98 protein-coding genes, 1 tRNA gene and 4 pseudogenes are annotated in these 113,429 nt (G+C 69.4%); 50 read left to right on the forward strand and 53 right to left on the reverse strand.

Annotation, left to right across the window (positions count from 1 at the left end; all coding sequences use genetic code 11):
- The 4 genes from D7Y15_RS00005 to D7Y15_RS00020 all read right to left on the reverse strand — a co-directional run.
- A partial coding sequence (locus D7Y15_RS00005) for a carboxypeptidase regulatory-like domain-containing protein (protein WP_121751301.1) occupies nt 1–2,756 on the reverse strand: 2,756 nt, incomplete at its 3' end.
- Nucleotides 2,757–2,866: 110 nt separating this feature from the next.
- Entirely contained in the window at nt 2,867–4,159 is a 1,293-nt protein-coding gene (locus D7Y15_RS00010) for a Stp1/IreP family PP2C-type Ser/Thr phosphatase (protein ID WP_120562662.1), read from the reverse strand.
- 57 nt (nt 4,160–4,216) lie between these two features.
- Nucleotides 4,217–4,729, reverse strand: a complete 513-nt coding sequence (locus D7Y15_RS00015; RefSeq protein WP_121751302.1) for an FHA domain-containing protein — start codon at nt 4,727–4,729, stop codon at nt 4,217–4,219.
- A gap of 70 nt (nt 4,730–4,799) precedes the next feature.
- Nucleotides 4,800–5,420 (reverse strand): hypothetical protein, encoded by a 621-nt coding sequence (locus D7Y15_RS00020; RefSeq protein ID WP_120578892.1) that lies wholly within the window; start codon nt 5,418–5,420, stop codon nt 4,800–4,802.
- Nucleotides 5,421–5,529: 109 nt separating this feature from the next.
- Between D7Y15_RS00020 and D7Y15_RS00025 the strand changes: the two genes are divergently transcribed.
- Entirely contained in the window at nt 5,530–5,724 is a 195-nt protein-coding gene (locus D7Y15_RS00025; RefSeq protein WP_120578891.1) for a hypothetical protein, read from the forward strand.
- A 15-nt stretch (nt 5,725–5,739) separates the two neighbouring features.
- Here the strand turns inward: D7Y15_RS00025 and D7Y15_RS00030 are convergent, their stop codons facing one another.
- From D7Y15_RS00030 to D7Y15_RS00040, 3 genes are all read right to left on the reverse strand, one after another.
- Nucleotides 5,740–6,357, reverse strand: coding sequence for a DUF2716 domain-containing protein (locus D7Y15_RS00030; RefSeq protein ID WP_158624493.1), 618 nt, complete (start codon nt 6,355–6,357; stop codon nt 5,740–5,742).
- A 176-nt stretch (nt 6,358–6,533) separates the two neighbouring features.
- The gene (locus tag D7Y15_RS00035; protein ID WP_121751303.1) at nt 6,534–7,073 is read right to left on the reverse strand and encodes a hypothetical protein; all 540 of its coding nucleotides are present in this window, start codon (nt 7,071–7,073) and stop codon (nt 6,534–6,536) included.
- A 112-nt stretch (nt 7,074–7,185) separates the two neighbouring features.
- Complete coding sequence (locus D7Y15_RS00040; RefSeq protein ID WP_121751304.1) at nt 7,186–8,628, reverse strand: RluA family pseudouridine synthase; 1,443 nt, start codon at nt 8,626–8,628, stop codon at nt 7,186–7,188.
- Between the two features lie 144 nt (nt 8,629–8,772).
- Here D7Y15_RS00040 and D7Y15_RS00045 point away from each other — a divergent pair, with 144 nt between their 5' ends.
- Nucleotides 8,773–10,143, forward strand: coding sequence for an FAD-binding oxidoreductase (locus D7Y15_RS00045; protein WP_121751305.1), 1,371 nt, complete (start codon nt 8,773–8,775; stop codon nt 10,141–10,143).
- A 124-nt stretch (nt 10,144–10,267) separates the two neighbouring features.
- The gene (locus tag D7Y15_RS00050; RefSeq protein WP_121751306.1) at nt 10,268–10,669 is read left to right on the forward strand and encodes a VOC family protein; all 402 of its coding nucleotides are present in this window, start codon (nt 10,268–10,270) and stop codon (nt 10,667–10,669) included.
- A 4-nt stretch (nt 10,670–10,673) separates the two neighbouring features.
- Here the strand turns inward: D7Y15_RS00050 and D7Y15_RS00055 are convergent, their stop codons facing one another.
- Nucleotides 10,674–11,132 carry a GNAT family N-acetyltransferase gene (locus D7Y15_RS00055; protein WP_120578885.1) on the reverse strand — a complete coding sequence of 153 codons (459 nt, stop codon included), beginning with the start codon at nt 11,130–11,132 and terminating at the stop codon, nt 10,674–10,676.
- A 174-nt stretch (nt 11,133–11,306) separates the two neighbouring features.
- Between D7Y15_RS00055 and D7Y15_RS00060 the strand changes: the two genes are divergently transcribed.
- Nucleotides 11,307–11,864 (forward strand): hypothetical protein, encoded by a 558-nt coding sequence (locus tag D7Y15_RS00060; protein WP_121751307.1) that lies wholly within the window; start codon nt 11,307–11,309, stop codon nt 11,862–11,864.
- An 85-nt stretch (nt 11,865–11,949) separates the two neighbouring features.
- Entirely contained in the window at nt 11,950–13,668 is a 1,719-nt protein-coding gene (locus tag D7Y15_RS00065) for a serine/threonine-protein kinase (protein ID WP_121751308.1), read from the forward strand.
- 72 nt (nt 13,669–13,740) lie between these two features.
- Here D7Y15_RS00065 and D7Y15_RS00070 read toward each other — a convergent pair whose 3' ends face one another.
- From D7Y15_RS00070 to D7Y15_RS00105, 9 genes and pseudogenes are all read right to left on the reverse strand, one after another.
- A complete protein-coding gene (locus D7Y15_RS00070; protein WP_158628965.1) occupies nt 13,741–14,631 on the reverse strand; it encodes a cupin domain-containing protein in 891 nt (296 codons plus the stop codon).
- Nucleotides 14,517–15,203, reverse strand: a complete 687-nt coding sequence (locus D7Y15_RS00075) for an IS630 family transposase (protein WP_233604783.1) — start codon at nt 15,201–15,203, stop codon at nt 14,517–14,519. The genes D7Y15_RS00070 and D7Y15_RS00075 overlap by 115 nt, the downstream gene beginning before the upstream one ends.
- A gap of 157 nt (nt 15,204–15,360) precedes the next feature.
- Nucleotides 15,361–15,477 (reverse strand): annotated as a pseudogene (locus tag D7Y15_RS45445) (transposase); the annotation flags it as partial.
- 219 nt (nt 15,478–15,696) lie between these two features.
- On the reverse strand, nt 15,697–16,710 hold the full coding sequence (locus tag D7Y15_RS00080) for a phosphotransferase enzyme family protein (RefSeq protein ID WP_120598909.1): 1,014 nt from the start codon (nt 16,708–16,710) through the stop codon (nt 15,697–15,699).
- Between the two features lie 8 nt (nt 16,711–16,718).
- On the reverse strand, nt 16,719–18,467 hold the full coding sequence (locus D7Y15_RS00085) for a hypothetical protein (RefSeq protein ID WP_121751310.1): 1,749 nt from the start codon (nt 18,465–18,467) through the stop codon (nt 16,719–16,721).
- A 6-nt stretch (nt 18,468–18,473) separates the two neighbouring features.
- On the reverse strand, nt 18,474–19,967 hold the full coding sequence (locus tag D7Y15_RS00090; protein ID WP_121751311.1) for a TolC family protein: 1,494 nt from the start codon (nt 19,965–19,967) through the stop codon (nt 18,474–18,476).
- On the reverse strand, nt 19,964–22,075 hold the full coding sequence (locus D7Y15_RS00095; RefSeq protein ID WP_121751312.1) for an ABC transporter ATP-binding protein: 2,112 nt from the start codon (nt 22,073–22,075) through the stop codon (nt 19,964–19,966). Before D7Y15_RS00095 ends, D7Y15_RS00090 begins: the two co-directional genes overlap by 4 nt.
- Entirely contained in the window at nt 22,072–24,801 is a 2,730-nt protein-coding gene (locus D7Y15_RS00100) for an ATP-binding cassette domain-containing protein (RefSeq protein WP_121751313.1), read from the reverse strand. The genes D7Y15_RS00095 and D7Y15_RS00100 overlap by 4 nt, the downstream gene beginning before the upstream one ends.
- 2 nt (nt 24,802–24,803) lie before the next feature.
- Nucleotides 24,804–26,021: an HlyD family secretion protein gene (locus tag D7Y15_RS00105; RefSeq protein WP_121751314.1), complete on the reverse strand. Its 1,218-nt coding sequence runs from the start codon at nt 26,019–26,021 to the stop codon at nt 24,804–24,806.
- A 547-nt stretch (nt 26,022–26,568) separates the two neighbouring features.
- On the opposite strand from D7Y15_RS00105, the gene D7Y15_RS46335 reads away from it, so the two are divergent.
- Nucleotides 26,569–26,694 carry a hypothetical protein gene (locus D7Y15_RS46335; RefSeq protein ID WP_255424681.1) on the forward strand — a complete coding sequence of 42 codons (126 nt, stop codon included), beginning with the start codon at nt 26,569–26,571 and terminating at the stop codon, nt 26,692–26,694.
- A 171-nt stretch (nt 26,695–26,865) separates the two neighbouring features.
- Here the strand turns inward: D7Y15_RS46335 and D7Y15_RS00110 are convergent, their stop codons facing one another.
- The 4 genes and pseudogenes from D7Y15_RS00110 to D7Y15_RS46695 form a co-directional block, all read right to left on the reverse strand.
- Nucleotides 26,866–27,183: a hypothetical protein gene (locus tag D7Y15_RS00110; protein ID WP_121751315.1), complete on the reverse strand. Its 318-nt coding sequence runs from the start codon at nt 27,181–27,183 to the stop codon at nt 26,866–26,868.
- Between the two features lie 319 nt (nt 27,184–27,502).
- The gene (locus tag D7Y15_RS46490) at nt 27,503–27,892 is read right to left on the reverse strand and encodes a hypothetical protein (RefSeq protein WP_283244536.1); all 390 of its coding nucleotides are present in this window, start codon (nt 27,890–27,892) and stop codon (nt 27,503–27,505) included.
- Between the two features lie 18 nt (nt 27,893–27,910).
- Nucleotides 27,911–28,165: pseudogene (locus D7Y15_RS46690) on the reverse strand (multicopper oxidase domain-containing protein); the annotation flags it as partial.
- A pseudogene (locus tag D7Y15_RS46695) lies at nt 28,102–28,560 on the reverse strand (copper oxidase); the annotation flags it as partial. The pseudogenes D7Y15_RS46690 and D7Y15_RS46695, both read right to left, overlap by 64 nt.
- 201 nt (nt 28,561–28,761) lie before the next feature.
- Here D7Y15_RS46695 and D7Y15_RS44010 point away from each other — a divergent pair.
- On the forward strand, nt 28,762–29,142 hold the full coding sequence (locus D7Y15_RS44010; RefSeq protein ID WP_147452220.1) for a hypothetical protein: 381 nt from the start codon (nt 28,762–28,764) through the stop codon (nt 29,140–29,142).
- On the opposite strand, the gene D7Y15_RS00125 is transcribed toward D7Y15_RS44010, so the two are convergent.
- The gene (locus D7Y15_RS00125; protein ID WP_120580030.1) at nt 29,139–29,753 is read right to left on the reverse strand and encodes a hypothetical protein; all 615 of its coding nucleotides are present in this window, start codon (nt 29,751–29,753) and stop codon (nt 29,139–29,141) included. The two genes, D7Y15_RS44010 and D7Y15_RS00125, sit on opposite strands and share 4 nt — an antisense overlap.
- A gap of 169 nt (nt 29,754–29,922) precedes the next feature.
- Here D7Y15_RS00125 and D7Y15_RS00130 point away from each other — a divergent pair, with 169 nt between their 5' ends.
- The 9 genes from D7Y15_RS00130 (at nt 29,923) to D7Y15_RS00165 (ending at nt 38,313) form a co-directional block, all read left to right on the forward strand.
- A complete protein-coding gene (locus tag D7Y15_RS00130; RefSeq protein ID WP_147452221.1) occupies nt 29,923–31,395 on the forward strand; it encodes a hypothetical protein in 1,473 nt (490 codons plus the stop codon).
- Nucleotides 31,396–31,425: 30 nt separating this feature from the next.
- On the forward strand, nt 31,426–31,548 hold the full coding sequence (locus D7Y15_RS46340; protein WP_255424682.1) for a hypothetical protein: 123 nt from the start codon (nt 31,426–31,428) through the stop codon (nt 31,546–31,548).
- 149 nt (nt 31,549–31,697) lie between these two features.
- Nucleotides 31,698–31,771: transfer RNA gene (locus tag D7Y15_RS00135), tRNA-Ile, on the forward strand.
- A 161-nt stretch (nt 31,772–31,932) separates the two neighbouring features.
- Nucleotides 31,933–34,308: a hypothetical protein gene (locus D7Y15_RS00140; protein WP_120576968.1), complete on the forward strand. Its 2,376-nt coding sequence runs from the start codon at nt 31,933–31,935 to the stop codon at nt 34,306–34,308.
- Complete coding sequence (locus D7Y15_RS00145) at nt 34,305–34,700, forward strand: YHYH domain-containing protein (protein WP_120576967.1); 396 nt, start codon at nt 34,305–34,307, stop codon at nt 34,698–34,700. The genes D7Y15_RS00140 and D7Y15_RS00145 overlap by 4 nt, the downstream gene beginning before the upstream one ends.
- Before the next feature lie 89 nt (nt 34,701–34,789).
- Nucleotides 34,790–36,349 (forward strand): AlkA N-terminal domain-containing protein, encoded by a 1,560-nt coding sequence (locus D7Y15_RS00150; protein ID WP_120576966.1) that lies wholly within the window; start codon nt 34,790–34,792, stop codon nt 36,347–36,349.
- Nucleotides 36,342–36,863: a methylated-DNA--[protein]-cysteine S-methyltransferase gene (gene ogt, locus D7Y15_RS00155; protein WP_199745861.1), complete on the forward strand. Its 522-nt coding sequence runs from the start codon at nt 36,342–36,344 to the stop codon at nt 36,861–36,863. The genes D7Y15_RS00150 and ogt overlap by 8 nt, the downstream gene beginning before the upstream one ends.
- A gap of 33 nt (nt 36,864–36,896) precedes the next feature.
- Entirely contained in the window at nt 36,897–37,712 is an 816-nt protein-coding gene (locus D7Y15_RS00160) for an isocitrate lyase/phosphoenolpyruvate mutase family protein (protein WP_121751317.1), read from the forward strand.
- A gap of 10 nt (nt 37,713–37,722) precedes the next feature.
- On the forward strand, nt 37,723–38,313 hold the full coding sequence (locus D7Y15_RS00165; RefSeq protein ID WP_121751318.1) for a bifunctional 2-polyprenyl-6-hydroxyphenol methylase/3-demethylubiquinol 3-O-methyltransferase UbiG: 591 nt from the start codon (nt 37,723–37,725) through the stop codon (nt 38,311–38,313).
- Here the strand turns inward: D7Y15_RS00165 and D7Y15_RS00170 are convergent.
- Complete coding sequence (locus D7Y15_RS00170; protein ID WP_121751319.1) at nt 38,271–38,558, reverse strand: hypothetical protein; 288 nt, start codon at nt 38,556–38,558, stop codon at nt 38,271–38,273. The genes D7Y15_RS00165 and D7Y15_RS00170 overlap by 43 nt on opposite strands.
- A gap of 94 nt (nt 38,559–38,652) precedes the next feature.
- A complete protein-coding gene (locus D7Y15_RS00175; RefSeq protein ID WP_120576960.1) occupies nt 38,653–39,153 on the reverse strand; it encodes a DUF1579 domain-containing protein in 501 nt (166 codons plus the stop codon).
- Nucleotides 39,154–39,273: 120 nt separating this feature from the next.
- Between D7Y15_RS00175 and D7Y15_RS00180 the strand changes: the two genes are divergently transcribed.
- Nucleotides 39,274–40,317, forward strand: coding sequence for an NAD(P)-dependent alcohol dehydrogenase (locus tag D7Y15_RS00180; protein WP_121751320.1), 1,044 nt, complete (start codon nt 39,274–39,276; stop codon nt 40,315–40,317).
- Nucleotides 40,318–40,369: 52 nt separating this feature from the next.
- Here the strand turns inward: D7Y15_RS00180 and D7Y15_RS00185 are convergent, their stop codons facing one another.
- Entirely contained in the window at nt 40,370–40,936 is a 567-nt protein-coding gene (locus D7Y15_RS00185; protein ID WP_120565720.1) for a TMEM165/GDT1 family protein, read from the reverse strand.
- A 367-nt stretch (nt 40,937–41,303) separates the two neighbouring features.
- Between D7Y15_RS00185 and D7Y15_RS00190 the strand changes: the two genes are divergently transcribed.
- Both D7Y15_RS00190 and D7Y15_RS00195 read left to right on the forward strand, forming a co-directional pair.
- Complete coding sequence (locus D7Y15_RS00190; RefSeq protein ID WP_120597199.1) at nt 41,304–41,558, forward strand: ribbon-helix-helix domain-containing protein; 255 nt, start codon at nt 41,304–41,306, stop codon at nt 41,556–41,558.
- Between the two features lie 167 nt (nt 41,559–41,725).
- Entirely contained in the window at nt 41,726–42,199 is a 474-nt protein-coding gene (locus D7Y15_RS00195; RefSeq protein ID WP_121751321.1) for a hypothetical protein, read from the forward strand.
- 13 nt (nt 42,200–42,212) lie between these two features.
- Here the strand turns inward: D7Y15_RS00195 and D7Y15_RS00200 are convergent, their stop codons facing one another.
- Entirely contained in the window at nt 42,213–43,286 is a 1,074-nt protein-coding gene (locus D7Y15_RS00200) for a lysylphosphatidylglycerol synthase transmembrane domain-containing protein (RefSeq protein WP_121751322.1), read from the reverse strand.
- A 156-nt stretch (nt 43,287–43,442) separates the two neighbouring features.
- Nucleotides 43,443–43,646 carry a DNA gyrase inhibitor YacG gene (locus tag D7Y15_RS00205; RefSeq protein WP_120576956.1) on the reverse strand — a complete coding sequence of 68 codons (204 nt, stop codon included), beginning with the start codon at nt 43,644–43,646 and terminating at the stop codon, nt 43,443–43,445.
- Nucleotides 43,647–43,698: 52 nt separating this feature from the next.
- On the opposite strand from D7Y15_RS00205, the gene D7Y15_RS00210 reads away from it, so the two are divergent.
- Nucleotides 43,699–44,700 carry a magnesium transporter gene (locus D7Y15_RS00210; protein WP_121751323.1) on the forward strand — a complete coding sequence of 334 codons (1,002 nt, stop codon included), beginning with the start codon at nt 43,699–43,701 and terminating at the stop codon, nt 44,698–44,700.
- 34 nt (nt 44,701–44,734) lie between these two features.
- Nucleotides 44,735–45,724 (forward strand): NAD(P)H-quinone oxidoreductase, encoded by a 990-nt coding sequence (locus D7Y15_RS00215; protein WP_121751324.1) that lies wholly within the window; start codon nt 44,735–44,737, stop codon nt 45,722–45,724.
- A gap of 5 nt (nt 45,725–45,729) precedes the next feature.
- Here the strand turns inward: D7Y15_RS00215 and D7Y15_RS00220 are convergent, their stop codons facing one another.
- Nucleotides 45,730–46,158, reverse strand: coding sequence for an MmcQ/YjbR family DNA-binding protein (locus D7Y15_RS00220; protein WP_121751325.1), 429 nt, complete (start codon nt 46,156–46,158; stop codon nt 45,730–45,732).
- An 86-nt stretch (nt 46,159–46,244) separates the two neighbouring features.
- Between D7Y15_RS00220 and D7Y15_RS00225 the strand changes: the two genes are divergently transcribed.
- Both D7Y15_RS00225 and D7Y15_RS00230 read left to right on the forward strand, forming a co-directional pair.
- Nucleotides 46,245–47,795 (forward strand): protein kinase, encoded by a 1,551-nt coding sequence (locus D7Y15_RS00225; RefSeq protein ID WP_148712661.1) that lies wholly within the window; start codon nt 46,245–46,247, stop codon nt 47,793–47,795.
- A 61-nt stretch (nt 47,796–47,856) separates the two neighbouring features.
- Nucleotides 47,857–48,894 carry an agmatinase family protein gene (locus tag D7Y15_RS00230; RefSeq protein ID WP_121751327.1) on the forward strand — a complete coding sequence of 346 codons (1,038 nt, stop codon included), beginning with the start codon at nt 47,857–47,859 and terminating at the stop codon, nt 48,892–48,894.
- 4 nt (nt 48,895–48,898) lie between these two features.
- Here D7Y15_RS00230 and D7Y15_RS00235 read toward each other — a convergent pair whose 3' ends face one another.
- Entirely contained in the window at nt 48,899–49,906 is a 1,008-nt protein-coding gene (locus tag D7Y15_RS00235) for a hybrid sensor histidine kinase/response regulator (protein ID WP_121751328.1), read from the reverse strand.
- Nucleotides 49,907–50,163: 257 nt separating this feature from the next.
- On the opposite strand from D7Y15_RS00235, the gene D7Y15_RS00240 reads away from it, so the two are divergent.
- The 7 genes from D7Y15_RS00240 to D7Y15_RS00270 all read left to right on the forward strand — a co-directional run bounded on the left by D7Y15_RS00240 (nt 50,164) and on the right by D7Y15_RS00270 (nt 58,700).
- Nucleotides 50,164–51,504, forward strand: coding sequence for a trypsin-like peptidase domain-containing protein (locus D7Y15_RS00240; protein ID WP_121751329.1), 1,341 nt, complete (start codon nt 50,164–50,166; stop codon nt 51,502–51,504).
- A 53-nt stretch (nt 51,505–51,557) separates the two neighbouring features.
- Complete coding sequence (locus D7Y15_RS00245; protein ID WP_121751330.1) at nt 51,558–53,495, forward strand: serine/threonine-protein kinase; 1,938 nt, start codon at nt 51,558–51,560, stop codon at nt 53,493–53,495.
- 162 nt (nt 53,496–53,657) lie between these two features.
- Nucleotides 53,658–54,029: a YccF domain-containing protein gene (locus D7Y15_RS00250; RefSeq protein WP_014396275.1), complete on the forward strand. Its 372-nt coding sequence runs from the start codon at nt 53,658–53,660 to the stop codon at nt 54,027–54,029.
- Nucleotides 54,030–54,211: 182 nt separating this feature from the next.
- The gene (locus D7Y15_RS00255; protein WP_233604784.1) at nt 54,212–55,714 is read left to right on the forward strand and encodes a hypothetical protein; all 1,503 of its coding nucleotides are present in this window, start codon (nt 54,212–54,214) and stop codon (nt 55,712–55,714) included.
- On the forward strand, nt 55,711–56,901 hold the full coding sequence (locus D7Y15_RS00260) for a hypothetical protein (RefSeq protein ID WP_121751331.1): 1,191 nt from the start codon (nt 55,711–55,713) through the stop codon (nt 56,899–56,901). The genes D7Y15_RS00255 and D7Y15_RS00260 overlap by 4 nt, the downstream gene beginning before the upstream one ends.
- Nucleotides 56,902–57,030: 129 nt before the next feature.
- On the forward strand, nt 57,031–57,948 hold the full coding sequence (locus tag D7Y15_RS00265; protein WP_121751375.1) for a DUF6310 domain-containing protein: 918 nt from the start codon (nt 57,031–57,033) through the stop codon (nt 57,946–57,948).
- Complete coding sequence (locus D7Y15_RS00270) at nt 57,945–58,700, forward strand: DUF5953 family protein (RefSeq protein WP_121751332.1); 756 nt, start codon at nt 57,945–57,947, stop codon at nt 58,698–58,700. The genes D7Y15_RS00265 and D7Y15_RS00270 overlap by 4 nt, the downstream gene beginning before the upstream one ends.
- 136 nt (nt 58,701–58,836) lie before the next feature.
- Here D7Y15_RS00270 and D7Y15_RS00275 read toward each other — a convergent pair.
- Nucleotides 58,837–59,037 (reverse strand): annotated as a pseudogene (locus D7Y15_RS00275) (IS3 family transposase); the annotation flags it as partial.
- Nucleotides 59,038–59,146: 109 nt separating this feature from the next.
- Here D7Y15_RS00275 and D7Y15_RS00280 point away from each other — a divergent pair.
- From D7Y15_RS00280 to D7Y15_RS00295, 4 genes are all read left to right on the forward strand, one after another.
- Nucleotides 59,147–61,483, forward strand: coding sequence for a DUF1588 domain-containing protein (locus tag D7Y15_RS00280; RefSeq protein ID WP_121751333.1), 2,337 nt, complete (start codon nt 59,147–59,149; stop codon nt 61,481–61,483).
- 5 nt (nt 61,484–61,488) lie between these two features.
- On the forward strand, nt 61,489–62,886 hold the full coding sequence (locus D7Y15_RS00285) for a DUF1552 domain-containing protein (RefSeq protein WP_121751334.1): 1,398 nt from the start codon (nt 61,489–61,491) through the stop codon (nt 62,884–62,886).
- A gap of 160 nt (nt 62,887–63,046) precedes the next feature.
- Nucleotides 63,047–63,511 carry a hypothetical protein gene (locus D7Y15_RS00290; RefSeq protein WP_120576943.1) on the forward strand — a complete coding sequence of 155 codons (465 nt, stop codon included), beginning with the start codon at nt 63,047–63,049 and terminating at the stop codon, nt 63,509–63,511.
- 29 nt (nt 63,512–63,540) lie between these two features.
- Nucleotides 63,541–64,989 (forward strand): carotenoid oxygenase family protein, encoded by a 1,449-nt coding sequence (locus D7Y15_RS00295; RefSeq protein ID WP_121751335.1) that lies wholly within the window; start codon nt 63,541–63,543, stop codon nt 64,987–64,989.
- A gap of 61 nt (nt 64,990–65,050) precedes the next feature.
- On the opposite strand, the gene cydC is transcribed toward D7Y15_RS00295, so the two are convergent.
- Genes cydC through D7Y15_RS00315 form a run of 4 tightly spaced genes read right to left on the reverse strand, consistent with a single transcriptional unit; the run spans nt 65,051 to nt 70,882 of the window.
- Nucleotides 65,051–66,697: a thiol reductant ABC exporter subunit CydC gene (gene cydC, locus D7Y15_RS00300; RefSeq protein ID WP_121751336.1), complete on the reverse strand. Its 1,647-nt coding sequence runs from the start codon at nt 66,695–66,697 to the stop codon at nt 65,051–65,053.
- Nucleotides 66,694–68,379, reverse strand: a complete 1,686-nt coding sequence (gene cydD, locus D7Y15_RS00305) for a thiol reductant ABC exporter subunit CydD (protein ID WP_121751337.1) — start codon at nt 68,377–68,379, stop codon at nt 66,694–66,696. Before cydD ends, cydC begins: the two co-directional genes overlap by 4 nt.
- A gap of 7 nt (nt 68,380–68,386) precedes the next feature.
- Entirely contained in the window at nt 68,387–69,394 is a 1,008-nt protein-coding gene (gene cydB / locus D7Y15_RS00310; protein WP_120576519.1) for a cytochrome d ubiquinol oxidase subunit II, read from the reverse strand.
- 36 nt (nt 69,395–69,430) lie between these two features.
- Nucleotides 69,431–70,882 (reverse strand): cytochrome ubiquinol oxidase subunit I, encoded by a 1,452-nt coding sequence (locus D7Y15_RS00315; protein WP_120576518.1) that lies wholly within the window; start codon nt 70,880–70,882, stop codon nt 69,431–69,433.
- Nucleotides 70,883–71,328: 446 nt separating this feature from the next.
- Here D7Y15_RS00315 and D7Y15_RS45450 point away from each other — a divergent pair, with 446 nt between their 5' ends.
- Together D7Y15_RS45450 and D7Y15_RS45455 are read left to right on the forward strand one after the other, a co-directional pair.
- Nucleotides 71,329–71,568 carry a DUF488 family protein gene (locus tag D7Y15_RS45450; RefSeq protein ID WP_233604785.1) on the forward strand — a complete coding sequence of 80 codons (240 nt, stop codon included), beginning with the start codon at nt 71,329–71,331 and terminating at the stop codon, nt 71,566–71,568.
- A gap of 61 nt (nt 71,569–71,629) precedes the next feature.
- Complete coding sequence (locus D7Y15_RS45455) at nt 71,630–71,779, forward strand: hypothetical protein (protein WP_233604786.1); 150 nt, start codon at nt 71,630–71,632, stop codon at nt 71,777–71,779.
- Between the two features lie 66 nt (nt 71,780–71,845).
- On the opposite strand, the gene D7Y15_RS45130 is transcribed toward D7Y15_RS45455, so the two are convergent.
- Nucleotides 71,846–73,360, reverse strand: coding sequence for a Cof-type HAD-IIB family hydrolase (locus D7Y15_RS45130; protein WP_233604787.1), 1,515 nt, complete (start codon nt 73,358–73,360; stop codon nt 71,846–71,848).
- 207 nt (nt 73,361–73,567) lie between these two features.
- On the opposite strand from D7Y15_RS45130, the gene D7Y15_RS00335 reads away from it, so the two are divergent.
- A complete protein-coding gene (locus D7Y15_RS00335) occupies nt 73,568–74,632 on the forward strand; it encodes a class I fructose-bisphosphate aldolase (RefSeq protein ID WP_120576516.1) in 1,065 nt (354 codons plus the stop codon).
- Nucleotides 74,633–74,645: 13 nt separating this feature from the next.
- Nucleotides 74,646–77,114, forward strand: a complete 2,469-nt coding sequence (locus D7Y15_RS00340; protein WP_199745863.1) for a phosphoketolase — start codon at nt 74,646–74,648, stop codon at nt 77,112–77,114.
- Nucleotides 77,115–77,165: 51 nt separating this feature from the next.
- On the opposite strand, the gene D7Y15_RS00345 is transcribed toward D7Y15_RS00340, so the two are convergent.
- The 3 genes from D7Y15_RS00345 to D7Y15_RS00355 all read right to left on the reverse strand — a co-directional run bounded on the left by D7Y15_RS00345 (nt 77,166) and on the right by D7Y15_RS00355 (nt 81,053).
- Entirely contained in the window at nt 77,166–79,004 is a 1,839-nt protein-coding gene (locus D7Y15_RS00345) for a glycoside hydrolase family 15 protein (RefSeq protein ID WP_121751338.1), read from the reverse strand.
- 169 nt (nt 79,005–79,173) lie between these two features.
- Entirely contained in the window at nt 79,174–80,571 is a 1,398-nt protein-coding gene (locus D7Y15_RS00350) for a hypothetical protein (RefSeq protein WP_121751339.1), read from the reverse strand.
- 149 nt (nt 80,572–80,720) lie between these two features.
- Complete coding sequence (locus tag D7Y15_RS00355) at nt 80,721–81,053, reverse strand: hypothetical protein (protein WP_147452057.1); 333 nt, start codon at nt 81,051–81,053, stop codon at nt 80,721–80,723.
- Nucleotides 81,054–81,062: 9 nt separating this feature from the next.
- Between D7Y15_RS00355 and D7Y15_RS00360 the strand changes: the two genes are divergently transcribed.
- The 3 genes from D7Y15_RS00360 to D7Y15_RS00370 all read left to right on the forward strand — a co-directional run bounded on the left by D7Y15_RS00360 (nt 81,063) and on the right by D7Y15_RS00370 (nt 84,186).
- Entirely contained in the window at nt 81,063–81,899 is an 837-nt protein-coding gene (locus D7Y15_RS00360) for a hypothetical protein (RefSeq protein ID WP_147452056.1), read from the forward strand.
- A gap of 102 nt (nt 81,900–82,001) precedes the next feature.
- A complete protein-coding gene (locus D7Y15_RS00365) occupies nt 82,002–83,243 on the forward strand; it encodes a hypothetical protein (RefSeq protein WP_120576511.1) in 1,242 nt (413 codons plus the stop codon).
- Nucleotides 83,244–83,352: 109 nt separating this feature from the next.
- Nucleotides 83,353–84,186, forward strand: a complete 834-nt coding sequence (locus D7Y15_RS00370) for a hypothetical protein (RefSeq protein WP_126936248.1) — start codon at nt 83,353–83,355, stop codon at nt 84,184–84,186.
- Here D7Y15_RS00370 and D7Y15_RS00375 read toward each other — a convergent pair.
- The 5 genes from D7Y15_RS00375 to D7Y15_RS00395 are packed head-to-tail and all read right to left on the reverse strand — an operon-like array spanning nt 84,158 to nt 90,238.
- Nucleotides 84,158–85,138, reverse strand: coding sequence for an ABC transporter substrate-binding protein (locus tag D7Y15_RS00375; RefSeq protein WP_147452055.1), 981 nt, complete (start codon nt 85,136–85,138; stop codon nt 84,158–84,160). The genes D7Y15_RS00370 and D7Y15_RS00375 overlap by 29 nt on opposite strands.
- Complete coding sequence (locus tag D7Y15_RS00380; protein ID WP_121751340.1) at nt 85,135–86,187, reverse strand: hypothetical protein; 1,053 nt, start codon at nt 86,185–86,187, stop codon at nt 85,135–85,137. The genes D7Y15_RS00375 and D7Y15_RS00380 overlap by 4 nt, the downstream gene beginning before the upstream one ends.
- On the reverse strand, nt 86,184–88,247 hold the full coding sequence (locus tag D7Y15_RS00385) for an MFS transporter (protein WP_121751341.1): 2,064 nt from the start codon (nt 88,245–88,247) through the stop codon (nt 86,184–86,186). The genes D7Y15_RS00380 and D7Y15_RS00385 overlap by 4 nt, the downstream gene beginning before the upstream one ends.
- Complete coding sequence (locus D7Y15_RS00390; protein WP_120576506.1) at nt 88,244–89,002, reverse strand: cache domain-containing protein; 759 nt, start codon at nt 89,000–89,002, stop codon at nt 88,244–88,246. Before D7Y15_RS00390 ends, D7Y15_RS00385 begins: the two co-directional genes overlap by 4 nt.
- Before the next feature lie 15 nt (nt 89,003–89,017).
- Nucleotides 89,018–90,238 (reverse strand): porin, encoded by a 1,221-nt coding sequence (locus tag D7Y15_RS00395; RefSeq protein ID WP_233604790.1) that lies wholly within the window; start codon nt 90,236–90,238, stop codon nt 89,018–89,020.
- Between the two features lie 142 nt (nt 90,239–90,380).
- Between D7Y15_RS00395 and D7Y15_RS00400 the strand changes: the two genes are divergently transcribed.
- The 4 genes from D7Y15_RS00400 to D7Y15_RS00415 all read left to right on the forward strand — a co-directional run bounded on the left by D7Y15_RS00400 (nt 90,381) and on the right by D7Y15_RS00415 (nt 99,315).
- Nucleotides 90,381–92,696 carry an MFS transporter gene (locus D7Y15_RS00400; protein WP_121751342.1) on the forward strand — a complete coding sequence of 772 codons (2,316 nt, stop codon included), beginning with the start codon at nt 90,381–90,383 and terminating at the stop codon, nt 92,694–92,696.
- On the forward strand, nt 92,689–93,873 hold the full coding sequence (locus D7Y15_RS00405) for an ABC transporter substrate-binding protein (protein ID WP_120576503.1): 1,185 nt from the start codon (nt 92,689–92,691) through the stop codon (nt 93,871–93,873). Before D7Y15_RS00400 ends, D7Y15_RS00405 begins: the two co-directional genes overlap by 8 nt.
- Nucleotides 93,870–98,606, forward strand: a complete 4,737-nt coding sequence (locus tag D7Y15_RS00410) for a CHAT domain-containing protein (RefSeq protein WP_121751343.1) — start codon at nt 93,870–93,872, stop codon at nt 98,604–98,606. Before D7Y15_RS00405 ends, D7Y15_RS00410 begins: the two co-directional genes overlap by 4 nt.
- Before the next feature lie 97 nt (nt 98,607–98,703).
- Entirely contained in the window at nt 98,704–99,315 is a 612-nt protein-coding gene (locus D7Y15_RS00415; RefSeq protein WP_120576501.1) for a glycoside hydrolase family 19 protein, read from the forward strand.
- A gap of 61 nt (nt 99,316–99,376) precedes the next feature.
- On the opposite strand, the gene D7Y15_RS00420 is transcribed toward D7Y15_RS00415, so the two are convergent.
- Together D7Y15_RS00420 and D7Y15_RS00425 are read right to left on the reverse strand one after the other, a co-directional pair.
- Nucleotides 99,377–99,799 (reverse strand): hypothetical protein, encoded by a 423-nt coding sequence (locus D7Y15_RS00420; RefSeq protein WP_120576500.1) that lies wholly within the window; start codon nt 99,797–99,799, stop codon nt 99,377–99,379.
- A 122-nt stretch (nt 99,800–99,921) separates the two neighbouring features.
- Nucleotides 99,922–100,227, reverse strand: a complete 306-nt coding sequence (locus D7Y15_RS00425) for a hypothetical protein (RefSeq protein ID WP_120565777.1) — start codon at nt 100,225–100,227, stop codon at nt 99,922–99,924.
- Between the two features lie 183 nt (nt 100,228–100,410).
- Between D7Y15_RS00425 and D7Y15_RS00430 the strand changes: the two genes are divergently transcribed.
- A complete protein-coding gene (locus tag D7Y15_RS00430; RefSeq protein WP_121751345.1) occupies nt 100,411–101,862 on the forward strand; it encodes a hypothetical protein in 1,452 nt (483 codons plus the stop codon).
- 73 nt (nt 101,863–101,935) lie between these two features.
- On the opposite strand, the gene D7Y15_RS00435 is transcribed toward D7Y15_RS00430, so the two are convergent.
- Nucleotides 101,936–102,262 (reverse strand): hypothetical protein, encoded by a 327-nt coding sequence (locus D7Y15_RS00435; protein ID WP_120576498.1) that lies wholly within the window; start codon nt 102,260–102,262, stop codon nt 101,936–101,938.
- Nucleotides 102,263–102,298: 36 nt separating this feature from the next.
- Entirely contained in the window at nt 102,299–103,441 is a 1,143-nt protein-coding gene (locus D7Y15_RS00440) for a patatin-like phospholipase family protein (protein ID WP_158628967.1), read from the reverse strand.
- Nucleotides 103,442–103,662: 221 nt separating this feature from the next.
- Between D7Y15_RS00440 and phbB the strand changes: the two genes are divergently transcribed.
- Nucleotides 103,663–104,388 carry an acetoacetyl-CoA reductase gene (gene phbB / locus D7Y15_RS00445; protein ID WP_121751347.1) on the forward strand — a complete coding sequence of 242 codons (726 nt, stop codon included), beginning with the start codon at nt 103,663–103,665 and terminating at the stop codon, nt 104,386–104,388.
- A 12-nt stretch (nt 104,389–104,400) separates the two neighbouring features.
- Nucleotides 104,401–106,218: an alpha/beta hydrolase gene (locus tag D7Y15_RS00450; RefSeq protein ID WP_121751348.1), complete on the forward strand. Its 1,818-nt coding sequence runs from the start codon at nt 104,401–104,403 to the stop codon at nt 106,216–106,218.
- Between the two features lie 52 nt (nt 106,219–106,270).
- Here the strand turns inward: D7Y15_RS00450 and D7Y15_RS00455 are convergent, their stop codons facing one another.
- A complete protein-coding gene (locus D7Y15_RS00455) occupies nt 106,271–106,804 on the reverse strand; it encodes an RNA polymerase sigma factor (RefSeq protein ID WP_158620752.1) in 534 nt (177 codons plus the stop codon).
- A 164-nt stretch (nt 106,805–106,968) separates the two neighbouring features.
- Between D7Y15_RS00455 and D7Y15_RS00460 the strand changes: the two genes are divergently transcribed.
- Entirely contained in the window at nt 106,969–108,255 is a 1,287-nt protein-coding gene (locus D7Y15_RS00460; RefSeq protein WP_158628968.1) for an SET domain-containing histone-lysine N-methyltransferase, read from the forward strand.
- Between the two features lie 35 nt (nt 108,256–108,290).
- The gene (locus D7Y15_RS00465; RefSeq protein WP_199745864.1) at nt 108,291–109,250 is read left to right on the forward strand and encodes an NmrA/HSCARG family protein; all 960 of its coding nucleotides are present in this window, start codon (nt 108,291–108,293) and stop codon (nt 109,248–109,250) included.
- A gap of 48 nt (nt 109,251–109,298) precedes the next feature.
- On the opposite strand, the gene D7Y15_RS00470 is transcribed toward D7Y15_RS00465, so the two are convergent.
- From D7Y15_RS00470 to D7Y15_RS00495, 5 genes are all read right to left on the reverse strand, one after another.
- Nucleotides 109,299–109,802: a hypothetical protein gene (locus tag D7Y15_RS00470; protein WP_121760384.1), complete on the reverse strand. Its 504-nt coding sequence runs from the start codon at nt 109,800–109,802 to the stop codon at nt 109,299–109,301.
- A 595-nt stretch (nt 109,803–110,397) separates the two neighbouring features.
- Nucleotides 110,398–110,799, reverse strand: coding sequence for a hypothetical protein (locus D7Y15_RS44545; protein ID WP_158628969.1), 402 nt, complete (start codon nt 110,797–110,799; stop codon nt 110,398–110,400).
- A gap of 84 nt (nt 110,800–110,883) precedes the next feature.
- Entirely contained in the window at nt 110,884–111,693 is an 810-nt protein-coding gene (locus tag D7Y15_RS00485; protein ID WP_121751353.1) for a class I SAM-dependent methyltransferase, read from the reverse strand.
- A gap of 58 nt (nt 111,694–111,751) precedes the next feature.
- Entirely contained in the window at nt 111,752–112,309 is a 558-nt protein-coding gene (locus D7Y15_RS00490; RefSeq protein ID WP_120578726.1) for a hypothetical protein, read from the reverse strand.
- A 221-nt stretch (nt 112,310–112,530) separates the two neighbouring features.
- Nucleotides 112,531–113,301 (reverse strand): hypothetical protein, encoded by a 771-nt coding sequence (locus D7Y15_RS00495; RefSeq protein ID WP_120578727.1) that lies wholly within the window; start codon nt 113,299–113,301, stop codon nt 112,531–112,533.
- Between the last annotated feature and the right edge of the window lie 128 nt (nt 113,302–113,429).

Here is a 113,429-nt window from a genome sequence, read left to right on the forward strand (position 1 = left end):
GGTACCACCCACAGCGCCTTGCCCCGCTCCGGCTGGATCAACACCGTCACGGAGCCCGTCCCCGGCACCGGGCCCAGGTCCAATGTCATGTCCGCGCCCGCCACCTGCACCACCACCGCCGGCTGGCCCGCACCACGCCCGCCCACCACGAAGCGGTAGTTGCCCGGCGACAGGTCCGCGCTGTAGCTGCCATCCGCGCCGGTGATGAGCGACACCGACTCGCTGCGGTCCGCGTTGAGCCCCTCCACCTGCGCGCCCGCCGCGGGCTTCCCGTCCGCCAGGTACACCCGGCCCTTCAGGTGCGTCGCGGGCTTGAGGGTCAGCTCCACCGGCGCAGTGCTGCCTCGCGGCACCTCCTGCGTGCCGCTCACCTTGCCCTTGCGCGCGGACAGCGTGAAGCGCGGCACGAAGGGCGGGCTCGCCAACGTGAAGTTGCCATCCGGCCCGGACAGCACCGACCCGTCGCACACGTCGCACGTCACCACCGCGTCCGGCACCGCACCACCCGACGCATCCCGCACCCGCCCGGACACTGACGGCGCCTTCACCAGCACGATGTCGCCCATGTCCTGCGGCGTCGCGGGGCGGTCCACCACCTGCGGCTCGTACCCCGCCGCATCCACCGCCACGATGAGCCGGTCCCCCGCCGTGGACAGCGGCAGTTCGAAGCGGCCATCCGGGCTGTTCACGTCGTGTTCGTCCATCCGGAAGCGGCGCACCGGCTGGCCCGAGTCATCCACCACGCGGCCCCGAAACGTCGTGCGCCGGCGCATCTTCACCTGCACCGGCGGCCCGCCCGGCTTGCCCTGCGGCCGCTCCATCGGCTCGTAGCTCGCGTGGCGCGCCTCCACCACGTAGGTGCGGTCCGGCCGCAGCGCTCGGAACTCGAAGTGGCCGCTCGAATCCGACTGCGTCGGCTCCGCCACGCGCGGCGCCACGCTCATCACCGCGCCCACCACCGGCTGGCCGTCCTCGTCCACCACGTCGCCCGTCAGCTGCGCGCCGGCCTCCAGCTCCACCGTCACCTGCTGCTTCCCACCGTCCTGCACCGTCACCGACTTGGGGCTCGACGGCAGGTACTCCGGATGCGACGCCACCAGCTGGTACGTGCCCGGTGGCAGGCCCCGCATGGGCACCACGCCGTCCGGCCCGGAGGGGCGGTCGCTGCGGAAGATGTTCTCCGGATCCGCCCACATCGTCACGTCCGCGCCCTCGACCCGCCGGCCGCCGCTCGTGACCGTCACGTCCGCGCCGGCCTTCGCCTCCAGCGACAGCGTCACATCCGTCGCGGGCGCTGACGCCTGCACGCTGCCGCCGCCCCACTCGGAGTGGTGCGCGTGCAGCGTGTAGAGCCCCGGCATGGGCACCTGCGCAGTGAAGTGGCCATCCTCGCCCGCGTTCACCACTCCGCCCGTGGGCTGCACCAGCACGGACACGCCCGCCGCGGGCCGGCCGTACTCGTCGATGACCTGCCCGCTGATGACCGTGGCCTTCGCCAGCTCCAGCTCCAGCGGCGTCTCGCCCGGTGCCACGCGCGCGGGCAGCTGCGCCGCGGTGAAGCCCTCCGCCTGCCCCTCCAGCACGTACTCGCCCGGCGCCAACGGCCCCAGCTCCGCCAACGCGCCGGTGGGCACCGCGTCGCGGCGGATGAGGTCGCCCGCCACCGTGCGCAGGAGCAGCTGCGGGTTGGGCACCGGCTGGCCGTCTTCATCCACAATCGTGACGAGCAACCGGCCCGCGGCCTCCAGCACCAGCGTCACCTGCGTCACCCGCTGCGACAGCGTGAGCGTCTGGGGCGCGGAGCCGAAGCCCGGCGCCTCCGCCGTCACCACCACCTCATCCGGGTACAGGCCGTTGAAGCGCACCGGCCCGCCCTGCGCCTCCGTGTGCTCCTCGCGCGTCAGGTGGTCGCCACGCAAGCGCACCGTCGCCGCCGCGGGCGCCCCTTCGCGCAGCACGCGCACCTCCAGCGTGCGCGAAGGCGTCAGCTTCAGGCGCAGAGGCTGCGAGTCCGCCTCCACGTGCTGCGCCACCGCGGGCTGGAATCCCTCCGCGTCCGCGAGCACGTAGAAGGGGCCCTCGCCCAGGCCCGACAACGTGAAGGCCCCGCCCGCGCCCGCCACGGCCTCGAAGGGCAACGGCACCTTGCGCGACACCGCGCGCACGCGCGCCCCGGGCCTCGCATGGCCGGAGTCATCCACCACCGTGCCGGTGATGCTCCGCAAGGGCGGCAGGTACAGCTCCACCGCCTCCCCCGGCGCGGCGCGGTCCTTGAGCGCCACGCCCAGTCCCGCCGAGCGCGCCCACACCGTGAAGGACACGCCCGCCAGGTGCTCGAAGCGGAACTTCCCCTCCGCGTCCGTCCGCACCGTGGCGCGCGCCGTGAGGAAGCCCTGCTGCTGTTCGAAGAAGGCCCGCGTGTGCAGCGCCGTCTCGTGCGCGGTGCAGGCCAGCAGCGCCAGTCCGCACTCGTCGCAGCGCACGTCCGCCAGCGTCCGCTCCGCCGAAGCCGCGAGCGACACCTCCGCGTCCGCCACAGGCCGGCCGTTGCCGTCCAGCACTCGCCCGGTGAGCGTCAGCCCCTCCTGCGAACCAGACGACACCGCCACCGCGTTGAAGGCGGGCATCCCCTGGCGGATGGAACTGGCGGAGACGGGCGAGACGGGGCGCGCGGCCGGAGTACCCCACCGGGGCCCCAGCACGATTGCGGCGAGCGCCAGCACGGCAGCCACCGCGATGAAGACCCATTTGCGCATGTGTACGCGGCCGGGACCTTACTCCCAGGCCGGCCCCCCAACGACGGTTTCCCCCGGGAAATTCCAGAGCGTCCTCTTGAAGACGCCCCGGGGGTCGGTGGAGTTCCCGCTCAGTCCTCCGCGAACGGCTGGATGGCCTGCGCCACCGCCAGCTCCTGCCGGGCCTCACTCAACTCCGAGTTGGTGGCGCGCAGCCGGTCGCTCAGCACCTGCACGAAGCTCCAGAGCATCTTCACCGCCAGGATGGCCTCGCGCTTCATCAGCCCCATCAAGTCAGAGCGGGCGATGACCATGGTCCGCGTGGGCTCCGTGGCGCGCACGGTGGCGGAGCGGGGCGCGTTGTCGATGAGGCCCATCTCGCCGAAGTGCCCGCCCGAGCGCAGCTCCGCGATCTCCACGCCGTTCTTCTCGATGGCCACCCGGCCCCGGATGACGACGAAGAGCTCCTCGCCCGGCTGCCCCTCCACGACAATCTCCCGACCCGCCGGGTAGGTGCGCGTGGTGGCGATGGACAACACCGCCGTCTGCTCCTTGTACGTGAGGTGGCGGAAGAGCGGGATCTTCCGCAGCGCCTCCATGCGCGACTGCGCCTCGCTCGTCTCCTCGCTGGCGAGCGCCGCGCTGTCGCCGGCCACCTTCACCACCACGGCGGTGATGTTGTCCTTGCCGCCGCGCTCGTTGGCGATCTCCACGAACTTGCGCGGCAGGTCCCCGGGCTGCAGCCCCGCGACCAGCGGCAGAATCTCCTCGTCCTCGACGTAGCCGTGCAGGCCGTCCGAACAGAGGAGGAACACGTCGCCCGGCATCAGGTCCACGATGAGCGTGTCGACCTGGACGGACTCCTGGATGCCCACCGCGCGGGTGATGACGTTGCGGTACTGCGAGGTGGCGGCCTGCTCCTTGGTGATGGTGCCGGCCTTGAGCTGCGCGGCGACGAGCGTGTGGTCCTCGGTGAGCCGGTGACACTGCCCGTGACGCACCAGGTACACGCGGCTGTCGCCCACGTGGCCGATGACGCCCTTGTTGCCGCCCACGGCCAGGCACACGAACGTGGTGCCCATGCCTCGCTTGGAGGCGTCCGTCATCGCCGTGCGGTAGATGTCCGCGCACGCGCGCTGCACCGCCACCTCCACGAGCGCGGCCGCGGCGGAGCGGCTGTCCGCCGTGGGGTTCTGCGCCAGGTCCTTGAGCAGGTGCCGGTTGGCCGCGATGTGCTGCTTGACGACCTCCGTGGCCCGCGCGCTGGCGACTTCACCCGCGGCGTGTCCGCCCATGCCATCGGCGACCATGAACAGGCCGAGCGACGCGTCCACCATCATCGCGTCTTCGTTGTGTTGCCGTTTCCGGCCGACATCGGTCAGCCCGAAGGCTTCTGTGGTCAAGGCCACCGCGAACGCTCCCATCCGTGCCTAGAGGGTGACTCCGCACGTTATGCAGGCCGCCGAAGACGTGGCAAGACTTCAGGATTGTAGCCGCACCGACAGCAGGCGCGCGAAGCCTCCGGCCGTGTAGAAGCTGACCTCCACCTGGCCGAAGCGCAGCCGCATCCCGTCCTCCAACGCCCTGGGTTTGCGAGCCAACAGCCGGCTCCCGACCACGTACGAGCCGTTCTTCGAGCCCGCATCCGTCAGCCGAAAACCGGCATCCCCCGCGTCCCGGGAAAACCACGCGTGAAACCGGGACACACTGCCGTCATCCAGGACGACGTCGTTGTTGCTGGTGCGCCCCACGGTGATGCCCCGGCCGAAGGCGTTGCCCTGGGACTTGAGCAGCGGGAAGACGATGGGTTCATCCTGACCGAGCGTCGGCGGACCGGCGTTGGTCACCGTCCGCACCGGGTACTCCTCCAGGTCGGAAGGAGGCACCGCGCCCAGGGGAGGCGTGAAGAGGAGGAGACCCGCCGGGAGTCCCCGTTCGAACTCCTCGCGGTTGCGCAGGTAGCGCGCGACGTGGGCACTGAGCAGCTCGGCCATGGACGTGGAAGCGGCGCCCTACCCGCACCGGCAGGCGGGGCCACTCTCGCTCATGGAGTGTACCGCGCCCCTACCGCCAATCCGCGAAAAATCCGATGTTAACGCCACCCACGAAGTCACGCGCGAAGCTGCGGTTCTTCAGGCCGAAGGGCTCCGCGTAGCTCAGGGCCAGGCCCACGCCCACGTCGCGCGGCAGCTGGTAGCCAATCTGGACGCGGCCCTGGACGGTGCCCGCGACGCGGCGGTCCGGGGGCTGGGTGGTGAAGTGGGCGCCGTAGAAGGTGGGGCCGCCCGTCACCTGGAAGCCCCAGTGGGCCTTGCCCGGCAGGTGGTTGCGGTAGCCGAATCCCAGCTGCGCCGTGTGCTCGTAGTAGGAGGACACCGGCAGGTAGAGGTTCCGGTCCGCCAGCGCGCTGTCGGGCAACGACGCCGCCCACCCCACCCCACCCTCCAGGACGGCGATCCACGCGTCCTTGCGGTCCTGGAAGATGGTGAACTCCCACTGGATGCGCAGGTTGGGGATGATGGCGCCGTTGTTGATTTGAGTGCCCAGGAAGATGCCCCGGGGCAGCCAGGCGGGCGTGGGCGACACGTGGCCCCGCAGGTCCAGGGCTTCGCGCGACTGCGCGGCGGCGGTGGTGGAGACCAGGGCAAGCGAAACAACCAGCAATGCGCGAGCGAGGTGGAGCATGACCTCTATCCACCGTGGCAGCGCGCACTTGTCAACGAAGTGTTCCCTTGGCTATGACACGCAACGCCCTTCCTGCCGTCGCGGGAGGTCACCAGGAGCGGAACACCGAATGCCAGTCGTCACGGTCCGGGCCAGCAGCAAGCAGGGTCCGGCACAGCTCGACACGCTGGTCCGCAAGGTCACGCAGAAGACGTCGGGGCTCCTGGAGGAGAACGACCGGGTGCTGGTCGTCTACGGCGAGGGGCGCGCCAACCTCTACTACGAGGGTGAGCCCCGCCCGCGCACCGTGCCCCGGCCGGCCTGACGTTCCGGCTTCCCCTCAGTCGTCAGGACCCAACCTGCGCGCGCGCTGAAAGAGCGCCGGCGGGTTCCGTTCCACGGCGGCGATGAGGCGGTGTCCCAGCAGCTCGTAGGTCTCCGTCTCGATGGGGCCTCGGCCCGGGGCCTCCAGCCCGTCGAAGTTGCCCACGCGGTAGCGCGCGGCGAAGACGAAGTGGAAGTCCGGCGGCGCGAAGAGGTGCTCCGGGTCCCCCGCCGGGTGGACGTCCATGGCCCAGCGCGGTTCGAACGACGGCGGGTGGATGCCGCGCTCCACGCGCTCCATGTGTTCGCGCGTGTAGAGCCCGGTCATCTCCTCCAGCGTCGCGCCGGTCTCGAAGCGGACGTGCGGGTGGAGGCGGTAGCAGGGGTGCTGCGGATCCAACGCGTAGAGCCAGCCGCCGAGCGGGGTGAGCTCGCGGAACACGCCGAGCATCCGCTCCGCCAGCTCGCGGTAGAGCTCCAGGCGGACGTCGTGCTCCAGGCGGAAGAAGTCCTCGCCCACGACGAAGCGCACGCAGCCCTCTTCCGAGGAGGGCCACGAATGGTCCAGCGCGTGGCGCTCCGCATCGCCCGACAAGGGCATCCAGGCTTCGGCTTCCAAATTGAGTTCGAGCACGACCCCTGCCCCCCACTTCGCGAAAGCCAGGGTATGCGCGCAACGCAGGAATCGCGCAAGCACCTGACGGGAGGGGTCAATGCATGGCATCCGACGTCCGCCGCGACGAGGACCGGATGTGGAAAGCCGCTGGGGCCCGCCACACCCGGTGTCGCGCGGTGGACGACGGGAGTGCATCAGGGCAGCGCCACCTCATTGCCCAGGAACGTGTAGCCGAAGGACCCCACGCGCGTGCCGCCGCCCGCCGCGAGCTCCTCCAGGGTGCCCCGCTGCACCGTTCCGGAGTAGTCGATGGTCAGCTGCTGGTTCTCCACGCGACCCGTGCCCAAGCGGAACTGCAGCCAGAGGTTCTCTCCCAACTCCGCGGGCACGGGGCACGCGAGGATCTGATCCGGGCGCACGTCGCGCAGCAGCTCGAACTCCACCTCGCCGCCTTCCGCACCGGGCCCGGCGACCTTCCCCATGTAGCTGGCGGAGAGGGTGCACAGCAGCTGGTTCATCGAGATGATGGCTTCATCGTCGTTGTAGACGCTGAAGCCCACGTCCAGGTCGCCCTCGGCCACCTTCGCGCCGGTGTCGAGTTGGAGATCCAGTTCGTACGTCCCCTGGTACTTGCGCTTGATGTCGTCCTCTCCGCAGCCGGTGAGCGCCGTCGCGGCCAGCAGCAGGCCCGCGATGATGGACTTCGAGCCGGAGTTCTTGCGTGCGTAGGCCATGGGATTCCTCTCCAAGGTAGGGGTGTCTGTTCATGAAGGGCCTTCCCGCCCTTCCTTTTCCCTTGGTCGCCGCGAGCCTTTGAATTGATCAAACAATTCACGCCGCCAGACTTCAAAACGGCGCGGGCGAGGTGAATGACAGACGCTCGCCCGTGCGTGGATGCACGAAGGTCAGCGCGTCGGCATGGAGCATCAGCCGCGCGTCCTCTCGTCCAAAGCGCGCGTCCCCGGCGATGGGCAGTCCCAGCCCCAGGCGATGCGCTGCATGGATACGCAACGTGTGGGCCGGATGGGTCGTTGGAACGAACTCCACCCGGGTCCGGGCCGCCTCGCGCTGGAGGACCTTCCACGCGCTCCGGGTCCGCTTGCCGTGGCGGGCGTCCACGCAGTCCTCCAATGACGCGTGGGCCACCGGGCGCAGCGGCAGGTCGATGAGGCCCGAGTCTCCCTCCACGCGGCCGTCCACCCAGGCGACGTGACGGTGCTCCGCCTCGCGCTGGGAGAACTGGCGCTGGAGCGAGGCGCGGGTCTCCGCGTCCCGGGCGATGACGAGGAGGCCGGAGGACTCGGGGTCCAGTTCGTGGAGGGAGCTGGCGGAGGTCAGCTCCGGGAACCGGGGCTGGAGGCGGACGAGCACCGAGTCGCGCGTGGGCGCATGGCGTCCGGGGAGCGTGGGCAGCCCCTCGGGCTTGTCCACCACGAGGAGCCAGGGGTCCTCATGGAGGACGGGCGGTTCGGGTACGGCTGGCGCGGTGGGAGGCGGCAGCTCCACATCCAATCCCTGCAACATGTACGGCAGCACCGTGCCGCATTTGTTGTCACACGCCGGGTAGTACGCACCGGATTCCCTGCGGCCATCGAGCGGCGGTGCTCCCCACCAGAACTCCGCGAGGTCCACAGGCGTCAATCCGTTGCGAAAGGCATACGCCAGCAACTTGGGCGCCGCGCAGTCACCGGCGCCACCGGGTGGAGGCTTGGGCGCGAACAGCGAGGCCAATGTCTGGGTTTCACCGCGCGCATTGGGAATGACATATCCCTGGGTCACCTGCCGCCACAGGGCTCGTGAACGTTCGGCGCGCACGTGCTCCACTTCCGCCAGGAGCGCCTCCACGTCGCGCAGCGAAGGAGCGTCCCCCTGCGCGCGCAGCATCTCGGCCTCCCGGGACAGCGCCGCATGCTGATGTCCCAGCGCGGCCAGATCCGCCTCTCCCTCGGGCCAGAACGCGTCGCGGGCCACCGGGTCGAACAGCGGCGGCACGAAACCCTCCACGTTCCACGCACCTTTCGGCATCCCGGAGAAGGCGCTCAGGAACCCCACCCGTCCGTCGGGCGCCGCGACCACCAGCACGCCGAACATCTTGCCGCCGCTCGGCCGCCACAAGGCTTCGGTGTACGCGGGTTCCTGTCGCAGCCGCTGCTGGAGCATCTCCGCCGCACGCAGCCCCCAGGGCCCGGGAGACGCTGGATGGAAGGGATTCGCCAGCCGCGTGGGCAGCGGGCGTTCGAGGGACGTCAGGGTCTGGATGAGGTCCGCCTCGGCTGTTCGGGTCGTCATCCGGGCCCCATCTTCCCCTGAATCCATCCGCTACGGGGGACCTTGTGGGTGAAGCGGCTCCGGCTCCGAGGCAAGCTGGGGAGCCAGGGAACGGATGACGGGTGGCCGGCCCGGCGTTCACGTTCCAGAGCCTGGGAGGCCTTCATGACGGTCGACGTGGAGCGAGCGCTGGCGGAGGTGTTGCCAGCGGAGGCGGTCATCACGGATCCGGACGTGCTCGCGGCGCACCGGCGCGACCAGGCGGAGTGGGCGCCTTCGAGCATGCCGAGGGTGCTGGTGCGGCCCGCGTCCACGTCCGAAGTGCAGGCCGTGCTCCGCGTGGCCACGGCGCTGCGCGTGCCGGTGGTGCCTCGGGGCGCGGGCTCGGGCCTGTCGGGTGGCGCGAACGCGAGCGACGGCTGCATCGTCCTGTCACTCATGCGGATGAACCGCATCCTGGAGGTGGACCGTCGCGGCATGCTGGCCGTCGTCCAGCCCGGTGCGCTCAACGGCGCGGTGAAGGCCGCCGCCGCGGAGCAGGGCCTCTGGTACGCACCGGATCCCGCGAGCTGGGAGTTCTCCTCCATCGGCGGCAACCTGGCCACCAACGCGGGAGGCCTGTGCTGCGTGAAGTACGGCGTGACGGGTGACGCGGTGCTGGGGCTGGAGGCGGTGCTCGCGGACGGCACCGTGGTGCGCACTGGCGGGCGGACGGTGAAGAACGTGGCGGGCTACGACCTGACGCGGCTCTTCATCGGCTCGGAGGGCACACTGGGCGTCCTCACCGAGGCGACGCTGCGGCTCCGGCCCCGGCCGTCGAAGGCGACGACGCTGGTGGCCGCGTTCCCCACGCTCGTGAGCGCGGGCACGGCCGTCTGCGACATCATGGAGCGTTCACGCCCGTCCGTGCTGGAGCTGATGGACCGCACCACCGTGCGCGCCGTGGAGTCCTGGAAGCCCATGGGCCTGGACGTCGAGGCCGAGGCCCTGCTCATTGCGCGCTCCGACGCGGGCGGCGTGCAGGGAGAAGAGGAGCTGGCGCTGATGGTCGCGGCCTGCGAGCGGGCCGGAGCGACCTCCGTGATGAGCACCGCCGACGAAGTCGAAGGTGAGCTGCTCATGGGCGCCCGTCGCTTCGCCTTCCCCGCGCTGGAGCAGCGCGGTGCCACGCTGCTGGATGACGTGGGCGTGCCTGTCGTGCGCATCCCGGAGCTGCTCGCGGCGGTGGAGCGCATCGCGGGAAAGCACGGGGTGCTCATCGGGACGTTCGGGCACGCGGGCGACGGGAACATGCACCCCACCGTCGTCTTCGACCGGAAGGATCCGAAGGCGCTCGCGAGGGCGAAGGAAGCGTTCGATGACATCCTGCACGCGGCGCTGGCCCTGGGAGGTACCATCACGGGCGAGCACGGCGTGGGGTCCCTCAAGCGCGGTTTCCTGGGCGCGCAGCTGGGGCCGGAGACGCTGCGCCTGCACCAGGCGATCAAGAGCGCGCTCGACCCGCTGGGCCTGCTCAACCCCGGCAAGGTGCTGTGATTCCGGTGGGTTGGCGGCGGCGCGGGGAAATAATAAACCCGGTGTCGATCCCACCGGAGCAGGTTCGTCGCGTGGATGAAGGCGACGTTCACCTCATCCACTTTCTTCCGCCAGGAGACGCACCATGGGCACCAAGATCTTCGTCAACCTCCCCGTCGAGTCGCTGGACCGCGCGGTCGGTTTCTTCACGAAGCTGGGCTACACGTTCAACCCCCAGTTCACCGACGCCAACGCCACCTGCATGATCATCAGCGAGGACATCTACGCGATGCTGCTGGTGAAGCCGTTCTTCAAGGGCTTCATCAAGAAGGAGATCGCGGACACGAAGACCTCCACCGCGGCCATCATCGCCCTGACGGCGGAGAGCCGTGCCGCGGTCGACTCGCTGCTGGAGAAGGCGCTGGCGGCGGGCGCGAAGGAGACCAAGGAGAAGATGGACCAGGGCTTCATGTACCAGCGCAGCTTCGAGGACCTGGACGGCCACCAGTGGGAGTCCTTCTGGATGGACCCCGCCGCCTTGAAGTAGTCGTTCAGAGCGTGCGCTTCATGCCCTCGTGGCTCGCCACGAATCCCAGCCGCGCATAGAAGCGCTGGGCTTCGTGGCGGCGCTTGTCGGTGGTGAGCTGAATCAGGGTGCAGCCCCGGGCCCGAGCGCGCTCCATCGCCTCATTCATCAGCGCTTCCCCAATGCGCTGCCCACGCAGGTCCGAGCGCACGCGCACCTCTTCCACCAGTGCCCGCCGGATCCCGCCGCGGCCCAGGCCCGGGATGTACGTGAGCTGGAGCGTGGCGATGACCTGCCCGTCCTGCTCGCCCACGACGATCTCGTTGTTCGCGTCGGCGGTGATTTCCTTGAACGCGGCATCGACTGCGGGAGTGACCTCCTCGGCGTAACCGGTGCGCGAGCGCGCGATGTCGTCATTCGCGAGCAACTGGATGATGGTGGGCAGGTCCGAGGCGCGGGCGTTGCGGAAGGTGGTGGTGGGCATGTCCGGACATCCTAGAGGGGAGCGAACCCGATTGGGCTGTCCAAGCCACTGGTTCGGAGAACTCTCCCCCGCGCATGTGGCCGGCGACTCCGCCAGAGGGTCCTCTCTACACAAGCGGCAACCCGTGGCGCTCTGGGCCGGGAGCGCTCGTGCCGCTGAAAGAGAGCCCTCGAAGTGAACCGCTTTCTCCTGCTGGTGCTGTGCACCCTCCCGCTGATTGGCTGCGGGGATCCGGTGTCCATTTCGGCCCCCGTTGGCATCAACCTCAAGGCCAAGTCCTCGGACACCGCCAACGGCACCGTTACCTCGCAGAAGCGTATCGAGAGCGAGTCCGGCAACCCCTTCAAGGTCTTTGTGGATGATGCTCGCCGGGAACTGGATGGCCAGTCGCCCTCGCGCGTTGAGTTGAAGAGCCTCACCCTGACGCTGGGTGCCGGAAGCGTAGGCGTGGCCTCGCTCTCCGAGGTGTTCAACGGCCGGGTGGAGGTGCTCTTCCTCATGAATGAGTCCAACAACACCTATGCCGCTGGCCACCTTGCGGAGCCGAGCGGAAGCGGCCCTGTGGCGATGGAGGTGGATTTCGACTCCGAAGCGCTTCCGGATGCCGACTACCCCCGCTTCCTCGATGGCAAGTTCAACGTGGTGCTGCGCGGCTCCGCGGCCCCCACGTTCATGAGCAAGGGAGCCGACGTCGATTTCCAGACGACCTTCTCCTTCACCGCCTTCGAGTAGCTCGGCCGTTTCACCGCGCGTGCGTGAAGGAACCGACGACAGGTCAGCAGAAGATTCGCGCCGCTACTTGTTATCTTGCGCGCCCATGAATGAGCCCACGGCCGTGACGGATCCTCGCATCGGCTCGGTGTTGCAAGAGCGCTACCGCATCATCGAGCGGCTCGCCGCCGGTGGCATGGGCATGGTGTACCGGGGCGAACGGCTGGAGGTGGGCAAGTCCGTCGCCATCAAGTTCCTGCACGCGTGGGCGGCGCGCGATGACGACTTCCGCAAGCGCTTCCAGGTGGAGGCGCGCGCGATGAGCCGCCTCACCCATCCGTGCTGCGTGTCGGTCATCGACTTCGGCGTGGATCAGGAGTCGCCGTACATGGTGATGGACTTCGTCACCGGCGAGACGCTTCGGGCGCTGCTGCGCGACGGCCCACTGCAGCCGGCCCGGGCCCTGAGCGCCGTGCGGCAGGTGCTCGCGGGTCTGGCCCATGCGCACGACCAGGGCATCATCCACCGCGACATCAAGCCCGAGAACATCATCGTCACCCACGCCGTCGGACTCGGGGAGCAGGTGCGCATCCTCGACTTCGGGCTCGCCAAGTTGCGCGACGAGGTGACGGGCATCACGTCGGGGATGATGCTCGGGACTCCGTCCTACATGGCCCCAGAGCAGATCCACGGCGAGCCGGTGGGGCCGCCCACGGACCTGTACGCCACCGGCGTGCTGCTCTACGAGCTTCTCACCGGGAAGAAACCCTTCAACGCCACCAGCAACGCGGAGCTGCTGCGCATGCAGCGCGAGGTGACTCCGCCCCGGTTGCGCGACGCCGCACCTGACGCGGGCTTCTCCGCGGAGCTCGAAGCGACGCTGGCGAAAGCGATGGAGAAGGCCCCGGGGGCTCGCTTCCAGTCCGCCACGGAGTTCCTGGCCGCGCTCGAAGGGGCCGGGGCCGGTCCGGCGGTGCGTTCCGTGGCTCCCGTGGCAGGCGATGCCTCGGGGGAGCCGCGCTCCTCCGCGCCCACGCCGTCACGTCCCAGGGAGGAAGTGCTCGCGACCCGGAACGGCCGGGCGCAGCCCCGCGCGACGCCGGTGGACCTTCAGGCCGAAGCCCGCGCTCCGGAGCCCCTGCCGGTGGCTCCCGCGGAGTCCGAGGCCACGATCCGGTCTGGCCCCACGACGCCCCCGCCCGCCCGGAGCCGCTCGCGCCGGGTGGTGGGAGGCGCGGTCGTGCTCTCCCTGGCCGCGGTGGGCCTTGGCGGATGGGCGTTGGCCTCGAGGTCCGCGGGCCCGGCGCCTGTGTCCCCTGAAAGCCCGTCGCCCAAGCCCCCCGCGAGTGAGAAAGCACCGGCGGAGGCTCCGACGGGCGCCACGGCCTGGCAGCCCGTCGTGGAGCAGCTCCCGGGCATCGACGAGGTCCACCGGCTGATCAAGGCGCAGCGACGGGACGCGGCCCTGGCGGCGTTGAAGAAGCTGGCGGCGAAGTACCCGACAAGCGCCTATGTCCGCTACCTGGAGGGGAACGTCGACTTCGACAACCTCCGCTGGGTGGATGGCGTGGCGGCCTACCGGGCGGCGCTGCGCAATGACGCCGCGTACCGCAACGCGCCGGTCGTCATCCAGAACGCGATCGGATGCCTCGTCAGTGACCGGTTCCACGGCACCTGCCAGGACTTCCTCCGCAAGGACCTGGGCGAGGCCGCGGTGCCCTCACTGGAGGAGGCGGCCCGAGAGCACCCCATGGCCAGCGTCCGGACCCGGGCCGCGGCCCTGCTCCGCCAGCGTGGCCGCGAGGCCACGGAGGGTTCACGCTGAGCCCCCGGACAGAGCAGCGGAGCAGCTTCGAGCCCTCGGAACCACTGCGGCGCATGCCGCCAGCGGGAGTGATTACGAACGTTGAGTCCCGGACACCGGGTAGTTGACCCACATCCGGCACTTCCAGCGGTCCTGCTCGAGGACAAAAGCTCGGATGTTCTCGTAGGCGCCTGGCCGGCCCATCAAGGATTCCCGGTCGGTCTCGACGGTATGCACCACGATGGACACGACCGCGCTGTCCGCCGTGAGATCGAGGAGCTTCAGCTCAGTCGATCCCCAACGATGGACGGAGATGCCCTTCCCGCCCGAGGGTGGTGGTTCCCGGAAGCGCTGAAGGTACTCGCTGAGTGTCACGATGGTGCCGTTGGCTCTCCGAAACACCAGGGACGGGTGCAGGAGGTCTTCCAGCGCTTGCAGGGCACGGGGATCGCCCGCAGCCTGGTTCTCCCAACGGGGAATGTCGAAGTTCGCTTGAACGAGGACAGCAAGCTTCTGCTCATTCGGCTCAGCCCCGTGTGCGGGCCCCCGAGCGAGCCGCTTCATGAAAGCCTCATCGCTCCGCTCGGGTGTCCACATGTCGTACTTCACGCCAGAAGCTCCAACGCGAACAGAGTGGGCGTGCCCGGCCGGGATCTCGATACAATCACCGGCAACGGCCTCCAGTGTTTGGCCATTGGCCACGCCCGTGAAGGCAATAGTTCCCTCCGTGACGCGCACCCATTCATCCATCTGGTGATAATGCTGCGGGAATTGACTATCTCCGGGATGTACAACCCCTTCACACCACCATGAGCCAAGGATTGGGCCCGGCAGAGAGCTAAACGACGAACCGTGATTCTCGAATGGTCTCAGGCTGCGCGTCGAGAGGGAGCGACGCGCAGCAGCGGACTTGAAGTCTGCTGCGCGTTGCGAGCTTCCAGGTAGGCATCCACCTCGGCCATGAGCGCCGACATCTTCTTGCACCGGTGGTTGCGGGTGACGTTGGCGTGCACGTCCCACCAGACCCGCTCGATGCGGTTGCCCTCGGGGCAGTACGGCGGCAGGAAGTGCAGCACCACCCGCTCGCCCATCTGAGCCAGTACCTGCTTCGTCTGCCTGCTCGAATGGGTGGCCGCGTTGTCCAGGATGAAGTGCAGGCGCCTGGCCGTGGGGTAGGCGTTGCTCACCGCCCGTACCAGTTCGATGAAAAGGGCGCTCGTCTTCCGCTCCCCCTTCACCCACGTCAACTCGCCTGTGCGTGAGTTGAGCGCTCCGGCCACGTATCGCTTCTGGTTGTTGCCCGGAGTGACGACCTCCCGCCGCTCTCCGGGCAGCATCCAATCGGGCCCCACCTTGGGGTTGAGATGCACGTCCATCTCGTCCTCGTAGAAGACGGGCTCCTCGGGCCGGGCGTAGGCCGCCCGGCACTTCAGTTGCCACAGTCGCTCTTGCCGCTGGCGCGCGGGCCAGGGGCAGCGCACCACGGGGCGGGGCCGCTTCAGCCGTGCGCCCACCGACGCCAGGGCGCGTCCCATGGTGGTAGGCGAGACGCGCACCGCGCCTCTCCACCTCGCGCGCCAACAGCTCGCGTGTCCACGTGGTGCGTCGCCAGCCGGACTGCTGAGGTGTGCCCTTCAGCACCCGGCAGAGCGTTGCTCGGAAGCGCTCATCCACTTTGCGCTGTCCATTTCGAGCACGTCGGTCCACCAGCCCTTCACGTCCACTCTGTAGGTAGCGCTGGACGGCGGCCACCACGGTGGAGGTAGCGCACAGCAACTCTCGCGATGCCTGCGCTCGCGACTGGCCACTGGCCACCTTCGCCACCGCCATGCACCGTCGCAGGGTGAGCGGGCAGCCAGTCCTCTCACCCCAGCGAATCAGGCGCCTGCGGTCACGACTGCGTAGGCGGAGCTGTTCCCCCTGTGGCAGGGCTCGCTTCTCCTTCTGGTTCTTGCGCACACAAGGCCGAACGGAGCGGGTTCCTGCCGCTTCCCCACCCGTCCAGCGCCTGCCTACCCTCCGGGCCGATCGGGAATCACTCCTCGCCGTTTAGAAGCTCGTGAAATCAATCTGCAGGACGGGTGTGTCCGCTTCGATGTCGCGCCGGAACCGCCCCCACCGGTCGAGCGTGCTCTCGTCGAGCACGGCCGGGTCGCGATACTGGTGGAACAGCGCGTAATTCATCGAGCGCTGGAGCGCGAGCAGGTCCGGCACGGCCGCGAGCCACTCGCGCTCCATCCGTCGGAGCTCCCGATACCCTTCGAGGAACGGCCCCAGGAACGCAGTGGCCGCTTCGTCGCGCGCCTCTCGAGCCTCGCCTCGCGCGATGTAGAAGAGGAGTACCGCGATGTCCTTGACGAACCACGCGTACTCGCAGTTGTCGAAGTCGAACGCGGTGATCTTCCCTTCGGCGAAGCAGAAGTTGTGCATGTGGAGATCGGCGTGGATCAGCCCGTAGCTCTCCGGTGTTCGCGGTAGCTGGTTCAATCGCGCGATGATCGCCGCGGTGCGCTCGCGAACGAGCTTCTCTTCGGGAGGCGCGAACCGGTCGATGTCGACCACGTCGTACTCATGCCATTCCTGGCGCTTGAGCCTGGGGCTCGAAGGCGCGTAGGTCTGGGCGCGGTTGTGGAGCCGCGCGAACAGCCGGCCCAGGTCGCGGAACAGGGGGGGCTTCCAGTAGCGCTCCTTGAGCGGAGGCGCGTCGTCGAAGACGATGCCCGGCGCGCGCTCGAACGCGGTGGCGACGAAGTAGCTGCCGGGCTCACGGTCTTCGATCCGCTCCACGAACTGCCCCGAATCGGAGAGGACCGGCGAGGCGATGGGAATGCGCGCGGCGGCCAGATAGCGAACGAACTCGACCTCACCCAGCGTGTAGTCGATCGTTCGCCGCGTACTGTGCGAGATGCGCAAGATCAGGCCCTCGCCGTCGTCGTTCTCCGCCTCGTAGACGAAGTTCTCGAAGGCCGTGAGCTCGGTGAGCTGCTCGGGCGACAGGCCATACCGGCGCGCAGCCTCATCGCGAATCGGTTCGTGGAAGCGGCGGACGAGCTCTGGATGCATCGGACCCTCTAGTCCTTCAACGTGAGGCTGCTCTCACCGTAGCCCAGCACGGTCGAGGCAGAGTCGCTGGTGACCAAGACGCCCAGGCCGCGCGCGAGGGTCTCCGCCAACGGGGGGCCATTGCGCGGCCGCGTGAACACAGCCAGGTCCGTGCCGGTCAGGGGGTGATCCGGGCGCCGGAGCCGCTGGTTCAGCATCGCTTGCTCGCGCTCGACGACGCGCAGGCACCGGCGCTCGAGGGCGAACGCGCTGGCAGCGACGCCAGCGAGCTCACCGCAGAGGGGCTCCGCCACGACCTTGTCTCCCGGCAGCCCATGCGCGAAGAGCTCGGCCAGTCGCCGCTGGCTCGTGGCCTGCTCGGCGGGATCCAGCTTCGCCAGCTCGTCCAGCGAGGTGCCCTGTGGCGTGCCGGGGAACGCCTCGCCGATGCGCGCGAACAACCAGCGGCTGAGCTTGATCTCGCGCTGGTATGTCTCGGCGAGCGGGAAATCGTCCCGGAGCAGCGGGTAATGCGCGACATCGATGGGCGCCTCCACGCACTCTTGCAGCGCGGTGCGCGGGAGGTGTCCGGCGAACGCCGCCCGGAGCCGTTCGTGGAGCAGCCCCTGGGTCGCGCCGAGGAAGCGGACCACCGATTCGACGCGCTGCCCGAGCAGGCCGTAATCGATCGCGGCGTCGAGCTCGCCGAGGCGCGCTGCGATGTCGGGCTGGGCCTCGATGGGTGCCGGGGCCGAGCCGGTCAACACCTGCAGATACTCGTTGATCAGCGCCGGCGGCCCGGCGCACACGCCGTGCGGACCATGGAAGACCGCGTGACGCTCGGCATAGTCCACGATCGTTTGCGCGGTGACGGGCTGCTCGGGGGCTTCGCGCACCAGGTCGTTGGTGACCAGGCGAACTCCGTCGATCAGCCGGAACATCGCCGCGAGCCCGCTGTCGAGCTCTCCGTTCGGCACCGGATGGGTGCCCCGCACCAGCACGTACCCGACCGACGCAAGCGTGCAGACGACCATCATGTGGAGCTCGCCCGCGGTGAGCACGCCCGGGGTCCGGGGCGGCATGCGCGCGAGGAAGGCCTTGCGGAACTGCTCGGTCAACGAGAGCAGGTCCGGCCACTGACGCGCCATGGCCTTCATCGCGGTCACGTTCATCGGGAGTTCGTTCTGGTACCGGCTCCCGGCGTATTGGCACTGCTTGCGCACGGTTGGGAGATCGAGGAACAAGGTGCGCGGTGCGACGTTGTTCTCGCCCACTTGCCGGCCGTCACCGTCGAGCGCCGGATGCGCCACGCGGTAGACCGGCACGACCACCTCGAGGTTCGAGAGCTCGAACGCCCGTCCGAACGCCTGTTCGGTCAGAAAGGGACAACGATTGTCGCGGGCGCTGAACGTGAGCGGCTCACGCCCGGCTGGCACCTCACCCAACCGCTCAGGGAAGGACACCGCGGTGCGGCCCGTGGGCGCATCCGAGACCCGCCTCAACACCCGCTGTTCGATCAATGCTTCGAGCAGGTCCCGGATCTTGTCCCAGGAATGGGGCGCGCCGTCCGACCACGCCATGGCGTCGGAGGCTTGAAATTGCTCGACCTGGAGCAGCTTCTCGCCCAGGGGCGCGATGTCCGGCTCGTCGAAGATGAGCTCCACCTCGCCATAGAAGAGGTGCAGGACCTGCTGGCCATTCCCTGCGTCGAGCCGGTCGTGCGTGAGCCGCTTTCGATTGGGAATGTAGAGCATCTCATCCGCTTGCAGCTGTGCCATGGCTTCTCACTCCCGCTCCAGTGTGACGTCGCGCGACCAGGTGCCGCCGAGCGAGCGATAGACCTCGACGCGATGGTTGAGCAGCAGCCGTTGCGCTTGCAGACTTGCGCGCTCGAGCCCGACCAGATTCGTCAGGGCGGCGAGCACCGTCAGATAGTCCGATTGCCCCTGCTCGAAGATCCGCCTCGCCTCGTCCAGGAGTTGCCGCCCGAGCTGGACCTGCGCACGCAGGCTGCGCAGGCTCGTCGCCTCGTTCTCCTCCTGGACCACGGCATCCTGCACCCGTCCGATCGCGGTGTGCAGCGCGAGCTGGTATTGGACATGGCGACGCTGGAGCTGGATCGGCAGTCGCAAGTACTCGGTGACTCGCCTTCCATCGAACAGGGCCCAGGTCAGGCCCACCCCGACGACGGACTCGCCCAGGACCGGCTCCGAGAGGCCGTACTTCGAAGCGCCCACGTTGCCCACCAGTTGGATCGTCGGAAGCCAGCTCGCCAGGTTCGCGTTGATGCGGTGCTCGACCTCGGCGACGCGCAGCTCCGCGAGCCGCATCTCGGGCGTGTTCGCGTTCAGGTCGCCCGGCGTTCCGAGTTTCGGAGGGGGCGGGAGATCGGGAAGCTGTCGATCGAGTGGAATGACGTCGTCGGCGGGGCTGGGTACCCGGCCCAGCAGCGCCTTCAGCTCCGAATTCAAGAGCGCGTTCCGGGTGGCGATCAGCGGCACCTGCGATTCGAGGTTCAACAGCAGCTGCTCCTGCTGCAGCACCACGAGCCGGGGCGTGAGGTGCTGCTCGAACCGCGCTCGAATCAGCTGGAGCAGCTCCTTGTTGTAGTCGATCTGCCGCAGCGTGAGGTCCCGGAGCGCGCGGGCCTCGAGGATGTCGAACCAGATCTGGGTGATCCGCACCGCGAGGTCCTGGACGCGGCCCTCGGTGAGCTGCCGCTGCTGCTCGGCGAAGTTCAATCCCGCGCGCCGCTGCGCATCGAGGGCTCCAAACAGGTCGACCTGGTAGGCCACGCCGACACCGACGGTGGCGACGCTGTACTCGGTCCGGGTTGGCGGCGCGGGCGGAACGTTGGCGACGACATGACTCAGCCCCGCCGGGTTCAGGATGCCGACCTGGAGCGGGTACCACCAACCTTGCGGCACGGCGGGGTCGAGCTGGTTCTCGTAGATCAGCTCCCGCGCGTCGCGCAGGGCCAGGTTGTCGCCGAAGCACTCCTGGATGGCCGTGTCGAGAGCCGGATCGGCGAACGCCGTCCACCAGACTGCGTCCTGGGTGACGGGCTCGGCTGGTTGCGCGGGCACGCCGTCCTCCGACGGCCGAGGGCTTGGAACCCCGCCCTCGGGTGCGCTGGACGGTTGGGGCGGCTCGGTGCGCAGATCGACGGCGGTCGAGTAGCTGCTCGGCGCCAGAGGCGGTTCGACGACGACGGGACGGATCAGCTCGCAACCGGAGCAGAGCGTCGCGAGGAGGGCGAGCGTGAATCGAAGTCTCATGGGTGGCTGACGACCACGAGGGCTTTCGCGTGGTTGAGGACGCAGCGCTGCGCGACCCGCATGGTCTCGGGATCGAGGGAGGCGAAGCTCTCATCGAGGATGACCAGCTCGACCCCCTGCAGCAGCGTGCGCGCGATGTAGAGCCGGCTCTTCTCGCCGTGCGAGAGTTGCCAGCCGGTCTCGCCGATCATCTCCTCGAGGCCGGCGGGCATCTTGGCGATCAGCTCGTCCAGCCCGAGCTCCTTGCACAGCGCGGCGGCCTTGGTCCGCAGCTCGGGCGAGGTCGGCCACTCGCGCCCGAGCAGGAGATTGTACGCGAAGCTGCCGGACAGGACGTGGTTCTCGTGGAACTGCGGCGCGGCGGTGATGCGCTTGCGCCAGCCCGAGGAGCCGAACGTCGCGCGGTCCAACGCGTGCAGCAGCATCACACCGCCCTGCGGCGTCCTCAGGCCCGTCAACAGCGACACCAGCGTCGACTTGCCACCGCCCGAGGGGCCCTCCAGCAGGATGCGGTCGCCCTGCGCGATCTGGAACGAGCAGTTCTCGAGCACCGGCCGGGTGCGCGCGTCGTGCCGGAAGGTCACGCCCCGTGCCTCGATGAGGGTTCCGCCGGCGGCGTCGGTGGGCTTGCCTCCCTCCATTTCGAGAGGGACTTTCGATTCGAGCTCGGGGCGGCCCACCGCGAGCAACAAGTCGCGGATCTGCTCGAACGACACCGCCGCCTGGGAGACCTGCTGGAAGTAGACGGCGACCTCGTCGAAGGCTCGCAGCGCGAGCAAGATGCCGCCCACGGACACCGCCAGCGCGCTGGGATTGGCCGTACCGCTGCTGAACGCCGGCAGCAAGGTCAGCAGGGCGAGCACCAACCAGCCGTCGCGCAGGAGCGCGGTCAGCTGCATGGTCCGGCGATCCATGACCTTCGAGATCTCGGAGTAGGAGCTCAAGCGGACGTCTTCGCCATCATGCCAGCGCTCGAGTGGAAGCTGCGCCAGCCGCGTTCGATGGCCGAGCATGCGCTCGAGCAGGTCGTGGGTGATCTCGACGCGCGCGCTCGACCACGCCCGCTGGACGCCGTAGTGGCGGCGCGCGAGGACGAACGCGACCACGACCCACAGGACGAGCACCATCGCCTGGGGCCACCCTCCCGCCCCGAGCACGAGGATGACGCCCGCCAGGATCAAGTCGACGAGCGACAACACCGCGAGCAGGGCGCCGCCGACCGCGAGCTGCTCGACGACCTCGGCCTCGGCGACGCGGCCGAAATGGCGGCCGATGCCGTCGAGCCGCACCTCGTCGGGGGTCAGCTTGAGGGTTCCCGCGAGGAGCTGCTGCTTCAGCAGCGTTCCGAGCCGGATCGAGAACACGCCCTGCCACCACACCTCGAGCATGCGCAGCGGAATCGCGCACGCGATCACGGCGATCCACCCCAGGAACCAGCCGGTCTCGAGGTGGGCCTGGAGCGCGGCGCGACCGAGCAACCAGAACGAGCCAGCCAGCACCAGCGAGAGGAGCGTGTGGCTCACGAGGATGCCGGCGGCGAGCGACGGGATGTCGCCGAGCAGCGTCCGCCGGCTCGCGGTGCGCCTGGGGCGCATGATCCAGCCGGTGCGCAGCTGCGCCTGGCCGAGCCGCTGCAGCAGCATCTTTGAGCGGGCGTGCTCGCGCGCACGGGGCGACATCTCCACGCCGCCGAGCAGCTGGTCCACCTCGGCGACGGTGGCTTCCTGCTCTTCGCGCAGGAGCGCGAGCGCGCTCTTCGTCTGGACCGAAACCGCCGTGGCGTCGCGCGCGAGCAGGCGCAGCTTCCCGCGCCGCGTCCCCAGCAGCACCAGATAGGACGGGACGCCGTCTCGCCGGACCTGGAGGATGCAGGGCGCGGCGCGTTCGAGGACGTCGGGCAGCTCGTGGTAGAGCGGCGTAATCGGCTCGAGCTCCACGCCGAGTCGATCTCCGAGCGCGAACATCCAGACCCGGCTCGGCTCGACGGCCGCCGTGGGCGGAGCGATCTCGCCCGCGGCCCTGCCATAGCCTTGCCTCTGCGCCAGCTGCTCCAGCGCGTCGGGCAGTCGCTCGACCGGCCACAACAGGTCGGAGTGCGAGCGCGTCATCCCGCCAGCTCCAACTTGCCTGCGACGGGCTCCGCGACCGGCGTCTCCACCGGCTTCGGCGCCGGCCTCTCCACCAGCTGGCCGCCCGAAAGCCACCAATGGCGCCAGCTCCCACCGCCCCAGAGCAGCGTGCGATTCTCCTGGTCGGCGCGAAGGAGCACTGCGTACCGCGACTCTTTGTTCGCGAGCAGCTCCTTCGGCGGCCCGTTCTCGAGGATCCGACCGTTCTCGATCACGAGCACGCGATCGAACTCCTGGGTGTGCTCGACATCGTGGGTGACACAGAGGAGCGTGATGTCCGCCCAGAGCCGCCGGGACTCGGCGAGGAGCCGCGCGCGCCGGTCGCGATCGAGACCGCGAAAGGGCTCGTCGAGGATGGCCAGGCGCACGCCGGAGCGAAGCATCGCGCGCGCCAGGCGCACGCGCTGCCCCTGGCCGCCCGAGACCAGCCCTCCGCCTTCGCCCAACGACGTCTGCAGCCCGTCTGGAAGCGCCTCGAGGATGTCGAGCATCTCGGCGCCCTTGAGCGCCCCCGACAGTGACCAGCCGTGCGCGCCGTCGTTGCCATACCGGAGGTTGTCGATGAGGCTCTGGTTCCAGAGACTGATCGCCGGATCCACCCAGGCCGTGGTGCGCCGCAGCCGCTCGACAGCGGCCTGATCGAGCACCTGCCCGTCGACCTTGATCTCGCCGCGCGCCGGCCGGAGCCAGCCGAGCAAGAGGCCGACCAGCGTCGACTTGCCTGCTCCGGAGACACCGACCACGGCCACGTGCTCGCCGGGGGCGATGTTCAAGGAAACCTTGTCGAGGATGGTGTGACCGCCGCCTTTCACGCGGACCTTCTCCATCACGATCGAAACGCCGATCGCGGCGTCCGCGGGCGCGACAGGCTCCTGCACCGGCGCCTCGGGCCGGGCCGGCGGATCCTTGATGTCGCCGATGACGTCGAGGAGCCGGCGAACCCGGTTCATCGCATTCGGGAACGCGCGGCTCAGCATCATCAGCCGCTGGCCGAGGATGGGGAACCGCAGCGCCCAATAGACGACCAACAACACCAGCGAAGCCCGATCGGTGCCCTCGAGGTACGAATAGACGAGCAGCATGACGAGGCCGTAGCTCCCCAGCATCAGCCCGCCTTCGAACCCGACCGACAGCGTCTGGAGCCAATAGCGCGCCTTGGTCCAGCTGACGAGCAAGGTCTCCTGCGCGCGGCGCAGCGACCGCTCGGCGCCGTGGATCCGGATCGGCGTGAGCCCGACGAGCGCGTTCAGGGTGAATCCGCTGAGCGCGCCTGAGTGCATCTGCACGCGCAGGTCGGGCTCGAAGAGCAGCTTCTGCGCGACCAGGGGCACGAGCAGCGTGACCGCCGCGAGCGCGAGCACGATGTGCCATGCGTGCGGTGCGGCCCAGATGAGCGCGGCAGTGATGCTCGCGACTTCGAGCGACAGGACCAGGGCCTGCGAGAGCAGGAGCGGCAGCGACCGCATCGCCTGGATGTTGTGCGTGCGAGACGCCATGTCGGAGGCGAGCCGGCTCTGGAAATAGCGGTCCTCCATCTCGGGGAGCTTCTCGAAATACGCCTTCCGCAGCCGAACCTCGAGCCGGCGGCCGATGCCGAGCAATCCCAATGAAATGGGGATTTGGATGAGCATGAAGCAGAGCGCGACGCCCGCGAGAACGGCCATGCCCGTCGCACGCTGCGCGAACGTGCCGAGGTCGCGCCCCAGGTCGAGCACGCCACGGAGCATCAGCGCTTGCAGGATCCGCCCGAAGGTGGCGAACACCAGTCCCACCGCAATCAGGCCCGGAACGACCCACGAATCTTCGCCTCGCAGGCGGAGCAGCGTTCGCGCCGGGCTCACCTGCCTGGCGACGAGTTCCGTCGCCAGGTCGCTCGCGAGCACGGCTCTCGGCGCGTCTTCGCCCGCGCTCGAAGCCTCGCGCCAACCGCGAACCCGCATCAGCACCGCGCCGGCCATCGACAGCTCGCCCTCCACCTCGGGGTTGGGGCGAACGGACCAATAGGCAGCGGGAATGGGCACTTCGCCGGAATCGTCCTTCGCCATCATGGATTGCAGCAGACCCGCCGCCGTCCGGCCTCGCCGGACGGCGCCCGCGCGGATCATCGCTTCGGACGCCCGGCACGCGGCGTCGAGCCTGGCGATCGACAGATGCCCGGGGTCCTCGAGTGCCCGGGCAACCAGCGCCCGCGCCTCGGTCTCACCCAGCTCCAGCAGGCGGCGCTCGAACGTCGCGACCGCCTCCTCGGACCCAGCCCATTCGCGCCAGCCGGTCGCCGGGACGGACGTGGTGTGCTGGTACAGGTGGCTCAGCAGCGTCGAAATCCGGGTCCAGTGACGGCCCGCCGCCGGGTCCATGACCTGGATGAACGGGCCGACGCGATTCCACAGCACCACGAAGTGCGGCCGTCCTCCCGCGCTGAGTGTGACGATGATGGCGGGAAGCGCCTTGGCTTCGGGGACCACCACGTGATCGAGCGGAAGCATCACCTGCTCGGAGTCGAGCCCGAGCTGGTTCGCGACTTCATCCAAGGTGACGATCGAGGTGCCATCGACGTCCGTCTGACACACTTCGCGAAGGACGCGATAGTTGAGCTCGGCGCCCATCCCCGCGAACAGGCTCTTGAGTGAAGCGGGGCCGCAATCCGTCGCCGAGATCTGGATCACCTCGGGAATGATCGAGCGCCGGCGCCTGGGAGGAGTCATGGTCAGCGGGCCTCGGCTTCGGGCCGAAACACGGCCGTGGGCCCTTCTTCAGGCTGCGGATTCCATTCGCCGACCGCCCGCATCAGCAGCGCGACAGGCGACGCCCGCGCGACCTCGACCTCCACCACCAGGGTCATGCCGTGGCGCAGCTGGATGCGCGGATCGTCCGGCGGTGCGAACTTGAGCTCGACGCGCACCGTACCGGGGATGGCCTCGGGCGTGGCGGTCTGGCCGGGCTCGGTCCCGACGGCCGTCACCCTGGCGGGGACCGTCCCGTAGATGGTCATCGGGTAGCCGTCGAGCTTGAGGCGCGCCGTTTGACCGGGCTGGATCAATCCGACGACCTCCTTCGGGAAACGGGCGCGCACCCGCACCTCGGCATCGCTCGCGACGATGGTGCCGACCCGCTGCCCGTCGGCGATGAACGCTCCCGCGCCGAGCTCCGCCACGTCGACCAGGTGGCCCGTGGCCGGCGCCCGATACAGCTTCCGCTCGATCTGGTACTCAAGGCGGTCGATGGTGCCCTGGAGGTCCCGGATCCGCCCCTCGGCGCCCAGCTCCTCGCGCTCGAGCGCCAGCAGCTGCGCGGCGAGGGCTTGACGGCGCACGTTCTGCTCGTGCCGCAGTCGGGTGAGCGCCAGGCCCTGCGCCGTCTGCGCGAAGCGGAGCGCGTCGACATCGGTCGTGCGCTCGAGCTTCTCCATCTCCGAGACCGAGCCCGTCGGGCTCTTGAGGGCCAGCTGCTCGCGTTCCACCGCGAGCCGGTGCCTGGGCGCGAGCTCCTGCTCCCTCCCCAGCGCCTCCTTGACCGCGACCTCGTCCACCCGTGCCGTCAAAGCCGCCTCTTCGCGCTTGTTGGTGATCTGCTGGCGGATGATGGCGAGCTCCTTCTCGGTCGCGGAGAGCGTCGCCTTACTCCGCTCGAGTTCGAGGCGCTCGACCCGTGCGTCGAACTCGATGAGAAGGTCGCCTTCCTTGACCTCCTGGTCGAGTTTGAGCAGCGAGAGCACGACCCTGCCCGCGCTGGGCGGCTCGATGCGATGGACGGCGTTGTGTGGCTCGATCCGGGCCTGTGAGCTGGCCTTGACGAGCGGGACCTTGGCGAACAGCGACCAGGCGATGAGCCCGCCAGCGCACAACACCATCAGAGCGACGAACACGAGGCGCGTGTCCGACTCGTAGTTCAGGGAACGAAGGGTCCGCTCGAAGGGATATGCCATGGTCCGCGAACCAAAGTCGCCTTAATGGTCGCGCCGTGTCAACACCTCGGCCCCTGCTTTGTGATTCACGCCCCCATTGGATGAATACAGGCGCCACGATGCGACGCGGGACTTCGTCCGCATCGCCGCAATGCGTTGCACATTAATCCTTGGTTCGATTTGACATCCAGCTTTGAGTACACGTAGCGTTCAATTCGAAAGGAGGCACGACATGAAGATCAAGATCCACGTTCGCGGCGGCCCGAAGGCGCGTTAGTAGTGATGCGTTTTGACGCCAGCTGTCGAGGCTGGTCGTTCCTCGTTTCCGATTATCAGAGGGGGGTTGATGGGGATTTTCCATCAGCCCCTCTTCTCATTTCTGGCAACGTCTTGATTTGGGCCGTACCTCAACCCCAACCTTGCAAGTCGGGCAGGTTCGCTCGCCATTTGTCCCTGCTCCGCCGTGTGCCGCGCAAGAATTGATGAGCGAATCGGCCTGCTTGGAATGACTTAGCACCCTCCTCCGACCTGCTGAGTCAGCCACCCTCGGCTGGTCATCACGGTTTCAATGTTTCAATGGCAACAGCTCGCCTCCATCCAGGGGCTGCACGTCACCTTCACCGACGCCAACAAGGACGGCCTCGCCGACGCGCTGCACTACAGCCCAGGCAGCGGCTGTGACGGGCCGGGGTAATGGATCGCAGTCGGGTCACCCACGCTGTTCGTAGCGGAGTCGGCCAAGCGGATCGCGACGGGGTCGGCCAAGCGGATCGCAGTCCGGAGCCGTTGGGGCAGCGGTCCGTTCACCCTGGAGACGGTTGGAAGAAACGCGGCCAGTAGGAGGGCTGAGCGCCTACCCGGCCAGTCATCCCGTGCATCCTCGTGCGTCCACGAGCACCGCCACCGCGTGGAAGGCCGCGGTGCTTGTCTCCGGCGACACTCGCGTCGGCCGACCGCGTCGCACCGGCCCGCCCCGACGCCCCCACCTGGACAACGGCCACGAGGACAGCTCCAGCTCTCGCGCTGCGTCCTCTTGCGTCCCACCCTCCGTCTGCCGCGCTCTCCAGTACGCCACCACCCGCGCGCGGAAGTCCTCGTCGAATCTCCACCGTGTCCCACGGCTTCGCTGCCCCTCCACCTCCTGCTTCAGCTTCGCTGCCAGCTCCTTCAACTCCATGTCCACGCGCTCCTCCTGCTTCGATTCGAGCGCTCACCTCCGCACGTCATCTGTCTGCCGTCACGACGGAGGCCGGCGAGGAGTTACCATCTTCCAGTGCATCGAGAAGCGTGAGGAGATGGGTGCGCGGGCCGGGCTGTCCAAAGCCTGCAACGCGGCGCATGAGCGGTACGAAGCGCAGGCTGGCAAGGAGGGGGCCGGGGAGACCGAGCACCAGGAGCACTCCCTGCAGAGGGAATAGTCGACCTCTCCGCAAGCGGGCGGATGGGACCGGCGGGGATCATCCTCGAAGTACCGCTACAGCGATCCTTGAGCGGCTGAACAGTCAAGCCGGTGAGCCGGGCTCCACCGGTGCCGGGGCATCCACGTCGATGCCGTCCCGGCGCAGCGACTCCGCGCCTGCCGCCTCGGCCAGCGTGCCTGGCGGGTTGTCATACCAACCCGGGTCCTTGTAGCCGTCCAGTCGCGCACGGACCTTGAGCACGGTGAACATGCCGCCCATGGTGATGAAGTCGTGCTTGCCCTGGCGCCCCACCATGGGGATGGAATTGGGCGGGACAGGCATCCCCATCTCGCCCATCCCCGCCATGCCCGTCTGGCCCATCGTCATGTAGCCGGGCAGCAGCGCGCGCACCTTCGCGTCCAGCCCACCCGGTTTCACGCCAATCATGTTGGGGAAGGCATGGCCCATCTGGTTCATCAGGTGGTGCGTCATATGGCAATGCAGGGCCCAGTCGCCAGGCGCGTCCGCCACGAACTCGATGGCGCGTGCGCTGCCCACGGGGACGAGCACCGTCGTCTCCGGCTGCCGCGCGGACTCTGGAACAGGCCCGCCGTCCGTCTCGGTGATGCGGAAGTGATAGCCATGCTGCCGTGCCAGTGCACGGTGGTGGGCGTGGGCAGCCGGTTGGTGACGTAGATGCGCACCCGGTCCCCCTCTACCGCCTCGATGGTGGGCCCATGGACCCGGCCGTTGTAACCCCAGCAGAAGGCCTTCAGCCCGGGCGCGAACTCATGCTCCACCTCCTCGGCCACCAGGTGGAAGACCTTCACGCCGTCCACCACCTTCCACGGCAGCTTGGAGCCATTGGGCACCACCACGGGCTGGTAGTCCCGGCCGGGCATCCCGGGGCGCGGCCCGCGAGTCCCCTGGGCTTCCGGCCGGGCGCGAGCCTCGGAGCCGCTCAGCAGCATCGCGCCACCCGTGAGGGTAGCGCCCGCTGTCGCCAGCATGCTTCGCCGGGTCAGGGTTCCCATTCCTCCCGCCTCAGGAAGGCTTCCAGGGGGTGCCCTGCGCTCCGAGGTTCCGGGGACGTCCTCCTCGCGAACCGGAGCGTGCGCGGACTCAGTCGTTCGGGTGCTCATGGGGGACCTCGTGGCCATGCTGTGATGGCAGCCAGGAAGAGGACCCGTGTCGATGTCCCGCGGTCCATGAGGTTCACCACCTCACGGCCCCGAGGAATGATGCCGCCTCACGCGGCGAGCCACCGCCTCCCCCCACGTCCCACTCTGGCCTGGCCAGGCCGGCCTCCAGCTCCGGCAGCAGCTTTTCCTTGGGGAAGTTCGAGCCTGGGAGGAACTGCCATGAGGAAGCTTGGATACGGTCTGCTCATCACCACGGGACTGCTCTTTGGACCGCTCGCCGGAGCCCAAGGCACTGGGCAGGCACCCAACCCGGAGCGACAGACGAACGCGCCCGCGCAGCAGCAATCTGGCTGTCCCTGCGGAATGATGGGCGGCGGGATGATGGGCCATGGCATGGGCGGAGCGGGAATGCACTGCCCCATGCACGGAATGGCGGACGTGAAGGTGGAGCAGACGCGGACCGGGGCCCTTCTGCGGCTCACCGCGAAGAACCCCGGCCAGGTCGAGGAGGTCCAGCGCATGGCGGAAGGGATGCAGCGCTGCATGAGCGGAAGCGGCACCCCACCGCAGGGGCACCCGTCCCCGTCAGAGTCCCGTTAAAGGGAGAACCTCACGCCCACCCGTTCATGCAGCAGATGAACGCTCGTGCCGAGCACCCGCACGTAGGTATAGGCAGCGGCCACATTGAGCGAGAACCATCGGTTGGGGTGCCACTCCACCCCGGCCCAGACCTCCGGGAAAGCGCCCAGGCGCGACTCGAAGTTGGGATCCGACTCCCCGTCATCGTCATCGAAGTCGAGGTCGAGCGATTGCACGGTGGTGACGAGAGGGAGCCCCAGAAACTCCCTGCCCGCTCCCGCGGCTCCGAGCTTCAGCCCGGCACCGAGGTACGGAACCCATCGCTGGTCCGCATCGCCGCGCCAGCGGTAGAGCAGCCCCGGGGTGACGCCCAGCTCGGAGAAGGTGGAATCCCCGGAGCCGCCGACCCCCACCTCCAGCGGCAGGCGGAACGCCCACCGGGAACCGAGATCCACCTGGAACGCGGCCTGGAGGCTGACGCCTACCGCGACCCGGCCGCCCGAGAACGCCTGAACGGGCCCCAGTGAGAGGGGCTCCAGGTTGACTCCCGCACCGAAATAGCCTGAGCGCGGCACGTCACCCGCGGGCGCGGTCGATGCGAGGACGACGACAAGAAGAGGTACGAGCGTCACTTCATCTCCAGAGGGTCAGAAAGAAGTCTCGGGCCAGCCGAGGGGGGACGGAGCCACCACCCCGACTCTACCGGGTCACCGCGTCAACCGTTGCATTCTGCTCTCACGGAAGGGACTCGCGGGCAGTGACCCGTCAGGGGGACAGGGAGTAGATCCAGGCGCTGTCCAGATGAGATTCTATTTCCGTTGCGCCTCGCTGTTCGTGATGGGACTGGCCCTGTGTGAGTTCGGCTGCGCGGTCTGCCCCCTGGGGGTGGCCCCCTCCCCGCGGAATCCGATCGCGGGGGCTTCGAGCATCATGCGCTGGAGCAAGCCCCAGCGGCTCTCCGCCGGGCCGTCGCTTTCGTGGGAGCACACGCGCGTGGCGGCGGGCCCCTCCGGGAGCGCCTTCGCCGTCTTCGCGCATGGCACGACCCAGAACGCGCCCCACGACTACACGGCGATCTACGCCAGCCGTTATGACGCCACGTCCGACACATGGACGCCCGAGCAGCCGCTCCAATCCCAACCCGGCAACCTTCTGCGGAGCAGTCTGGCCGCGGATGAGCAGGGAAATGCGCTCGCTGTCTGGCTTCAGCAGACCCCGGCTGGCAACACCTTCTTCGCAAGCCACTTTTCGGCGGCGACAGGCCAATGGAGCCTCGCGCTACAGCTCACGTTCCCCGTTGACGACACACCCACCATGCGCCTGGCCATGTCTCCCACGGGCGATGCAGTCTTCGTCTGGACAACCCTCTGCAAAACGCTGTGCAAGCCCGCCGAGCACCGGGTGATGGCCATGCGCTATGGGGTGGCCAGCAACCGGTGGGTCCAGCCGCCGGTGCCCCTCAATTCGGCGCGTGACACCCCGTCTCTCTGGCCCGCCGCCGCCCTCGACGCGAACGCTAACGCGCTCGTGCAGTGGCAGCAGGCGGACACCCGCGGGACCCAGGCCATTCATGGCAGCACGTACAACGCCGACACGTTCCAGTGGTGTGGCGATGCCATCCTGAGCCGAACGAACTACGGCGCGGCCACGACGCCCGCCATCGCCATGGACGCGGCGGGCAACGCGCTCGCCGCCTGGCCACAGCACTTCTCGACGCTGAGCGGCGAACTGATGCAGGGAATCGACGCACGCCGCTACGACCGCAAGAGCAACGCATGGCAGCCCGCCGAGCGCATCGATTCGCACATCTCCGACTACGGAGGCATGTTCAACCCGTCCATCGTCGTCGCGACGAACACGGGCGACGCACTGGCCGGCTGGCTGTACATCCCCCACCCTCCGCCCCTCACCGGGGCCGCCGAGGGGCGCGTGTACATCGCGGCGAACGAGGCCTGGGACATCCGTCCGCGCTTCGACCGCAGCGTCGACCCGAACAACCCTCGGCTCGGAGGCACCGTGCCTGGCGGATATCCAGTGCTCGCCTCCGACCCGGCCGGTGACCAGGTCGCTCTCTGGGCACAGTCCGACCACACAGCCTGGGCGAGCTACCAATATGCCCCTGGCAACTTCCGCCCCCCGGAACCCCTGCGGTCCGCGCCGGGAGCTGTCGTGGGCGCCATCACGGGGGCCATGGAGCTGAATGGACATGCAACGGCGGTGTGGATTGAGACCGCCGCGGATGGCGACAACCTCTGGGTCGCGCGCTACCAGTAGCGGTGACTCGTTCGAGGGGCCTCAGATGGCATGGTGACCATCAACGGTGGCGACAACGCATTCGCCACCAAGTTCGAGGAGCGCTTCCCCACCGAGCAGGTCTGGCAGAACGAGTACGACGCCTCTATGGCCCTGCGCGACGACGACATTTGAGCCGCCGGGCCAGGGCCTGCCGCCCCTCGGCCGGGCAGGCGCCGGCGCCAGGGCTGGGAGGGAGACCTCGTGCTGTCAGGACGTCCCTCCTCCCCCGTCCGAAGTTCTTGCGGTCACGGCCCTGGCCCGGTATACGGGCGGGGCTTCACGGCCAGGTAGCTCACCTGGTTAGAGCGGCGGTCTCATAATCCGCAGGTAGTCAGTTCAAGTCTGACCCTGGCCATCAAGCAGCCCCGGAGTCACTTTCCCAAGTGATTTCGGGGCTTTTTTCATGCCCCGTCCCCGCCCGTCCCCCTTCCGGGGGATTGCCAGGGCCCCTCCCGGCACGGTCCGATTCCCCCTGTCCCGACGCGCAGCACCCACGCTCCGGGGGGAGTCCGCACGATGCTGGACGAGGAAATCCACTCGAAGGCCCGGGCCGCGGCCGTCCGCTGGGCGCGCTGGCGGCTGGGCCCCCTTGGTTTCGCGGACCTCATCACCCGGGTTGACGCGTCCGTGCTCCGCTACGGGCGGCTCGTCACCCGGTATGCCGTCCGCACCGGCACCTGGGCAGAAGAGGCCTATGCGGGCGGCACGAACACGGCCCGGAGCTCCCGCTCCACGCCCCCAGTCTCACTCGACACACTGGACCTGTGGAGCGCGTCTCCGGAGGCATTGGCCGAAAAGTCATCCCACCTTGCCGTGTGCGGGGACTGCCACGGCGCCGGAGCGGTGACGTGCCCCACGTGCAGTGGCTCCCTTCGCGCGAGCTGCTCCGGCTGCGGCGGATCCGGCCGGCGGATGAGCCGGGCGCGCAAGAGCTACCGGATGGTGAACTGCACGGAGTGCCGGGGAAAGGGCACGAAGAAGTGCGTCCGCTGCACGAAGGGCATGGTGGGCTGCCACACCTGCCGGGGCTCGGGGACGCTCCGCCGGTGGCTGAAGGTCTCGACCGTCGAACGGACCCAGGTGCGTGCGTGGCCGGATGCGAAGGCCGTCTCCGCGCACAAGGGCCTGTTGGAGGATACGCAGCGGGCACTCCAATGGCCGGGAGCGCGTGCCCTGTCTTCCGTGGAGCACGCAGGTCCCCTGCCCGACTCCGCGCTGGGAGATGAGGCCCGGTCCGCGGGCTTCATCGCCGCGCGTTCCTCGCTGGAGCCTGAGTTCGAACCACTGCGCGGGAGAATCCTTTCCCAGTCATTGGATGTCTTTGAAGCCCCGTCCGCGACCGTCTGTTTCGAATTCGCGGGCAGGCCGGGTTTCATCCACCTGCTGGGACGCGACCTCCAACCCACCAAGGCCCGCGACACCTCCGCCTTCCACCGGCGCGTCGGGGCCCTGATGGGCGTGGCCATGGCGGGCTTCTTCGGCATGCCCTTCCTGGTCTCCGCCTTCATCGGACGGCACGCGTTCTACGCAGAGCCGGATCAGAGCGCGCTCGCCATGTTGGCGATCTTCGGACTCTGGCCCGGGACCTGGTGGTGGGCCGCGACCGCGCTGCGCCGTCGACGCGCCAGTGGCGCGAAGTCCCCCGCGCGGTGGCACGACCGGATTGGCATCGGGCTGACAGGACTCTGCGCGCTCGTCCTCGCCGGATGCTTCCTCTTCATCCGTCCTTCGGTCCCGGAGCTGGTCCGCCTGACGGCCACAGGCCAGCTCCGTCAAGCCGAGCTGCATGCCGACCTGCTGGAGGCCCGCGGTGAATCCAGCCCCGAGTACATCGAGGCACGGAACGCGTTCGTGCTCGCGCGGCTCCAGGGCATGGACAATCGCGACGCCCTGAAGCTCATCCGCCACTACGTGGGCTCCGGTCAAGGCACAGGGCCGCTGGAGGCCGAACGCGTGAAGCTGCGCGAGGCCTGGGCGCGCTCCGCGCTGGAACGTGGCGAGGAGGCACCGGTGGAGGCGGAGCTGACGGCCCTGTCCTCCGAGCGTGCTCCGGCCTCCGTCATGGACGGACTTCGCGCGAAGCTGGAGGACTTCCGCATCGCGAAGGGCAAGGCCGCGCTGGAGAAGGGAGACCTGGCCGAGGCCATCCAGGTCCTGTCTCGCATCCAGGCCCGAACGCTCGTCTCCGAACGTCCCGAGCCGCTGATCACCCAGGCTCACCTGCGGCAGGAACACGCATGCCCTGCCCGCGATGTTCGCTGCCGCGCCACGGCCCTCCACGCCGCGGTGGCGGTCGACACGGGTGAAACGGCGCGGACGGCCCTTGCCTCCTTCCGAGGCGCGGAGCTCACCCGGATGGCAGCGGCTACGGCCCACTCAGGAGGGCTCGGCGCTTCGCTGCGCGAGCTGCGAACCGCGGACGAGGATGTAGGCGCACTGCTCTCGGTGCTCGGAAGCGACGCTGAAATGACCGCCGCGAGGGCCGCGCTCCTCGGCCGCAGGGAGGCGTTGCTGCGCAATCGCTTTCCCCTCGGGGAACCCGTGGAGGTCGCCCAGGCACAGCTCGGTCCCTCCGGACTGGAGATGCAGCGCTCGGACGTGTTCCGCGTGGTGGACGCGCCTCCGGGAACGCTCACGTACCTGTTCGTCGGTCAGGGCATGACCCGTGGCCTCTATGTCACCGCGCCTGACCATGGTCAGGCGGGGCTGTCGCCCGCGGCGCTCCAGATTGCCGCGAAGCGATTCACGGGCCAGGAGTTCGCCGCGAAGGACCTCGTGCATGCGGGCAAGGGCGTGGTCCATGTCACGGTGCGCCTGGGCCGGCACACGGCCCTGCTGGGATGGCACGACGACACGCTGGTCGAAGCACAGATGGGACGGGTGGAGCCATGAGACTCGGCAGGAAGGTGGCGCTGGGCCTGGGTGTCGTCGCGGGGTTGGTGTGTTCACACCTCGCGTGGGCCCATCCGGGGCGGACCAACAGCTCCGGCTGTCACAACGTACGGGCCACGGGGGGCTATCACTGCCACGGTGGTGGAGGAGGAGGAGGCGGCGGCGGTGGATGGCGGGAGCTCGAGAAGGCCCCCACGCGCGTGAAGGTCATCGCCATTCCGCGCGCCCGCGTGTGGATCAACGGCGCATTCGTAGGCATGTCCCCGACACCGGCGGTCCGCATCGACGGAACGAAGGTCCAGGTCCTGCTGGAGCACGCCGCGCTGGGCCGCCACGAGACGACCGCGACCATCGACTCAGGGGGGACGACCGCGCTGACGGTGAGGTGGTAGGCGGGCCGCCGGCAGGCCTGTCCCAGGGGCGAAACGTCCACGTCCGAAAACGGCCAGACATCCAGGGCCCGCCGTGGGACGTTCCCCTCATGGACGGCCTGGACCCCACCGCCTGCTACCGCGCGCTGACGACGCGGGACTCCCGCTTCGACGGGCGGTTCTTCACCGCCGTGAAGACGACGCGCATCTACTGCCGCCCCATCTGCCCGGCCCGCGCGCCCCGCTTCGAGAACTGCACCTTCTACCCCACCGCCGCCGCGGCCCAGGAAGCGGGCTTCCGGCCGTGCCTCCGCTGCCGGCCCGAGACCTCGCCCTCACTGGCTCCCTGGCGGGGCACTTCCGTCACCGTCTCGCGTGCACTGGCGCTCATCGCGGACGGCCTGCTGGATGCCGACGAGGCCAGCGTCGAGGTGCTGGCGGACCGGCTCGGCGTCGGGGACCGGCAGCTGCGACGGCTGTTCCACCAACACCTGGGTGCCTCACCAGTTGCCGTGGCCCAGACGCGCCGCGTGCTCTTCGCCCGTCAGCTCATCCACGAGACCGCCCTGCCCATGGCGGAGGTCGCCCTCGCGTCCGGATTCGGCAGCGTCCGGCGCTTCAACGCCGTCTTCCAGTCGCTCTACGGCCGGCCTCCGGGCGCCCTCCGCCGTTCCCGGGCCGCTCCAGTGACATCCGCCGGCCCCGAGGTGACGCTCCTCATCCCCTACCGGCCGCCCTACGACTGGGACGCCATGGTGGCCTGGCTGACGGCCCGCGCCTTCACTGGCATGGAGCACGTCGAGCCCGGCCGCTATCTGCGGACGTTCACGAACGCCTGGGGCCAGGGAGCCGTGGAGGTGTCGCCCGCACCGGGGCTCGACGCCCTGCGCGCCACCCTGCGTGTCAGCGACGTGCGGATGCTGCCCTCCGTCGTCGCCCAGGTCCGGCGCGTCTTCGACGTGGGCGCGGACGTGGAGGCCATCCGCGCGCACCTGTCGACGGATGCCCTGCTCGCACCGCTCCTCGCCGCGCGTCCCGGCCTTCGCGCCCCGGGCGGCTGGGACGGCTTCGAGCTGGCGGTCCGCGCCATCCTGGGTCAGCAGGTGACAACCACCGCCGCGCGGCAGCTGGGCCAGCGGCTCATGGCCGCGCATGGCGAAAGCCTGGACCCGGCACTCACCGGCGATGCCCGCCTCCAGCGCGCCTTCCCCCGTCCCGAAGTCCTCGCCGCGGCGGACCTCACCGGCATGGGCATGCCGGCCGCGCGAGCCCGGGCGATCTCCCAGTTCGCCGCGGCGGTCGCGGCGGATCCGACGTTGTTCCAGCCCGGCCCGTCGCTCGCGGACACCGTCGCCCGCTTCACGCGCCTGCCCGGCATTGGCGAGTGGACCGCCCAGTACATCGCGCTCCGTGCCGTCCGGGAGACGGATGCCTTTCCCGCCTCCGACGTCGCCCTGCTTCGCGCCGCGACGGAAGCAGGGGGCCCACGCCCCACGCCCGAAGCGCTCCTCCAACGCGCCGAAGCCTGGAGCCCCTGGCGCGCATACGCGGCCCAGCATCTCTGGACCTCGGTGGCCCTCCAGGCCCGTGAGCCCAAGCCGGATTCTCGAACCAACACCCGAGCGCGGCGCCTTCCCACCGCTCCTCCCCGCCGGAAAGCCCATGCCTGACCGTCCGCGCTTCTTCATCGATTCCTCGCCCACTCCCGCCGGCGTGGCGCTCCTCGTCTGTGATGAGGAAGGCCGCCTGCGCGCGCTGGACTGGGAGGGCTACGAGGCCCGTATGCACCGGCTCCTGCGCCTGCACTACGGCGAGAACGGCTGCGTCCTCGAACCCGCGCGCGACCCTTCCGGCCGCACCTCCGCGCTCCAGGCGTACCTGCGCGGAGACCTGAGCGCCATCGCGACCCTCCCCGTGGAGACCGGCGGCACGCCCTTCCAGCGCGAGGTCTGGCGCGCCCTCCGGGAGATTCCCGCGGGAACGACGACCACCTACGGCCGGCTCGCCGAACGCATCGGACGCCCCAAGGCCATCCGCGCCGTGGGCCTGGCCAATGGCGCCAATCCCATCAGCATCGTCGTCCCGTGCCATCGCGTTGTCGGTGCCAATTCCTCGCTCACTGGTTATGCAGGAGGCCTGGAACGCAAACGCTGGCTGCTCGACCATGAGCAGACCCACGCCTGAATCCCTCTCACCCCGTCACCGGAGCTCCCACGCATGACCACCCGTCCAGCCACCGCCGCCACGTTCCGCGCACTGCACCAGGGCGCTGATCTGCTCATGCTTCCGAACGTCTGGGACGCCGGCAGCGCTCGCCTCTTCGAGAGCCTGGGTGCGAAGGCCATCGCCACCACCAGCGCCGGCATCGCCTGGGCGCTGGGCTACCCGGACGGCAACGCGCTGCCCGTGGACGCGCTCGTCCACACGGTTCGCACCATCGCCCGCGCCATCCAGGTCCCCCTCACCGTGGACGCTGAAGCGGGCTACTCGGACGACCCGGCCACCGCCGCGGAGAATGTGGCCCGCCTCCTGTCCGAGGGCGCCGTGGGCTGCAACATCGAGGATGGCAGCGGTCCTCCGGAGCTGCTCGCCGCGAAGATTGAACGCGTGAAGCAGGTGGGCGCGCGCCTGGGCGTGGATGTCTTCGTCAACGCGCGCACGGACGTCTACCTGCGCAAGCTCGTGCCGCCCGAGCGCCGCGTGGAGGAGACCCTGGCCCGTGCCGCCCGCTACCAGCAGGCCGGCGCGGATGGCCTCTTCGCCGCGGGCGTCACGGACGCGGCCGAGATCCAGGCCATCACCCGGGGCACCTCGCTGCCCGTGAACGTGCTCGCGCGGCAGGACCTCCCCGCTCCGGCGGAGCTGCAACGGCTGGGTGTGCGGCGGCTCAGCGCGGGCTCCGCCATCCCAGAGGCCATCTGGGGCCGGGCCGGGGCGCTCGCCTCTACCTTCCTCCGCGAGGGACACTCCGCGAGCCTGTTCGAAGCCGCCGCCAGCTACCCGTCCCTCAACGGGCTGATGACCGGGAAGTAGGAGCCGCGCCATGTCCCAGGAGGATCGCCAGCGCTGGAACGACAAGTACCAGCAGGCCACTGCTCAGCGGGAGCCATCCGCCTTCCTCCGCTCGCTCGAGGACCGGCTGCCGCACGCGGGCCGGGCGCTCGACCTGGCCGGCGGAGCGGGACACGACACGTGCTGGCTCGCGAAGCGCGGGCTGGACGTCACCCTGGTGGACATCTCCGACGTGGCGCTGGAGCAGGCGGAAGCACTGGCGCGCGACGCGGGCGTGACACTCACGCGCCTGCGCCTGGACCTGGAGACCGAAGCACTTCCGCCCGGTCCGTTCGACCTGGTCGTGTGTTTGAACTACCTCTGGCGGCCACTCTTCGCCGCCGTGCCGAAGATCCTCTCACCGGGCGGGCTGTTCGTCTTCGCCCAGCCCACCCGGCGCAACCTGCAACGCCATCCGCACCCGTCCGCGCGCTTCCTCCTGGAGGAGGGTGAACTGCCCGCCCTGCTCCAAGGGCTCCAATCCCTCTCATTCACCGAGGACTGGACGGACGCCGGACGTCACGAGGCGCGCGTCCTGGCTCAAAAGCTCCAGCACGTCGCGGACGGAGTGCGGCCGCAGTAGGACGCACCATGCGCCTGGCATTCGCCGTAGTAGAGGATGCCGGGCTCGTAGAGGAACCAGGGGCCGTTGGCGGTGCACCGCACGGAACAGCGGCGCGCACCGGCGTCATAGCCCTCACACAGTCCCTGCTCGGAGGTGGCCAGCGACGGCGTCGGCTCGCCCGTCCCCTCCTCCGTCTCCACTCCGCCACAGGCTGCGAGGAGGGTACCGACGGCGAGGCTGGCGAAGAGTGTCTTCAGGTGCATGAGGTGGGCTCTGGGTGAGCACCGGCGGAAAGCGCGCGGCGCCGGGCAGTGATACATCAGCCGCCCGGCCCATCCCAGACACCCCGGGCGCCCTTCAGCTCCGGCGCTTGTACTGAAGTTCAATGGCTTTCTGCGGTGCTTCACCCGGCTCGATGTTGAAGTGCGTGATGACCAGCGCATCCGGACCGGTCAACTCGATGTCCACGCGCCAGCCCCAGCGGGGCGACTGCTCACCGGTGGAGTAGCTGCCGGTGACGGAGAAACGGTCGCTCACCCCGGCCTCTCCCTGCAGGCCCATGATGTCCGTGCCGACGTGGAAGGTGTCCACCCACGACATGGTGAACTGCTTCCCGTCCAGGTGATGGCCCAGCGTCGCAATGCCGGACAGCGGCTTGCCCCCAAAGGAGGACGTGTACTCGTACACCACGAAGCGGCCGTCGAGCACGCTCCGGAAGGTGCCGGTGATGGGCGACTCATCCTCCACCTTGTCGGGCTGGAACCACGTGCGCGCGACGCCCTCCCACGTGCCGACCAGACGGGAGAGGAGGTGATGGGGACCCGCGGACAGGGATTGCTGCAGACGTTCCTGGCTCATGGGCGCGGAGTCTCTCCGACGCTCCCCGGGCAGGTCCACTTGTCCTGACGTTCACCCGGCACGGTGGACCCGGCGTCGCTAAATTGGCGCCCCTCCTTCGTTTCCCATCAGGAGCCTTCCTTGCCCTCGACCCCTGCCTATGCCGCACCCAGCGCGAAGGCCGCGCTCGGCCCCTTCACCGTGGAGCGCCGCGAGCCGCGTCCCCAGGATGTGCTCATCGACATCCAGTACTGCGGCGTGTGCCACTCCGACATCCACCAGGCTCGCGACGAGTGGGGCGGCGCCCTCTTCCCCATGGTCCCGGGCCACGAAATTGTCGGCAAGGTGTCCCAGGTGGGCAGCGCCGTCACCACGTTCAAGGTCGGTGACGCCGTGGGCGTGGGCTGCTTCGTGGACTCGTGCCGCGAGTGCCCCCAGTGCCTCGCGGGCGACGAGCAGTACTGCGACCGCGGCGCGGTGAACACCTACAACGGCCGTGAATACGACGGCCAGCCCACCTACGGCGGCTACTCCACGCGCATCACCGTGGACGCGAAGTACGTGGTGCGCATCCCGGAGGGCATTCCCCTGGACCGCGCCGCGCCGCTCCTGTGCGCGGGCATCACCACGTACTCGCCGCTGCGCTATTACGGCGTGAAGGCCGGCAGCACGCTGGCCGTCGTGGGCCTGGGCGGCCTGGGCCACATGGCCGTGAAGCTGGCCAAGGCGATGGGCGCGGAGGTGACGGTGCTGAGCACCTCGCCGTCCAAGCGCGACGACGCGCTCGCCCTGGGCGCCACGCACTTCGAGGCCACGTCCGACAAGGCGACGTTCAAGAAGCTGCGGCGGTCCTTCGACTTCATCCTGGACACCGTCTCCGCGCAGCATGACTACAACGCCTACCTGAGCCTGCTGAAGACGGACGGCACGATGATCATCGTCGGCGCGCCGGAGACTCCCACGCCCCTGGCGGCCTTCTCGCTCATCCCCCGCCGGCTCAAGCTGGGCGGCTCGATGATTGGCGGCATCCGTGAGACGCAGGAGATGCTCGACTTCTGCGCGAAGCACCAGGTCGCCTCCGACGTGGAGGTCATCCCCATCCAGAAGATCAACGAGGCCTACGAGCGCATGCTCAAGAACGACGTGCGCTACCGCTTCGTCATCGACACGGCGAGCTTGAAGTAGTCCTCACCGCGAAGCCCCGGCGTCCCTGCACGCCGGGGCCCTTCGCGAAGCCTCAGCCGCGCCAGGCCGTCCAGAGCGACACGAGGCCGAAGAGGAAGAAGAGCGCGGCGGTCACCCACCGCACGTACTTCATGTTCACCCGCCCGGACAACCGATCGCCCAGGAACACCGCGAGGCCGTCCGACACCAGCATCCCCGCCGTCGTCCCCAGCGTCACCAGCACCGGGGCCTGGTAGCGCGCGGCCACCGCCATGGTGGCCAGCTGCGTCTTGTCCCCCATCTCCGCCATGAAGAAGAGCGCCACCGTGGTGAGGAAGGCGCCGAAGCGTGGGGGCTTCCCGCCGTCTTCATCCAGCGTGTCGGGCTTGAGCGTCCACAGGCCGAAGCCCAGGAACAACACCGCCAGGACCAGCGCCATCACCCGCGCGGGGACGTGCGTGGACACCCATGTGCCCACCGATGACGCCAGCGCGTGGTTGGCCACCGTGGCCACGAAGATGCCGCCCAGCACCACCCACGGCTTGCGGAACCTGGACGCCAGCGAGAACGCCAGCAACTGGGTCTTGTCCCCCATCTCACTGGCGGCGACGAGCACGAATGAACCGACGATTGCTTCCAACGACACGATGGCACCCCATCCCAGTTCCTGGCGCGGAGGATGTCGTGGGGTGGAGCGCTTCAGGGAGGAGCGCGCACGACGGACCTCGGCCAGGGAGCGTTATCCCTGTCCGAAGGTCTCGTTCGTCTCGCGCGCTTCACGAGATGGGGGCCCGGGCTGTCACCAGCCAGTGTGTCGAGCGCCCCTCCGCCCCTGTCTGCCGGGCGGGAACTACTCCCCTTACGTGAATGCGCGAGTAACAGCGCACCGGGTGCCAAGTCAACCCAGCGCGCCGCGTGTTCCTTTTTTTGACGGCACGAGAGGCCGACCCCCTAATGCCCAGGCCAGGTCGGTAGCGGCCTGTAGCAGCATTCCTGGAGGAAGCCCGATGCAGGATGGAAGCGCCAGCCCGCTGAGCCCCGACGCTCCGTCGTCCCCGTCCGTGGTGGAACCCGGTGAGGTCCGAAGCCCCGAGGCCGACATCGTCTCCACCCACGTCCTCGTTCCCGAGGAGCAGGTGCACAAGCTGCGCGAGCTGGCGCGCCGCACCCGCATCCACCAGAGCGAGTACCTGCGTGAGGCCGTGGAGGACCTGCTGTCCAAGTACGGCCGCATCCCCGCCAAGACGGAAGGCGAGTCGTGAGCGGCCCCCTGCTCCGCCGCCGTGCCCGCCTGCTGAGTGAGCGGCTGTGGCGCTGGCTGGAGCAGGAGCTGTAATCCTCCCGTCATCGCCTCCAGGCCCCACCTGGAGCGGTCCGGGAGGAACACGCTAGGGTCTGTCGCCTCTCCTTCCAGGAGCCGCGCCCCCTGATGCGTCCCTCCCTGCTGTCCGCAATGCTCGCGCTGGCCGCCACTGGCTGCGCCGCCCCCGGCTTCGAGAAGCTCTACCCCGGCATGACGTCCGCCCAGGTGGCGGACACCATGGGCAGGGGACCGGCGCGGGCGCAGGAGTTCGCGGACGGCTCGGCGGCCTGGTACTTCGACGAGGACCACTGCGTGCTGATGCGCGAGCACGTGCTCGTGGCCAAGTCCACCACGGAGACGCGCACCGCGGTGCGCACGCCCGTGGCCTCGCTGGAGGACGCCACCAAGGCCTGGTGCGGGCCGCCGGGCACCGACGGCAAACGAGAGCAGCGCCTGGAGACGCCCTTCGGCACGTTCAAGGGCACCGTGGATCCCGCCGCCGTCACCGAACAGGTGAAGAACAGCTTGCGCGCCCAGCAGGTGCCTCCCGCGTCCGCACCACCGACCGACGGAGGGCAGGCCACCCAGCCCGCCCCGTAGCGACGAAAAGGCCTCAGGCCGCCGACGAGCGGCTGACCGCGGTGTCGTCGTCCTTCTTCATCTTCCCCGCCAGCTCACGGAAGGACATGTGGCTGATGGACAGCAGGATGAGGCCGAAGCCGATCTGCTGGAACGTCTGGCACAGCCACAGCACGTTCGCGTAGGCGAGCCCGTGCGCGTTCACCATCGCGGCGGGCATGAACAGCCCCAGGCCCACCTTGGTGGCGGCCTGGAAGGTGCCCATCATCCCGGGCGCGGCGGGGATCATCACGCCCACCACCAGCACGCACATCACGATGTAGGACTGGAACAGCGACAGGTTCATGGGCTCGCAGGCAGTGCCCGCCGCGGCGCCGGAGCAGTCGAAGGCGCGCGCGAGCAGCGCCATGCCCAGGCCGTTCATGCCCCAGTAGGCGAACGTGTAGAGGAAGAAGAGGACGATGTGCTTGCGGTCGGGGAGCTGGCGCATGGCCCCCACGAAGGTGTCCACGACGTCCGCCACCTTGTCCGCGACGCCCGGCGAGAAGCGGCCCACGGTGGCGCGCACCAGCCGCACCGTGCGCTCCTGCTGCCAGAGGCCCAGCAGGAGGAACATCAAGCCGCCGCCGAACACGGCGAACATCAGCCACGCGCCCAGCTTCACGTACCGGACCTCGGGGGTCTCCGTCGGGACGAAGAAGAGCAACACGCGGAACATCGCCGCCACGAAGAGGCCGTCCACGATGCGCTCCAGCACCACGGACGTCATGGCCGCGCTGCGGCGGATGGAGCTGCGCTGGGCGATGAGGAAGGGCCGCGCGAACTCACCCAGCCGGAACGGCAGCACCAGCAGCATCATGAAGCCGATGCCGGACGCTTCGTTCAGCTTGCGGAACGGGATGCGCTCCAGGCCGGACAGCAGCGCCCCCCAACGCAACGTGCGGAACACGTGGACGAAGGTGAGACACACGCAATACGGCAGGATCCACGCGTAGTTGGCCGCCTTGAGGCTAGCGACCTGCGTGGACACGTCCGTGTCCCGGAAGGCCCACCACATGAAGGCAACTGTGACGAGCAGGCTGGCGATGAGGTTGACGGCGCGTTTCACGGCAAGCGGGTATAGCGTCACTCTCCCCGCGACTCCAGCGGCACGCCCATCCCCTGCCCTCCGGGGCGCACGGACGCGGGCCTTCCGGTGGCACGCTCCCCTGCCCTGTCGTTCAAGCGGTCCGGGAACCTTCCAGCGCTGGACGGCCGCAACGGCTCAGGCGTCGTGGCGGCGCGGCTCTCCGTCGGAGGGGAGCTCGTCCTCCTGCTGCTCGGCCTGACGGTCGGGCACGCGGTACTCCTCACCCAGCCAGCGGCCCAGGTCGACGGCGCGGCAGCGGCGGGAGCAGAAGGGATGGGAGGTGTTCTCCGGCCGCGGAGGCACCGGCTTCTGACAGATGGGACACGGCGTGAGTGGCATGGCGGATGGAGTCCTAGATAAGCCTTGACGCTCCGGCGGGCCAGGACGTTTCGTGCCCCGACTCGTGCAGATGCCTCCGGAGACCGCTCACACGCTGTTGCAGGGCGACCGGCTGTCCCGGGACTTCACCGCGGTGGGCGTGGAGGACACGGTCGCCCAGGCGATGGAGAAGCTGCGCGCCCACCCTGGCACGGGGGAGATCTTCTACTGCTACGCGTGCGACCCGGCCGGCCGGCTGGTGGGCGTGGTGCCCATCCGCAAGCTGATCCGCGCGGAGCCCGACGAGCGCATCGCATCACTGATGTTCACGCGGGTGGTGAAGCTGCCGGTGGACGCCTCCGACGCGCTGGTGGAGGACTTCTTCGTCACCTACCGCTTCCTGGCCTTCCCGGTGGTGGACGCGGAGGGGCGCATCGTGGGCGTGGTGGAGATGAACCAGTTCGTGGACGCGTTCTCCGACACGCTCTTCGACGAGGTGGAGGGTCGCGTGCGCGACGAGGTCTACCGCTTCGTGGGCCTGCCCAAGGGCGAGGCGCGAGAGACGCGGCCCGGGCGCATGGCGCTCAAGCGCTTCCCATGGCTGCTCGTGAACATCGCCGGCGGGTTCCTGGCGGCCACGACGACGCGGCTGTTCGAGCGCACGGTGGCGGAGCTGGTGGTGGTGAGCGCCTTCATCCCCATGGTGCTGGTGCTGTCGGAGAGCCTGGGCGTGCAGACGACGGCGGTCTCGGTGTCGATGGTCACGCACGGAGAGGTGGACCGGAAGGTGGTGACGCGCGAGGTGCTGGCCGCGAGCCTGGCCGGGCTGATGGCGGCGGCGGTGGTGGCGCTGCTGGGGCGCTTCTATTCGCCGGGGTTCGGCTTTCCCCTGGCGTTGTTCGTGGCGGTGACGGTGTCCGCCACGCTGGCGTCGTGCCTGGGCGGCGTGCTGCCGTTCGTCTTCAAGCGGTTGAAGGTGGATCCGCACCTGGCGTCGGCGCCGCTGGTGCTGGCGGTGTCCGACAACGTGACGCTGCTGGCGTACTTCGGATTGGTGACGCGGTTGTTGTTGTAACGGTGGTGGGTCTTCTCGCGGAAGGGGGCAGGTCATGAAGGTCGTGCGCATCACGAAGCCGGGCGGTCCGGAGGTCCTCGCGTTCGACGAGCGGCCGGAGCCGGTGCCAGGGCCCTACGACGTGCAGGTGCGGGTGCGGGCGAGCGCGCTGAACCGGGCGGACCTGCTCCAGGTGCGCGGTGCCTATCCGCCGCCGCCGGACGTGCCCCAGGACGTGCCGGGCCTGGAGTACGCGGGTGAAGTGGTGGCGGTGGGCCCGCGCGCACGCAAGTTCCAGCCGGGCGACCGGGTGATGGGGCTGGTGGGTGGCGGCGCGTGGAGCGAGGTGATCACCACGCACGAGCGCGAGGTGCTGCGCATGCCTCGCGGGCTGGACTTCGCGGACGCGGCGGCGCTGCCGGAGGCGTACCTCACGGCGTATGACGCGCTGGTGCTCCAGGCGGACCTGAGGCCCGGGGAGACGGTGTTGGTGCACGCGGTGGCGAGCGGCGTGGGTTCCGCCGCGGCGCTGATCTGCCGGGCCATGGGCGTGCGAGTGGTGGGCACGGGACGGAGCGCGGAGAAACTGGCGCGGGCCTCCGAGTGGGGCGTGGGCCAAACGGTGCTGTGCGAGAGCAACCCGCCGGTGTTCGCGGACGCGGTGCTCGCGGCGACCGAGGGCCGGGGCGCGGACGTGTGCCTGGACCTGGTGGGCGGCGCCTACCTGCCGGAGTCGGTGAAGGCCATGGCGCCCCGGGGGCGGCTGATGCAGGTGGGCTCGGTGGCGGGCGCGCGAGCGGAGTTGGACCTGGGGCCGGTGATGCGCAAGCGGCTCACTCTCAAGGGGACCGTGCTCCGCAGCCGGCCCGCGGAGGAGAAGATGCTGCTCACGCAGGTGGCGGAGCGGCAGCTGTTGCCCCTGTTCGACTCCGGCGCGCTGAAGGCCGTGGTGGACGCGGTGCTACCCATGACGGAGCTCCGCTCCGGGCTGGAGCGGATGGCGGGCAACAGCACCGTGGGCAAGATCGTCGTTCGCTGGGACTGAAGCCGCTACACGCTTCGCTTGCGGGCGGGAGCCTTCTTCACCGCTCGCTTGGGAGCAGCCGCGGCGGGCTCCAGCGCCTTGAGCACCTTGGCGGATGCGCAGCGGCGCCAGGCCTCCTTGAGCAGGGCCTGGAGCAGGCGCCGATTCACGGTCTTCAGACGCACGATGACCATGGGCCAGTCCTGGTAGTGCGGCGTCACCTTGAACATGTCTGGTTTGGAATCCAGCAGGGCCTCGCGGTGGTCGAAGTCCACCTTGATGACGATGGAGTCGTCATCCAGCACCCGCGCGAAGAGCTTGTCGCTCACCCGGAACCCGGGCGTTCCGTAGGAGGGGCGCTCCTCCGTCGAAGGCAGCGCCAGCGCCATTTCGCGCACGTCGTCCACCGTGAGCCCGCTCTTGCGCTTCACCACTGTCTTCTTCCGGGTTGCCATGTGTGTCCTTTCCGTCACGTTGAGACCTGGACTGCTGGGGATGCCGGAGTTTCCGGCCTTCGTCTCCCTTTGCTACCCTGACCCGGGTGAGCGCGACGCAGCCTCTCCCCTTTGGCCGTTACGAGCTCCTGGAGCGCCTGGGCGCCGGGGGAATGGCCATGGTCTACCGGGGGAAATACACGGCGGGCCCGGGCATCACCAAGACCGTCGTCATCAAGCGCGTCCTGGGCGAGTACGCGGACAACCCCGCCTTCGTCGAGATGTTCCTCAACGAGGCGCGCATCTCCGTGGGGCTCAACCACGGGAACATCGTCCAGGTCTTCGACTTCGGGCAGGTGGAGGGCGAGTACTTCCTGGCCATGGAGTTCGTGGACGGCCAGCCGCTGTCCCGCGTGCTCAAGCAACTCAAGGCCAGGGGCCTGCCCTGGATGCCCGCGCCGCTCGCGGTCAGCACCGTCATCGAGCTGTGCCGGGGCCTGCACCATGCCCACACCCGCACGGACGAACAGGGCGAGCCCCTGGGGCTCGTGCACCGGGACATCTCTCCCGACAACGTCCTCGTGAGCTACGAGGGCGAGGTGAAGGTCTCCGACTTCGGCATCGCCAAGGCGCGGCTCGCGGGTCGGCCGGAGACGGAGGTCGGGGTCGTCAAGGGCAAGTACTCCTACCTGGCACCGGAGCAGCTCAAGCAGTGGCCCGCGGACGCTCGCGCGGATGTCTACGCGGTGGGCGTCGTCCTGTTCGAACTGCTCTGTGGCGAGCGGCCCATCACCGGCAATGAGCTGGAGATCTTCCAGCGCGCCACGGAGGGCCGGCACACGCCAGCGCGCAGCCTCAACCCGGGCCTGGATGAGGACCTGCTCTCCATCCTGAAGCGGGCCCTCATGCCCTCTTCGGACGAGCGATACCGGAGCGCGGAGGCGCTGCAACAATCCCTGTCGGATTGGCTGGGCACCCACGCGCCGCGCCTCCCCACCCATGCCCGCAAGCTGTTCATGGCGTGGTGCTTCCAGGAACAGCTGGCCGCCCAGCACCGGCCCGTCTCCATTCCAGAGACCTTCCTCCGGCAGCTCCAGACCTGGCGCGACGAACGGCTGCTGGCCAGTCGCGCCATCGTGGACGCCGAGTCCACCCCGCCGTCGTCCGCGATGCACGAGTGGCCCGTGCTCCCCGCGGAGCTGGTTCCCCCAAGCCTGCCCCGGTTTCCCCAAGACGCGCCCGAGGAGAATCCTGCCCCCGTGTCTCCTGAAGTCCCGGCCAGGGCCCGCTGGCTTCACCGCTGGCGCAACGGCCTCATCATGGGAGCGGGTGCATTGCTCGGCGTGCTGCTGCTGACGTGGATCATGGGCTCGGGAGAGCAGCGCAAGCGCTCGCGCTCCGATGAAGCAGACGCGGCCTATTCCAAGGGCAGGGCCTTCCTCGAACTGGGGCGGCCCACGGACGCCCTCTCGTCGTTCCGCGATTGCGTGGAGGCGGAGCCGGACAGCGGTGCGTGCCGGTTCGCGCTGGCCAACACCTACGAGAACCTGGGACGGGTGAAGGAGGCGCGGAAGGAGTACGACCTCTACCTGCGGTTGGGAATCCAGGGGCCCAACTCGGAGCATGCGCGCAAGTTCATGAAGGCCTTTCCTCTCTGAGGGCGGCCAGGCGCCACCGAAGCCATTGCGCCCCGGGAGCGGAACCGTATCCTGCGCCGCCATGGCTACCCACTTCGACCCCGCCGCCGCCGCGCAGCCGGGCTCCGGCATCTTCGGCCTCCCCCACTCTCCCGACGAGGCCCACGTCGTCGTCATCCCCGTGCCCTTCGAGGCCACCACCAGCTACGGCGGCGGCACGTCCGACGGCCCCGCCGCCCTGCTGGAGGCCAGCAAGCAGGTGGACCTGTTCGACGTGGAGACCGGCCGGCCCTACGAGCGCGGCATCGCCATGCTGGAGGCCCCCGCCGAACTGCACACGTGGAACGAGCGCGCCAAGGAGCGTGCCCTGCTCGTCATCGAAGCGGGCGGCATCGACTCCGGCGAGGAAGAGCTGCTCTCCGCCGCCAAGGACGTGAACGGCTTCAGCGAGAAGCTCAACGACCACGTCTACCGGACCGCGAAGCAGTGGATTGAGCAGGGCAAGCTCGTGGCCGCCGTGGGTGGCGATCACGCCATCTCCTTCGGCATCGTCCAGGCCCACGCGGAGAAGTACCCCGGCATGGGCGTGCTGCACCTGGACGCGCACGCCGACCTGCGTGTCGCGTACGAGGGCTTCACCTGGTCGCACGCGTCCATCTTCTACAACGTGTGCGAGCGCATCCCGGGCGTGAAGACGCTGGTCCAGGTGGGCCTGCGCGACATGAGCGAGAACGAGCACCGCTACATCGAGAACTCCGGCGGCCGCATCCACGCCTTCTACGACGCCGTCCTCCAGCAGAACCGCTTCGACGGCCTGCCCTGGAACCAGCAGGTGAAGCAAATCGTCGACAAGCTGCCGCAGCAGGTCTACCTGTCCTTCGACATCGACGGCCTGGACCCCGTGCTGTGCCCGAACACCGGCACGCCCGTCCCCGGCGGCCTGTCCTTCCCGGAGGCCACCGCGCTCGTCGCGGGCGTCGTGCGCTCGGGCCGAACCATCGTCGGCTTCGACCTCACCGAAGTGGCCCCCGACCCGGAGGGCAGCGAGTGGGACGCCAACGTGGGCGCCCGCCTGCTCTACAAGATGATCGGCTGGATGCTGAAGTCGCAGAAGGCCTGAGGCGTCAGGCCACGCGCGGCAGCGACACGCTGAACGTCGCGCCCTGTCCGGGGCGCGACTCGGCGGAGAGCGCGCCGCCGTGCAGCTTCGCCAGCTCCGAGGCCACGTAGAGCCCCAGCGCTTCGCCCCGCACGGGGCCCTCCGGGAAGGGCTGGAACAGCCGGGGCAGCTCCGCTTCGGGGATGCCCGGCCCCGGGTCGCTCACGCGCACCAGCACCTGCTCCGGGGACGCCTTCAGCTCCACGCGCACCCCGCCCTGCCGGGCCGCGTTCGACAGGAGCACGTCGAACACCTGCTCCAGACGCTCCGGGTCGAAGCGCAGGCCCACCGCCTCCGGGGGCACCGTCACCTCCACCGGCACGCCCGGCCCCGTGGTGCGGCACCGCGCGACGGAGGCCTCCAGGGGCTGGCGCAGATCTCCCTCCACCGGCCGCAACGTCACGCTGCCCGAACTCAGACGGGCGGCGTCCTGGAGGTAGCGTCCCATCCGCTCCAGCGACTGGAGCTGCGCGCCCAGCGCCTCCACCGCGCCCTTGCCCGGTGGGGGCAAGTCACGAAGCGTGCGCAGCTGATCCCTCGCGGCCTCCAGCGGGCCCTGGAGCGACTGCGCCACCCACCGGCTCAGCGCCTCCACGGGCGTGGCGGGCCCCGGGGGCACGGCGGGGGCCTTCTCCAGCACGTCGTGGACCAGCGCCTCGAAGTCGGTGATTTCAAAGGGCTTGTTGAGGAACGCGGACGCATCCGGCGAGCCCTGCTGGAGCACGGCGCTCAGGAGGATGATGGGCACCTCGCGCAGGCCCGGCTCCTGCTTCAGCCGGCTGCACAGCTCCATGCCGCTCATGCGCGGCATCATGTGGTCCGTCACCACCAGCCGCGGCCGGTGGATTCTCGCGAGCGCCAGGGCCTCCTCGCCATCGCGCGCGCGCACCACGTCATGCCCCAGGTCCTCAATCACCTGGCTCAGGACTTCCAGCACCGCGGGTTCGTCATCCGCGACCAGGACGAGACTCATGCGCAACCGCTCCCAAGGCCCCCGCGGGCAGCCAGCAACACGCCGCGCCGGGACTCCCAGGGCTGCCCTTGCTCCCCCAACGCCGCAATCGGCCCAGGGCAAGGACGTTCTGCCTGAAAGTGCGTTCGATCACGGCCGCACCATCTGGTCTATGAAGAGCGGGACGCCGCTTCCAGACACCCAGGGAATGGCTGAGGCCTTCCCGACATTCAGACTGTCTTCCGGGAGACAAATCCCGGCGACGTACGGAGGAAGGCATGAGGGCAGCACACATCCGGTGGGGGCTCTTGCTGTGGGGGCTCGTGCTGGCGCTCCCGGCGCACGCGGACCTGTCCCGGCGCCGCAGCGACGTGGTGGAGGTCGTACAGAAGGTCTCCCCGGCGGTCGTCTACATCGGCACCGAACAGGAGGTGGAGTCGCGCTTCCGGGGCCGGCCCCGCTCGCCGCTGGAGGAGTTCTTCGGCCAGGGGATGGCGCAGCCGGAGACGCGCCAGCGAATCACCGGCCTGGGCAGCGGCGCCATCATCGACCCGTCCGGCATCATCGTCACCAACGATCACGTCATCCGAGGCGCCTCCGCCATCCACGTGGTGCTCGCGGACGGGCGCACCTTCGACGCGGAGGTGGTGGGCAGTGACGCGAACAACGACCTGGCGGTCCTCAAGGTCAACGCGAAGGAGCCCCTGCCCACCGCGAAGCTGGGCACCAGCAGTGACTTGATGATTGGCGAGACGGTGGTCGCCATCGGCAGCCCGTTCGGCCTGAGCAAGACGGTGACCGCGGGCGTGGTGTCCGCCACGGGCCGCACCTTCCGTGCGGACGACCGCGTCTACAACGACTTCCTCCAGACGGACGCGGCCATCAACCCGGGCAACTCCGGCGGGCCGCTGCTCAACGTGGACGGGGAGATCATCGGCATCAACACGGCCATCTACGCCAACGGGCAAGGCATCGGCTTCGCCATCCCCGCGGACAAGGTGCGGCGCATCGTGGAGGAGCTCACGCGCTTCGGGAAGGTGCGCCCCGCGTGGGTGGGCATGGACACGGCGGATCTCCCCTCGCAGGTGGCCGCGCGGCTCGGATGGGACCGCACGTACGGCGTCATCGTGACGAACGTGGATCCGGACAGCCCCGCCGCGCAGGCCGGTGTGCAGCGCGGAGACGTGGTCGCGGAGCTGGGCGGTTCGCGCATCCAGGACGCGGAGGATTTCGACTCGCGCGTGCGCGGCTACCCTGCCCGCTCGGTCTTCCCCTTGGTGCTCTTCCGAGCAGGCGGCAACCGCACGGTGCAGGTGACGCCGGTCGAATTTCCCGCTCGCCTGCTTGAGAACCTGGCGTGGGAGAAGCTGGGACTCCGAGTGAAGGAGAGCAAGGGCGGGATGGCGATTGCGTCCGTGCGGCAGGGGTCGGCTGCCTCGGAGATTGGCCTGGAGCCGGGGGACGTGCTGTTGCGGATGAACAATCAGCCTGTCCCCACGGGTGACACTTTCCGTGAAGCCCTGCTGACAGCGCGACGGGGACGTAGCGTGCTGTTGCTCGTGCGGCGCGGGCGTTACGGCTACCACCTGACGCTGCCTTTCGCCGGGCAGCGAATCTAGGCGCGACCCGGGGATTCCAGGATCGACGGGAAGGGCACTAGCATGCCGTTCCCATGAGTTCGCCTCGCTATCAGTCACTCGGCCCCCTCCTTGCCGGAGAGGGCTCGCGTGCCTTCCTCGGACTGTCGATTGAGGAAGGCGCCACGCCCCGCCCCGTGGTGCTCATCTGGGCACCGCCTGAAATCGCGCAGAACCCGGAGCTGGTGGCGCGCCTGGAGCGCGAGACGAACCGCGCCATCGTCTTCGAGCACCCGAACATCCTGCGCGTGCACGGCCTGGAGAAGCTGGACGGAGGCCTGGCGCGCGTCACCGAGTTCGCGGACGGTGAGCCGCTGCGGCGCGTGCTGGAAGCGAACCCGCGCATGACGCCGGGCTTCGCGGCGCTGGTGGTGGCGGACGCGGCCATGGGGCTGCACTACGCGCACGTGGCGGGCAACGACGACGGTTCGCCGCTGGTGCACGGAGACATCCGGCCCGAGACGCTGATGGTGTCCTTCAGCGGCTACACGAAGGTGACGGGCTACGGCGCGCTGTCCGTGGCGCCGCGTGAGCGCGGTGGCAAGCGCGTGAAGAACCGCCGCGCGTACACGTCTCCGGAGCAGCTGTTGGGCGGGCGTGAAGCGGTCAACGTGCAGTCGGACGTGTTCCTGCTGGGCCTCACGCTGCACGAGTGCCTCACAGGGAAGATGCCGTTCAAGGAGTCGGCGGATCCGGACAAGGCGGTGCTCAACCGCGCCCTGCCCCCGATGCCGGCGGACGTGCCGCTGAAGCTGGATGCCGTCGTGCGCCGTGCGACGACGAAGCGGGCGTTGGAGCGCTACTCGTCGGCACTCGCGTTCCGCGAGGCGCTGGTGGATGCGATTGGCAAGCTGCCGACGCACGAGGAGTTCGCGGAGCACCTGGCGAAGCTGTTCCCGCCGGAGACCGAGGCTCGCGCGGCGCGGCGGGCGACGATTGAGAAGGGCATCGCGGAGGCACTGGCGAAGGCGGGCATGCCGACGCCGCAGATCGCGGAGATCATCGCGAACGGCGCGGGGCTCGCGGAGCCCGTGAAGAGCAAGGTGCCGGAGTTCTCCTCGGCGGAGAGCAGCAAGCCCGCGCCCGTGCAGGCAGTGGCCGCCGCGCCTCAGGCTTCCGCCCCCGCGCAGCCCGTGGCGACGGTGGCCCCGGCGCCCGTGCAGGCGCCGAGGAGCCCTCCTGTCGCGGCCCCGGTGCAGAGCGCGGCCCCGAGCACCGCGAGCCAGGCCACGGCACAGCCCGTAACGCCCTCCCCTGCTCCGACTGCATCCACGGAGACGCGGCCCGCGGGCCCCATCTTCGGTGGAGCGGCGAGCCCCACGGCGCAGACGGTGGCCACGCAGAAGCCGTCACGCTCCTGGGTGCCGTTCGTGGTGGGCGGTCTGGTGCTGACGCTCGGCGCGGGCGCGGTGATCGTCCAGCGCCAGCTCCAGGGCACGATGACGGTGGAGACGTTCGACGCGGGTCTGCCCATCGTCGTGGCCGAGCCCTTCGACGCGGGCATCGAGGACGCGGGCGTGGACGCCGGTGTGGACGCGGGCCCCGTGATGGGCATCCTGGACCTCACCGTGGAACCCCGCGTGGAGGTCACGCTCAACAACGCGCTGCTGGGCCGCACGCCGCTGTCCGCGTCGCTGCCGCCGGGCAAGCACCTGCTGACCTTCACCAACGGCGCGCTCGGAATCTCCGTGTCGCGCACCGTGACGGTGGCCCCCACGGGCCGGTCGGCGTATCAGTTCTTCCTCAACAAGGCCTTCATCAACGTGCGCGGCCCGGCAGGCGCCAACGTCTCCGTGGACGGCAAGCCCGTGGGCGTCGTCCCGGTGGAAGAGCTGGACGTCTACGAGGGCTACCACCGCCTCAACGTCACCGTGGGCCCGTCGCACTGGCAGAAGACCTTCACCATCGAGCCCGGCCAGCGCGTCAACTTCGACGTGGACTTCCAGGAGCCGCAGGAGGCCGCGGAGGAGTAGGCGCCGGTTGGCGGGACGCCTCCACGACGGGGCTCGGGGATGGACAAACACCCCGCGCCCTGGCTCAAGCGATAGCAGCGCGCGCGGCTCCTGAAATCGAGGCCTGGCGAAATTCAGGCAGGCTCATGTCATCGACTGACGACTCCAACGTATAAGCCGATCATGAACCTGCTTCTGAACCTGGTGTGGATCATTTTCGGCGGAGGGCTGGTGCTCTGCCTCGAGTACCTGTTGGGTGGACTGGTGCTCTGCCTCACCCTCGTCGGCATCCCGTTCGGCGTGCAGTGCTTCAAGATGGCCGGCCTCGCGCTGATGCCCTTCGGCAAGGACATCGAGGATCTTCCCAGCGCAGGCGCGATGAGCTTCGGGCTCAACATCGTCTGGGCACTCTTCGCTGGAATCTGGATCTTCCTCACCAACGTCGTCATCGGCGTCAGCCTGGCGCTGACGATCATCGGCATTCCGTTCGCGCTGCAGCACCTCAAGCTCGGAATGGTCGCGTTCGCTCCATTCGGCAAGCGCATTCGCGGCTGAACGCCCCCTCCACCCGGCTCCCGCGCGTGTCAGTCCGCGGAGTCTGCCGCGTCATGCTACGGTGAGGGGCGCCGCTCGCGGGACTGTGATGCGATTTCCGAACCGGGCCTTTGGAGCTTGACTAGCCAATCGTGTCCGCCCTCCCCGAGCGGCGCTCCCGCCTCAGGAAGGGTGAACCTTCGATGGACAGCGTGGGAGCACGTGCCGAGCAGGTCGCCCGTGAGGACCTGGTCATGTTCGTCAACGCGTGCTTCTCGTGCACCGGGCAGCGCGAGTTCTACAACGACGGGCGCGGGCAGGCGGTGTCCATCGAGTTCCTGCACGCCTACATCCTCGGCAACTACCGCCGCCTCTACACGCGCACCCTGGCCGCGGGCATCAACCACTTCAACCAGGCGCAGATCATCCTCAACCTGCTGGCGAGCGGAAAGCAGACCCCGTCCGCGGACCGGCACGAGGAGGGCGCGCTCATCGCGGCGGCGCTCCGGGCGCTGCCGCCCCAGCGGGCCTACCGGGTGCTGGACGTGCTCCGCGAGCGGCGCATCAACAACCGCCGCTCCCGCGCCATCGTGCGCGAGTTCCTGAAGGGGCGCGCGGACCTGCACTTCGACGCGGTGAAGTACCGCTCCAAGCTGCGCGCCGCCGTGGCGCACACCCACCTCAAGCTGCCCGGAGAGCTCAACCCCTTTCTCTTCCACGGCTGGCGAAAGCGCGTGTTCCAGGCTCCGCTGCTGGAGACGTTCCGCAAGGCCCACTACGACGCCTCCGCCCTCTTCGAGCTGCCCTACACCGTCGCCGAGGGGCTCGCCGCGAAGCACCAGCTCCCCCGAGACGTCTTCCTGCGGAAGATCGAGCCGCGCCTCACCGCCGCCGAGAGGCTGCGCTTGCAGGGCTCGGCCACGCGCGCCCAAGGGGCCATCGTCCTCGACCTGGGGCGCACACCGCTCACCCGGCTGGCGCTCTACGTGCTCTCCCTTCCGCTGGTGGTGCGACGGGAGCGGCTGGCGGAGCTGCACACCGCGCTCGAGCAGGCTGCGGTGAACAGCCTGCGCCGGGCCTCGGTGCCCCTGGGCCGGGTGGCGGCCGTGCTGGACAACAGCTACTCCGCCTCGGGCTCGAGCGAGAAGCGCCGCCGGCCCCTCGGTGTGGCGCTCGCGGCGCACTACCTGCTGGCCGCCACGGCGCGCGAATACCGCGCTTTCTGGATGCATCCTCCCGAGCACCCCCTGCTCTCGCGCGCCCGGGGGCAGACGGACCTCGCCACCCCACTGCTGGACGCGCTGGATTGGATGCCCGAGCTGGTGGTCGTCGTGTCGGATGGCTACGACAATGATCCCCCGAACGCCGTGGCCGAGGTCACCCGCCTGTTTCGCACGAAGCTGGATCCCGCCCGCCGCACCACCATCATCCACGCCAACCCCGTGTTCGCCTCGGAGCTCTACGCGCCCCGGGGGATCGGGACGCACGTGCCCACCGTGGGCGTGAGGGACGCGGAAGACCTGCCCACGGTGCTCGGCTTCGCGCGCTTCGCCGAGGGGGCCTCTCCCCTGGCGGAACTCGAGGACTACCTGGCGGCGCGCGTGCGGCGGATGCTCGAGCACTCGCCCCGAGGCCACGCCGGAACCGAGCCCCCGCAGACCCGCTCCGAGCTCCCGGAAGAGTCGCTCGACGAGGAGGTGGCATGAAGGAGGGAGACAAGAGCGCGGTGCGGCGGCTGCCGCTCACGGGGCTGCGGCTCGCGCCCTCGCAGGTCTGGGGGAGCATCCGCCTGGTGCCCGTGCTGCGCGATGACATCCCCGGAGACCTGCGCATCACCCGCAGGAGCTACGACGAGGACGTGAGCGTCGTGTCGCTCCAGGGCGGGTTGATGGAGCCCGGGCTCCATTACGTGTCCTACGTCCCCCATGGCCTGGTGGTGGACTGGGACGACAAGGGCGCGGCGGTGACCTCCGAGACCCGGCTGCGCAAGCCGGAGGCCAAGGAGGGCAAGAGCATCAAGCGCGGGCCCTTCTCCTCGACGCGGGTGCTGCACCGCATGGTGCACCGCGAGGACAAGAACCGGCTGCGGCTGTTGCCCATGCACCTGACGATGGAGGGCTTTCTCGCGCTGTATTTCGGCGGGCCGCAGGTGGCATGGAGCGAGTACTCCCAGGAGGCGCTCTCCCAGGGGCTCAATCCCCGGAGCGAGTGGAGCTCCTCGGGTTGGGCCAGCGCGGCCTTCGCGGAGGCGCTGCGCATCTTCGAGCTGCACGAGCGCCAGGTGGGCGTGCTCATCTTCCAGGCGGACGCGCTGCTCTCCTGCGCCATCGTCTCGCACCCCGAGGACTACCGCGCCCTGCACCGGGCCCTGCTCGAGGACTTCTACGGGGATCTGCTCGTGCAGTACGGCTTCCTGGGCGATGTGCCCGTGCTGGGGACAGGCGTGGAGGACGCGAGCGTGAACTCGATGAAGGACCTGAGGGCCGCCATCGAGCGCATGCGCGCGGACTGGGCGGACTTCATGGGCTTCATGGCCGAGGGCATCATCGGCGCCGAGGTGCTCACCTCCCCCCTCTACGAGGCGGGGCCCTTCCACCTCCAGCGCTTCATCACGGGCTTGTCGCCCTCGGAGGAGAACCACATGGGCGAGGCCATCCTGCGCGGCGACGGCACGGTCGAGTACCTCAAGACCTACCGGCTCTCGGCGGCGCAGACGCGCCGGGCCTATCTGCTCAAGCAGCTCGCGCAGGGGGGCTGGAGCCTGGAGCGCACCGCCGAGCATCTCAAGACGACCCGGGACGAGCTCATCGTCCGGCTGCGCAACGCGGGCTTCGGCTACCTGCTCAAGGAGCACGTCCTCAAAGCGGCCGAGGCCCGGCACGCGCGACGCTGAGCGCTACGCCGGGGCTGAACGCGGGCCGGGCGGCCTCCGGCTCGTTTAGCTCTCGGGGTTCGTCGGTCACGAAATAACGCGCTATTGAAGCAACGAAATGACCGCTGGCTCGACTGAACGGACGTGACCATGCGACTCCGCGCCTGCGCCGCGCTCCTGATCTTCCTCTCGGCTTGCGCCACGTCGGCACCGAGTCACAAAGAGCACGCGCCCCGGAACCCAAAGCTCGCCAACCTCCAGCGAGCAGCGACCCTGCCGTGGACGGACGGCGGACGGTGCGTGGTCCGCGAGGCGTCCCAACCTTGGCCGGTTCTGGTGGAGCGGTGCTATCAAACCCTTGACCATGACCGGCTCGAGTTCCACGACACCACGGGAAGATGCACGGTCGCCTCCGCTGACGCCGCTGCCGTGGGAATCGGGTTCTGCGTACTGGCGGCTCCTGAGATTGCCGTGGGAGCCGTGATCGTACTTGGCGTGGTGGTGGTCGGCGTCGCCATCAACGAAGCGCTGGATGCATATGAACTCCGCCACGCCTACCCCGAGGAAGCAGGGACCTCGCGAGGAACGAAGGTGGCTTCCCGGGAAGCGGAAGCCCCACGCAAGGCCAAGCTGAAGCCCGAGCCAGCGGGGCAGGACCGGCAGCCCCCAGTGCCGCCCGTGCCCGTGGACCGGACGGGACGCGCCAGTTGCGATCCTGTTCCAGTGCCACACGCTGGCGAGGATGACCCGCATAATGAATGTGCCGACAAGTTCCCACCCAACCGTTATCCCGGAATGGATGTGCTTGTTGGCGGTGTGCGCTTCGATGCGTTGCAAGTCGGCGTGCGCAAGCTGTGGGAGATCAAGACCCATCAATTCGACACGTACACTGACTTTCTCCGACGTCAGGTGATCGGCGAACAGGCGACCAAGATGCGGGAAGAGCAAGACATTGCAGAGTCTTGTGGATATGGCTTCGTCGTTGGCGTGAGCAGCACCGCACACAAAACAGCGCTGGAGCGCGCGGCGCCCGAACTGGAAATCGTTGTCACGGGGTGCAAGCGATGACCACCCAAAGCACCCTCGACGTCATTGTCTACGCGCCCGCTCTCAACATTAAAGACGGTCGCACACTCGCTGTCGTCCACGGGATGGAACGTACGATCCCCGGAATGCGCCTGGAGTGGAGAGTTGCCGACGACGGACGCCTCATCTCATTGCCGCAGCGCGACGCGTGGCTCACCGAAGGAACGAAAGATGGGAGCTTTCCGCTGGTGTGCAACGGTGACGAGAGCTACCCCGTCACGATTTATGGATTGCAAACTCCCGCGCGCCGGGCACCGGGCCGGCAGCCGTTACTCGACGTCCATGCAGAGCTACCACTGGACGAGGCCGTCATCGCAGCCGCAGCGGATGTTCTCGTAGGCGTGGCAGAGGGGGCCCGCGCGTTTTGGGGGCATGCGACGCCGTCTAGCTCGGGTGTCGAGATCGCACGGCAAACACGAGATCCGGTCCACAAGCCAGGGATTCCGCCCCGAGGGCTGCCAGCACTCAAGCTGCCTGAGAAGATCCGCGCGCCAGAGATCCCGCATCGCCTCGGTTGGCTGAACTACTGGTCGGCCGCTGCCGCGAAGATCATCGGGTTTCCGGACCCGACCCGCGACGCCGACCTTCTCTCACGAGCACGTCGCACGGAGTCGGGCGGGTGGGTCGTGCAGCTCACCGACGCGCCCCTCGACCTGGACAACCTCGCCCACCTGGACGCGCTCCAGCGAGCCTATGAACGGTTCCCGGAGATCGGCGGACGGGCAGCGCCTTGATCCGACTCGGGGGCCCGTCAGGCCACGAGGGTCTTTCCTTGAGTCCTGGGATGCGTCCTCAAATCTACCGTGCGGTAGGGGCCTTCGTTCTTCTTGCGCTGTGGATGGGCGTGACCCGGTTCCGTAGACAGGTTGGTTACGCTGCCAGCCTACTCGTCGTGGCCACTCGCTCGAACTCGACGTGGCTGAGGTAGCCCAGGGCGGAGTGGCGCCGCTTCCGGTTGTAGAATACCTCAATGTATTCGAAGAGTGCGCCCCGGGCCTGCTCGCGCGTCTTGAAGCGGGTGACGTAGACGAGCTCTACCTTCAGCGTGGCGAAGAAGCTCTCCGCCACCGCAACGCCGCATTCAGGCAGCCTCCTGATCAGGATGGGAGCCAGTCCCGGCTGAGCCCGTTTGGCGGAACCCGCTTGCTAGTTCACCCGCCGTCCGTGCCAGACTGGCCGGATGAACCGCGTCCTCCTGCTGGCCGGACTGTTGTGCCTCGTTGCGTGCAAGGGCAACATCGGGTCAAACACCAACGACGGAGGCCCCAACAACCCAGGGGATCCCGATGGGCCCGGGGATGCCGGGGCGAACGTGGACGCCGCGTGCGTGGTGCAGTCGGTGCTCACCCATCGCTGCGCCAGCTGTCACGGCGCGCTGCCGACCCAGGGGGCGACGATGCCGCTGCGCACCCTGCACGACATGCGGGTGAGCTCGGCGATGGATGGGAAGCTCAGCAACGCCCAGCGCGCGCTCAGCCGCATGCGCGACGACGCGTCTCCGATGCCGCCAGCCCCGCATGAGCGCGCGAGCTCGGCCGAGCGCACCGCGCTCGAGACCTGGATCAAGGAGGGGATGCCCCTCTGCAGTGGCACGGACGGGCCGCCCGTGACCGTCGTGCCCGAGCCCAACCTGCTCGAACAGTCCACGCTCTTCACCTGCACCGACGGCGTGCGCTCGGATGCGCCGACGCGCATCCGCCGCATGAACCGGCGCGAGTTCACCCGCAACGTCGGTGGTTCGGTCGAGCGCAGCTGGACCGGGTTCAGCTTCTACGACAACCCGCTCGATCCCAGCGCCATCGAGCAGTACAGCTCCTGGGCCACGGACGAGACGCTGGACGAGGCCACGGTGGAGCTCTTCCTGCCGGTGGTCGGCGCGGCCGCCTCGCCGTGGACGATGAACTACCCGGACGGCAACCGGATGGAGCGTGTCTTCACCAACAGCCGCTTCAGCTGCATGTTCAACGACGCGAACCCGAGCGACACCTGCAAGCGCTTCCACCTCGGCCAGATGCTCGAGTTCGGCGTCTTCTTCCGCCCGCCCACCGAGGATGAGCTCACCCGCATCACCGCCTTCGCGACCTCGGTCATCGCGCAGGAACCGAGCTACTCCCCGCAGACCCGCGCGGACTCCATCTCGCGGATCTCCAACGCCGCGTGGATGATGACCGGCGCCATGTTCCGCCGCGAGATGGGCGGCGATCCGGCCGACGGTCGCGTGGAACTGACCAGCCTCGAGCTGGGCTCGCAGCTGGCCTACGCGCTGGCAGGGCGCGCGCCCTCGGCCACGCCGAGCTTCGTGTGGCCGTACTACTCCGCGCCCCTCGAGGGGCATCTGGCGGACGTGGCCATTGCCGCGAAGGATGGCTCGCTCACGCAGGATGCGACGACCACCGCCCTGCTCAAGAAGCACCTGGGCGGCGTCGACGCCAACCAGAACGGGACACCGCGCTTCGATCTGGTGCAGGACTACAACGAGGAGCAGCGCTCCAAGCGCGGGCAGTACTGGCTGGGTGACGGCGTCGCGGGCTTCTTCCGCGAGTGGCTCGGCTACGGGCACGTGTCCGCGGTGTTCAAGGAGTCCCCGGCGGCGACCTCGCGCTTCGAGCTCGAGGGGCTCGGCTACATCAGCTCGGTCTCGTACGACAACCTGCTCACCAACTTCCATCCGCTGGAGCCGACCTTCATCCAGCAGTTCGACGATCTGATCGCGCGGGTGGTGGTCGAGGATCAGAACGTGCTGGCGAACCTGCTCACCACGCGCACCTTCTACGTGCCGTCCATGCAGAACGCGGCATACGACTCGCATAAGGGCCTCTCGCACCCCTACAACGTCAGCGAGATCCTCCCGGCGACCGTCGCGGGCCGCTGGAAGACGCTGCCTGCCACGGAGCGCGCGGGGGTGCTGACCCACCCGGTGTGGCTGGCCGCGCACGGCGGCAACTTCGAGGACGATCCCTCCATCGTCCACCGCGGCAAGTGGGTGCGCGAGAACCTCCTGTGCGGCTTCGTCCCACCGCTCAGCAGCGTGCAGGTGGCAGCCCAGGTCGGCGCGCACGCCGCCGACAAGAACGCGCGCCGCCGCCTGCAGGAGGCGACCGCCGGATCGCAGTGTCAGGGCTGTCACCGTCTGATGGAACCGCTCGGCCTGCCCTTCGAGATCTACAACCACGCGGGCTTCCTGCGCGCGCGGGATCACTCGCCCAGCGGAGGCTGGACCCCGCCGGACGGAAGCTCGACGCTCACGTCGATGCCGGACCCCGCGCTGGACGGTCCGGTGCGCGACGCGGTGGAGTTGAGCGAGCGCCTGGCGACCTCGCGGCACGTGAAACGCTGCTTCGTGCGACAGGCCTTCCGCTACTTCATGGGACGCCCGGAGAACGTGAGCGACGCCTGCACGCTGACGCAGATGGAGCAGGCGTATGATCAGAACAACGGCTCGTTCTCCAAGATGCTGACCACGCTGATGACAAGCGACACCTGGAAGACGCGGCGTGTGCCGCAGGCTGGAGAGTGACTGCCATGTTCTCGCGACGAACCGTCCTGAAGGGCATGGCCGCCGGCCTCTTCGCGCCCTACTTCCACGACGTCTACGCCCAGTCGTCGGCGTTGCCGGCGCGCGTGGTGCTGGTCCTCGAGTGCAATGGCGTCTACCCCCGCGCGCTCCTGAGCACGGGCACCCGCGCGGCGCTGGGGGGACGCGCCAACACCTCCGACCGCCTCTTCTGGGACGCGTACAAGGACACGCCGCTGGTGCGTGAGGGCGACAATCTCGCCAGCGCGATCAGCCTCGGGCCGCTGGCGGCGTCTTCCGGCAACCTCGACCTGGTGAACCGCTCCGCCGTGCTGCTGGGGCTCTCGAACCTCATCGCGGGCGGCGGGCACTCCAGCGGGACGGGAGGGCTGAGCTGCGCGGTGAACGGCGCGGGCGCGACCTTCGACGCGGTGATCGCACCTCGCCTGCGCCGGGGTGCACCGTTCGACGTGCTGCGCCTGGGCACCAGCTCCGCGCGCGTGTCGATCGTGTACGAAACCTGCGCGCTCGGACCCCGCAAGCCCGCGGGCATCATCGTCAACCCGTCGCTCGCGTTCGACAGCACCTTCGGCTCGCTGCTCGGCGGCTCGACGAATGGGCGCGATCGCAAGATGCTCTTCGACTTCGCGCTGGCCGACTCGCGCAAGGCGCTGGCGGAGTTCAAGGGCAACTCCAACGAGCGGCTGAAACTGGAGCGCTACCTCTCCTCGCTCGAGTCGCTGCGCACGCGGGAGGATCAGCTCGCGGGCATGGCGGACCGCGTGCGGCCCTTCCTGCCGCTGGCGCCGAAGGACAACCCGCTCCTCACCGGCGCGGGCTCACCGCCCGACTCGCTGAAGTGGTTCGAGGCGCAGTTCCAGATCGCCACGGCGGCCCTCCTGGGGGGGCTGACGAACACGGTCGTGCTGGCGACGGGCACCTCGGGCTTCGACGTGGCCTACGGCCCGGACGTGAGCGACGTCCCGCGACACAGCTTGCAGCACGGCCTGGATGCGGGGCAGAACTGGGAGCGCGTCGCCGAGGTCACCCGCCGCCACGTGCAGCTGGTAGCGAACCTGGCGAGGACGCTGGCCGCCACGCCCGAGGTCGGCGCGAGCGGCTCGATGCTGGATCACACGGCGATCGTCTTCATGTCCGACAACGGCGAGCAGCACCACTCCACCTCGCGTGAGTGGCCGAAGCTCGTGGTGGGCGGCAACGCGCTGGGCCTGAAGACCGACGGGCGCACGGTCGTGTACCCGAAGTACGACGCGGCCCGGAACCGGCAGGTCTCCAACCTCTTCAACACGCTCGGCCACGCGTTCGGAGACGCGGACTTCAACACCTTCGGGCAGGAGGGCAGCACCCGCATCGCGCCAGGACCGCTGACCGAGCTGTATGGCTGAGCCGCGAGAGCGGGCCGCGGAAATCTGTCCATGTGAACGAGACAGTCAGGCACTGTGTCAAGAGAGGGGTTCGCGCACCCCCGGTGCGGGATGCGTGCCGCCTGTGCTTTCCTCTACGCCGCCGTCACCGCCTCAAGCCTGACCGCCGGAGTCCGTCCACATGATGCTGTTCGCCCCGAAGGTGTTCCCCAAGCTATCCACGCTGAGCCACGCGGGCCGGTCCATGTACGTGTGGGTCTTCTACACGTTCCCACTGGCCTTCACGCTGCTGCTGGTGCCGGGCCTGTTCCTCCAGGTGATGGGCATCTCGCCCGGGGCGGCGGATGGGAACCTGTTCTTCATGCGCATGGCGGGCGGACTGCTGGTGTCCATGTCGTTCATGTCCCACCAGGCCGCCGTCCTGAACATGCGCCAGTTCTTCATCTGGGCGGTGATGGGGCGCACCTTCATCACGCTGGTGCTGATCGTCTGCACGGTGCTGGGCCTGTGCGAGCCCATCATCATGTTCTTCGGATGCATCGACTTCAGCGGGGGCATGTGGACGCTGGTGGGGATTCGCCGTGACGAGGCCGAGGAGCAGGCCCGGGCGCTCGGACCGCAGGTCATCGCCCAGCCCTCGCCCTGACCCTTCGCCCTGCTCTTCCAGGACCCGCCATGACCACCGCGCTCCCTCCGCCGGCCGCTGCTCCCCTTCCAGCCTGGAAACGGGCCTTCCGCAACATCTCCCGTCAGCATGACTTCCAGCCCCTGCGGGTGGAAGGACGGATTCCCGAAGGGCTGCGCGGGACGCTGTTCCGCGCGGGCGCGTGGACGTTCGACGTGCACGGGCTGCCGGTCCAGCACTGGTTCGACGGCGACGGCGGCGTGATGGGCGTGCGCTTCGGGCCAGACGGTGTCCAGGGCGCGGCGAAGCTCCTGGACACGCGCACCATGGTCACGGAGCGCAAGGCGGGTCGGCACCTCTACGGCAGCTACGCCATGCCCACGCCGCTGCGCAACAAGCTGCTCAACCCCCAGAAGAACAACGCGAACACGGCGGTGATGCCGTGGAACGGCCGGCTGTACGCGCTGCACGAGCCGAACCTCCCCGTGGAGCTGTCCCCGGACGACCTGTCCAGCCTGGGCGAGACGAACCTCGACGGCGTGGTGATGAAGTCGTTCTCCGCGCACCCGCGCCGCGTCCACTCGCGCAAGACCCTCTACAATTTCGGCCAGCACCACGGCCGGGTGAACACGCTGGAGCTGTACGCCCTGCCGGACGGCGCCGGAGCGCGGCACCTGGGGTCCGTGCCGCTGCCCGGCGCGACCATGGTCCATGACTCCATGGCCACGGACCGCTACCTCGTCTTCTTCCTGCCGGCCATGCGCATCGACGTGCTGAAGATGCTGCTGCGCATCGGCGCATTCTCGGACAACGTCTCCTTCCGGCCAGGGGCGGCGGCGGAGGTGGTGGTGGTGCCCATCGACGACGTGGCGCACCCCATCCGCATCCCCGCCGACTCCTTCTTCAACTGGCACTTCTGCAACGCGTACGAGGAAGGCGACACGCTGGTGGTGGACTACGTGCGCTACCCCGACTTCGCCTCCAACCAGTGGCTGGGAGAGCTGGTGCGCGCCACCCCGTCCATCGAGGCCGACGGCATGTTCCACCGCGCGATCATCGACCTGAAGGCCCGCACGTTCCGCAGCGAGCAACTGATGGAGCTGAGCTGCGAGTTCCCCCGCGTGGCCCCCAGCGTGGAGTGCCGGCCGTACCAGGCGGCCTACATGGGCGCGCACTCCACCCGCGCGGCCCGGCGCGGCATGTACGACGCGATGGTGCGCGTGGACGTCACCACCGGCCGCGTGACACGCGCCGAGCTGGGCGAGGGCCAGTACCCCTCCGAGGGCGTCTTCGTGCCCCGCCCCGGCTCGAAGGCCGAGGACGATGGCTGGGTCCTCACCCAGGTCTACGACACGAAGACGGACACCACCCACGTGGCCGTGCTGGACGCCGAGCGGCTGGACGCGGGGCCCGTGGCGCGCTGTCACTTCGAACACGGCCTGCCGCCCACGTTCCACGGCGAGTTCCTGCCCCCCAGGAATGGCGCGGCCCACGGTTAGGGGCCGCGGCGGGCCGGCGGCCGCGCGCGAACACGGCAATCCCTCACGGCACGCGCGGGCGTCAGGCTGGCGCGAGTGCGTGGACGCTGTCCAGCGCGCGCGCCACGTCCGCGTCATGCGTGACGACCACCAGGCCGCGCCCGTGCGCCTTCATCCCGTCGAGGTCTCGCATCACACGGGCCGCGGTGCGCGGATCGAGATGCTCGGTGGGCTCATCGAGCAGGAGCCAGGGGGCCTCCGAGAGCCAGGCGCGCGCGAGGAGGACACGCCGCCTCTCGCCTCCCGAGATGGCCTCGCCTCCGCGGCCCAGGGGCGTGTCGAGCCCCCGCGGCTGCCTCGCGTACCATTCCCCCAGGCCCGCCTTGCGCAGCGCCGCGATGGCCTCGTCGTCGGTGAGCGTCGCGCGCACGACCCGGAGGTTCTCTCGCAGGGTGGTGTCGAAGAGGTGCGCATCCTCGGTCGAGCAGTGCAGCAGCTCCACTCGACGCTGCTCGCTCACGTCCTCGAGCGGGACCCCGCCGAGCATCACCTTCCCCTCCTTCGGAGGGAGGTGCCCCGCGAGGCTGAGCAGCAGCGTCGTCTTCCCGCTCCCGCTGGGCCCGGTGAGGGCGAGCGACCTGCCCCGCAGCACGGTGAGGTCGATGCCCGAGACGGCGGCGCTCCGGCCCGGCCAGCCGCACGCGAGCCCCTCCGCGCGCAGGTGGCCCCCCAGCACGGGAGATGGAAGCGCGGCGGCCGGAGTCTCCGCCTCGGGCGTCTCGAGGAACGGAAGCAGCCGCAGGGCCGCCTCGGTCGAGCGCAGCAACTGGGTCAGCGCCGCGGGCATGGACTGGAGGGCCTCGAACGCCCCGAGCGGCACGAGCACGACGACACAGAGCTTCACCTGGGAGAGCGCTCCGCGTTCGAGCGCCGCGAAGCCGAGGACGAGCGCCGCCCCTACGCTCGCGCTCCACGCGCCATGCAGCAGGAAGGTCGCGGCGGCGGTCCAGCGAGCGGCCCGCGCGCAGAGGCGCTCCAGACGAAGGTCATCCTCGCGCAGGACTCCAAGCAAGACCGGCGCTCGCCCCGAAACCCTCCACTCCGCCGCGCCTTCGAGCAGCTCCAGGGCGGTGGACAGCTGATGCGACCGGGTGGCCGACGACGCCTTCTCCGCGAGGGCCAGCGCGCGCGCATTCATCCAGGGCGCCACGCCCCCCGCGACGGCCAGGCTCACGGCCAGGGCCCCTGCCGCCGCCGGGAGGAAGAAGGCGAGCAGCGCGACGCTGCCCACGCCGACACCGGCCGCGATGGCCATGGGCACGAGCGAGCGGATGACCGCCTCGCCCACCGCGTCCACGTCACCGCCGAGCCTCGCGACGAGGTCTCCGCGCTTGAGGCCGAGGACCCGGGGAAGCGGCCCCCGCGCGAGCGCGTCCACCAGCCTGGCCCTCAGCCGCGCCACGCCCCCCAGGGCCAGTTCGTGCGCGACGAGCCGGTGGGCGTAGCGGAGGCCCGCGCGAGAAAGCCCCAGGGCCCGCACGCCGACGATGGCGAGCGTGAGGTCGAGCACCGGCGGCATCTCGGCGGCGCGCGCGATCAGCCACGCGGACAACGCGCCCAGCGCCGTCGAGGCGAAGAGCGCGGCCGTCCCGAGCGCGACCGCGAAGCCCACCGTGCGGGGACGCAGCCCGAGTTCCGGCAGCACCTGGCGCAAGGGATGGTGGCTCATGCGGCCTCCGCGAGGGTGTCCAGGGATGCCGCGTGCGAGTGGAGCGTGAGGACGTCGTCCGCGATGGCCAGCGTCCGCGCGCGGTGGCTGACCAGGAGGAGGGTCGTCCCCTGCCGGGCGCGCTGCTTCAGCACTTCGAGGACGCGCTGCTCGGAGGCCTCATCCAGATGCGCCGTGGGCTCGTCGAGCAGCAGCAGCCGCTCGTCGCCCGCGAGGATCCGGGTGAGCGCGAGCCGCTGCCGCTGCCCCAGCGAGAGGCCCTGCCCGTCCCGCCCCAAGCGCGTGTCCCAGCCTTCGGGCAGCCGCGCGGCGACGGCATCGAAGCCGGTGGCCTCCGCGGCGGCCGACAGGGCGGAGGCCGGAATCACGCGCCCCCGACAGACGCTCTCGCGCACCGTGCCAGGCTCCAGGTGGAGCCGCTGAGGCAGCCACGCGAGCTGGGCCCAGTACGTCGTCAGGTCGAGCGACCCGAGCGCGAGCGCCGCCGCGCCTTCGGGCCGCAGGAAGACGCCACCGCACGTGGGCGGCAGGAGCCCGAGCACCACCGCCAGGGCCGTGCTCTTGCCCGCGCCGCTCTCCCCTCGCAACCCGAGGATGCGTCCCTGCCCCAACGGCAGCACGAACGAGAGCCCCTCCGGTGCGCGGCGCCCGACGTCGCGCGTGGCGACCGAGACGTCCCGCAGCTCCAGCGTCCCGGAGGTGAGCGGTGGCGCGGCGAGCGTGCCGTGTGCGGGCTGGGGGGCTTCGAGCCGCGCGATGGCCTGCGCCGCCGCCTCGGCTCCCTCCGCGGACGCGTGGAAGAGCGCGCCCACCTGGCGCAGCGGCGCATAGACCTCTGGCGCGATCAGCAGCACGAAGAGGCCCGTCTCCAGCGGCATCGCCCCTTCGAGCAGCCGCAGGCCAATCCCCACCGCCACGCTGGCGATGGAGAGCGTGGCGATCAGCTCGAGCACGAAGCTGGAGAGGAAGGCCCGCCGCAGCGCCTGGAGCGTGGTGCGCGCGTGCGCCTCACTCAGCCGCAGGACCTGGGCCGCGGCGCCGCGCTGCCGGCCGAGTGCCCGGAGCGTGGCGAGCCCGGTGATGAGGTCCAGCACCCGCGCGCTCAGCTGCTGCATGCTCGCGAGCTGCCGCGCCGTGGCCTCGCGCGTGAAGCGGCCCACCAGGACCATGAAGAGCGGGATGAGCGGCAGCGAGCCCGCCATCAAGGCCGCGGAGACCGGATCCGCGCGCCACACGCAGACGAGCAGGGCCGGTGTCGCGAGCGCCGTGAGCAGCAGCTGCGGTACGTAGCCTTCGAGATAGGTCTGGAGCGCGTCCAGCCCACGGGTCGCGAGCTCCACCTGCGCCACCCCGCCCGCCGAAGCGCGCCCCCCCTCCGAGCCGGACGCCAGCCGCGTGAGCAGTCCTTCCCGCAGCTGCGCGATGACCCGGTGCGCGCTCCGCTTCCCCGTCCATTCCTGGAGCCCCGCCAGGGCCGCGCGCAGCAGCCACACGCCGCCGAGCCAGAGCAGGAGCCTTCCATGGCCCCCGGCCACCTCGCGTGCATGCCCCAGCAGCCGGGCCAGCCCCCGCGCTTGCAGGACCGTGAGCGCGACCATCCCGAGCCCCAGGCCCGCGGTGAGCAGCACGTAGCGCCGCGCGGCGCCCGCGTGCCGCAGGAGCTTCGGGTCGAGCGGCTTCATCGGTCGGTCAGCCCTCTCCCAGCGCCGGGTTGAGCTCGTCGACGGTGACGCGCTGGCGGAAGACCCAGTAGGTCCAGCCCTGGTAGGCCAGTACGAACGGCACCAGCGCGACGGCGACGTAGGTCATGATCCGCAGCGTGTAGGGCGTGCTCGAGGCGTTCTGGACGGTGAGCGAGTGCGCCGGCTCGAGCGCTGGCATCACGTCCGGAAAGAGCGAGCCGAAGAGCAGCACGACCACGCCCGCGATGGCCAGACAGCTGAAGGTGAAGGACCAGCCCTCCCGCTCCCGCCAGACGCTCAGCGCCGCCGCCCCCAGCGCCAGGGCCACGAACCCCAGCACCGGCCACGTCCAGGCCACCGAGTAACGCACCTGCGTCCACAGGCCGAAGGCACCGCTGACGCCGAGCGTGGGCAACGCCATCCGCCGGGCCCAGCCAAGCGCCCGCGTCCGCAGCGTGCCCTGGGTCTTCAGCGCGACGAAGACCGCGCCGTGGCTGAGAAAGAGCAAGGTGGTGGCCAGGCCGCCGAGCAGCGCGAACGGAGACAGGAGGCCGAGGAACGTCCCGGTGAACTGATGATTCGCGTCGAGTGGCACCCCGCGCACGATGTTCGCGAAGGCGACACCCCAGAGCAGCGCGGGGACCCACGACCCCACCTGGATCGCCTGCTCCCAGCGGCGCTGCCACCGGGGGCTCTCCAGCTTGGAGCGGAACTCCAGCCCGACGCCGCGGACGATCAACGCGACGAGAATCAGGAAGAGCGGCAGGTAGAAGCCGGAGAAGAGCGTCGCGTACCACTCCGGGAAGGCCGCGAACGTCGCGCCCCCGGCGGTGAGCAGCCACACCTCATTGCCATCCCAGACCGGGCCAATCGTGCGCAGCACCGCGCGGCGCTCCGCCGGGGTCTTGCCCAGGACGGAGAGCCACATCCCCACGCCGAAATCGAAACCTTCGAGCACGAGGTAGCCCGTCCAGAGGACCGCGATGAGACAGAACCAGAGTGTATTCAGTTCCATGATTGTTTATCGATGCCAGGAAAGAGGGCCGGGAGTTCAGTAGCCAAACGACAGCGGCGCGGTTTCAGGATGGCTGTCCTCGCTCGCGAGGGTCGCCGGATGTTTCAGACCCGCCCGGACGAAATGCCGCATCAGGTAGAACCAGACCGCCGCCAGCGCGCCGTAGACGCAGGTGAAGCCAATCAGCGTCGTCCAGACCATGGCGGGGGAAACGGCGGTGGACACGCCGCTGGCCGTCAGCAGGCGAAGCGCGTCCACCCCGGTGGGGTTGGGCGCCACCAGCCAGGGTTGCCGTCCCATCTCGGTGAAGATCCAGCCGAAGGAACACGCGAGGAACGGGGTGGGCAGCGCCGCGAGGCTGAGCCGGGCAAACCGCTCCGAGTTGCTCGCCACGCCTCCGCGCGTGAGCCAGAACCCGAACAGAGCCAGCGCCGCGCTTCCCACGCCCAGGCCAATCATCAAGCGGAAGGACCAGTAGGTGACGGCGAGGTTGGGCGCATAGTCCGGACCCGCCCCGTAGCGCTCCTCGTAGCGTTTCTGGACGTCATTGACGCCCTCGAGCGGTGCCTGGAAATCCGCGCGCGCGAGGTAGGACGTGAGGCCGGGAATCTCCAGCAGGTGGCGCACGCCCCGGCAGTCGTTGTTCAGGTCTCCCACCGCGAACAGGGAGAAGGGCGCCCCGGCGCGTCCGTCGCAGAGCGCTTCAGCCGCGGCCATCTTCATGGGCTGCTGCTCGAACATCAGCTTCGCCTGGGCATCCCCGCTCACCGCCACGCCGATACCGGACACGATGACGGTAACCAGGCCGAGCCTGAGCCCGCCGCGAAAGGTCTGGGCCGCCGCCGCTTCACCTGACTGGCTCGAGCGCACCATCAGCCAGCCGCAGACGCCCGCCACGAAGGTGCCCGCGACCAGGAAGGCGGAGGTCACCGTGTGGGGGAAGGCCACGAGCACCGTGTTGTTGGTCAACACCGCCAGGATGTCCGTCATCTCCGCGCGCCCGGTGGCGGGATTGAAACGCGCCCCGACGGGGTGCTGCATGAAGGAGTTGGCCGCGAGGATGAAATAGGCTGAGAGGTTCACGGCGAGCGCCACCAGCCAGATGGAGGCGAGGTGCAGCGCGCGCGGCAGCTGCTTCCAGCCGAAGATCCAGAGCCCCAGGAACGTGGATTCGATGAAGAAGGCCGCCAGCGCTTCCATCGCGAGCGGAGCGCCGAACACGTCCCCCACGAAGCGCGCGTACTCGCTCCAGTTCATTCCAAACTGGAACTCCTGGACGATGCCCGTCACCACGCCGAGCGCGAAGTTGATCAGGAAGAGCTTGCCGAAGAGCCGCGTCAGCCGGAGCCACCCCGGCTTCCGGGTCACGACCCAGAGCGTCTGGAGCAGCGCGACGAGCGGGGCGAGCCCGATGGTGAGGGGGACGAAGATGAAGTGATAGACCGTGGTGATTCCGAACTGCCACCGCGCGAGCTCTAGGCTGGTCATGACGGAAAAGGCGTCATTGCAATCCCCCAGCCGTTCACGCTGCCTCGGATGCCCTCTTCCACCCGCGCAACCCCTGCGCGGCGCCATGGGGCCCGCGCAGATTCTGCGTTCCAGCGCGGCGGTTCGAGGACCAACCGGCTCTCCCTGCGGCGCCGCGAACTTCACACCGTCCGGGAAAACAGGGCTTCGCGGCCCTGGCGAGATAGGCGTCGAACACCATCGCCACGTTGCGCACGAAGAGGCGGCCGAGCGCCGTCAGCTCCAGCTGCGTGCCGTCGCGGACCAGGAGCCCATCGGACTCGAAGGCGCGCAGCCGCTCCAGCTCCGGGGCGAAGTACGTCCCGCCGAGGTTCCATCACGGCCCTGCCCTGTTCCAAACCCCGTGCCAGCGCGCGTCCGAGGAAAGCTCCGGGCAAGCGCACAACGCCTGCGCCCCGGTGGGAGGGATGCCTTGCCGGTCGCTAGCCCACTCCACGCGCACCCTCGAGGAACTGGTGGAGGTGCCGTGGACGAACGGCGTGCGGACGCGGGTGGGCATCCGCACGGTGCCCCGCTCCCGCACGATCCCGCGGTTCAACGTGGACGTGCTGGGAAGGACGATGGCACGGGCGGGGGTCGAGTACCTGCACCTGACAGCGCTCGGTAGGCTGCGGCGTGCGCGCAAGGACTCGCCCAATGCAGCCTGAGCTTTCGCGGCTACGCGGATGACGGAGGACTTCGCGCAAGGGCTGGGGGCGCTGCGCGAGGTTGCGCTGCCATCGCTCGCTGGTGGCGGATGCGCTCTGGGCGCGGGGCGTCCTGGTGACGCACATCACGAGCCCCACCCGCGTGGAGCCGCACCGGCTCACCGCCTTCGCACAAGTGCGGGGGCGACAGGTGCTGTACCCGGCGACGTAAGGTCAGGTCATTTTCAAAAGGCACACGCCTACCCTGCCGCCCTCCCAGCAGGGACGAGGCGCGCCTTCAGGAGGCCTCGTCCTGCCCCAGAAGGACAGCGGGGTCCGGCACCACGAGGTCCGCGCCGTGGCGGCGCAGTTCGGCGGGCCGCCCTACCCTGTCGACGCCAATGACATAGGCGAAGTGGGCTGCCCGCGCGGCCGCGACGCCGGCGGGCGTGTCCTCGAAGATGACCGCATCATCGGCGTCTGCCCCCAGGGCCCGGATGGCCGCGAGGTAGAGCTCCGGGGGCTGTGTGGCGTCCAGCCGCGCGTCGAAGAGGTCTGGGATGCCGGCTGACTGGAGCATCTCCGCGCCGTGCCTGCTCGCGGAGACGGCCGCGGTCCGGAGTCCCGCGGCGCGCGCCGCCTGGACGTAGCGGACCGTCCCCTCATACAGCTCAACCCGCTCCTGCCGGAGCAGCTCCACCAGGAGCTCTCCCTTCCGCTCGTTCAGCGCGTGGACCGTGCTCTCCGGCAATTCGATTCCGCGGGCGTCGAGGAACGCGTGGAGGCCTTCCAGGGGCGGCTTGCCGTCGAAGTCGCGGCTGTAGTCGCGCACCAGGTCGAAGGGGATGAAGGGCTGGCGCGAGGACCGCGCCCGCTGCCGCAGGTAGTAGTCGCACAGCTGCTTCCAGGCCCGGGCGTGGAGGCTGGCGGTCTGGGTGAGGACGCCGTCGAGGCTGAAGAGGCAGGCGCGCGCGCGCGGCGGAAGCCCCAGCTTCGTCCGCGCGAGGGGCGGCTGGCCCAGGATGAAGGTGTCCACCGCGTGGGCGAATCCCTCCTCGTCGTTGGTGCGCGTGACGTGGCGCGCGGGCCCTTGGACCTCCGGGCTGGCGTTGCCCATGGCGATGCCCATGCCGGCGATGCTCAACATGGGCAGGTCGTTGGCCATGTCCCCGATGGCCGCTATCTGCTCCAGGGGAAGCCCGAGCAGACGCGCGGCCTCGCGCACGACCATCCCCTTGTTCGCTTCAGGGTGCGTGACGTCGACGTAGTACGGCGTCGAACGTGCCGCCGACGCATCGGTGCCCAGCCGCAAGGCGAGCTCCGCCTCGCAGCGCGCGACCCGCGCCGTGTCCTCGCTCACCCCGACGAGCTTGATGACTGCATCGAGCACGCCGTGCAGGTCCGCGATGACGACCGGGTCGAACCCGACGTTGCTCCGCTCGCGCGCCACGCGGAAGGCCTCGGGGGCGCGGAGGAACCACTCCACCCCCTGGTAGACCCAGACATCCAGGCCCGCCTGGAGCATGAAGTCGACGGCCTGTCTGGCAATGGCGGGCGGCAGGGTCCGCTGCGCCAGCACCGTCGTGAGATCGGGCTTGACGTACACGCCACCGTTGAAGGCCGCCAGGGGAGCGGTGAGCTTCAGTGGGGCCACCAGCCCTGCCATCCCACGCGGCGGCCGCCCGCTCGTCAGGGTGAACTGGATGCCGCTGGCGCGCAGCCGGGCGACGGCCTCGCAGGTTCGCGGCGTGAGGATCTTGTCCCGCGTCACCATGGTCCCGTCGACGTCCGCGATGAGCAACTTGATGGTCATGGCCGTCTCCGCCCGCCTGCCCGCTCGCCGCCTCCGCACACCGGGCGTCATCCGTGACAGTGGGAGCCTGCATCAAGATGGCATCGCGACGTGGGCCGCACCATCCAGCCCGGTGCTCAAAGGCAGACCCGTTACCAAGCGCCCCACCGCCAGTTGTTGGCGCACCGGGACGCCCTCACGTTTCCCTCCGGGGGATGGGAGGAACACATGCCGACGAGGCCAGGGCTCGGTGAAACCGCGCGAGCCATCATTGCAGACGGAATGGGCATCCTGGCGGCGGATGAGACGGTCTCCACGATCACGAAGCGCCTGACCGCGCGCGCCATCGAGTCGACCGCGGACAGCCGCCGCGCCTACCGGGAGCTGCTCTTCAGTACGCCCGCCATCACCGGATTCATCGGCGGTGTCATCATGCAGGACGAGACGATTCGTCAGCGCAGCGCGGCTGGCATTCCGCTGGTCAAACTGCTGTCGGACCGCGGCATCATCCCCGGCATCAAGGTCGACGCCGGCGTCCACCCCCTGGCCGGCGCGCCCGGAGAGTCCGTCACGGAAGGGCTCGACGGGCTCCGCGAGCGGCTCGAGGAGTACCGCGAGCTGGGCGCGCGCTTCGCCAAGTGGCGCGCGGTCTTCGTCATCCGCGCCGGGATGCCCTCCGCGGCGTGCATCCACGCGAATGCGCACGCGCTCGCGCGCTACGCCGTCCTCTGCCAGGAGCAGGGCCTGGTGCCCATCGTGGAGCCCGAGGTCCTGATGGAGGGCGCGCACGCGCTCGAGCAATGCGAGGACGTGACGGGGCGCGTGCTGCAGGCGGTCTTCCATGAGCTCTTCGCCGCGGGGGCGTCCCTGGAAGGGATGCTGCTCAAGCCGAACATGGTCACCGCGGGCCACGGCTTCGCGAGGCACGTCCCGGTGGCGGAGGTGGCGGAGGCGACGTTGCGCGTCCTGACGCGCCACGTGCCGCCCGCGGTCCCCGGAATCGTCTTCCTGTCCGGCGGACAGGACGCGGTCCTGGCCACGGAGCACCTCAACGCCATCAACGCGCTGGAAGGCCCGAAGCCCTGGACGCTGAGCTTCTCCTACGGACGCGCGCTGCAGGACGAGGCGCTCGAAGCCTGGCGGGGCCAGAGCGCGCAGGTGCCCGCCGCCCAGCAGGCGTTCCGCCACCGCGCCTGGTGTGACAGCGCGGCTGCCCTTGGCGCGTACAGCGCGGACATGGAGGGCGAAGCGGGTTTCGCCCCCTCCGACTCCACACTCCACACCCACCACTGATGGAAGGCATGCCATGGCACACCCCGAAGGAACGGAAGCGTCGGAGTATGGGTCGCCGTTGTCCGCCAGGGAGCACGGCCAGGGGCCCTCCGCTCCAGGCCGCGAGCAGACCCGAGGCGGGGGACCGCTCACCGCCCGGGAAGTGGAGTTGATGAACGCGTACTGGCGGGCGTGCAACTACCTGGCGGTGGGGATGATCTACCTCCAGGACAACCCGCTGCTGCACCGGCCCCTGGTGCCGAAGGACGTGAAGCACCGGCTGCTCGGCCACTGGGGCGCGAGCCCGGCGCTCTCGTTCACCTGGGTCCACCTGAACCGGCTCATCGTCGAGCAGAACCTCGACGTCATCTTCGTGGCCGGGCCGGGCCACGGCGCCCCGGGCGTGCTCGGGCCGGCGTACCTGGAGGGCACCTACTCGGAGGTCTATCCAGACAAGAGCATGGACGCGGAGGGGATGCGGAAGTTCTTCAAGCAGTTCTCCTTCCCCGGGCACATTGGCAGCCACGTCACCCCGGAGACGCCAGGCTCCATCCACGAAGGCGGCGAGCTGGGCTACAGCCTCTCCCACGCGTACGGCATGGCCTTCGACAACCCGGACCTCATCGTCGCCTGCGTCGTGGGTGACGGCGAGGCCGAGACAGGGCCGCTCGCGACGGCCTGGCACTCGAACAAGTTCCTCAACCCCGTGCGGGACGGCGCCGTGCTGCCCATCCTGAACCTCAACGGGTATAAGATCGCCAACCCGACCATCCTCGCCCGCATCAGCCCGGAGGAGTTGGAGGCGCTGTTCGTCGGCTACGGCTACAAGCCCTACTTCGTCGAGGGCAGCGACCCGGCCCAGATGCACCAGAAGATGGCGCAGACCCTGGAGCAGGCCGTCGAGGAGATCCGCGCCCTGCAGAAGACGGCACGGCTGACGGACACCCCGACGCGTCCGCGCTGGCCCATGATCATCCTGCGCTCGCCCAAGGGCTGGACCGGTCCGAAGGAACTGGACGGCCACAAGCTGGAGGGAACCTGGCGCTCACACCAGGTGCCCTTCGGCGACGTGCGAGGCAACCCGGCGCACCTGAAGGCGCTCGAGGACTGGATGCGCAGCTACCGGCCCGAGGAGCTGTTCGACGCGGAGGGACGGCTGATGCCGGAGCTCCGGTCGCTCGCGCCCAAGGGGGCCCGGCGGATGAGCGCGAACCCCCACGCCAACGGCGGCCTGCTCCGCAAGGCGCTCAGGCTGCCTGACTTCCGCGACTACGCGGTCAAGGTCGGCTCGCGCGGCACCTCGCTGCATGAGAACACGAAGCCGCTCGGCGAGTTCCTGCGCGACATCATGCGCGACAACCCGACGAGCTTCCGCGTCTTCGGTCCGGACGAGACCGCCTCCAACCGGCTCCAGGCCCTCTACGAGGTGAGCGGGAAGACGTGGATGGCCAACCTGGTGCCGGAGGATGCCGACGGGGGCTACCTCGCGCGGGACGGCCGCGTCATGGAGATGCTGTCGGAGCACACGCTGCTGGGCTGGCTGGAGGGGTACCTGCTCACGGGGCGCCACGGCCTCTTCCACACCTACGAGGCGTTCGCCCACGTCGTGGACTCCATGTTCAACCAGCACGCCAAGTGGTTGGACATCAGCAAGAACCATGTGAGCTGGCGGGCACCCGTTGCCTCGGAGAACATCCTGCTGTCCTCGACCGTGTGGCGTCAGGACCACAACGGGTTCTCACATCAAGACCCGGGCTTCATCGACCTGGTGACGAACAAGTCCGGCTCGGTCACGCGCATCTACCTGCCGCCGGATGCCAACACGCTGCTGGTGGTGGCGGACCAGTGCCTGCGCAGCACCGACTGCGTCAACGTCATCGTCGCGGACAAGCAGAAGCACCTGCAGTTCACCAGCATCGACGAGGCCGTCGCCCACTGCGCCAAGGGGTTCGGCATCTGGAAGCGGGCCAGCACGGACGAGGACGCGGAGCCGGATGTCATCATGGCCTGCTGCGGTGACGTCGCGACGCAGGAGGCCCTGGCCGCCGCCTCCATCCTGCGCGCGCGCGCACCGAACCTGAAGCTGCGCTTCGTCAACGTCGTCGACCTGTTCAAGCTCCAGTCGTCGGCGGATCACCCGCACGGGTCCACGCAACGCGAGCTCCAGAGCCTGTTCCCGCCGGGCAAGCCCATCATCTTCAGCTTCCACGGCTATGCGTCACTCATCCACAAGCTGGCCTATCGCTTCATCGACCACGAAGACCTGCACGTGCATGGCTACCGGGAGAAGGGCAACATCAACACGCCCTTCGAGCTGGCAATCCTCAACGAGACGTCCCGCTACCACCTGGTCATCGACGTCATCGACCGCGTGCCGGAGCTGCACGCGAAGGCGGGGCACCTGAAGGAGGAGATGAAGAACGCCATCCTCGACAACCTGGCCTACGCGCACGAGCACGGCCGGGACCGGCCTGAGATCGCGGACTGGACCTGGCCGGACTGAGGTTCGCGCCCTGGAGCTCCCGGGCCTTCCGAAGAAGGCCCGGGAGCCGCGTCAGGCGCGGGGCTCGGTGAGGGTGTAGGCCGCGTTGACGAGCGAGAAGTGGCTGAACGCCTGCGGGAAGTTGCCCAGCTGCGCGTGCAGCTTCGGCATGTACTCCTCGGCGAGCAGGCCCAGGTCGTTGCTCAAGGACAGCAGGTGTTCGAACAGCCGCCGGGCATCCTCGAAGCGCCCCATCATCTGGTACGTGTCGGCGAGCCAGAACGAGCACGCGAGGAAGGTGCCCTCCTCTCCACTGAGCCCGTCCACGGAGCCGGTAGCGTCCGGCTTGAAGCGGAGCACCAGCCCGTCCTGGAGCAGTTCGCGCTCGATGCTCTCCACCGTGCCCACCACCCGTGGGTCCGTTGCCGGAAGGAAGCCGGTCAGCGGGATGTAGAGCAGGCTCGCGTCCATGTCCTTGCCGCCGTAGTACTGCGTGAAGCTGTTCAGCTCGCGATTGAACCCCTGCGCGCAGACCTCCTCGAAGATGGTCTCCCGGGCTTCCAGCAGCCGCTCCATCGGGGCCGCCATCTTCGTCTCATCCGAGGCCTTGATGGCCCGGTCGAGCGCCGCCCACGCGGCCACCTTGGAGGCGGTGAAGTGGCGATTGGGTCCGCGCATCTCCCAGATGCCCTTGTCGGGATTCTGCCAGACCTTCATCGCGTGCTCGGCGACGTTGAGCAGCGCGCGCTGCGCGACGGGGCCGACCTCGCCGAAGTATTTCGCGCCCGCGTAGAGCACCGCGGCCACCTCGCCGAGCACGTCGAGCTGGAACTGGTTGTAGGCCCCGTTGCCGATGCGCACGGGCTTCGCGCCACCGTAACCATCGAGCCAGTCCAGCGTGGACTCCGTGAGGCGGCGCTCGCCTCGGATTCCGTACATGATCTGCATCTGGGCGGGGTCTCCCGCGATGGCGCGCATCACCCACTTCCAGAACGAGGATGCCTCGTCGCGCAAGCCCGCGCGCGACAGGGCGTTGTGCGCGAGCGCGGCGTCGCGCAGCCACGTGAAGCGGTAGTCCCAGTTGCGTTCGCCTCCCGGCGTCTCCGGGAGCGACGTGGTGGGCGCGGCCACGATTCCGCCCGTGCTCTCGTAGCTGCAGGCCTTGATGGTGATGAGGGAGCGGACGACCTCGTCGCGGTACCTCGGCGGCGGGACGATTTTCGACGCCCACTGGGTCCAGTAGCGGTCGGTCTCCTGTTCGGACTGGTCCGCATCCAGGTTCGGCGGGACCTGATCCAACCACGAGTAGTTCCAGCTCATCACCCAGGAGAACCGCTGGCCCTCGGTCACCTCGAAGTTCGAGACCAGGGGGGACGCCGTATCCCTGTCCGTGCGCCGGAGGAAGATGGCGTCCGGGCCGGCGAACGCACGGAGCGAGCCGCCCACGCTTTCTACCTTGGGGATGGAGCGGCCAAAGGCGAAGCGTGGCGTCAGCTTCGAGTGCATCGCCACCGTCCCCTTCACCCCCACGACGGTCCGGACGATCCTGGGGAACTCCTGGCCGACAGGCATGAAGTCGATCAACCGGACGGAGCCCGAGGCGCAGGTGAACTCCGTCTCGAGGATCAGGGTGTCCTTCCGATAGCGGCGGGTGATCTTCTGGATGGACTCCCTCGGTGCGAGCGCCCACTCACCGTTCTCCTCCGTCCCGAGCAGGCTCGCGAAGCAGGCGTCCGAGTCGAAGTCTGGCAGGCACAACCAGTCGATGGTCCCGTCCCGAGCGACCAATGCCGCCGAGCGCATGTTTCCGATGAGCGCGTGGTCCTCGATCTTGCGGTTCGTCTGGACCCCCAGCTGAGCTGGGATGACAGGCTCCTGGGCCTTCTGTTTCTGCGTGATTTGTTCCGCCATTGCGTTGGCTCCCGTATGCCTCATGATCAAGCCTTGACGCTGGCGCCCGGGGCGCGGAGGCGCAACCGCCGCGGCGGAGGGAGAGCGACCGCTTGGTGCTCCGGGGGCGAGCAGCTCCCCGAAGCTCATGGCCTCCCCGTGATGGCGGCTGGGAGAAGATCGAATCAACCTACTTCCAGGTGAGCATCGGCAAGGTCGGGATCTTCAGGAAGTCTTCGGGAAGGGGATTGTCCCGCGTCTTGCTGACCGTGACGAAAATCCACGGATGATCGCTGTAGTAACCGCTTTCGAGCGACTGGTCGCCGATCACGGGGCGCGCGATACCGGAGAGGCGGGTGGGCTCGATCTGGGTCGAGTCGTTGGTCACCACCGCGTTCATGAACCGCTGTGGCGTGTCCTGGCTGGTATTCGACGCGCGCGTCGACACCACCTGCTCGATCCGGTCTCCGACGGAGATGTATTGCGGACCCGACGCATACTCGGGCATGAACTGCGGATTGAAGGAGCAATCGAAGTTGAAGTCGCCGATCAGCAGGTCGGCGCCGCTGAGCTTGCTCCACGCGATCTTCTCCTCAAGCACCGCGCGCGCTTTCTCATCGTTGTTCTTGCACGCACTGACGTACTTGGACGAGAAGTGCACGCCACACGCGACCAGCTTGATACCCGCCAGCTCCTTGGTGACCAACAAGACATTCTCATTGTTGTTGGTGACGGCTCTCTTGGCTGAAAACCGGGCTTGCTTCTCCTCACTGTCGCGGTGGGCGGAGCGGACGTAGCCAGTGATCTGCTGCTTCCAGTCCTTGACCCCGCCTTGGTCGTTGTAGGGGAGCGCCGACTCGTCCATTCGCAGGTACTTGACGTCATGAACGGTCAATTCGTCGGGGAACTTGTTGTAGTTCAGTTCCTCCGACAGAAAAATCAGCTCTGGAAACACCTTCGGAACCAGCGAGGGGGGCGTCAAGTGCTGGGTGCAGCCACATTTGACACGGGATTGACGAGACCCAACCGCCACGTGAGTGAAGAGCAACTTCTCCCAGTCGCGATCGTGCTCCGAACCGAGCTTGTCGACGGCCGCGCACGCGATGACGTCGTAGTTGATGTCCCATCTGACCTTGTTCTCCACGGTCTTCGACAGCAACGGATTGGCTCCTTCCGGTCGAAACGCCAAGGTCACATTGGAGTTGGTCGACATGCTCACCAGCTCCTTCGGTGTCATCGGAGGCATGAGGTCGAGATTGCGCTTCTCCAAGAATGCCTGGTCGAATGGCATGCGCCGGAACGAGTCCTTTTCCGACAAGAAGATCTCGCCGCGCGTGCCGGAGTCCGAGAGGCCCTTTTGCGTCCGGGAGGTGCCGCCCGCGTCGAACGGAATGAACAGCACGGACAGCGCGCTGTGCTGGCGCTTGCGCTTCTTGAGAATCGCGGAATCGTTCGAGCCCGAGGGCTGATTCGTCGCTTCGTACTCCGCCCGGCTGCGCTTCTTGGAGCTCGTGCCCGGTTGTTTGGAACAGTCGCAGCGTCCGAACGAGAAGGGCGGGAGCGGGGCACCACAGTTCGTGCAGTTCATGGCGAGAACTCCAATCGACCTCGAGGAATGGGCAGCTCGTACCCGGTGTCCCCCAACGGCCCCCAGCGCGTCTGGGAATGCGCCGAGGTCCGCCAGGGGATGTCCCCAGCAGGCGCGTCGCGGAGACGGACCGCGACGTGCCCCGGAGCTCAGTCGATGATGGGCCCCGGCGACCCGCCGCCGCAGCCCCGGCTCATCTCGCAGAAATTGAGGGGGGCATACCCGATGCAACACTCGTCGGCGCTGGTTCCACACGCGACGCCACACTTCGGGCGGCAGTCCGCGTTGCGGCTGCTCGCCGAAGGATAAACGCAGACACCGTTGCCCCCATTGCAGAGGGAATAGGGCGCGGCCCCCACGTTGCAGACGTTGATGGCGTCCTCCCGGGAGGCGAGCTCGGCCGGCGAATCCACATCCGCCTCCGTGCCACCACAGCCCACCAGCAGGACCGCCGCCAACAATCCCTTCAGCATCTTTGACATGATTCCTCCATGAATCGCCGCCACCGACGAGGCTTCCATCCTACGGGGCGTCCGCCCCAGCTCAAATCCGGAGTTCCAGGCCCAGGAGCGCCTCCGCGCCCCAAGCCCCTTCCCCACCGTGCCGCCCTCCTCTCCTGCCTGCTGCTCGCGGCGGCGTGTGGCCGGCGCCTGGAGTCCGACCGCACCGAAGCCGTGGGCTCCGCCACCGTCCGCCACGTGAGGACCTGCAAGTGGCTGGACTGGGAGAACAACTCCTGCCGGGTGGACTCCGTGATGACGGCGGGCTCCCGGCGCATCGAGGGCGTCTATTTCACTTCGGCGAGCCCTCACGGGGAGCTGGCCCTCGTGAACCTGATGCAGGGGGACAGCCTGCTCGTCGACACGCGCTCCGGAGCGATCCGCGCGACGCTGCCCGCCCAGACCAGCGTCAAGGAGTGGTGCGGCGACGCGGAGCTCGTCGTCTCCCCGCTCGTGAAGGACACGGACGCCACCGGGGAGTTCGGGGGCTCCCACCTGGTGCACGTGTGGATTGAGCACGACACGGAGGTCCATCGCTCCACCATCTACCAGGGCCCGCGCCACGTGCCCCGGGTCCTCTGTGGCCCCGAGCACACGGTGGCGCTCGCGCTCTCCACCATCCGCGAAGGACCGCCCATCGATCTGTTCCGCTGGAGCGCGGACCAGGGCCTCCAACTCGTGGAGACATGGCCCGGGGAGATCCAGGGAGGAAGTGCCTCCGACCTCGTCCTCTCGTGGACCGGCGCGGGCCGGCCGGACTGGTGCGCGCGCAGCCGCCCCTACTCGCTCGACACCTGCGTGCCACCTCCCCGGCCCTCTGTCCCCTGAGCCCCCGAGGTCCCCTCTCCTTCACAACGGGCTCCTGCTTCGCGTCCTGGCTCCAACGCCTATCGGAGCGGGCGCTCAAAGCTCCAGAGGGAGAGGTCTTCGATGAGCCTGGTGAAACAGCAGGGCATCCTGAGCCCGGGTACGCAATACGCCAAGGACGCGGATGTCATCATGACGGCGGCGGTCCTCGGGTGGGCCTGGAGCCGTCTCACGAACGCGGACGTGAACAAGCGGCACGCGCGGGTCGACTTCGAGGTGGAGGACGGCCACAAGCTGTCCGAGCAGGAGCTGCGGGAGAAGCCGCTGGACCCCACCCACCTCTCCGCCATCCAGAAGCTCAACCAGCTGCTGCAGGCGTCAGGACTCAAGCCCGACCAGAAGGTGGTGCTGGGCAAGACGCCCATCTGGACCACCGGCGGCCGCATCACCGGCGGCTCCGGCGACAAGAACCCCGCCGACGCCTACCGCTACGACCCGCCGCTGCCGGACGGCACCGCCGCCAGGCTGTTCCTGCTGGCCACCCAGGCGGACACCGCGGACAAGCTGGGCTACCAGGGCCGCGGCGCCTACACGGGGTTCATCGATGGCCGGACGGATGGGCAGACCGGCTTGATGAGCACCTTCCGGCACAACGTGCCGTTCGACATCACCTACGGGCGGCGGTGGCATCCCCCGGAGGCGCTCCCGGACAAGCCCTGGGGGATGATCGGCGCCGCCAATGAGCAGGACAACAATGACCCGGCGAAGCCCGGGCTCAAGCAGCAGGGCATGCACTTCGAGGGCCCGGCGCCCCAGCGCAACCGCGACATCTGCGCGTACACGCACGGGATGATCCAGGCCATCTACGACGTGCGCGTCAACAAGCTGGCCAACGACCTCAGCCCGAACAAGAAGACGCCCTACAACCCCGGCACGCCGTATGAAATCGCCGTGGGCAAGAAGACGACGAAGCTGGCCTCGTGCTTCCCCTGCAGCATCTTCATGGAGGCCACCGGCCACCCGGCCTCCTCCACGCACCTGGGCCGTGGCGAGTCCTGGAGCCCGATGTATCCGCCCCCCAACTCCACCACCACGCAGCACAAGGCCTGGCAGGCGTGCAACACGCAGTGGCAGGACTACTGCAAGACCATCATCGACGCCGGGCTCCAGTGCCTGAAGAAGGCCCCGGCCCAACTGAAGGACGAGTGGAAGCTCAGCGTGGGCGCGCTCGACCTCTACCTCAATGGTCCGAACGGGGTGAACAAGACGCCGGCCACCGCGGCCCAGGCCTACGCCAACCTCATCCTCGATGCCGTGACGGTCCACGACTCCGAGGTGAGTCGCATCAACCGGACCCTCAAGTAATCACACGCATGCGGTGACTTCAGACAGGCCTCACGGGGTAAGCGCCCCGTGGGGCTTCTTTTATTTCCGCTGGGAATCACAGCCTCGCCGCCGGTGCCGTCCTGGCGGCATGATCCGAACGCACATCGCAGAGGCTTGTGAAACAAGGGACCTGGCGCTGTTGGACGCGGTGGTCTTCGTCATCCGGACGCAGGGCCCCCTCACCCGGGCGAATCACCTGGAGGCCTGGCGCGGCGTGCTGGGCGACCCGGAGGTCATCGATCCACGGCGCGAGTTGCTCGCGGATCGCCTGGCGCGCCGGACCGCCGCCCCGCTGGAGGGCGACGCCTTCTTCGCGTCGCTGCGCGTGCGACTGCCGGACGGCCCCAACCGCCTGCTGGCCTACGGACTGGCGCTGCGGGCCGCGACCGCGCACGGCGGCCACCCGGGTCCGGCGCAGCTGCCGCTGGCCCAGCTGTGCCGCGAACTGGGACTGACACAGGCCCAGGCCCGCGACATGCGCCTGGGCATCATGGATGGCATGTCCCCCGTCGCGCTGGCGGCGGAGCCCGCCCACCCGCGGCACGCTCGCGTGCTGGAGGCGGTGCTGCTGGCGGCGGGGATGGAGGCCCACCTGACGGAGGCGGAGACGTTGGCGCTGGAGGCGTCACGGGAGGATGCGTCCTTCCTCCAGGAGCTCACCGGCCAGCTGCTGCATCGCATCGCCTTCGGTTCCCAGGTGGCTTCGCCGTTGGAGGCGCTGTGCCAGCGGCTGACGGACATCGCGCTCGCACCCGCGACCCTCGCGCAGCGCTGGGGCACCCTGCGGCTGGCGTACTGCTTCTCTCACGCGGTGGGCCACGACCTGGGCCAGCAGCTCATGCTCGACCTGCTGCAGGAGCTGCTGCACCTGGGGACCGTGGAGGCGGCCCGCGCTACCGCTCGCGAATCCGCGCGTACCTGAGGATGTGCATGGGCGGGTACAGCCCCAGCGCGTGCGCGGCCGGCATGTTCACCTCGAAGGAGAAGCGGGACAGCGTCTCCACGGGCAGCTCCGCCGGTGAGCGGTGCTCACGCAGTATCTGCGTGGCCTTGAAGCCCGCCAGGCCCCCGACGTTGTAGAAGGGCGCCACCAGGCCCATCATGCCGCCCGCCTCCAGCTGCACCTCGATGGCGCAGAAGGTGGGCAGGCCCAGGCGGATCGCTTCGTCCATCAGCAGCTGGCTGTGCGGCGCGAAGAAGTTCACCGGAGGCAGGTACACCAGGTCCGGCCTCCGGGCCGCCAACGCCTGCATCATCGCCGGCAGGCGCGCCGCGTCCGGCTTCCCGTCCTTGCCGAGCGGATGCACCGCCACCAGTTCGATGCCCGCCTGCGCGGTGAGCTGCGTGAGCTTGTCGAACATGTTGCGCTGGGACGGCTCGGACGGGTTGTAGGCGACGCCCAGCCGCTTGAGCGGCATGAACGACTGCATCGCCTTGAGTTGCACCGGCAATGAGGCCACGTGGATGGCGCCGGTGAGGTTGCGCCCGGAGCCCTCCAGTCGCGTCACCAGCCCCGAGGCGATGGGGTCCGACACCATGGCGAAGACCACCGGGACGTCGGTGATGTGCCGCGCGGGATCCACCTCGCCCAACCGGCCCACGAGCCCCTCCGTCACCAGCGTGCTCTGGGCGTAGATGAGGTCCGGACGCCGCGCGCGAATCTCCTGGATGACCGCCGGCAGCCGGTTCGCGTCGCCTTCGATGTTGCGGACGGTGAACTCCACCTCCAGCCCCGCGCTGAGCAGGTAGTCCCGGAAGCCCTGGTCCGCCTCCGCACCGGTGCGGTGGATGACCATGAAGACGCGGTACGGCGCGGCGGAGGCGGAGGCCGCCGACAGCAGGACGAGCGCGGAGAGGAAGGCGCGGGCCGTCATCGCCCCGCCTCCGTCCGGGCGGACGCGCTCCGCCACATCCGGCCCTGGCGGTCCAGGCTGTGCCGCAGGATGTGCTCGATGACATCCGCCTGCCGGAACCCCGCGTTGCGCGCGGTGAACATCACCGCCGCGTGGCTGCCCAGGTTGCAGCCGATGTTGAACTCCAGGAGGAACAGCTCGCCGGTGTCGCGGTGCTGGCGGAAGTCGACGCGCAGGTAGTCGAAGTCCCGCACCGCGGCGCACAGCCGGAGCGCGTACGTCCGCAGGGTCTCCGCCAGCGGCCCCTCAGGCGCCATGCGGCGTTCACGCCCGCCGTCCAGCATCCGCTTCTGCCGGTGGGTGACGATGCCGTGCGGCAGCGAGGAGGTCTCCTCCGCGACGCCCAGCACGATGGGCTCCTCACCGCCCAGCACCGGCACCGTCAGGTCCAGGCCGGGCACCAGCTGCTCCACGAGGCAGGCCTGGCCCAGGTCCTGGAACAGGCGCAGGCGCTCGTGCAGCCCGGCCTCCGTCTCCTGGATGCTGTCCTCGGAGATGCCCACGGACGCGGCGCCAAAACGCGGCTTGATGATCCACGGCCCCCGGAAGTCCGGCGCGGGCGGCAGCTTCCCCTCCGCCGGGCACGTCACCCAGGGCGCCGTCGGGATGCCCAGCGAGCGCGCCATCAGCTTGGTGAGGTGCTTGTCCTCCGCCAGCGCGCGGATGTTGGGCGGCGCGCCCAGGTAGGGGACCTGCAACCATTCACAGAACGCCGACGTGAAGACCTCCGAGTTGCGGACCGGCGCGCGGTTGAGGAGCGTGAAGACGTAGTTGGGTTCGCTGCGGAGGTGGACCAGGTCCTCCAGCGAACGGCACGGCGAGCACCGCAGGCCCAGTCCGGTCAGCGTGTGGAACAGCTCGTGGTTGTAGCGCGGGAGCACGCCGTGCTCCGGGTGCAGTTCCGGCCACGGGGCTCCGGGGTCCGGCGCGTACTGCGCGAGGAACAACACGTCCAGGTGCTCGCGCTGCGTGGGCGTCAGCTTCAACAGGTTCTGGGTGATGGCGGTCATGGAGCTTTCGGAGTGGGAGTGGTGGGTGGAAGGGAACGCAGGAAGAGGTAGGCGGCGAGGCCCGCGGTGAGCGCGAGCATCCCGACGCCGATGACGTGGGTGCTGCGCACGAAGCCGCTGGCGCCCAGCAGCGCGGCGGCGAGCAGCGGGCCGACGAGGCTGCCCACCCGCTCGATCATCCGGAAGACAGACAGGAGCGAGTCCAGGCCGAACCCGGCGCACTCCTCGGCGAAGAGCGGCGGGATGCTGGCGAGCAGCGGCGTGGCCGCCAACGCCTGTCCCAGGCCCACCAGCAGCACCGCGGCCAACAACTGCCACGAGCCACCGGCCGACGCGAACAGCAGCACGCCCAGCCCGGAGAGCCCGCCGCCCACGAGCATCATCCCCCGGTGCCAGCCATGGCGGTCCGCCAGCAGCGACACCACCGGCGTGGCGAACACCGTGACGATGAAGTAGCCCATCATCAACCGGCCGATGGCGGCTTCCGTGAAGCCCATCGCATGCAGGCGCAGGGGCGTCAGGTAGAAGAGGAAGCCCGTCAGCACCAGGCGCGCCGGCATGGCCGCCAGCAGGATGAAGAGCAGCACGCGCCCGCGCTTGAGGATGCCCAGGTAGGCCGCCATCGCGCGGGGCTCTCCCTCCTCCCTCGCCCGGACAGGCCCCAGGTCCGGAGCCAGCAGCAGCACCAGCGCCATGGCCAGGCCCACCAGCGCCGAGGCCACCCCGAACGTCGCCGCGTAGCCGATGCGGTCCGCGAGGATGCCGCCGATGGCGGTGCCACAGACGCTGGCCGCCGTGGACGCGCCCACGAAGACGCCCATGCTCCGCGCGCCGTGGCTCTGCTTCGACGTGCGCGCCACGTGCAAGAGCGCCGTGGTCGTCACGATGCCGTAGCCGCCCGCGGTGACGACACGCCAGAAGAAGAGCTCCGTGAGGCTCGACGCGAGGCCTGTCATGAACAGGCCCAGGCCGGCGGGCACCATGCCCACCAGCATCGCCACGCGGCTGCTCCGGGTGTTGAGCAGGCGCCCCGCCAGCGGCGTGCACACCACCATCGCGGTGACCCACAGCGACATGGGCAGCGCCACCATGAAGCTCTCGGAGAAGTACGGGCTGGGGTGGTACAGCCGCTTGACGAAGAGCGGCCAGAACGAGCGCGACAGCTCCGAGCCGAAGAGGAAGACGAACAGCGGCAGCCGCAGGTCGCTCGTCCCGGGCTCCTCCAGCGCGGCGGGGGCCTTCGGGTCTCCGAAGCGGAAGCGCTCGCGCAGCGTCGCCAGCTCCGGCGCCGCGCGTTCGTCCAGCGCCGCGTGGCGGCGGTTGAGGCCGCGCACCAGCCTGCCCGCGGAGGCCAGCGCCCGGGTGGCCTCGTCGTGCAGCCGCACCCGGGCCTGCCGCGTGAAGTCCCCCGCGCCGCCCAGCTCCAGCAGGCGCCGCAACAGCCGCAGCGGCCGGATGACCAGCAGGCCCATCAGCGCCATGAGCACCTCCACGGTGACCAGCGCCGTCACGAACAGGGTGATGAGGACGTCGGTGTGGATCTCCTGGAGCCGCTGCTCGGCGTACGTCGCGTCGATGCCCAGGTGCAGCTGGCCGATGACGCGCCCCCGCGACACCACGGGGTGGACCAGGTCCAGGTCTCCGTCCAGGCGCGCCAGACCGCGCGCCTCCTCGATCGCGTGGGCCTTGAGCACCTTGTCGAAGAAGGACGCGGGCTTCGCCTTCAGGTCCCTGGACGCGTACAGCAGGTGGCCGTCCGGCGAGGCGAAGCCGATGTAGCGGATCTCCTCGTGGCCCAGGGCCGCGTCATCCAGGTAGGCATCCGCCGCGCCCAGCCGGTTCACCGGGATGCCCAGGTCCGCGGCGCGGTGGAACTGGAGCGCCACGGTCTGGGCCAGCGTCTCCGCCTTGGCGCGCAGGTCCGGCCGCAGTGACTGCTCGAACAGGCGCGAGGCCTGGATGGACGCCGCCACCAGCGTCGCCACGATGAGCAGCGTGGGCAGCAGGCTCACTTTCCAGATGCGGCTCCGGGACAGACTTCCGTCGTTCGTGGAGCTCATGCCGGGCCCTCCAGCGAGCGCTCCGCGCGGGCCAGGGCCAGGGAGGCCTCCTGGTAGCGCGCGTCGAAGGCACGCAGCGCCTCGTCGGCCGGGGGCGTGTGCGCCGGACCGTCCATGTTCCGGAAGGCCTGCTCCATCGCCTGGAAGCGCTGGCCCAGCGGCCTCAGCAACATCCACATCAAGGCGCAGACGAGCGAGAAGCCGATGGCCAGGGGCCACAGCGCCTGACGGGCGAAGGTGTGGAGAAAGGCGCTCGCGCGCGCATCCAGCGCCTTGCGGTCATAGGCGATGAGCACCAAGCCCACGGGCTGGCTGAAGGGGTTGAGGATGGGCGCGCCCACCAGCAGGGCCTCGCGGTCCGAATGGCTCCAGGTGCCTCCGTGCGCGGCGGCGGCGGCCTCGAACCAGGCGGCCCGCTCCCGGGCTGAGCCGGGCAGGTGGGTGGTGGCGTGCAGCCCGCTCTGGAACAGCACCGTGCCCCGGCGGTCGAGGATGGCCACGCCCCGGATGTCCGGGTCCATGCCGGACACGCGGGTGAGGATCTGCTGCGCGTCGCGGACGGCGGGCAGGGCCAGCCCCAGGTCGATGGCCGCCTCGGTGGAGGCCTTCGCGTCCAGCGCCAGCACGCGCAGCCGTGACTGCTGGAGTTCCCCGAGCGTCGTCTCGAACTTGGCGAAGTTGAGCAGGACGACCAGCGCGATGGAGAAGCACAGGATGGCCGCCGTCGCGGCCCCCAGCTTGAAGAACAGACTCATGGCCCCGGCTCCCCTCTAGAAGAACCACTGGATGCGCATGAGGAACTCGTCGTAGGGCGCGCGCCCCCCGGCGAAGACGTACCGGCTGGCGTTGAACATCCAGCGGGTGTTGGTGTTGAGGTACCAGTTGAGGCCGGCGGTCACCTCCTGGAGGCGCTCCTCGGAGGGCCCGTCGTGGCCAGGCAGTCCCTCGAAGCGCAGCCGCGCGAAGCCGTAGCGCAGCCCCAGCTCCCAGGCGCCCGCGCCGTACTTGTCCGCGCCCGGATCAAACGGCCGCTCCGGATCCACGCCCCGCTCCTGTTTCTTCTCGCCCGTCAGCACCCACGTGCTGGACACGTAGAAGGCCTGCGAGCGCAGCCCCGCCAGGTGCACGCGCCGGTCCTCCTTGCCCAGGTCCGCGGCGGTGAGCCAGCCTTCGCGCGAAGGAGAGAAGAAGCGGGCGTACTCCACCTTCAGCGACGTGGGCCCCTGGAAGGAGACGAAGTCCGCGCCCAGGCGCCACTCGGGTGGAACGACGAACAGGCCCGTGGCGCCCGTGGCGTACGTCAGCTTGTACTGGGGCGCCGTCAGGAAGGAGAAGCCCGTGGGCAGCTTGCCGCGCGCCTCCTCCGGCAGGTTGTCGCCCAGCGCGCGGGTGGCGCTCACCGCGACGGAGATGCCCTCCGCCGGCACCACGGCGATCCGGCCCGCCAGCATCTTCCCGCGATCCTCGTCGCGCGCCTTGCTGCTCGCCTCGTTGAAGAGGCCCAGCCAGTACTCCACGCGGTTGCCGGCCAGCTCTCCGTGGAGCGCCATGCCCTGGTCGTACCGGGGCAGCACCAGGGAGAAGAGGAGGGATTGCTCGACGAAGTCCAGGAAGGTGGAGGAGGTCTCCAGCCACTCGTAGCCGAAGGGGACCTTGAGCCGGCCCGCGCGCAGCCGCAGCCAGGGCGCGGCGCGCAATTCCAACCATGCGTCCTGGTAGAGGGGCGTGTCACGCAAGCCCACGTCGGTGATGAGCCGCACGTCCGCGAAGGGCGCCAGCGTGCCGGACAGGTTGATGCGCGCGCGGCGGACGTAGAAGGTGCTCGCGAGCCCATCGTCGGTGGGCGTCAGCCGCAGGTCCGTCTGCAGACCCATGCCCACGCGCAGCGCGGACCGGCCGTCGCGGCTCTGGAGGACGGTGGCCCCCGTCGGCGGCGGGGCTTCCGCGCGAGCCTGGGTGGCCAGCAGGAATATTGATACAAAAACAGACATCAAGACAAAGGCACGCATTGGGGGTGTGGGCATGCCCGTGGGACGGCACATAAATGCCTTTGTGAACCGTTCACACCGACAGGGGCCAGGCCGTCCTTGGAGACAGGGCGCGGCACACGAAGCCGCCTTTCGCGAGTGAACCATGTCTGTCCATTCCCTCCGGCACGGGCGCGGGTTGCGCCGGGCCCGGCTTGGCGCCCTCCTCCTGGTGCTGGCCGCCTCGCTCGGAGGGGTCGTCGCCCTGGGACTGGGCGAGGCGTGGCGCGGGGATGCCCGCCTCCAGTTCGAGCGGCTCGCGGCGCAGGGCGCGATCCTCCAGGGGCCGGTGGAGATGTTCCTGCGCGTGGGCATGGCGCTGGAGCAGTTCACCGGCTTCACCCAGTTGGCGCGCACGCTGCGCCAGGCGGACCCCACGCTGGAGGCGGTCCGCGTCCTGGACGACCAGGGCCGGCTGCTCTTCTCCGAGCCCCCTGGCCCGGAGGTTCCTGCCACCGCGGCCCACCGCGTGCCTCCCCTGCCCCACCAGCGCTTCGCGGTGACGGAGGACGCGCACTCCTTCCGCGTGTCACTGCCGCTGTCGGACCGCTTCGGGGAGGTGGGCCGCCTGGAGCTGGTGATGTCCCGGGAGGCGGTGTCCCAACGGGTGCTGCGGCGCTTCCAGCCCCTCTTCACGCTGCTGGGGGGATGTCTGCTGTTCCTGGGGGCCTTCGTGTCGGGCGCGCAGCGACTGTGGATGCGGCATCCCCGGCGCTGGCTGGGCGCGGCGTTCTCCTTGTGCTTCCTGGCCCTGACGCTGGCCACGTCCCTGGCGCTTGCGGACCTCTATTCGGATGGGCTGCACCAGCGCACCAGCAGCCTGGCGCATTCGCTGGCGCGGCGGCTGAACGAGGCGGCGCGGCTGGGCCTGACGCTCTCCCACCTGCGGGGCCTGGACACCCTTCTGGAGGAGTACCAGCGCACCAACGCGGACCTGGGCTCACTGGCGCTCATCGCGGATGAGCGGGTGCTCGTGCAGGTGGATGCAGGCGCTGGGCGCACGGGAGACGAGCGCTTCGAGTACACCATCGACCTGGAGCTCACGGAGGGCCCGTGGAACCTCCCCGTGCGTCTGGAGGTGGACGCCGCGAAGGGCGCGCTCCAGGCACGGCTGTGGCGCACCGTCCCCGGCTTCCTCTTCCTCTTCGCCGCCTCGAGTCTGTTGGGCCTGCTGGTGCTCGGAGCACTGTCGCCCCTGCCCCGGCGTGGCTCTGGCTCGCGCGTCTTCGAGCAGCGGACGGTGGGCCGGCTCCAGCCCCTCGCCTTCCTCGGGGGCTTCCTGGAGGGGCTCCCGTTCGCATTCCTCCCCGTCGCCGCGGAGGCCCTCCTCCCGGGCGGCGGCGCCGCGCTGCTCGCCGTCGTATTCCAGGGGGCCTGCGCGCTCGCGCTCGTCCCCTCCGAGCGTTACGCGCGGCGGGGTCACCTCGGGCGCTGGCTCGTGGTGGCCCTGGGCGTGTCCACCGCGGCGTTCGCGTTGATGGCGTTCACTTCGGACCTGCGCGCGTGGCTGGTGCTGCGCGGGCTCTGCGGGTTCGGGTTGGGGGCGCTGGCCGCCGGGACGCGGGCGTATCTGCTCGCCGCGCTTCCTCCGGGACAGCCGCCCCGGCGCATGGCGCGGCTCAGCCTGGCCCGGGGTGGCGGCCTGCTCGCCGGCACGGTGCTGGGCGCGCTCGTGGCGGCCCACCTGGGCCCGTCCCCGGTGTTCCTGTTCGCGGCCCTCTGTGGCCTGGGCGCGCTCGCGTATTCGCGGCACTGGCTGCCCCCCGTGGAAGCTCGGGACCGGTCCGCCGGGCCTCGTGCCTTCCGCGCATCCCTCACGCTTCCGCCCCTGCCTCCGGGGGCGTGGAGTCCGCGCGATCACCGCTGGGCGCTGCTGTTCGTCGGGCTGCCGTCGTGGCTTTCGCGCGGGGGAGTGCTCGGACTCGTGTTGCCCCTATGGCTCGTGGGCGAGGGTCAGGACACGGACCGCATCGGGCAACTGCTCGCCCTCGTCGCGCTGGGCGCGTTGCTTCCCCATGCCGTACCGGCGCGCCTCGACGGGAGCAGGAGGCTGCTTCAGGGGGGCGTGCTGGGCACCGGGCTGTCACTGCTCGCGCTCGCGGCCTTCGGCTCGTTGGAGCCCGTCCGCGCGCTGGCGCTCTGCCTTCTGGGAATGTCCCTCGGGCTCGTTCACGTCCCGCTCGACCACCACGTCGAAAGCCAGCCGGCGGAGAGCACGCGCAGGCGCTCCTGGGCATCCATCACGCCGCTGCTCGGCGCGCTCGCGCAGTGCGTGGGGCCGCTCCTCGTCAGCGCCTTCTGGAGGCCCTCGGAGGATCCGCTCCCGGTGCTCGGAGGGCTGGGCGTCGGGGTGCTGCTGCTGGGGGCCGCCCATTCCTGGATGACCCGGGCCTCGCCCGGTCGCGAGGTGCGCCATGCGTGACTGGCTGCTGGGCCTGCTGTTGCTGCTGTGCGTGCCCTGTCCGGTCCAGGCACAGCCGGACGACATCTCCACCTGGGTGGCCCTGCCGCCGGAGACGCTTCGCGGCTGGCGGGTGGAGGCGACCGCGCAGCGGATCCTCATCACCCCTGAACAGCCACCCACGCCCCAGCTCCAGGTGCGCGAGGTGCTGGTGTTGCTCACCGTGGCCCAGAGCAGCCTCAACTGGATCCTGGAGGGCATGCTGCCCGTGCTGCGCAATCAACGCGTGCGGGTGGGCCTCACGCTCTACAAGCTCGGCACGGGCCGCGAGGAACAGGAGCGGATGCTGGCGCTGGCGGACTCCGGCCAGTTCGACCTCATCGTCGCCATGGGCTCGGACGCGACGCGCTTTCTCTACAACCGCTTCGGCAACCAGCCCACGCCAGTGGTGGCGCTGTGCAAGGCGCCGGAGCTGTGGCTGGGCTTCGAGGAAGGCGCTTCACAGCAGGCCAAGCCGGACAACATGGCCTTCGTCTCGCTGTCGCTCTCCCCCGACGTGCAGCTGCACTACCTCCAGGAGCTGCTGGGCCCGTTGAAGGCGCTGACGGTGGTGTACGACCGCCGCAACCAGAGCACGGTGGAGGTGGAGGCGGAGGCCATGCGGCGGCTGTCCGCGCGGGATGGCTTCCAGCTGCTGGAGCTGGCGGTGGAGGGCAAGCGTGGCGCGGAGGAGACGCTCTCCGAACAGCTTCCGCGCATGGCCCGCGCGATGCGGCAGATAGACCCCGACGGCCGGCACAGCCTCTTCTGGGTCACCACCTCCTCCGCGGTGTACGACGAACTGGAGCGCATCGACCGGTACTCCGAAGGCATTCCGGTGCTGGGCTCCGTGCGCGAGGCCGTGCGCGAGGGCAACTCCAGCGCGGTCATGTCCATTGGCGTGCCCTTCAAGAGCGCCGGCCAGCTGAGCGCGCGCTACATGCTGGAGGTGCTGGGCTCGCGCCTCCCGGCGTCGCGGCTGCCCATGGGCGTCATCTCCCCGCCGGACCTGGCCATCCACCTGCGGCGGGCGCGGCAGCTGGACATCAAGCTGCCCTTCCACTTCCTGGAGCAGGCCAGCTCCCTCTACGACCTGGATGGCCGGCTGGTGCGCCAGGACGGACAGCCCGCCGTGTCCGCTCCCGCGGCCTCGCCATGAGCGCCGCTGTCGCGAAGCCCGCGCCACTGGAGCTGCTGCTGGAGCTGGTCCGCGCGCAGGAGGCGGGCGACCCCTTCCACTTCCGGATGGAGCCGCAGGAGTACCTCTTGCGGCGCGCCCGGGGCAGCTACGCGCGCGCGGCGCTCGACTGGGAGCCGGCGCTCCTGTCGGACCTCGCGGAGCTGGAGAAGCCCCAGCCGGACCGCAACGTGGTGCAGCGTCTGGGGGAACGGCTGCGCGCCTTCCTGGAAGGCGTGGGCTGGGACGCGCAGGCCAACGACATCACCGCCGCCGTCCAGGCGGGGCGCCCGGTGCACCTCACCTTCCGCTTCGCAGCGGCGGAGCTCTTCGCGCTTCCCTGGGAGCTGCTCACGCTGGGCACCTCCGGGCGCACCGTGGCGGAGCTGCCCGGCGTCTTCATCCGCTACGAATGGCCCGCGACCGGAGACGTGCCCACGCAGGGCACCTCCCAGCAGGGCCGCGTCCTCTTCGCCTGGTCCGCCGCTGCAGGCCAGGTGCCGGCCCGCGCGCATCAGCGGGAGCTGAGCGAAGCCTGTCGAAAGGGCGCGTACCCATTCGAGCCGGACCGGGACGTCCTGCCGCACGTCTCGCTGGCGTCGCTGTCGGAGGCGCTCAACCGGCCCGGCGAACCCGTGTCCGTGCTCCACCTGCTGTGCCACGGCGGCCGGCGCGGGCAGACGTATGGATTGCTCTGGGACGCGTCATGGGAGGGAGGCGAACCGGAGCTGGTGGACGGCGCGACGCTGCGTCAGCTGCTCATGCCCCACGCGGCGACGTTGCGGCTGGTGGTGCTGTGCGCGTGCCAGAGTGGCGCGGGCGCGACGGACAACCACCTGGGCAGCGTGGCCCAGGCGCTCCATCGCGCGGGACTGCCCGCGGTGGTGGCCTCGCGCCTGCTGCTCTCCGTGCCGGGCTCCGTGGTGCTCACGCGCGCCCTCTACCGCGCGCTGCTGGTGACGCCCGCGTCGCTGGAGGAGGCAGTGGGGCACGCCCGCCGACTGCTGGCGCTGGACACCACCGCGGTGGATCACATCTCGCTCCAGCTCTACGCGCGCGCGGAGCACGGCGGAGACACGCGCCCGGTGGCGCTCCGGCCCTACCGGGGCCTGCTGCCCTTCCAGCAGGAGGACCGCCGCTTCTTCTTCGGCCGCGAGTCGCTCCAGCAGGAGCTGCTCCAGCGCGTCCACGAGGCGGTGGAGGGCCAGCGTCCCCGCTTCCAGGTGCTGGCCGGCGTCTCCGGCAGCGGCAAGTCCTCGCTCGCCCTCGCGGGTCTGCCCCAGGAGCTTCGGGCCGCGGACTGGGAGGTGCGGCTGCTCAAGCCCGGACAAGGCGCGGCGGAGGCGCTCCACGAGGTGCGCCAGTTCCCACCCGAGCGCTGGCAGCTCTTGCTGGTGGACCCCTTCGAGGACCTCTTCACCGCGATGGAGTCCCCGGCGCGCCGCGACCTGGCCACCGCGCTGTGGAGCCTCGCGAAGGATCCGGAGCGCCGGGTGGTGGTGCTGGCCACGCTCCAGGTGGACTACCTGGGACGCTGCGGCGACCTGGTGGTGGACGAGGAGGGCACGCGCCTGGACGCAGCCGTGTATTCGGACGCCCACCGCCTCTTCGTCACGGAGCTCCAGGGTGATGCGCTGCGAGCGGCCATCGAGGGCCCCGCGCACAAAGTGGGCCTGCGCTTCGAGGCCGGGCTGGTGGACCGGCTCCTCCAGGAGGTGGGGCAGGAGCCCGGGTCGCTGCCGCTGCTCCAGTACGCGTTGGATCAACTCTGGGAGGAGCGCGAGGGACAGCAACTCACCCACCGCGCCTACGCGGCCCTGGGCGGCGTCGCGGGGGCGCTGAAGCGGGCGGCGAACCGGCTCTATGGATCATTGCCCCCGAGCGCGCAGGAGCAGGCGCGCCGGCTGCTGGTGGAGCTGGTGGACTTCCAGGGCGGGCCCTCACATGGCAGGCGTCGGCGGGTGCGCTCGCAGCAACTGCGCCCCACTCCACCGGAGCCCCGCGCCGACTTCGACCGGGTGCTGAGCGTACTGCTCACCGCGCGGCTGCTGACCCGTGAAGAGGACGCGTCGGGCGTGGAGTGGTTGCAGCTGTCGCACGAGTCACTGCTGCGCACCTGGCCAGAGTTGGCGGAGTGGGCCCGCGCGGACCGCGAGCGCATCCAACACTTCCGCGAGCTGGAGTCCTGGGCCCGGGACTGGATCGCGCACCGGAGCGCTCCCGACGGCGGCGCGCCCTACCTGCTGTCCGGAAGCCGGCTGGGCTACGCGCAGGACGTCCTGCGGCGCTACAGCGAGGAGCCGGGCGAGGATGTCCTCCAACTGCTGGACGCCAGCGAGGCCTCCGCCGAGGCCCAGGACGCGTCCGCGCATCAGCGCCTGATGCGGATGCTGGTGGCCGCGCTGGTGGTGGCGGGAGGCATGGCGGCGCTCGCATGGAACGCGCGTCAGCTGGAGGCCCGAGCCCAGAGTGAGCGGCAGGAGGCGCAGCACCACGCCCAGCGCGCCCGGGACCTGGTGCTGCTGGACGTCGCCCGGAAGCTGCGGCGGGACAGTCCCACGCTGGCCCTGCTCATGCTTCGCGAGGTCCAGGAGCCCGGCCGGCTCCGGGGCTGGGCCCAGGATGTGTCCGCGGTCCTCCAGGAGCCGCTGAGCCGCGCGGTGCTGCGCGGCCACGCCCAGGCCGTGGTCCACGTGGAGGTCAGCTCGGACGGGCAGCGCGTGGTGACGGCGTCGAAGGACGGCACCGCGCGGCTGTGGCGGACCAGTGGCGAGGGTGCGCCGGTGGTGCTCACGGGCCACGCGGGGCCCGTCTACCACGCCACCTTCAGCCCCGCGGGAGGACAGCGCGTGCTCACCTCCTCGCACGACGGCACGGCGCGGCTGTGGAACACGGCGGACGGCGCGTTGCTGCACACGTTCCGGCACCGCGGCGTCGTGCAGTGGGGCGCCTTCAGCCCGGACGGCCAGCGCGTGGCCACGGCCTCGCGAGACGGGCTGGCGCGGCTGTGGCGGGTGGACGGCACCGGCGAGCCGCGGGAGGTGCGGCACCGGGGCGCCGTGCAGACCGTGGCCTTCAGTCCGGATGGGCGGTGGCTGCTGACGGCCTCGCTGGACGGCACCGCGCGCCTGGTTCGCGTGGAGGGGACGGAAGGCCCGCGCGAGCTGCCCCACTCCGCCCCCGTCACCTCCGCCACGTTCGACCCGGAAGGCACCCACGTGCTGACGTTGGCCCGGGACGGCGTCGCGCGCGTCTGGCCCATCAACGGCGCCACCGCCCCCGTGGCGCTGAAGGGACACCAGGGCGAGCTGACCACCGCGCGCTTCAGCCCCGACGGGCAATGGGTGGTGACCGCGTCGGTGGACACCACCGCGCGCCTCTTCCGGGCCGACGGGCGGGGCGAGCCTCGCGTGCTGCGCGGCCACCAGGGCGCCGTGCGCCTGGCCACCTTCGGGGGACCGCTGGGCGAGTGGATCCTCACCGTCTCCTCGGACACCACGGCGCGGCTGTGGTCCGCGCGCGAGGACACGCCGCCCCGACTGCTGCTCGGCCACCGGTCCACCCTGCTGTGGGGCGGCTTCGGTCCGGACGGCAAGCAGGTCGTCACCGCCTCCGTCGACACCACCGCGCGAGTGTGGCGTCTGGACGCGCCCCAGGATTCGCTCCCACTGCAGACGTCCGCGGGTTTCCTCTGGTCCGTGGCCTTCAGCCCGGACGGCACGCAGGTGGCCACGGCGTCGCAGGACGGGGCAGTGCGCCTCTGGTCGGAGGACGGCCGGGCCACGCACGTCCTCAGGGGCCATGCGCAGGACGTGCGCTCCGTGGTCTTCAGCCCGGATGGCCGGTGGCTGCTGACGGCCTCGCTGGATGGCACCGCGCGCCTGTGGCCAGCGGACGGAAGCACGGCGGGCCGGCGCGTGCTGACGGCCCAGCGCGAGCCCTTCTTCGGCGCCGCCTTCAGCCCCGATGGACAGCGCGTGGCGCTCGCATCCAGCCCGCGTGCCACCCGCATCGTGAGCGTGGCTGGGACGCAGCCGCCCGTCGCGCTGGAGGGCCACGGCGACCAGGTCCGCTCCGTGGCCTTCAGCCCCGACGGCCAGCGCCTCATCACCGCATCTCAAGATGGCACCGCCCGCATCTGGAGCGCGGAGGGGCGCCTCACCGCCACGCTCTACAGCCACGACGACTGGGTCCTCTCCGCCGCGTTCCACCCGAAGGATCCCACCCAGGTGCTCACGTCCTCGCAGGACGGCACGGCGCGCCTCTGGACCGTGGAGAACGGCCGCGTGCGAGGCGTGCGCGCGCTCCTGCGCCACGACGCGCCGGTGCCCTGGGCCGCCTGGAGCCCGGATGGCGGCCGCGTCGTCACCGCGTGCGCGGACGGCCGTGCCCGCGTCTGGCTCACGGACGCGCCCGGCGAGCCGTACCTCGTCCTCTCCGCGCACGAGGGCGAGGTGACCTCGGCCGTGTTCAGCCCCCGCGCGGAGGAGCCCCGGCTCGTCACCGGCTCCACGGACGGCAGCGCCCGGGTGTGGCGTCCGCGCGAGCCGCTCCCCATCGAGCGGCTCCAGGAGAAGCTCCAGGCGACCAGCTCCGCGTGCCTGACGCCCGGCGAGCGGCGCGGCCTGCTGGGCGACCTGCCCGCGAAGGCCCTGGAGGCCAACGCCGCGTGTGAGCAGCGGCACGGACGCGCACCGCTCCCGGACGAGCCCTGAAGCCTCACAGCGGCGCTCACAAATCCCAGACACCCGGCGTCTTCCAGGCACCCACGGCCCGGCCTCCGCCGGGGCCGGCAACCCGGGAGTCCACCCGATGGCCCTCTTTGGCTTTGGTTCCAAGTCCCCCAAACCCTCGCAGTCCGACGAGTCCACCGAGCCGAAAGGCGAAACATTCCAGGCGCTGACGCTGGAGCAGCTGCGTTCGTTCCTGACCCGGCTGCCCAAGGCGCGCGCGCAAGAGGTGCTGCCGCACCTGAACGACGCCATGTCCGAGGCCGGCATCAACACCCCGCGCCGCCAGGCCGCGTTCCTGGCGCAGCTGGCGCACGAGAGCGCCGAGTTCCGCTACTTCGAGGAGCTGGCGACCGGCCGCGCCTACGAGCGGCGCAAGGACCTGGGCAACGTCAAGCCGGGTGACGGCGCGCGCTACAAGGGCCGCGGGCCCATCCAAATCACCGGCCGCACCAACTACCGCGCCGCGGGCAAGGCGCTGGAGCTGGACCTGGAGGAGAACCCCGCCCGCGCGGCCGACCTGGACGTGGGCTTCCGCACCGCCGCCTGGTTCTGGAACAGCCGCAACCTCAACAAGCACGCCGACAAGGGCGAGTTCGACGCCATCACCCGGCGCATCAACGGCGGCTACAACGGCAAGGCCTCCCGCGAGGCCTACTACCAGCGCGCGCTGCGGCTGCTGGACAAGAAGTGATCTGAAACACGAAGAGCCCGCGACCTGAAGAAGGCCGCGGGCTCCGTTGTCGTCATGGCGTCTACTTGCGCTTGGACGGAGTGGACGCGGGCTCGGTCGTCGCTTCCTCCTCCGTGGAGGCGCTGCCGTCGGAGGACTCGACGGTGCCGCCCGCCAGGTGCTTGCCTCCGGGACGGAACAGCATGCGCACCGTGAGCTTGCTGGAGTCCTTTTCGTTGAGGTCGTGCAGGCGCGTGTGTTCCTTCTTGGTGCCGCCGCCGAAGAGGGAGAACCAGCGCTTGGGCTGCGGCTTGTCCTCGGGGATGTCGCTGTCCTGCTCCGTCATCTCGAACTCGAAGCTGGCGGAGACCTCCAGCTCCGCCACGGAGAAGGAATAGTGCTTTCGGGCCGTCTCCTCCGCGATGTCCAGCGAGGACTGGACGGCCAGGATGAGGTCGTGGATGAGGACTTGCGCGTGATCAGGCGTGGGATTGGGCTTTGCCATGGGATGGGATTGAGAAAGGAAGGGTGGATGGCGAACCGCCACCGCCAGTGCTCCAGAACGAAGCACCGGCGGCGACGGGTGTGTCTTGCTTCAGCGTGTTCCGGTCAGACAGACGGCTGGCTTCAGGCGCCGCCGCCGGTGCTGCCACCCTGGGCCGCGAGCAACGCCGCGGGCTTGATGGTGCACTTCACGGTGAGCCCCATGTGCTCCTTGTAGTCGAGCGTGAGCTTCTCCTTGATGCTCATGCGCCAGACGTTGAGGGCAACGTCCGTCTCGCTCTTGATCTCGAAGTCGCTCGTGAGGTTCACCTCGAAGTAGTACTCGGCGATCGTCATCGGATCCATGCCGGACGACATGAGGCGCTGCGCGGTGCGGGCGGCACCCGCGAAGGCGATGATGTAAGCGGACAGCTGGGCGGCGGACTGCATGGGCGTGCTCCTGGGATTGGGTTGACGGCGGATGTGCCGGGCACTGCGTCCACAGGACGTCGCACGCCATTTGTGTGTGAATGCCAACGCCAGACATCCCCGGCTCACACGGCCGCCCTCCGCCGCGTCCTGCCGTCACGCGCACGACTTCCCGGGCGCGCACGCCAGGAGCCATCCCCAAAGATGAGCACGCAGAACGTCGAGCTGTTGTTGTCCCACGCCGATTCACACGAGCCGGTGGCCCCCGACGGCCTGCCCGCCGACGCCGCGGCGCGGTTCCCTCGCGACGACGACGCGCAGGGGCGCGAGGAGAGCCACCTGTGGGACGACGGGGAAGACCCCAACTCCCTGCCCGCGCAGCGCTGGGGGCTGGTCGCGCCGGAGGGGTCTGAAGGCGACCGGCTGCTCGCGCTGATGGAGCCCCTGCGCCGGCACCGGCAGGAACAGCAGGACGGCCACCCGGTGCGCGTGTACCGGGTGAGCCCGGAGCTGGCGGCGGAGGGGCGGAACCTGGAGGACTTCACCCGCTGGGTGCGCGTCGTGCTGGACGACGAAGCGGTGCCCGTGGCGGACCGGCCCCGCTACCTGCTCTTCCTGGGGGACTTCCACCAGGTGCCCTTCGAGCTGCAGCAGGCCGCTTCCCACGACGCCTACGTGGGGCGGCTGGCCTTCCGGCGCGACGAGGACTACGCGGCCTACGTGGACAAGGTGCTGCGCTGGGAGAACGCGCCCTCCGCCGAGCGCCAGCCCCGCTCGCTCTTCTTCACCGTCCACGACGGCACCGCCGCGACGCAGACGGGCTACCAGTCATTGGTGGCCCCGGCCATCGCGTCGGCCCGGCAGGCGCGGGAGCTGGGCCGCTTCCCCGCGCGGGACGTGCTGGAGCTGGGCATGCCGGGAGAGCCCGGCGCCAACGCACTGCTGGAGCAGGCCGCGCACCAAGACCCCACCCTGCTCTTCTCCATGAGCCACGGCCTGGGCAGTCCCCGCGCGGGCTGGCGGAGCACCGACGCGAAGCTCGCGCTCCAGGGGGCGCTCAACCTGGGCGAAGGCCAGCACCTGGATGGCGCGGCGCTGGCCCAGCGGCCCTTCCTGCCCGGCGGCATCTGGTTCCTCTTCGCGTGCTTCGGCGCGGGCACTCCGTCGCGCAGCGCCTTCCATCACTGGCTGAAGCAGTTGCAGGCGGGAGGCCAGTTCAGCGGGAGGCTGGAGTCACTCACCGCGGCGCTGCCCCGGCCCGGGGAACGCCCCTTCGTCGCCGCGCTGCCGCAGTCCGTGCTGGCCAACCCCCAGGGACCGCTGGCGGTCATCGGCCACGTGGACCTGGCGTGGACGTATGGCTTCCAGGACCGCGACCACCGCCAGGGAAAGGTGTCCCGCTTCATGGAGCCGCTCCAGCAGCTGGCGCGGGGCCGGCGCGTGGGCCTGGGCCTGAGCTGGCTGCTGCGCGGGAGCCACCAGGCCAACCTGGAGCTGACCACGTTGTATGACCAGGAGGAGGCGGCCCGGAGCGCCGGGAAGCCCTCCACGGTGGAGCCGCTGCGGCGCTCGCACCTGTGGATGCTCCGTCAGGACCTGGGCGGCTACGTGCTCCTGGGCGACCCGGCCGTGCGTCTGCCATTGGCTCCGCGCTGACGTTTGGAAACAACAAGAACCCCGGGCGGCGCGCAAGGGCCCCCCGGGGTTCGAGCTTCGCGACGCCCAGGGCTCAGGTCGAGCGGTGCCCGCGGCGCTCCACACCGTGCAGCGTGAGGTTGCGCAGGGTGTCGTCGGCCAGCTCGAAGATGCTGGCCTGCGCCTTCAGCAGTTGGTCGTGCACCAGCTGCTCCAGCGCGTAGAACGGCGCCAGGGTCTCCAGCGCCTTGCGCGCCCACTCCTCGTGCTGCGAGCGCAGCGGCCGCGCGGCGGCGTCCCCCTCCACGAACTGGCGGGAGTATTCGAGCGCGGAGCGCTGGGCGGCGATGGCCTGGTGCAGGGCGCCCCGCCCCAGGTCCATCAGGTGGGCGTACGGATCGACTCTCTTCGCTTCGGTCATGGCATTGCTCCTTCGGGTCAAGACAGGTGGGTTCTTCTAGAGGCGGTGGACGACGGCGCCCCCTTCGGCCGGCGCCAGGTCCTCGTCACCGAACGCCTGGGGCCCGTTCGCCATGGGCTGCGTCCACGGCGAGGTCGCCAGGGCACGCTTCATGTCCCGGTAGCCGTCCGCCTGGCGCTCCGCGATGGAGGCGCGGGAGAACTCCGCATCGCTGCTGGAGATCTGGTGCTCACCGCGCTGGTACGTCAGGTGGATGATGTCCAGCCGGGGCGCGGGCTTCGCCAGGGGCTCGTCGCTGAACGCGAGCGGCGAGGACGCTGACATATGCCGCGTCACCCGGCTCGAGGTCTGGCGCAGGTTCCACACGGTCGCGAACTGGTCCACCTGCTGCGACGTGCGGCCCGCGAACTGGATGGACTTCATGCGCCAGCTCGCCTCGTCCATGTTCTGGGGCAGCGGCGCGCGCGCCTCGAACAAATCAATCATGAAGACCAGGGAGTGCCGCTGGGGCGGGTCGTCCAGGATGGCGTTGAGCGGCGTGTTGGTGACGCAGCCGCCGTCCCAGTACAGCTCCCCGTCGATGAGGCTGGGCGGGAAGGCGGGCGGCAGCGCGCCGCTGGCGAGCACATGGTCCGGCCCCAGGGCGCTTCGCGTGTTGTCGAAGAACACCAGGTGGCCGTCGCTCACACGGGTGGCACCCAGGCTCAGCCGCGTCGCACGGGAGTTGATGTATTCGAAGTCCACCAGCCGCCGCAGCGTCGAGCGCATGGGCCGGGTGGAATAGAAGCTCAGCGCCTCCGGAGAGCCCGGCGGCGCGAGCAGCGGGGACAGCGCGCGGGGCGCGTAGAAGCCGGGCTGGCCGAAGAGCAGGCTGGTCATGTGGCTGCCCAGGTTGAAGAGCTGGCGCAGACGGCCCTTGAAGAGCGAGCCCCACTCACTGCCCGGCCAGGACACCTCGCGCCAGAACGCCTCCAGCCGCTCGATCCGCTGCTCCGGGCGGTTGCCCGCGACCAGCGCGGCGGTGAAGGCGCCAATGGAGATGCCGGAGACCCAGTCCGGATGCAGGCCAGCCTCCTCCAGGGCCTGATAGGCCCCCACGTGGTAGGCGCCCAGGGCCCCGCCGCCTTGAAAGACGACGATGACCTGCGGGCGCTCCTGGGGTGCTTGCGGCTGTGTCATGGATGTCCTCTCGCGAATGCTGCGGTGGAGTGCTGCCCCGGAGGAGCGGGGGGCTGATGGATCCCAATCCACCCTTCCCAGTCCCCCGCTCCCCGAGGCAGCGCTCCAGGGACGGCCGCGGCCACGCGGTTGTGAATCCACGCCGGCCTCCGAGGTCATGAATTTCACACCCGGCGGGCGTCCGCGTCCTTCAGGCGCAACTTTCAACCCTGGAGACAGACATGAGTGGACGCGTGGCAGTGGTGACAGGAGGAACGCGCGGCATTGGCGCGGCGAGCGCCGACGCCCTGCGGCAGCAGGGTTACCGCGTGGCGGTCACCTATTATGCGAATGAGCAGGCGGCGCAGACCTTCACGGGGCGCACCGGCATCCCGGCGTTCCGCTTCGACGCCGCCAACACCGCCCAGTGTGTCGCGGGCGTGAAGAAGATCGTCGAAGCGCTGGGTCCCATCGAGGTGCTGGTGAACAACGCCGGCATCACCCGGGACGCCATGCTGCACAAGATGACGTCCGAGCAGTGGAACGAGGTCATCCAGACGAACCTCACCTCGTGCTTCAACCTGTGCAACGTCGTGGTGGGCCCGATGCGCGAGCGTGGCTTCGGCCGCATCATCAACATCGGGTCCATCAACGGGCAGACGGGCCAGCTGGGACAGACGGCCTACGCGGCGGCCAAGGCGGGCATGCATGGCTTCACCGTGGCGCTGGCGCGCGAGGGCGCCGCCCGCGGCGTCACCGCCAACCTCATCGCGCCGGGCTACATCGACACGGACCTGGTGCGCACCGTGCCTCCGGAGGAACTGGTGCGCATTCGCACGCGCATCCCCGTGGGCCGCCTGGGGCGCGCCGACGAAATCGCCCGCGCCGTGACGTTCCTCGCCTCCGACAAGGCCGGCTTCATCACCGGCTCCACGCTCACCATCAATGGTGGGCAGCACATGTACTGAAGGAGGCCGCGAATGAACGCATCCCTGGAGCCCATGCGGCGCGCCTTCCTGGAAGTCCTCCTCCGGCTGGCGATGGACCCCCAGCGGATGCTCGCGGCGGGAATCGACCTGTGGGGACGCTCCCTGCGCGGGGGCGTCCCACCGGAGCCCGCCCCTTCCGCGCCGGACCGCCGCTTCCGAGACCCGGCGTGGAGGGAGCAGCCCTTCTTCGACGGCCTGCGCCGCGCGTACCTCACCGGCGCGGACTGGCTGGAGCACCTGGTGGCCCAAGCGCCGGGCGTGGACAAGCACACGGCGCACCAGGCGCGCTTCTACGCGCGCCAGCTCACCGACGCGCTGTCTCCGTCCAACTTCCCCGCGCTCAACCCAGAGGTGCTCCGCGCCGCGCGCGAGTCCCACGGCATGAGCCTGATCAAGGGACTGGAGGCGCTGTGCGAGGACCTGGCGCGGGGCCAGGGCCAGTTGGCGACGCGCATGACGGACCGGCGGACGTTCCGGCTGGGGGAGAACCTGGCCACCACGCCGGGCGACGTGGTCCATGAGGAGCGCCTGTTCCAGCTCATCCAGTACCGGCCCACTACGCCCACCGTCTACCGCCAGCCGCTGCTGGTGGTGCCGCCGTGGATCAACAAGTTCTACATCCTGGACCTGCGCCCGGAGAACTCGTTCGTCCGCTGGGCAGTGGACCGCGGGTACACGGTGTTCCTCATCTCCTGGGTGAACCCCGACGAAACGCACGCGGACGTGGATTGGGAGGACTACCTCGTGCACGGACTGATTGCCGCGCTGGAGGCCGTCTGCCGCGCCACCGGCGAGGAGCGGGTCTCCACGCTGGGCTACTGCATCGGAGGAACGCTGCTGGCGTCGGGGCTCGCGTGGCTCGCCGCCCAGAATGATTCGCTCATCGCCAGCGCGACGCTGCTCACCACTCAGGTGGACTTCAGCGAACCGGGGGACCTGGGGGCCTTCATCGACGCGCCGCGGTTGGAGCGGCTGGAGGCCCACATGCGCGAGCGCGGCTATCTGGAGGGGCTGGAGATGATGACCACCTTCAACCTGCTCCGAGCGAAGGACCTGGTCTGGCCTTTCGTGGTGAACAACTACCTGCTCGGCCGGGAGCCGGCCCCCAGTGACTTCCTCGCGTGGAGCACCGACCCCACGCGCATGCCCGCGCGCGCGCACGCGACGTACCTGCGGGAGCTGTACCTGCACAACCGCCTGGTCCAGCCGGGCGCGCTGTCGCTCGCTGGCGTCCCCCTGGACCTGGGCCGCGTGAAGACGCCCCTCTACGTGCAAGCCTGCCGGGAGGACCACATCGCGCCCTTCCGCTCGGTGTACCGGGGAGCGAGGAACTACCGGGGTCCCGTGCGGTTCGTGCTCGCGGGCTCGGGCCATGTCGCCGGCGTCATCAACCCGCCGTCCGCGAACCGGTATCACTATTGGGTCCCGAAGCCCCGTCCGGGTGCGTCACCTGGAAACGCGCCTGCGTCCATCCCAAACGCGGATGTATTTGCGTCGCATTCAAACGCAGTCGCGTCACTCCAGGACGCGGATGAGATTGCGCTCCGCGGCAAGACGGATGTGATTGCGTCGACACCGGACGCATCGGCGTCCTTCATGGACGCGGATGGAATTGCGTCGCACGCGGACGCCGATGCGTGGCTTCAGGACGCAAGAGAACACCCAGGGTCCTGGTGGACGGACTGGGAGTATTGGCAATCCGAGCGTTCGGGAGAACGCGTCCCAGCCCGGATCCCCGGCGAGGGAGGGCTTCGCGTCATTGAAGCGGCTCCGGGGCGCTACGTGCGCTCGCGCATTCTCCCGGAATGAGTCGCGCGAGCCGTGCTCCGCCGGCCTGCCCGGACGGAGCACGGACTTGCGCTCAGCGGGGGCACGGCTCTTGCGAAAGGGTGGTCCGAAGGATTCCGTACGCGAGCTGGATGCGCTTTCTCACGTTGCAACTGGTCAACCGGAGCTGTTCAGCAATGTCGGCATAGGACATGTCCTGGAGGTAGCGCATCACCAGGGGCACCCTCAGATTGGGGGGCAGCGCCTCGATGCATTCCCGGACCGCCGCGGCGCTCTCGCGCTGGAGCAGGCCCGCGTCGGGCAGCTGCTCCTGGGACTGAGGCTCCGCGGACTCCAGGTCTTCCATCCACTCCTCGGTGTCGCCCCAGCGCTGGCGCTCGCGGTGGATGTCCATGCAGACGTTGTGGAGGATGCGTCCCAGCCACGCCCTCGGGTTGAGGATCTTCCCGGGCGACACGTAGTTCTGGTGGGCCCGGAGCATCGCGGTGTCCACCGCGTCCTCCGCGTCCACCACGTTCCCGCCCATCAGCCGCAGCGCCTGCTGCAACAACGGCTCCTTGTGCTGCTCCCATACACGCCAGAAAGAGGGATTGGTGTTTTCGCTCACGGTTTCCAGGGCTCCAAAAGTGCATCTGGAAACGGAGCAGCGAGATGTCTGTGAACAACCCTTGATCATCTCCAAAAAGGGCAGCCCGGAAATCCACGGGAAATCACAAGCCGTAGCGACCAGCGTCTTCCTGGCGTTCACCCCCCGAACGCATGGCGGAGCCAATGAGCGCGCGACAGGAAGCGGAGCAGGACACCCTCGAGGAAGCGAACCCCCTGAAGGAACACCTCGCACTCCAGTGGAGCAGGCAGGCGGGCGCGAGCTTCCCGAAGTTGTGGGTGGGTCATCTGGAGGGCGACGAGCGTGGCGTCTTCGCCAAGGTGCCCATCGCGGCGGGAGAAGAGGTGCTGCGGGTGCCGCGCGCGTGCCTGGTGACGCTGGACGTCGCGAGAGCGTCGGACATCGGCCGGCTCATCGACGCGCACGCACCGGACACGAGCGAGGAGTGCTACCTGGCGGCATTCCTGCTCCAGGAGAAGGAGCGCGAGGACTCGGCCTGGAAGCCGTACCTGGACGTGCTGCCCCAGTCCTTCCCGCACCTGCCGCTGTTCTTCGACGCGCAGGAGCTGTCGCTGCTCCAGGGCTCCTCCGCGCTGCGCGAGGTGGCGCGGTGGAAGGAGATGCTGCTCGCTCGCTACGCCATGCTGGCGCAGCGGGTGCCGGGCTTCGAGCGCTTCACGCCCGACGCGTACCTCTGGGCGCAGCACGTGTTGATCAGCCGCAGCTTCGGCCTGACGGTGGCGGGCAAGCTCACGCGGTGCTTCGTGCCGGTGGCGGACATGCTCAACCACCGGGCCTCGCCGCGCCTGGTGTGGGGCAACACGGAGGACGGTGAGGCCTTCGTGCTGGTGGCGCACGAGCCCGTGGCCGCGCGCGAGGAATTGCACATCAGCTATGGCAGCAAGTCCAGCTGCCGGTTCCTGCTGAGCTACGGCTTCGTGCCGGAGGACAACCCGGACGACACGCTGGTGCTCTACCTGGGCGTGCCCGAGGACGCGGTGGAGGCGGAAGGAAAGCGGGAGCTGCTCGCGCTGGCGACTCCGCCGTCGCGGCGCCGCTTCGAGGTGCCGCTGCACTACGGGCATGCCTCCACGGTGGCGATGTTCTCCTTCCTGCGCGTGGCGTGCGCGAACGCGCGGGAGCTGGCCCGGCTCGCCGAGGAGGCCCGCGAGGAGCAGGGCCTGGGCGAAGTGCCACCGCTGAGCGCGGAGACGGAGGAGCGCGTCTTCCGCTACCTCCACGACGCGTGCGAGGCACGGCTCGCGGGCTTCGAGACGACGCTGGAGGAGGACGAGCAATTGCTCCAGGAGGCGGACCTGTCGCGCAACACGCGAAACTGCCTGCTCTTGCGGCGCGGTGAGAAGCGGCTGCTGCGGGCCTACGCGGGCCTGGCGCTCGCCTTCCTCCCCGCGCTGAGCCCCAGCCTGCCCGGCCCCGTCGTGGGCGGATGAGCCGGCTTCATTCCCAGACTTCAGGACGACAGGACATGACCATGGACAAGAAGATCATCGCGGTGGTGGGAGCAACGGGCGAAGAGGGAGGCGGCCTCGCGCGCGCCATCCTCGCGGACACGCAGAGCGGCTTCACGGTGCGCGCGCTCACGCGCAAGCCAGGCTCGGAGCTGGCGCGCCGGCTGGCGAAGCTGGGCGCGGAGGTCGTCGCGGCGGACGTGAGCGACGCGAAGAGCCTGAAGGCCGCGTTCACCGGAGCGCACGGCGCCTTCTGCGTCACCAGCTATTGGGAGAAGCCCGACCCGGAGCGCGAGCTGGCACAGGCGCGGACGATGGCGCACGCCGCGAAGGAGGCGGGGGTGGCGCACGTCATCTGGTCCACCCAGGAAGACACCCGGCGCCTCATCCCTCCGGAAGACACGCGGATGCCCATGCTCAAGAGGCACTACCGCGTGCCGCAGTTCGACGTGAAGGGCGCGAGCGATGCGTACTTCAGCGGCCTGGACCTGCCGGTGACGTTCGTGCGCACCTCGTTCTCGTGGGAGAACCTGCTGTCGTTCGGATTGGGAGGAAAGCGCAACGCCGACGGCACGTTCGACTTCGTGCTGCCCACGGAGGACCAGAAGCTGCCCGGCATCGCCACGGAGGACGTGGGCGGATGCGTCCACACCCTCTTCCAGCGCGGGCCGGAGGCATGGGCGGGCCGGACGGTGGGGCTGGCCAGCGAGCACCTGACGGGCCAGGAGATCGCCCAGACGCTGCAGCAGGTGCTGGGACAGGAGGTGCGCTTCCACTCCATGGAGCCGGAGGTCTACCGGACGTTCAACTTCCCCGGCGCGTCGGAGCTCGCGAACATGTTCCAGTTCATGCGGGACTTTTCAGAGGAGTACTGCGCCGCCCGGGACCCCGAGTTCACGCGTGAGCTGAATCCCCAGGTGCAGTCGCTGGCCCGGTGGATCGAACGCAACAAGGCCCGCTTCGTGCGCGCGGCGTGAAGGGCGCCAGGCCCTGCCTCCCGGTCCACGGAAGGCAGGGCCTGTTTTTCAGACTGAGATCTCCCGGCCTCCCCCACCCACCCCGGGAGGAGGCGGCGGAGGCCCCTTGTCCCAGCCATCCTTCCAGAAGAGCCCCATCGCGCCCTGGCAGCTGAGGAAGAACAGCGCGGGGGTGACGATCTTCTTGGGCAGGTACTTCACAAGCCCCTTGCCGAGGACCCAGCTGAACGCCGAGCCGCCGATGAACTGCCCCACCTGCTGCTGTCCCCAGTCGAGGGTGTTCTGCTGAGCCTCGGGAGGCAGTGCTTTCCAGAGGGTCGCGACGGTCGCCGGATCGACCTTCAGCCCCGCGGCGTACCGGAGCCCCGCCCGGATCGCCCGGGCCGTGAGCAGGTTGTGGTACTGGATCACCTGCTGCTGCTGCGGACCCTGCAGGCCCAGCTGCCCGAGCGTGCGAAGCCCACCGACGAACAGCTGGGGAGGCTTGCTCGCGAGGCCGTAGTAGATGCCCCAGAAGAAGGGATACTGCTTCTGCTTGTCGTCGCCGCTCACGGTCATCGCTCCTTGGATGTGGGAGATTCCTCCCACGAAGAAGACGGTGAAGCCGTTCGCGCGTGAAGCCCGGACCGCCCGCACACCGGCTCAATGCCGGCTGAAAATCCGGTGGAGCCGGTACCTGGCTTTCATTGCCTGCGTGTCGCCACAGACCGGGCACCGGAAATGGGCTGCGTGGGGACTGGGCTTCGGAGCCGCCGCGGGATGAGCCAATGCCACCCCCGGCAGTGCCCCACGTGCCGTGGTGGCCTCCCTCCAGGCCAGGTCGCTGACAATCTGATCCGACAGCCTCTCCGTCGTTCCAAGCTGGACGGAGCCCATGTTGCCCGCGGTCTGACCTTGAAAGAGGGCGCGGCCCACCTCCGCGTTGCGCATCGCCTGACTCTCGGCTCCTGCAACCTGCGTCGCTCACCACCCCCTCCCGTGGCGACGCCGCGGACCGCCGTGAGGCGGTTGTTGAGCGCGGCGGTTGGACCGTTGGTCCAGGTGTATTGGATGGGATAGGTCGCGGGAACGGGCGTGAATGGCATCGAACCTCCAGCAGGACGGGGGCGGCGGATGCGGCGCCGAAGTATAGGCGAGAATGGACAAATCATCCCCGCCGGAGCAGGTCGGCTCGCATCGCTTCCACCGCGTCCTTGGCTTCCTTCAGGCCCACGCCGTGCTGGTCGCGGTAGAGCTTGATGGCCTGGATGAGGTTGTTGCTTCGAACGGCGCGCTCGATGGCGTCATTCACTTCCGGGCCGGACAACCCACTGGGTTCCAGGGACTCCATGCGCGCCCGGCCATCGCGCATCGCCTCCACTGCGTCCTTCGCTTCTTTCAGGCCGCAGCCATGAAGCTGCCGGTAGAGCTTGATGGCGTTGATCATCTGCCCGGACTCGATCAACTCCGCGAGGCTCTGCTGCCCCTCCTGCGGGGACAGCGGAGTGGGCGGCTCCGCTGGCTGCTCACGATGGGAGGAGCGCAACCAGAAGCCGATCAGGGCTCCCATGACCACTGCGATCAACAACAACACCAGGAATGACGGGGACATCCCCCGAGCATACAGACGCAGTGGACTTCCAGGGGCCCCAGCCTACCCGGGCACTCTCGCCCAGGCTCCGAAGGCCAGCTCCCCGATGTAGGTCGCACCCGCCTTCACGCGCTCCTCCGTGAGCCGCTGCTCGAGCGTGTCCACATCGAGCTCCGCCTCCGTCGCGACTCCGTGCTTCACGATTCGGGGAATCATCGCGCGGACGATGGCGCCCGTGGGATGCGCCTGGGTCGGCGTCTGCACGACGGCCACCGCCCGGACCTGTTCGACCGTGAGTCCCGCCTGCGTGAAGACCGACGCCAGGTCGAAGCCCATGTGGACGTTCGCGCCTTCGCGCTCCACCGTGCGCCAGATCCACTCACGCACCTGCGCGTGAAGCGGCAAGGGCCTGAGGCTCACCGGGCCCACCGTCGAGTCGTGCTCCTGGAAGACCACCAGCCCCCCGGGCTTCACGGCCCTCGCGAGACTCCGCACGGCGTCGACGGCGTCCGCCTGGTACATGAGCACCCGCCGCCCCACGACCGCGTCGAACAGGCCCTGCTCCTTCGGAAGCGCATGGAGGTCTCCCTCCACGAACGTGACGTTCGACAGGCCCTGCTCCCGAGCCCTCACGCGCGCCTGTTCAATCGCTCCGGAGTCGCGGTCCACGCCCACGACCTGCCCCTGCGTGCCCACCTGGCTCGCGGCCATGAAGGTCACGTCGCCCCTTCCACAGCCGACATCGCGCACCCGCATTCCCGCCCGGAGTCCCGCGTCCGCCAGCAGCCTCTCCGTCATCGTCGCCACGTTGTCCATGCAACCGACGGTAGTCAGCCCGCACCGCCCCCGGAAGAGCGCGGCTTCGGATGGCATCGGCGAATCTTTCGATCCGTGGGCCGACACCACCGGAGTCACCCGTGCACACCGAGCATCACTGCGGATACGAGTCCTTCGCGCGCTCCTTGCGCTCCTGCTCCATGCGCCGCTGCTCGTTCAGCTGGCGTTCCATCTCACTCGCGCCCCCGCGTCGCTCACGAAGCCTCTCGGGGTAGCTCGCGACGATGAGGGGGGCGAAGTGCTCGAGGGCCTCCTTGAGGTCGGGGAAGGGAACCTCCTTCTTCTCGACCAGGATCTCCCATGGCTCCGTCATGGAGCCACGGGTCATCTCGAAGCCGACTCCCCTGGATGCCCAGGTCGTCGGGACGTCGATGACGACGCTGATGTACTCACCCCGCGTGCACGGCTGGATGAAGACCGAGTCCGGGTGCTTGCGATGGCCTCGTTTGTCACGCAGTCGGTAGGAGAGCGAACAGGCCTCGAGCGGCCGGAGCTGCTCCTGGACCTGGGCCAGCTCAGGGAGTCCGCCCACGTCCGAGGTCGTCAGGAAGCCCCCCTCCTTGAGGCCGATGCTCACCACGCCCACGCCAATGCCAAGGGCGACCGTGGCACTGATGATGACGAATACCTTCGTGCTGGAGTGCTTGTTCACAGGCCGATGCTATATCCCAGCCTGCCCGTCAAAAGCGCAATACAACTGCAATAGCACCCCGAGCCCCGCGACATCCCGCGGAACATCCGGGTCTTCGCCCGGGGAGGCGGGAACGCGCGCTTCCCTCCGGCGGACATCACGCGGACGGATGCCGGCCTGCTGCGCGTCCTCCAGCAGCCTGCACCGGGGCGCCGCACGAAATTGAAGGGACCCCACCGCGGTCACTCCCCCTCCAGGTCGATTTTGCAACATGAGAAACAGCAGTTAACAATCCTGCCCGGCCTGGGCGCCGCACCTTGAGGGGCGACCACACGCTGCCCTACCACCCGGTTGAAACTCAACGGCCCATTGCCTGTAAGTACCTGAGCCGGCTGATTGAACCTCATCGCTGTTTGAAGGGCATTCCACCGGATCAGGTTGACCACCACACTCTGTGGACCGTACTGGGTCGAATACACGTAACGGACCCCAGCCAGATTCATCTGGTTGAGGCCTTGCTGGATCAACTGCGCAAGGAACCAGTTCAGTGATTGAGCACTGGGCACATAATGCCCGGAGTTGTTGTCGACGGAGGTCAAGAACCCCTGGGCGTTCGTCGAGAAGCAACCGACAGCCATCGCCTGGCCTCCTGCCAGCATGCTGCTGTGCTTCTTCCTCGTGGCCGCGCCCACGCCCCTCGCCCCTTCGTCCTGCGTGACAAGGACCCGGCCGTCCATTCCAACCGCGAAAAGCCCATTGTAATTGAGGAACTCCCGGGTACTGCTCCAGATGTGGCGATCCCTGGCGCGGACGATCTTTCCCCCCACGATCTCCACCTCGGCGTGGGCTTGCCGATCGGCATCGTAGTAGCGGACGTTGTTTCGAAAGATCCCCATCTGGTCCAGCCGTGAGAGGGCTTGATCCACCGTGAACGACGGATGGTCATGGCTGGCACCGCCAGGAATGGCCAGGTCAAACAGGTTCCGCGCAGCAACGTTGAGACGCATCGGCATGGAAGACTCCCCCTCTGCAACACCCCCCCTCGAAACCAGGATATCGGGTGTTCGTGGACTTCCAGCCTGAGGCAGCAACCCAGACATTGCAAGAAGATCAAAACATGATGGAGACACTGGAAAGGCAA

It is taken from the genome of Corallococcus sp. AB030, assembly GCF_003668965.1.
In the GTDB taxonomy this organism is placed as follows: domain Bacteria; phylum Myxococcota; class Myxococcia; order Myxococcales; family Myxococcaceae; genus Corallococcus; species Corallococcus exiguus.

Bases quoted from the DNA above. Each gene is read 5' to 3' on its own strand.
- D7Y15_RS00415 (WP_120576501.1), top strand. From the start codon at position 98,704: ATGGCCCTCTTTGGCTTTGGTTCCAAGTCCCCCAAACCCTCGCAGTCC.
- D7Y15_RS00095 (WP_121751312.1), bottom strand. From the start codon at position 22,075: ATGACGCGCTCGCACTCCGACCTGTTGTGGCCGGTCGAGCGACTGCCC.
- D7Y15_RS00450 (WP_121751348.1), top strand. From the start codon at position 104,401: ATGAACGCATCCCTGGAGCCCATGCGGCGCGCCTTCCTGGAAGTCCTC.
- cydB (WP_120576519.1), bottom strand. From the start codon at position 69,394: ATGGAACTGAATACACTCTGGTTCTGTCTCATCGCGGTCCTCTGGACG.
- D7Y15_RS00370 (WP_126936248.1), top strand. From the start codon at position 83,353: ATGATCCGAACGCACATCGCAGAGGCTTGTGAAACAAGGGACCTGGCG.
- D7Y15_RS00340 (WP_199745863.1), top strand. From the start codon at position 74,646: ATGGCACACCCCGAAGGAACGGAAGCGTCGGAGTATGGGTCGCCGTTG.
- phbB (WP_121751347.1), top strand. From the start codon at position 103,663: ATGAGTGGACGCGTGGCAGTGGTGACAGGAGGAACGCGCGGCATTGGC.
- D7Y15_RS00260 (WP_121751331.1), top strand. From the start codon at position 55,711: ATGAAGGAGGGAGACAAGAGCGCGGTGCGGCGGCTGCCGCTCACGGGG.
- D7Y15_RS00495 (WP_120578727.1), bottom strand. From the start codon at position 113,301: ATGCCGATGCGTCTCAACGTTGCTGCGCGGAACCTGTTTGACCTGGCC.
- D7Y15_RS00365 (WP_120576511.1), top strand. From the start codon at position 82,002: ATGAGCCTGGTGAAACAGCAGGGCATCCTGAGCCCGGGTACGCAATAC.
- D7Y15_RS00105 (WP_121751314.1), bottom strand. From the start codon at position 26,021: ATGGCATATCCCTTCGAGCGGACCCTTCGTTCCCTGAACTACGAGTCG.
- D7Y15_RS00035 (WP_121751303.1), bottom strand. From the start codon at position 7,073: ATGGCCTACGCACGCAAGAACTCCGGCTCGAAGTCCATCATCGCGGGC.
- D7Y15_RS00205 (WP_120576956.1), bottom strand. From the start codon at position 43,646: ATGCCACTCACGCCGTGTCCCATCTGTCAGAAGCCGGTGCCTCCGCGG.
- D7Y15_RS00065 (WP_121751308.1), top strand. From the start codon at position 11,950: ATGAATGAGCCCACGGCCGTGACGGATCCTCGCATCGGCTCGGTGTTG.
- D7Y15_RS00130 (WP_147452221.1), top strand. From the start codon at position 29,923: ATGAGATTCTATTTCCGTTGCGCCTCGCTGTTCGTGATGGGACTGGCC.
- D7Y15_RS45130 (WP_233604787.1), bottom strand. From the start codon at position 73,360: ATGACCATCAAGTTGCTCATCGCGGACGTCGACGGGACCATGGTGACG.
- D7Y15_RS00140 (WP_120576968.1), top strand. From the start codon at position 31,933: ATGCTGGACGAGGAAATCCACTCGAAGGCCCGGGCCGCGGCCGTCCGC.
- D7Y15_RS00335 (WP_120576516.1), top strand. From the start codon at position 73,568: ATGCCGACGAGGCCAGGGCTCGGTGAAACCGCGCGAGCCATCATTGCA.
- cydD (WP_121751337.1), bottom strand. From the start codon at position 68,379: ATGAAGCCGCTCGACCCGAAGCTCCTGCGGCACGCGGGCGCCGCGCGG.
- D7Y15_RS00080 (WP_120598909.1), bottom strand. From the start codon at position 16,710: ATGCATCCAGAGCTCGTCCGCCGCTTCCACGAACCGATTCGCGATGAG.
- D7Y15_RS00400 (WP_121751342.1), top strand. From the start codon at position 90,381: ATGTCTGTCCATTCCCTCCGGCACGGGCGCGGGTTGCGCCGGGCCCGG.
- D7Y15_RS00295 (WP_121751335.1), top strand. From the start codon at position 63,541: ATGACCACCGCGCTCCCTCCGCCGGCCGCTGCTCCCCTTCCAGCCTGG.
- D7Y15_RS00425 (WP_120565777.1), bottom strand. From the start codon at position 100,227: ATGCAGTCCGCCGCCCAGCTGTCCGCTTACATCATCGCCTTCGCGGGT.
- D7Y15_RS00465 (WP_199745864.1), top strand. From the start codon at position 108,291: ATGACCATGGACAAGAAGATCATCGCGGTGGTGGGAGCAACGGGCGAA.
- D7Y15_RS00235 (WP_121751328.1), bottom strand. From the start codon at position 49,906: ATGAGTCTCGTCCTGGTCGCGGATGACGAACCCGCGGTGCTGGAAGTC.
- D7Y15_RS00265 (WP_121751375.1), top strand. From the start codon at position 57,031: ATGCGACTCCGCGCCTGCGCCGCGCTCCTGATCTTCCTCTCGGCTTGC.
- D7Y15_RS00160 (WP_121751317.1), top strand. From the start codon at position 36,897: ATGACCACCCGTCCAGCCACCGCCGCCACGTTCCGCGCACTGCACCAG.
- D7Y15_RS00085 (WP_121751310.1), bottom strand. From the start codon at position 18,467: ATGGCACAGCTGCAAGCGGATGAGATGCTCTACATTCCCAATCGAAAG.
- D7Y15_RS00100 (WP_121751313.1), bottom strand. From the start codon at position 24,801: ATGACTCCTCCCAGGCGCCGGCGCTCGATCATTCCCGAGGTGATCCAG.
- D7Y15_RS45450 (WP_233604785.1), top strand. From the start codon at position 71,329: ATGCCTTGCCGGTCGCTAGCCCACTCCACGCGCACCCTCGAGGAACTG.
- D7Y15_RS00270 (WP_121751332.1), top strand. From the start codon at position 57,945: ATGACCACCCAAAGCACCCTCGACGTCATTGTCTACGCGCCCGCTCTC.
- D7Y15_RS00055 (WP_120578885.1), bottom strand. From the start codon at position 11,132: ATGCCCACCACCACCTTCCGCAACGCCCGCGCCTCGGACCTGCCCACC.
- D7Y15_RS00285 (WP_121751334.1), top strand. From the start codon at position 61,489: ATGTTCTCGCGACGAACCGTCCTGAAGGGCATGGCCGCCGGCCTCTTC.
- D7Y15_RS44545 (WP_158628969.1), bottom strand. From the start codon at position 110,799: ATGGGAGCCCTGATCGGCTTCTGGTTGCGCTCCTCCCATCGTGAGCAG.
- D7Y15_RS00015 (WP_121751302.1), bottom strand. From the start codon at position 4,729: ATGGCCGAGCTGCTCAGTGCCCACGTCGCGCGCTACCTGCGCAACCGC.
- D7Y15_RS00380 (WP_121751340.1), bottom strand. From the start codon at position 86,187: ATGACCGCCATCACCCAGAACCTGTTGAAGCTGACGCCCACGCAGCGC.
- D7Y15_RS00430 (WP_121751345.1), top strand. From the start codon at position 100,411: ATGAGCACGCAGAACGTCGAGCTGTTGTTGTCCCACGCCGATTCACAC.
- D7Y15_RS00025 (WP_120578891.1), top strand. From the start codon at position 5,530: ATGCCAGTCGTCACGGTCCGGGCCAGCAGCAAGCAGGGTCCGGCACAG.
- D7Y15_RS00395 (WP_233604790.1), bottom strand. From the start codon at position 90,238: ATGTCTGTTTTTGTATCAATATTCCTGCTGGCCACCCAGGCTCGCGCG.
- D7Y15_RS00045 (WP_121751305.1), top strand. From the start codon at position 8,773: ATGACGGTCGACGTGGAGCGAGCGCTGGCGGAGGTGTTGCCAGCGGAG.
- D7Y15_RS00090 (WP_121751311.1), bottom strand. From the start codon at position 19,967: ATGAGACTTCGATTCACGCTCGCCCTCCTCGCGACGCTCTGCTCCGGT.
- D7Y15_RS00150 (WP_120576966.1), top strand. From the start codon at position 34,790: ATGGACGGCCTGGACCCCACCGCCTGCTACCGCGCGCTGACGACGCGG.
- D7Y15_RS00195 (WP_121751321.1), top strand. From the start codon at position 41,726: ATGCGTCCCTCCCTGCTGTCCGCAATGCTCGCGCTGGCCGCCACTGGC.
- D7Y15_RS46490 (WP_283244536.1), bottom strand. From the start codon at position 27,892: ATGACGCACCACCTGATGAACCAGATGGGCCATGCCTTCCCCAACATG.
- D7Y15_RS00435 (WP_120576498.1), bottom strand. From the start codon at position 102,262: ATGACCGAAGCGAAGAGAGTCGATCCGTACGCCCACCTGATGGACCTG.
- D7Y15_RS00440 (WP_158628967.1), bottom strand. From the start codon at position 103,441: ATGACACAGCCGCAAGCACCCCAGGAGCGCCCGCAGGTCATCGTCGTC.
- D7Y15_RS00405 (WP_120576503.1), top strand. From the start codon at position 92,689: ATGCGTGACTGGCTGCTGGGCCTGCTGTTGCTGCTGTGCGTGCCCTGT.
- D7Y15_RS00420 (WP_120576500.1), bottom strand. From the start codon at position 99,799: ATGGCAAAGCCCAATCCCACGCCTGATCACGCGCAAGTCCTCATCCAC.
- D7Y15_RS00345 (WP_121751338.1), bottom strand. From the start codon at position 79,004: ATGGCGGAACAAATCACGCAGAAACAGAAGGCCCAGGAGCCTGTCATC.
- D7Y15_RS00355 (WP_147452057.1), bottom strand. From the start codon at position 81,053: ATGTCAAAGATGCTGAAGGGATTGTTGGCGGCGGTCCTGCTGGTGGGC.
- D7Y15_RS00190 (WP_120597199.1), top strand. From the start codon at position 41,304: ATGCAGGATGGAAGCGCCAGCCCGCTGAGCCCCGACGCTCCGTCGTCC.
- cydC (WP_121751336.1), bottom strand. From the start codon at position 66,697: ATGAGCCACCATCCCTTGCGCCAGGTGCTGCCGGAACTCGGGCTGCGT.
- D7Y15_RS00360 (WP_147452056.1), top strand. From the start codon at position 81,063: ATGAATCGCCGCCACCGACGAGGCTTCCATCCTACGGGGCGTCCGCCC.
- D7Y15_RS00050 (WP_121751306.1), top strand. From the start codon at position 10,268: ATGGGCACCAAGATCTTCGTCAACCTCCCCGTCGAGTCGCTGGACCGC.
- D7Y15_RS00170 (WP_121751319.1), bottom strand. From the start codon at position 38,558: ATGCACCTGAAGACACTCTTCGCCAGCCTCGCCGTCGGTACCCTCCTC.
- D7Y15_RS00385 (WP_121751341.1), bottom strand. From the start codon at position 88,247: ATGAGCTCCACGAACGACGGAAGTCTGTCCCGGAGCCGCATCTGGAAA.
- D7Y15_RS00230 (WP_121751327.1), top strand. From the start codon at position 47,857: ATGGCTACCCACTTCGACCCCGCCGCCGCCGCGCAGCCGGGCTCCGGC.
- D7Y15_RS46335 (WP_255424681.1), top strand. From the start codon at position 26,569: ATGTTTCAATGGCAACAGCTCGCCTCCATCCAGGGGCTGCACGTCACC.
- D7Y15_RS00375 (WP_147452055.1), bottom strand. From the start codon at position 85,138: ATGACGGCCCGCGCCTTCCTCTCCGCGCTCGTCCTGCTGTCGGCGGCC.
- D7Y15_RS00165 (WP_121751318.1), top strand. From the start codon at position 37,723: ATGTCCCAGGAGGATCGCCAGCGCTGGAACGACAAGTACCAGCAGGCC.
- D7Y15_RS46340 (WP_255424682.1), top strand. From the start codon at position 31,426: ATGGTGACCATCAACGGTGGCGACAACGCATTCGCCACCAAGTTCGAG.
- D7Y15_RS00020 (WP_120578892.1), bottom strand. From the start codon at position 5,420: ATGCTCCACCTCGCTCGCGCATTGCTGGTTGTTTCGCTTGCCCTGGTC.
- D7Y15_RS00290 (WP_120576943.1), top strand. From the start codon at position 63,047: ATGATGCTGTTCGCCCCGAAGGTGTTCCCCAAGCTATCCACGCTGAGC.
- D7Y15_RS00245 (WP_121751330.1), top strand. From the start codon at position 51,558: ATGAGTTCGCCTCGCTATCAGTCACTCGGCCCCCTCCTTGCCGGAGAG.
- D7Y15_RS00485 (WP_121751353.1), bottom strand. From the start codon at position 111,693: ATGCCATCCGAAGCCGCGCTCTTCCGGGGGCGGTGCGGGCTGACTACC.
- ogt (WP_199745861.1), top strand. From the start codon at position 36,342: ATGCCTGACCGTCCGCGCTTCTTCATCGATTCCTCGCCCACTCCCGCC.
- D7Y15_RS00220 (WP_121751325.1), bottom strand. From the start codon at position 46,158: ATGGCAACCCGGAAGAAGACAGTGGTGAAGCGCAAGAGCGGGCTCACG.
- D7Y15_RS00010 (WP_120562662.1), bottom strand. From the start codon at position 4,159: ATGGGAGCGTTCGCGGTGGCCTTGACCACAGAAGCCTTCGGGCTGACC.
- D7Y15_RS00460 (WP_158628968.1), top strand. From the start codon at position 106,969: ATGAGCGCGCGACAGGAAGCGGAGCAGGACACCCTCGAGGAAGCGAAC.
- D7Y15_RS00350 (WP_121751339.1), bottom strand. From the start codon at position 80,571: ATGAACTGCACGAACTGTGGTGCCCCGCTCCCGCCCTTCTCGTTCGGA.
- D7Y15_RS00250 (WP_014396275.1), top strand. From the start codon at position 53,658: ATGAACCTGCTTCTGAACCTGGTGTGGATCATTTTCGGCGGAGGGCTG.
- D7Y15_RS00390 (WP_120576506.1), bottom strand. From the start codon at position 89,002: ATGAGTCTGTTCTTCAAGCTGGGGGCCGCGACGGCGGCCATCCTGTGC.
- D7Y15_RS00175 (WP_120576960.1), bottom strand. From the start codon at position 39,153: ATGAGCCAGGAACGTCTGCAGCAATCCCTGTCCGCGGGTCCCCATCAC.
- D7Y15_RS00255 (WP_233604784.1), top strand. From the start codon at position 54,212: ATGGACAGCGTGGGAGCACGTGCCGAGCAGGTCGCCCGTGAGGACCTG.
- D7Y15_RS00280 (WP_121751333.1), top strand. From the start codon at position 59,147: ATGAACCGCGTCCTCCTGCTGGCCGGACTGTTGTGCCTCGTTGCGTGC.
- D7Y15_RS44010 (WP_147452220.1), top strand. From the start codon at position 28,762: ATGAGGAAGCTTGGATACGGTCTGCTCATCACCACGGGACTGCTCTTT.
- D7Y15_RS00215 (WP_121751324.1), top strand. From the start codon at position 44,735: ATGAAGGTCGTGCGCATCACGAAGCCGGGCGGTCCGGAGGTCCTCGCG.
- D7Y15_RS00040 (WP_121751304.1), bottom strand. From the start codon at position 8,628: ATGACGACCCGAACAGCCGAGGCGGACCTCATCCAGACCCTGACGTCC.
- D7Y15_RS00410 (WP_121751343.1), top strand. From the start codon at position 93,870: ATGAGCGCCGCTGTCGCGAAGCCCGCGCCACTGGAGCTGCTGCTGGAG.
- D7Y15_RS00145 (WP_120576967.1), top strand. From the start codon at position 34,305: ATGAGACTCGGCAGGAAGGTGGCGCTGGGCCTGGGTGTCGTCGCGGGG.
- D7Y15_RS00240 (WP_121751329.1), top strand. From the start codon at position 50,164: ATGAGGGCAGCACACATCCGGTGGGGGCTCTTGCTGTGGGGGCTCGTG.
- D7Y15_RS00315 (WP_120576518.1), bottom strand. From the start codon at position 70,882: ATGACCAGCCTAGAGCTCGCGCGGTGGCAGTTCGGAATCACCACGGTC.